The sequence below is a fragment of the Bacillus sp. FSL K6-1338 genome (genome assembly GCF_038006965.1).
Lineage (GTDB): Bacteria > Bacillota > Bacilli > Bacillales > Bacillaceae_G > Bacillus_A > Bacillus_A thuringiensis_S.
The window spans coordinates 4,221,541-4,336,883 of record NZ_JBBOWI010000001.1 but is presented as its reverse complement, the minus strand read 5'-3'; the positions used below and the strand labels follow the sequence as shown (position 1 = coordinate 4,336,883).

Sequence of the window (115,343 nt, the reverse complement as noted above, 5' to 3'; positions counted from 1 at the left end):
AGTTAAATCTAATTAAAAAATATGATCCGAAATATAATATTCAATTAAAAGATGATAAAACATATCCTTTTATTAAAATTACAGCGGAGAAACAACCGCGCTTACTCATTACTCGAAATGTAAAAAAGGATAAAGGAAAGTATTTTGGTCCTTATCCAAATGCACAATCTGCTCATGAAACGAAAAAACTGCTAGATCGTATGTATCCACTTCGGAAATGCACGAATATGCCAGATAAAGTTTGTTTGTATTATCATATGGATCAATGTCTAGCGCCTTGTGTGAAAGAAGTGACGGAAGAACAAAATAAAGAAATTGTAGATGAAATTATTAAGTTTTTAAATGGTGGGCATAAAGAAGTTCGTTCAGAATTAGAAATAAAAATGTATGAGGCCTCAGAGAAACTAGAGTTTGAACGTGCAAAAGAGTTGCGTGATCAAATTGCTCATATTGATGCGATTATGGAAAAACAAAAGATGATTATGAGTGACTTAGTGGATCGCGATGTGTTTGGATATGCAGTGGATAAAGGATGGATGTGTGTTCAAGTTTTCTTCGTTCGAAAAGGCAAGCTAATTGAACGTGATGTTTCTATGTTTCCGATTTACGATGAACCAGAAGAGGGCTTTTTAACGTTTATCGGCCAATTTTATGAAAACAGTAGTCATTTTAAACCGAAGGAAATTGTCGTTCCAGGAAGTATAGACTCGGAATTAGTAGAGCGCTTTTTAGAAGTGGAAGCGACACAGCCGAAACGTGGTAAGAAAAAAGACCTTGTAGAATTAGCAAATAAAAACGCAAAAATTGCTCTTGAAGAGAAGTTTTACTTAATCGAACGTGATGAAGAACGAACGATTAAAGCGGTAGATCATTTAGGGAAGCAGCTTGGAATTGAAACACCGTATCGTATTGAAGCGTTTGATAACTCAAATATTCAAGGAACAAATCCCGTTTCTGCAATGATTGCTTTTATCGATGGGAAACCAGCGAAGAAAGAATATAGGAAATATAAAATTAAAACGGTTCAAGGGCCAGATGATTATGAGTCTATGAGGGAAGTTGTGAGACGCCGTTATACAAGGGCGCTTAAAGAAAATTTACCTTTACCGGATTTGATTATTATTGATGGCGGAAAAGGCCACTTGGCGGCTGCAAGTGATATTTTAGAGAATGAGCTCGGATTATATATTCCGATGGCAGGTCTTGTAAAAGATGACAAACATAAAACCTCCCATTTAATTATTGGAGATCCCCCGGAACCTGTGGTGCTTGAGAGAAATAGCCAAGAATTTTATTTATTGCAGCGTATTCAAGACGAGGTGCATCGATTTGCGATTACATTCCATCGTCAATTACACGGGAAATCTGTCATTCAATCAGCATTGGATGACATTCCAGGAATCGGTGATAAACGGAAAAAGGTATTGTTAAAACATTTTGGTTCATTAAAGAAGATGAAAGAAGCTTCTGTAGCAGAATTTGTCGAAGCAGGTATGCCAAAAAATGTTGCAGAGACGATTTATACGTATTTAACAGATAAGAAGACGTTGTAGTTTACAATGTCTTCTATTTTTTGTTATAATTTCTGAAGATTTAAAATAAATTGACGTGAATGAAAATACAAAAAAGTCAACTAAACTGATATGTCTAGTTGACTGTAGGTAATGCTTACACTTCAATGAGATCTTTTATATCCCATTTCACAAGAAATGTAATAGAGTCAGAACGTTTTTTCTTTTCTTCATATGACTCTGCAACGACGTTCCGTTGCTTTTGAATTTGTTCAGCGATGAATCCAGCTTCTAGTTGATAAGAAGAATGCCTTTTTTGTTTTTGACGTTCTGCAATGAGTGTGCCTTTAAGTTGGAACTGCATTTCACGACGCTTATGTTCAATAATGCTTAAAGTGCCCCAGCCAGCCTTTTCAAAGAACTGAATGACTTCTTCAATTGTTTCTAGCGGATATTTTCTTGCAAGGTTTCTACCAGACCAGTATAAAATACCATCTAAATCGTTGCCGATTAAATCAGGTAGTAATTCTTCACGTAGCAATTCATAAGCGAAGGCGTTCAATGAAACATCTTCTAAAGATGTTATATCGATTGTATTTTTACTCACAATATTCCCCTCTTTCTATAGGGATTATTATATAACATTTTTCATTTATAAAAACAGATTTTTCTTTAGGGAAATCTCAATATCTGAGAAGAAAAAAAGAATTGGCAAATTATATGCAAATTATGTATACGTTTTCTTGACGCTTCGACAAAAATAGGGGTAAAATGAACTTGTTATCAAATTATGCTGAAATATTTCGAATAATTTTTTCAGTTTTTCTTATGCCAATAGTGAAAAAACATTATTGTTATAAATTAATCTGAAAACAGCAGTCAAACATTCAAGGGGGTAATGGGGACATGAAAGGCCGCGAGTATACGTTTCGTAAGTGGCACTCATTAATGGGGGTCATCCCGGTTGGTGTCTTTTTGACGCAACATCTAATTGTAAACAACTTTGCAACAAGAGGAGCAGAGGCTTTTAACAAAGCTGCAGGCTTTATGGAGCTCCTTCCATTCCGGTATGCGCTAGAAATTTTCATCATCTTTTTACCGATACTGTACCATGCTATATATGGCTTATATATTGCATTTACAGCTAAGAACAATGCGGTTTCTTACGGTTATTTCCGTAACTGGATGTTCGTCTTCCAAAGAATTTCAGGTATCGTTACGCTGATTTTCATTTCTTGGCACGTCTGGGAAACTCGTATTCAAGCAATGTTAGGTAAAGAGGTAAACTATGATATGATGGCAGATATTTTAAACAATCCAGCTATGTTTGCATTCTACTTAGTTGGTGTTGTTTCAACAATTTTCCACTTTGCAAATGGACTATGGACATTCTGCATCAGCTGGGGAATTACAGTATCTCCACGTTCACAAAGAATCTCTACTTATGTAACATTAGCTATTTTCTTAGGTCTATCTTATGTAGGTGTGAGTGCATTATTAGCGTTCATCGATCCACAGCTAGCAAATCAGTAAGGAGTGGGAGAGCATGAAAGGGAAACTTATAGTAGTCGGCGGTGGCTTGGCTGGCTTAATGGCAACGATTAAAGCGGCAGAAGCAGGAGTGAATGTTGAACTGTTTTCTTTAGTACCAGTAAAACGTTCACATTCTGTATGTGCTCAGGGCGGAATTAACGGTGCCGTAAATACGAAAGGTGAAGGGGATTCTCCATGGATCCACTTTGACGATACAATTTATGGTGGGGACTTCTTAGCGAACCAACCACCAGTTAAAGCAATGTGTGAAGCAGCACCTGGTATCATTCATTTAATGGACCGTATGGGTGTTATGTTCAACCGTACGGAAGAAGGACTTCTTGATTTCCGTCGATTTGGTGGAACACAACATCACCGTACAGCATTCGCTGGTGCAACAACTGGACAGCAATTACTTTACGCATTAGATGAGCAAGTACGTCGTCATGAAGTAGCAGGACTTGTAACGAAATATGAAGGTTGGGATTTCTTACGAGCTGTTGTTGATGATGAAGGTGTGTGCCGAGGAATCGTTGCACAAGACTTACAAACTATGGAGATTAAAAGTTTCGGAGCTGATGCCGTGATTATGGCAACAGGGGGCCCTGGTATCATTTTCGGAAAATCAACAAACTCCATTATTAATACAGGTACAGCAGCGTCTGCTGTATATCAGCAAGGCGCATATTATGCAAATGGTGAGTTCATTCAAATTCACCCAACGGCAATTCCAGGAGACGATAAATTACGTCTTATGAGTGAATCTGCACGTGGTGAAGGTGGACGTGTTTGGACATATAAAGATGGTAAGCCATGGTACTTCTTAGAAGAAAAATATCCGGCTTACGGAAACCTTGTACCTCGTGATATCGCAACGCGTGAAATCTTTGATGTTTGCGTAGAGCAAAAACTAGGTATTAACGGTGAAAACATGGTGTACTTAGATCTTTCTCATAAAGATCCGAAAGAACTAGATATTAAACTTGGTGGAATCATTGAAATCTATGAGAAATTTACAGGTGATGATCCTCGTAAACTACCAATGAAAATCTTCCCAGCTGTTCACTATTCAATGGGCGGACTATGGGTTGACTATAAGCAAATGACGAGTATTCCAGGTTTATTTGCAGCAGGTGAGTGTGATTATTCTATGCACGGTGGTAACCGCCTTGGTGCAAACTCACTATTATCAGCAATTTATGGTGGTATGGTAGCAGGACCAAACGCAATTGAATATATGAAAGGTCTTTCTAAATCATCAGATGCTGTTTCGTCTACTGTATATGAGCAAAATGAATTAATCGAAACAGAGAAATTTAACAATATTTTAACGATGGATGGTAATGAAAATGCATATGTTCTTCATAAAGAGCTTGGAGAATGGATGACAGATAACGTTACAGTAGTTCGTGAAAATAAAAAGTTATTAGAAACAGATGCGAAAATTGAAGAGTTAATGGCTCGTTACAAACGTATTAACATTAACGATACAGCGAGATGGAGTAACCAAGGTGCTTCATTTACACGTCAACTTGCAAATATGTTTGAGTTAGCACGTGTTATTACAATTGGCGCATATAACCGTAATGAGAGCCGCGGGGCGCATTACAAACCTGAATTCCCAAATCGTGATGATGCAAACTTCTTAAAAACTACGATGGCAAAATTTGAAGGAGAAGGAAATGCACCAGCATTCCATTACGAAGACGTTGATGTTTCATTAATTAAACCACGTAAACGTGATTATTCTTCAAAACATGATGTAGCTGCTAAGGGTGAAGAGAAGGGGGATAAACAACATGTCTGAGAAAACAATCCGCCTCATCATTACGAGACAAGATGGACCAGATGCACAAGCGTTTGACCAAGAGTTTGAAATTCCATATCGTCCGAATATGAATATTATTTCGGCGCTTATGGAAATTCGTCGTAATCCTGTTGATTCAAAAGGGAATCAAACAACTCCGATTGCATGGGATATGAACTGCTTAGAGGAAGTATGCGGAGCATGTTCAATGGTTATTAACGGAAAGCCACGTCAATCATGTACGGCTCTTATTGATCAATTAGAACAGCCAATTCGCTTAAAGCCGATGAAGACATTCCCAGTTGTACGTGATTTACAAGTTGACCGCAGTCGCATGTTTAATGCTCTAAAACGCGTTAAAGCTTGGATTCCAATTGATGGTACGTATGACCTAGGTCCAGGACCAAGAATGCCTGAGAAAAAGCGTCAATGGGCTTATGAGCTTTCAAAATGTATGACATGTGGTGTTTGCTTAGAATCATGTCCAAACGTAAACAGTAAGTCTGACTTTATTGGACCAGCGCCGTTATCACAAGCTCGCTTATTCAACTCACATCCAACGGGTGAAATGCATAAAGCAGATCGCTTACGTGCAATTATGGGAGATGGAGGACTAGCGAACTGTGGTAACTCTCAAAACTGTGTGCAATCATGTCCGAAGGGTATTCCTTTAACAACTTCAATTGCGGCATTAAACCGTGATACAACAATTCAATCGTTCAAAGATTTCTTTGGTAGCGATAATAACTATTAATAAATATTGCCTCTTCATCTTGAAGGGGCAATATTTATAACTGTATTTTTCAGTTTATTCTGTTTTTTTGAGAGGAAGAGGAGATAACGTTGAAGAGAATTTCTTATATTGAAGACTTCGAGAAATGGGAAAGTGGTTTTTTATTTTACAATCCTGTAAAGGTTCGTTTTGGTGAAGTAGATATGTTTGGACATGTAAATAATGTCGTTGCTTTTACTTATTTTGAAGAAGCTCGTATCGCGTTGTTTAAAGAACTTGGATTTATGCAAGAGTGGACACATACATCATCAGACACGATGATCGTTGTTGCGGATTTACAATGTAATTTTATTAAGCAAATATATTATGATGAACAGTTGAAGGTGTATGTAAAGGCAGGATCGGTTGGGAATTCTTCTTTGGATTTACATTATATGGTGAAGAATGCAGAAGGAGAGGTTTGTTTAGTAGGTCGTGGAATGATGGTTCAAGCGTCGAAAAAAACAGGAAGAGGCGAACCATGGCCTGAAGAATGGAAGAAGAAATTACTACAATGATAGAGTGAAAGAAAAATAAGAGAGCAATTTGCTCTCTTATTTTTTGTCTTCCATTGCTTCTTCTAATGTTAAGTGATGTTTATATAGGTATGTAGCGTATGGATTACCAACGTAGCGTAAGTGCCATGGTTCATATGCATATTCTGTTGTATCTGTTTTATCTTCTAAGTAACGAATGACAAAGCCGAATTTATGAGCGTGTTCCGCGACCCAGTTTCCTTCTGCTGTCTCTCCGAAGATAGGCTCTAATTGAAATTTAGCTGTTTTTGAACTAATATCCATTGCTAAACCCGTTTGGTGTTCACTTGTACCAGGAATTGCGCTTACTGAATTAGCTTCAGCTTTTCCTTGACGTCTAACGTATGTATCATGCAACGATTTTTGACGTTTGTATGAACGATAACCAGATACAGCTGTAAGATCAATCCCTTCTTTTTTTGCAGCTTTGAACATGTTTTCAAGTGCTTCTGCAGCATCTTTGCGTAGTAGCGTTTTTTCTTTATCTTTTGGACTAGTGAATGGTACGTTTGGTCTTGTTAAGTCTTCAGGAGTGTATCCATCTGGTAGTTTTCGATGTTTATTAATTAAGACAAGATTAGATTTTGGATTTGTTACAACTGAAAAGTCATTGTCTATTTTCTTTGCATTATGATCAGCTTTTGGAAAAGCAGGAATCTCTTCTTTTGGGTGGTTATTATGTTTTTGACTTTCGACAGCTTTCGCTTCATTATGTAGTGGTGATTTAGAACCAAAGTAAGCGAAAGATGTGATACCGATTACAATAGTAGTGGCAGAAATAATTATTATCTTTTTCATAATGCCTTGTAATCACAGTCCCTTCTTAATAAAATATGTATCTTTTTTTATTATAAGTCTAGTTTGTTGGAAAAGAAATATAAGAGTCATAACGTAATAGAAATGCAAAGAAAATGTCAGAAAATGTGTGAATTTGTAGTATTTTTTTATATAATTCATTTCTTATCTTTCATGAATTGCATTTTTTATGTAATATATATACATAAGAAGATGTAGCGATTATCGAGAATAAAGAACTTCTTGTATAGACTAGGAGTGAATGGGAATGGATTTTGCAACAATTATTGGACTTATTTTAGGATTTTTAGCAGTGGTAGTAGGGATGGTCGTCAAGGGCGCTGACGTAACAGCCTTATTAAATCCTGCCGCAGCATTAATTATTTTTATCGGTACATTTGCTGCAGTATGTATTGCATTTCCGATGAATCAACTAAAAAGGGTTCCAAAACTATTTAAAGTTCTTTTTGGTTCAAATAAAAAGGATTTAAGTTATGAACAGTTGCTAGAATTATTTGTTCATTGGACATCTGAAAGTAGAAAATACGGTATTTTGTCTTTAGAGCAACAATTAGACAAAATTCAAGATGAATTTCTTTTGCGCGGTATGAAATTTGTGATTGATGGCGTATCCGCAGAAGATTTAGAGCAAATTTTGGAATCTGAATTAGAAGCAATTGAAGAAAGACATGCAAAGGGAGCTGCTATTTTTTCACAAGCTGGTACGTATGCACCGACATTAGGAGTTTTAGGTGCTGTTATCGGTCTTGTAGCTGCGCTTGGTAACTTAACTGATATTGAAAAGTTAGGTCATGCTATTTCGGGTGCATTTATTGCAACGATTTTTGGTATTTTTTCAGGGTATGTATTATGGCATCCATTTGCAAATAAGTTAAAGCAAAAATCTTCAGCTGAAATTGAGAAAAAACGTTTAATCATTGATTGTTTATTAATGTTACAAGAAGGTACATATCCGTTTATTATGAAGAACCGCATTTTAGGTGCACTTTCTGCAACTGAGCGTAAAAAGCTAGAAAAAGGAGCAGAAAAAAATGCGGAGTAAGAAAAATAGAAGAGGCAAAAAGAAAAAACATGATGAGCATATCGATGAAACGTGGTTAATCCCATATTCTGATATGTTAACGTTGTTATTTGCATTGTTTATCGTTTTATTCGCAATGAGTAGTATAGATGCTGCGAAGTTTAAACAGATGGCAGTTGCTTTTCGAAGTGAATTAGCCGGGGGAACAGGTAACAAAGAATTTTTAAGTGATCAAAAGCCAAATGATGAAAAAGAATTATCGGCAAGTAGCCTTGAGGCAGAACAAGCAAAAAAACAAGAAGAAGCTAGAGCTAAAGAAAAAAAAGAGATGGATGAATTGAAAGCATTACAAAAAAAGATTGATCAATATATTAATGAAAAACAATTATCCTCTTCTTTTCAAACTAAATTAACTGAAAAGGGATTAATGGTGACAATATTAGAAAATATACTGTTTGATTCGGGGAAAGCAGATGTGAAATTAGAATCTTTAGGGATTGCAAAAGAAATGTCTAGCTTACTTGTTTCAGCGTCACCTCGTGAAATTACAGTATCCGGTCATACGGATAATGTCCCTATTGCCAATGCACAGTTTGCGTCGAATTGGGAATTAAGTACGCAGCGGGCAGTTAATTTTATGCAAGTATTACTGCAAAATAAAGAATTACAACCAGAAAAATTTAGTGCGATTGGTTACGGAGAATACCGTTCGATTGCTCCAAACGATACACAAGAAGGAAAGGCAAAGAATAGACGTGTGGAAGTATTTATCTTGCCTTTAACAGAGAAAGCAAAATAAAGAGGATGGCGAATGCCATCCTCTTTATTTTACTTCAAATGATTTTAAGTTGTCGCGACGGATTTTATCTTTTTCTGCATCTGATTTTTTGAAATCATAATCATATAAAGCGCCTTCCCAATCGCCATACATTGGATTCGGGAAAATAATGAATTTCTCACCAAATTGTACTTTTGAATCTTCTACTGTTTGGTTACGATCTTTTACAGATTTTCCATCAAAACCTGTGAAATCAGATAAGTTATCACCGAAGAATAAGACAATATCATGAGTTTGAGAAACGAGTTCACGGCGTTTTTCTTTTCCTTTTTCTTTCGGATCTTGTAGTAATATATGTTCTTTCGTTGCTTGAGGAGCACCTACACGCTCAAGATTTTTAATTGTTGCATCTAGTTGGTTCGTTTTACGATTTGAGATATAGTAAATATCTACACCTTTAGACTCTGTATATTTTAAGAAATCAATTGCGCCTGGAAGGGCTTCAGCCTCAGCTTTGTTAATCCAATCATCCCATTTGTAAGGATAACCTTTGCCTGTTTTTACGCTCATTGCTTGATGAGGACTGTTATCTAAAACAGTTTCGTCTAAATCAAGTACGATAGCAGGTTTTTTCTCTGTCCCTTTTGCAAGAACTGCATCAAGTTTTAATTGACCAATGTTGTACCCTTGGTAGTAAAGTGCTTTCGTTTCACCGGCTGTTTGATACCATAAATCAGCCATTAATTGTTGTTCTGTTAATTTTACTTTCTCTTCTTTCGCCACTGTTTTCTCTGGTGTTCCTGAACATGCTACAAGTGATGTAGATAGAACCGCTACAGATAATAAAGTGGTAATGCCCCTCTTCATCTTCATATGTATCCTCCTTGATGTTAGAAAATCATTTTATATTATATATTAAAATATAATATTTTTATATGAACATTTGCATATTGTCTTTTATATATATAGTAGTATGTCCTATATTAGAAAGATGAGCAAAATAATAACAGTTGTTTTGACAAGTTTAATTGTCGTAATGACAATTATAATTGACAAAGAGCGCTTTATTATTTACAATTTTAACTAAATAGAACAAATGATGGATTAATGACGGTGTTTACATATAAGAGGATGAAGTGTAGCGCTATATTTTGTCTTGAATAAACATAGTCTTTGAAAGAGAGTACGAATGATACTAAAGGGGAGGCTTTAAACTTTGAGTTTACAAATTCAAAACTTAACGAAACAATTTGGGGAATCAAAAGCTGTTAACGGTTTACAAATTTCGTTACCAAAAGGTGAAGTACTAGGGTTACTTGGACGAAATGGTGCAGGGAAAACAACAACAATCAAAATGCTTCTCGGATTATTAACGCCTAATGAAGGTTCGATTACGTGGGATGGAAAAGCATTTGGGAATAGTGGCGTAACAATTGGGTATTTACCAGAAGAAAGAGGTTTATATACAAAAAGTAGAGTAATAGACCAGCTGCGATATTTTGGTAGATTAGAAGGGATGTCGAAGAAAGAAGTAGATCACGCTATTGATCACTGGTTAGAGCGTTTAGCGATACCAGAATATAAATTTAAAACGGCTGGAGAGCTTTCAAAAGGGAATCAGCAAAAAATCCAATTAATTGCTGCTCTTCTTCATAATCCGGAACTTCTCATTTTAGATGAACCATTCAGTGGCCTTGATCCAGTTAATGCCGGGATGTTAGCTAGTATTATTGAAGAACAAGTACAGAGCGGAAAGACGATTATTTTATCAAGTCATCGTATGGAACAAGTAGAGGCTTTTTGCCAACATGTATGTATTTTGAAAAAAGGTGAAGCAGTCGTAAAAGGACAGCTAAGTGATATTAAGAAAGAATACGGTTTCCGTAATTTAACGATTGAAGATACAGTAGAGAATGAAAAGGGATTAGAAGCTATACATGTATCGTATGAAAAACAACAAGGCCTTCTTTATGTGAAAGTACAAGGCGATGCGGAAGCTCTCGAGATTTTGCAACAGTTGCAAGAGCAAGGTGTTAGCTTACGACAATTTAAAATGTTAGAGCCGACGTTAAACGAAATCTTTGTAGAGAGGGCGAAATAACGATGCGTAAATTTTCTCACGTATTTTCATTTTATTTTAGGGAAGCGTTTTTATCTAAAAAATCATTAATTACGAGTGCGATTTTATTTTTAGTTGTGTTTGGGATTTTTGCATTTAATCATTTTACTTCAGGCGATGATAAAAATAAGGATAAAGATAAAATTGCAGTTGTAGTAGAGAGTTCCACATATAAAGTACAAAAAGATGAGCTAAATAAGCTATTGCCATCAGCAAAAATAACACTGGGTTCAAAGGATGATTTTGATAAACTGCATAAGCAAGTAGAAGATGGCGATTTAGATGGTCTATTCCATGTGACGGAAAAGGGTGGGGCTCCATCGATTACATATATGTATAATGGATTTCCAAGCCAAGCAACTTCCGCAATTATGGCAGGATATTTAAAGCAACAATATACGATGGTGACGATTGCCAAAAATAATGTTTCACCAGAAATTGCACAGCAATTACAAACAGAAATTCAAGTAAAGCAAGAAGCGATAAAAGATCGTACATCTTCTTTCGGAATTGCCTATTTCTTTACATTTGCTTTATATATGTTTATTGTAGCGTTCGGAAATACAATCGCAATGAATATTGCATCTGAAAAGGCGTCACGTGTAATGGAAGTAATGCTTCCGAAAGTGAAGCCTCTTACAATGATGTATGCGAAAATTTTAGCGGTTGTTTCAACGGCGTTATTGCAACTTGTCATATTGGCGTGTGGTTATCTTATTCCATATTTGTTGGGTTGGGTTGATTTAGAAAGTGCCTCACTATTTGGTATTCCAATTGACTTTACGAAATTAGATGCAAAGGTTATCAGCATGTTTCTTGTTTATTTCATTACGGGATATTTACTATATGCGATGATGTATGCTGCTGCTGGAGCTGTCGTGTCTAAGACGGAGGATTTACAAGCTGTATCTTTCCCGGTAATGATTTTAATTATGGCTGCATTCTTCATTAGTATTAAATCATTAAGTGATCCGAATAGTACTATCGTTGTTGTAAGTTCTTACGTTCCATTTTTTACACCGATGGTTACCTTCTCACGTATTGTAGCTGGTGAAGCAGGTATGCTAGAAATTACGATAACATTAGCGGTCTTATTGGCGACAATTGCGGTATTAAATGCTGTTACAAGCCGCATTTACGTAAACGGCGTAATGAATTACTCAGATAAAGTTAAATTTAAAGATTTAGCGAAATTTATAAAGCGTCAATAATGAGAGAAAAGCATGATTTCCTATTGAAATCATGCTTTTTCTTTATGTATAAATTAAAAATAGTATATAATAATAAGAGTTGTCTTTTAATAGAATGAATAAAAAGGAGGGTGTGCAGATGGGGATTAGTAGTCGTTTTACAGTAGGTGTTCATATGCTGACATTACTTGCGATAGATCGAAACTCTCGCTGTACCTCTGAATGGATTGCCGGTAGTGTGAATACAAATCCAGTTGTGATTCGTCGCATTACAGGAATGTTGAAGAGAGCAGGACTTGTTGATGTACAAGCTGGTAAAGGTGGTACGACACTTGCTCGAGATTTAGAAGAAATTACATTACTTGATGTATATAAAGCAGTGGAAGTTGTAGAAGAAGGACAGCTATTTTCCTTCCATGAAAATCCCAACATTGAATGTCCAGTAGGAGCTAATATTCAATCAGTATTAGAAATTATTTTAATGCAAGCGCAAGAAGCGATGGAAAACGTACTTGCAAATGTAACGGTAGATCAATTAGTTACAAATTTAAAGTCTAAAATGAAAGAATAAAAAAGCGAGCTTCCTCATAATGAGGGCTCGCCTTTTTTTTATTCAGAAATATTGAAAATTCTATTTTTCAGTATTTAAAATGAATTTACCTACGATAGCTGCGAAGATACCACCAAGAATTGGTGCTACGATGAATACCCATAGTTGAGAAAGTGCTTCTCCACCAACAAATAAAGCTGGTGCGATACTACGAGCTGGGTTAACAGATGTTCCAGTTAACGGAATTCCTAATAAGTGAATTAAAACTAATGTGAAACCAATTACTAGTCCCGCTAAAGAAGAACTGCCTTTTTTACCTGTTACAGCGACGATAACTAAAATGAATACGAAAGTTAAAATGAACTCAACTAAAAATGCTCCAGATAAACCAAGAGTTCCGAAACCATTTTGTCCTAAATTATCTAAAGGTGTTTTAGCAGATTTTAAAATTGTTACTAACGTTGCAGTTCCTAATAAACCACCTAAAATTTGAGCTAATACATAATAACAAAGTTCCATAGCGTTCATTCGTTTGTTGATGAACATAGCTATTGATACTGCTGGGTTAATGTGACATCCAGAAATTGTTCCGATGCTATATGCCATAGCTACAATAGATAGACCGAAAGCCATAGCGATTCCTAATGTTCCAATTCCTTCAATTCCGCCGCCAGTGACAGCTACTCCAGTTCCGAATAATACAAGTACAAATGTACCAATAAATTCAGCGATTGCTTTTTTTAACATAATTTACCTCCTATTAATGCGCATGAAACGTATTATAACATAAGTTTTAGTATAAACAGCCAATGAAGTACTATTCTGATAAGGCGAAATAGGGGGACAATAAAAAAGGGTATGGTTCATCTCTATAGAACCATACCCTTTTTTTATGCTGATTTTTTCTGTTTAACGACTGGAACAGAACGGTTTAAAATACTATTTGCAACCATTCCTAACATAATAATAATCATTCCAATGAGGGAAAGTCCTCCAGGGAATGAACCATTTAAGAAAATGATTTCGCCAAGCACGGTAAATACCATCGTTCCAGCTTGTGTTGCTTCAACTGCCCCGAGTAAGGCGAGGTTATCTTTTGCTAAGTCAGTAGCAAAGAAAAATGTCATCGTTGCAATAACGCCGGAACATAATGCTAATAAAAGCCCTTGAAGCATTTGGCTGGATGTTGGAATGCCAGTAGTAGAAAATCCATATACACCAAGCAAAATTGTTATAGGAAGACTTCCAATAGCCATTCCTAATACACGTTGGAACGTATCAAGGCGTCCGTCAACAAGTTCCATCATTTTTCGGTTACCGAACGGATATAAGAAAGCGGCTAATACGACAGGTAAAAAACCTGAAATGAACTGAGTCATTGTAATATGGCCTGCTGCAGTTGCTTGCATACAAATTACACCAAGTAAAATAAATAATGCAACATATAAGCTACGAAGTGGAATTTTTCCACGTACAAGTTTCGTACCTGATTTTGTTTCTATTTTCACGAAAAATAGTGGTGATAGTAGTAAACCAGCTAAAATCGTAACTTGCCAAGTTCCAGCAACGAGCCAAGCTGGAGAAAAGACAGCTGCGAAACTTAATAAAGAATAAAAACCAATACCTGCAACGGAACCCCATCCGATCCATGCTAATGGATGTTTTTTTAATTCTTCCCATAATCCCCTAAAGTTTTTGCGAAATAAAACGATAAGGAATAAAATAGGAAGAGCAAATAAAAAACGGAAGGAAGCTGTCCAAGCCCAGCTCGTTCCAGATACATTCATTGCTCTATTAATAATAAAGGTTGCAGAAAAAAAGGCAGATGATAAAAGACCTAATAAAATTGCGCGCATAAAGTATAGCACTCCTTTCGAAAATAAATAATTATGTATAGTATGATATACTTTAATTAAATAAAAGTAAACTATTTTATACTTTAAGGTGGTTTTATATATGAAAGAAAATGAAGATATACAAACGAAAGAAGTCATTCAACAAGTTGGACAGTTATTGAGACAAATTCGAAATGAACAGAAATTAAGTTTAGAAGAATTAGCTCATAAAACAGGAGTAAGTAAATTAACATTAGGAAAAATTGAAAGAGGGGAAACAAATCCGACGCTAGCTGTCATTTGGAAAATAACGAAAGGGTTATCAATTCCTTTATCCAGATTGATGGTTGTTGGAGAACCTGTAGCTGTTGCGCGCTGTGGAGAAGGATTTGCAGTAGATGAAGGACAAGCGTGGCATTTAGAAACGATGTTCCGTTATACGAAAGAAACAGGGATGGAAATGCACCGTGCTTGTTTACGATCAAATAGTATATATGAACCAGAAGCTCATCATGAAGGTGCGATTGAGCTTGTAACGATAATGAAAGGGAAAGTGTCTATTCAAGTGGAGAATGATGTATACGAATTAAATGAGTTTGATTCCATCCAATTTGAAGCGAATAAGAAGCATGTTTATAAAAATGAAGAAGAAGAAGTGGCGGTATTACATTTAACGATGAAATATTCTTCATGAAAAAATCACCTATAGAATTCTATAGGTGATTTGCTCTTCTTAAGTATATGAAATGATACCATTAGTACGAACGTGGCATAAGTAATAAACAAATGAAATAAACTAAAAATCCTGTCCCAAAACATAAAACAGCAATAACCCAAATGATACGAATAAGAGTAGAGCTAATATCAAAATATTCTCCTAAACCACCACATATACCAAATAGCATTTTATCAGTTTCGGATTTACATAACTTTTTTGACATATTCCAATCAACTCCTTTTTATATCAAACTGCATACTTTTATTCTATATGGAAATTTATGAGAAGACTATGGGGTTGTATTACATTTTTTTTTGAGAGACGATCATATTAATTGTCTTAATTTTCAGTGGATATTAAACTTGTAGTTATGAGGTGATTTTTAATAAAGGGTGGGGAAATAGGGATGACAGTATATTGGTTGACTAATGTAATGCTTGAATCAAGGTATACATATGAAGAAGAGAGAATTTCGCGAACAGAAACAGAATTATGTAGTTTACTCATTGAAGATGGACGAATTAAAAAAATTATAGAAGGGGTTGTTCAAGAAGATATAGTAATGCTTGATGCTAAGCACTTATTGATGTTGCCAGCTTTCGAAGAGATGCACATTCACATTGATAAAACATATTATAGTGGCCCCTGGAAAGCTTGTAAGCCAGCAGAAAGTATTTTTACACGTTTTAATGAAGAAGAAAAAATTTTACTAAAGCAATTAGCAACTGCTCAAGATAGAGCGGAAAATATGCTAGAGTTACTACTGCGAAATGGTGTAACGAATATTAGAACGCATTGTAATGTTGATCCGATTATTGGACTTGGTAATTTGGAGGCGACGTTAGCGGCATTAGAAACATATAAAAATCGAGTGTCTAGTAGAATTGTTGCGTTTCCGCAACATGGATTATTGCGCAGTAATTCTGTGCAACTCGTGAAAGATGCGATGCGTATGGGTGCTCATCTAGTCGGAGGAGTAGATCCAGCTACAGTGGATAATGATATTGAAAAATCATTACATACAATTATGGATATCGCAGTAGAATTTAATGCGGATGTTGATATTCATTTACACGATGAGAATAATCTTGGAACGTTTACGATGAAGAGATTGGCAAGTTTAACAGAAGAAGCAGGGTGGCGAGGGCGTGTAACAATTAGTCATGCACTTGGACTTGGTGGTGTTACTGATAAAGAGGCTGAAGAAGTGGCAGAAAGACTCGCAGCTGTAAATATTGATATTACTTCAACAGTACCAATTGGTAAACAAGTAATTCCAATTCCGTTATTAGATAAAAAAGGTGTTAAAGTTTCATTAGGAAATGATAGCATTACAGATCATTGGTCACCGTTTGGAACAGGTGATATGCTTCAAAAGGCAAATCGATTAGCAGAGCGTTTTGGATGGAGTGACGAAAGGTCTTTAGGAAAAGCAATTCGCTTTATTACGGGAGGAAAAGAAACGTTAAATAATGAAGGGAAGCGGGTATGGCCGAATGTAGGGGATGAAGCGAGCTTTGTTTTGACAAATGCGACATGCACTGCTGAAGCGGTAGCACGCCAAACAGAAAAAAGTTTAGTTGTGTATAAAGGAAATATTGTTGTTGGAAGCTTAAATGAGCTGGAATTAAATAATCTTGTGTAGAAGAATCGTTTAAATACCTTGGGGAGGGTTCTAATTGTGAATATAGAACTCTTCTTTTTTATTCTTACAATATATTTTTTATAGGAAAGCTAGAAGGGATGGACATTTTGGACAATCAACATAACCAAAATCATATTATGGGAACTTTGCAATGGTTTATATTTCTATTAGCAAATTCAATCGCACTACCAATTGTCGTTGGTGGATTATTTCATCTTACGACGGAAGAAATATTTTATTTAATGCAGCGTACGTTTTTTGTAGTTGGTATATCTTCTTTCTTACAAGGATGGATTGGGCATAGACTTCCAATTGCGGATGGACCAGCTGGATCTTGGGTTGGTGTATTTACAGTACTTGCTTATGCAACTGCCGGACAAGATCAATTGCATAGTACACTGCAAATTTTAGAGTTAGGAATGATAATCTCCGGTGTTATTTTAATAGGATTAGGAGTAACTGGTTTTATAGGACGTATTTTATTTTTATTTACGCCAGTTGTGACAGGGACGTTTTTACTTTTATTATGTTTACAATTAAGTGGTGTATTTTTAAAAGGAATGCTAGGAATTACAGCTACTATTTCTCAAATCGATGGATTTACAGCGATAATTGCGTTTAGTATATTTTTGTTCGTTATTATACTGTCTAATTTTGGAAGAGGTTTTATCAAAAGTTATGCAGTTTTAATAGGATTAATTAGCGGGTGGATTATTTTTCTCATTGCAGGAAAAGTGACGGTTCCATCTCAAGTAACTCATTTTGTACAACTTCCACAAATGTTTGCTTGGGGACTTCCAAAATGGAATACTGGTATGGCAGTATCCAGTTTCGTTATGGTATGTATTTTAGTTTCAAATACAGTGGCAGCTATTATAGCGATTAATCAAGCTACCATTCATAAAGCAACTATTGAACAAAAACAGTTGAAGGATGGTACGTGGGTTGGAGGGATTTCGCATATCATTTCCTCCGTATTTTCAACTGTAGGTATCGTTCCGTTACCAGCAACGGCAGGATTTATACGCTTAACAAAACAAAAATATATACGATCGTTCTTAATGGCATGTGCGTTACTAGTCGTAATGTCTCTTTTTCCAAGTATCATTCGTTACTTAGCATCTTTACCATCGGCTGTCGCATCGGCTGTTTTAATGGCTTCGTTCGTACAATTAATTGGAATTGGATTTAATAATATAAAACAAGTGCCGATGAGTGAAAGGAATGTAACGATTTTAGGAGTGGCAGTATTATTTGGAAGTGGCGTTATGTTTTTACCGTCTGGAGCACTCCAATCCTTGCCGTCTGTTATGCAATATATATTCGGTAATGGTTTATTTGTAGGTACGGTTGTAAGTATATTGCTAGAACAAATATGGCGCGTTGGAAAGTAAGTGGATAAAAAGAGTGTACGCAATGTATAAAAGTCTAAAATAACATGGGAAATAAAGCCCATTTTTATTCACCACCTGCACATTTCGTTCATACAATATCTTGACTAAATAAACACCCAACTTACACATACACAGCTCTGGCTTAAGCAAGGAGGGTTATACCAGTTGAAGGAAAAAGCGTATCAATCTAAACCTTTACTCACAAAGAGAGAAAGAGAAGTATTTGAATTACTGGTTCAAGATAAAACAACGAAGGAAATTGCAGGTGAACTTTTTATAAGTGAAAAGACAGTTCGTAACCACATCTCAAACGCAATGCAAAAGCTAGGGGTTAAAGGACGTTCACAAGCAGTTGTTGAGCTTCTTCGTATGGGAGAGCTCGAACTATAAGAAAGCAGCCGACTTTTATACAAAGAGTCGGCTATTTTTTTGTTTGCTTCACTTGCTATATGAATGATAAGAACACTCCATACATAAATAGGTAATAAGGAGGGGATAAGTTGAAAAGGATACTGTTAGTTTCAACAAGTGCTCATGATATGAATGGACACCCGACTGGTTTGTGGCTTGAAGAGCTCGCAGCTCCTTATCATTTATTTAAAAAGGCTAAGTTTGATGTTGATATTGTGTCAATAAAAGGCGGGAGAGTACCTATAGATAGAGTGTCTATTCCGAATGGTATACCTCGTGAATTCAAGCATGTAGCTTCTTTATTGCAAAATACGAGGCCGATTTCAAATGTTCATTTCTCGGATTATGATGCGGTTTTATTTGGTGGTGGCCACGGGGCGATTGTAGATTTTCCAGGTAATCCATATGTAGCAAATTTAATTGAGAATATGTATAACGATAACCGGATTGTAGCGGCTGTTTGTCACGGAGTAAGTTCCTTTGTCGGTGTGAAAAATAAGGATAGCTCGTTTTTTGTTGCCGGTAAGCGTATAACAGGTTATACAAACGATGAAGAAAAAGCTGTACATTTAGAAAAGCGCGTTCCGTTTTTGTTAGAAAGTAAGTTGAAAGAAGAAGGAGCTTTGTTTTATGTAGCTCCCAATTTTACGCCGCATGTGGTAGTAGATGGGCATTTAATTACAGGAAAAAATCCACAGTCTAGCGTGGAAATAGGTAAGGCTATAAAAAGGGCTGTAAATAAATTATAGAAAAAGTACCCGCTACTAACAAAGGTAGTGGGTATTTTTATCCCGCTATTTGCCGAGCAGCCCGTAAAAGCCCAATTGGTGAGGGTTGATTAAAGTTTCACTTTATCCTAAAATTCCCCCCTCAAAATTGGTTTGTAACCGTCCAGTTGGTGATAATGGATTATAGTTTTTTATGTATAGTATATGAAAATGTAATAAACTAAAAAGGCGTAATAAGTATAATAACTTCATTTATAATCATTCGTGAATTTGCTATACTATTTTGTATGGACAAAAGGGGAGGCTCTTTTAAATGAGAAAAGTCGCATGTGCAAATACTTATATTAATAAAATAAAGCCCGTTATTAGAAAGACGAGTTTTAGCCAATTGAAAATAGATGAAATTGCGAAATATATGGATATTAGTAAAGCTACTTTATATAAACGTTTTTCTTCGAAAGATGAAATTATTGAGGCGGTAGTAGAGGATTTCATGAATTATCTACTCGAAGGTGATGTGGATAATCAAGATGAAAGCATGTCTTTTGCAGAACGTTTCCAAAAGACGTTTATCCACTCTTTAAAATGTGTGACATATATTTCGGATGTTTTTTTGCAAGATTTGAAAGAAGCATATCCGCATTTGTCAGATCAATTAGTCGCTGCACAACAAAATCGTAATCATAATTTGCAAATGTTTTTTGAAGCGGGTATGGAACAAGGTTATTTTAATAAAATGAATGCACAATTATTTATGGTACAAGATGATGTGATGTTACGACGTATTATAGATCATTCTTTTTGTATTCAGTACGATATTACTTTAAAGAAAGCGATACTTGATTTTTATCAATTAAAGAAGTATCAACTTTTTAAACCAGAGTATATAGAAGCAATTGATGATTCTGAAATTGAAAAAGAAGTTATTGCTATTTTGCAAATGATTTCGTAAAAAAGCAGATCTCCCTTAATAGAGGGAGATCTGCTTTTTTTAGTACATATTATTTTTGCAACTGTTTTAATACTAATTCGGCTACTGGACCACCTGAAGCGGGGTTTTGACCAGTGATAACACGATTATCTTCTAGAGCAAAAGCTTCCCAAGGCTGTGCAGCTTTTTCGTAAAGTCCTCCATTTTTAATGAGTTCATCTTCTGTTAAAAATGGAACGAATTGATCTAATTCAGCTAATTTTTCTTCTTCATTTGAAAAGCCTGTTACCTTCTTACCGCTAATTAAACGATCCCCATTACTTAATGTAATATGAAATAAACCAGCAGCTCCATGACAAACGGAAGAAACAATACCGCCGTTTTCATAAATATTGCGGCTAATATTTTGAAGTTCTTTATTTTCTGGGAAGTCCCAAATAACCCCGTGACCACCTGCGTAATAAATAACAGCGTAGTCTTCTGGATTCACTTCACTTGGTTTCATTGTAGAACCGAGGCGATTCATAAACTCTTTCTTTTGGTACCATTCCCAATCGATGCTCTCCGCCATTGCTAAACTATGTGGATCAATTGGTGTATAACCGCCTTGTGGACTGACGTAATCAACTTCGTAACCCGCTTCTTCTACTTTTTTTACGAAATGTACAGCTTCACCGAGCCAAAGTCCGGTAGCCCTATTTAAATTTGGGTATTTTTCTACGCTTGTTAATACAACTAACATTTTTTTCTTCATCATAATCCTCCTATAATGTCTCTTCTATATAAAAGTTCTGTATTCGTTTCATTTTATTAAGTTAAAAAATGCAAATTTGAATAATCATGCCAGTCCTCCTTATATCAGCTTCGAAATTAGTGTATAATAACTTTTGAACAAAGTAAACTAAAAAGACTAAACTAGTTTACTTTGTATGTTTTTCGTTGACAAACTGTAATGCTGAAACTATGATAGTTCCATGAATATCGAACAATATACGTGTTTCGTTTCGAATTCAATTTATCGCACGATAAATTAGCACCATTTATACATTTAATGAAGTTGTTTAGTGGTGATACAACATTTAAATAACTTCATTTTTTTATCAATAGTTTGACAGTTTTAAAATTGTAATCAGGAGAGTGTTACACATGGGGAAAGATATAAGTAACCATTCGAAATGGTTTGTTTTTACATTATGTTTTATTGTTTTGTTAGGACCGATGAACGCTGTGTTATTTAATGTAGCGCTAGAGGATATTGCTAATGATTTATCAATTAGTCAATCGAAAGTAAGTTGGGTTGTAGTAGGGTATTCTTTAGTCGTCGGTATTGGTTCGATGATATATGGAAAACTGGCTGATCGTTACAGTGTAAAAAGGCTATTAATTATTTCTATTATCATATTTGTAGCTGGTTCTATTGTTGGGTTTGTGAATCAATCTTATGAGATTATCATTTTCGCAAGGCTAGTGCAGGCGAGCGGAGGAGCAGCGTTTATTGCGCTTAGTATGATTGCGGTGGCTAAATTAGTTGCTCCAGCTAAAAAACCGGGTGCGTTAGCAATGATTAGTTCTTCTATTGCATTAGCGGTTGGTATTGGACCTTTAGTTGGTGGGGCAATTACAAATACGTTAGGGTGGCCGTATTTATTTTTATTTATGGTTATTTCAATGGTTGGTATTTTCTTGCTCGTAAAATTTATGCCAGAAGAGGTGCAACATACCGATGAAGTGTTCCACTTTGATTTCATTGGAGCATTTTTATTATTTGTATTGATTACGACCGTTTTATTAGGAGTGAATATTAATAGTTGGCTTTTTGTGTTATCTGTTGCTTTCCTATTTTTATTCAAGGCTCATATGAAGAGAGCAGAGTCACCGTTTATTGATATTGAGTTGTTTACAAATAAACCATTACTGCGTTTAATAGCGGTCGGATTTATCATTAATGTGGCGTTATGTGCTAGTTTATTATTATTACCATTACTGTTAGGAAGAGGGCACGGGTTGTCTCCGTTCGTTATTGGAATTGTATTGTTTGTTGCATCTCTCTTTGGTATTGTATCTAGTTTTATTACCGGAAAGATTATTCCTGCGTTTGGGAATGTGAGGATGATGTATGTAGCGTCTGTAGTTATGATCATTGGCTTTTTAATTTTAGGGATTATTCCAGACGGGAACTTACTCTTTATTTTATTTGCGGTTATTTTAAAATTTATGAGTTATTCGGCAATTCAAGTATCATTAAACACATTTATTCCGAAAACATTAAATCCAGCTAAAGTTGGAGTCGGCCTTGGTTTATATAATTTAATTAACTTTTTCGGTATGGCATTCGGGCCAGCTGTAGCGAGCAAAATTATGGAATCTACAAATAGTTATCGATTGAATTTTATTTTGATCGTCATTTTAATTTCTGTTCATTTCGTCTTATTAATGGGAATGTCTTCTTTTCAAAAAAAGATGGAGCAATGAATATGCACTTTATATAGAAGAAACCGACTTTCTTATAGAAGGTCGGTTATTTTTCTATCTTGCAAATTATGAAAAAAAGGAGCAAAATAAAAAAGGTCCTAGTCTATACATGGGCAAATGAAAATTTTCATACAGAAGCATTTGAAGTGAGCGAACTTAAAGTGTGTAAAATATAATGATAAACATAAAAGATGATGAATGAGAAAACGGGTGATGAAGTTGAATAGAGCAATCGGTGTTATCGATTCAGGAGTTGGCGGTTTAACAGTAGCGAAGGAATTAATTCGTCAGTTGCCGAAAGAACGTATCATATATTTAGGAGATACAGCACGTTGTCCTTATGGTCCGCGTTCTCGAGAAGAAGTGCGTCAATTTACGTGGGAAATGACGGAGCATTTACTAGATTTAAATATCAAAATGTTAGTTATTGCGTGTAATACAGCAACTGCAGTTGTATTAGAAGAGATGCAAAAACAATTACCAATTCCAGTAGTAGGAGTTATTCACCCAGGATCACGTACAGCTTTAAAAGTGACAAACACGTATCATGTTGGGATTATTGGAACGATTGGAACCGTGAAAAGTGGTGCATACGAAGAGGCGTTAAAGTCTATTAATAACCGTGTTATGGTAGAAAGTTTAGCTTGTCCACCTTTCGTTGAACTTGTAGAGAGTGGGAATTTCGAAAGTGAAATGGCGTACGAAGTTGTAAGAGAAACGCTGCAACCACTGAAAAGTACCGATATTGATACTCTTATATTAGGGTGTACACATTATCCGATTTTAGGACCTGTTATTAAAAAAGTAATGGGAGATAAAGTACAACTAATTAGTTCTGGTGATGAAACAGCACGTGAAGTAAGTACAATCTTATATCATAGTAAAATGTTGAATGAAGGAGAAGAACAAAGCGATCATCTCTTCTTAACAACAGGAAAAATAGGCTTGTTTAAAGAAATTGCATCAAAATGGTTCGGTCAACCGATTGAAAATGTGAAGCATATTCATTTAGAAAAAGAATAATAGTAGAATTCATATAAGTAAGCTCCTGAGAAATCAGGAGTTTTTGTTTATCCCGCTATTTTCCGGGCAGTAAGACCCCCACCTCAAAATTCAGCGGAAGAAAAGAAGTTATGTGGGGGATGAACAAAACTCCCACTGATTAAAGTTTCACTATATAAGAGGCACAGCTTGTTCTAAAATGTGAAACGGCTCGTATACATAATAGTACAAACTTAGATTTTAGGGGGGAATGGCATGCCTAAATCCACTTTTAAATGGGTTGTTGGTGCTACTGTGAGCGCTGTTTTACTAACAGGGTGTGGCTTTATAAATCAGGAGAAAGCAACTGAACAAATTGATCCGCCAAAACAAGTTACGTATACAGAGGGTGGGAAGAAAGAAGTAGCTAAAAAAGATAAGCAAGGGCAAATGGTAAATAGAGAACTATACCTTGTTGATAAAAATGGTTATGTTGTACCACAAACATTAGCTATACCTACTCCGAAAGCAAATGAGACTGTGAAGCAAACGTTAGAATACCTTGTGAAAGATGGACCAGTAACGAATTTATTACCGAATGGGTTTCGTGCAGTCATTCCGGCGAATACAACGATGACCTTAGATTTGAAAAAGGACGGGACGGCAGTTATTGATTTCTCTAAAGAAATGAAAAACTATGCGAAAGAAGAAGAGCGGCAAATCGTTGAATCTATAGCGTGGACGTTGACGCAATTTACAGAGATAAAACAAGTGCAGTTCCAAATAAATGGTGAGAAATTGGCAAAGATGCCTGTTGGTGGTACACCGCTTGGTGAAGGAGTGAGCCGTGCAAATGGTATTAACTTCGATGATGAACAAGTAGCAGATGTAACAAATACAAAACCAGTCACACTGTATTTTATGGCGCAAAATAATAATAAACAGCAATATTACGTACCAGTAACGCGCCGCGTTGCTGAAGGAAAAGAAAATGATTATGCAGCAATTATAGATGAGCTTGTAAAAGGTCCGATTCATCAATCGCTCCTGAATGATTTTAATCCAGGCGTTAAGCTTATTACGAATCCGAAATTACAAGACGGAAATCTTACATTAAACTTTAATGAAAATATATTTGTAAACCCAGATAAAAATATGATTTCAAATTACGTATTGAAGTCGTTAGTTTTATCTTTAACAGAAAAGAAAGGTGTGAAAAATGTTTCTATTGAAGTGAATGGAAAAGCAAATCTTATAGATGAAAAGGGCGGAAAGTTAATAAAACCTGTAGATCGTCCAGAAAACGTGAATACAGGTAGTTTTTAATCTTGAATAATTTGATATACTTAAGTAAGAAAGGAGAATTGCTTTTTGGGTTCTCCTTCTTTTATTGTATACATATCATACATTTAAAATTGGCTATACTAACGAGTAGTAATTAAGAGGAGGTTATTTTTATGCGAGTAGATGGTAGAGAGAAAACAGAATTACGCCATATACATATTCATACGAATTATTTAAAACATCCAGAGGGATCTGTATTAATTGAAGTTGGGGATACAAAGGTGATTTGCTCAGCGACAATTGAAGAGCGTGTACCACCGTTTATGCGTGGAGAAGGAAAGGGCTGGGTAACAGCTGAATACGCGATGATTCCGCGTGCAACAGAACAACGTACAATTAGAGAGTCAAGCAAAGGGAAAGTAACAGGACGTACAATGGAAATTCAGCGTCTAATTGGACGAGCATTACGTGCGGTAGTTGATTTAGAAGCGCTTGGCGAGAGAACAGTTTGGATTGACTGTGATGTTATCCAAGCAGATGGTGGAACGAGAACAGCGTCTATTACAGGTGCATATGTAGCGATGGTACTAGCTTTTGAGAAGTTATTACAAGCAGAAAAAGTATCTAAAATTCCAGTAAAAGATTATTTAGCAGCAACGTCAGTAGGGATTGTTGAAGAGCAAGGTGTTGTTTTAGATTTAAACTATGCAGAAGATTCTAAAGCAGACGTTGATATGAACGTGATTATGACTGGAAAAGGCCAATTTGTTGAAGTGCAAGGAACTGGAGAAGAAGCGACGTTTAGTAGAGCGCAGTTAAATGAACTACTTGATGCTGCGGAAAAAGGCATTTTCCAACTGATTGATATGCAAAAAGAAGCTTTAGGCGACATCGTATCTCATATAGAGTAGAGGTGGAAAGTATGAAACAAGTTGTTGTAGCGACAAAAAATATGGGTAAAGTACGTGAGTTTGCTGAGTTATTTGAGCGATTTGATTTAGAAGTAAAATCATTACACGATTTTCCTCATATTGAAGAAGTTGAAGAAACAGGTGAAACATTTGAAGAAAATGCGATCTTAAAAGCGGATAGTTTGAGTAGACAGCTGAATTCGATCGTAATTGCGGATGATTCGGGTCTTATTGTAGATGCTTTAAACGGAAAACCAGGAGTGTATTCAGCGCGTTTTGCTGGTGAACCGAAAAATGATCAAGCAAATATCGATAAAGTGTTACAAGAATTAAATGGCATTGACTTTGAAAAGCGTAAAGCACGTTTCTATTGTGCATTAGCAGTTGCTTTCCCTGAAGGTGATAAAAAGCCTGTCATTGTAAATGGGACATGTGAAGGATTTATTTTAGAACAACGCCGCGGAGAAAATGGTTTTGGATACGATCCGATCTTTTATGTGGAAGAATACAAAAAAGCAATGGCGGAATTAAGTTCAGATGAGAAAAATGCTATTAGCCACCGTGGTCGTGCTCTTCGTAAGTTAGAAGAAAAAATCCCGGAATGGTTTTTAGGAGAATAAGGGAGAGAGTATGATGAAAGCTTTAATCGTAAGCGATAGTCATAGCTCTGTGAAGGAATTACAGCAGTTGAAAGAGAAATATGAAGGGAAAGTAGATATCATGATTCATTGCGGTGATTCAGAGCTAACGCCTGCTCATGAAGAAATGCAAGGTTTCCGTGTTGTAAAAGGAAACTGTGATTATGCTAACTTTCAAGATGAAATTGTAACTGATGTAAATGGAATTCGCTTCTTAGTTGTGCATGGACATCGCCATAATGTGAAAATGACATTACAAACGCTAGCGTACCATGCGGAAGAAGTAGGAGCGCAAGTTGCATGCTTCGGACATTCTCACGTATTAGGTGCGGAATTAATCGACGGCGTTTTATTTATTAATCCAGGCAGTATTTTATTACCACGTCAGCGTGTAGAAAAGACATTTGCTGTATTAGAAATGGATGAAAATCAAATGGAAGTTCGTTTTGAAACATTAGACGGACAACTAGTTGAACAAGCAGTTTTTAAAAGAGGATAATAAAATTTATCCTCTTTTAAAAAAGGTGTTGACTTTATGTATGGTTATACATATAATAAATATTGTCGATAGGGCAACGGCGCTAACGAAGAAAAGAAAATAACATATGCGGGTGTAGTTTAGTGGTAAAACAAGAGCCTTCCAAGCTCTGGTCGAGAGTTCGATTCTCTTCACCCGCTCCATGTCCCAGTAGCTCAGCCGGATAGAGCATACGCCTTCTAAGCGTACGGTCGGGAGTTCGAATCTCTCCTGGGACGCTAACAAAAACCTTGTTATCTTTTGATAACAAGGTTTTTGTTTGTCTAAAAATTGATGTTTGGGTTATAAGTGTAGTTCATTCTTAATATCTGCGACCTTTCCTTCGATATTAAGCAGTTGCATATGTACTTCTTTTTCTTAAATAAAAAGAGCGCCGTTTATCCCGCTATTTGCCGGGCAGTAAGACCCCCAACTCAAAATTCAGCGGAAGCAAAGAAGTTAGGTGGGGTCGGGCTGTCCGTAAAAGTCCGATTGGTGAGGGTTGATTAAAGTTACACTTTATGCGCCCTGTTCCTCATATTTAATTTAAAGAATCAATAGGCTTATGGTAGAACTCAAATCCATATCCAGATTCTCCTAATTGTTCACTTGCAATGTTATAAAAGTTTTTACCATTCTAGTGTGATTGAGTAGCCGTTATCGGAACTTATCCCTGATAGTGTGTTACAATTAATAGAAGCGGAAAACGAGAATCTCCAATTGACTGGACGTGTGATTAGTTGGACAGTTTAAGAAGGTTGTATAAAAAGGGAGATGGCGCAAAGATGGCGAGAACAAAAGAGAATGATTTAACGGAGAAATTGGCAGAAGGTCAACGGAAATATGGTGACGGCAACTTTACAGTACAGAACATCGGTGATGAAACTAATCCGAATTGGACTGTCGTAAAAAATGTGAGGAAGGGATCGGCAGGCATTCGCGAAGGAGAAGATATATTAAGACTGCGATCAAAATATATAAAATAGTATGGAATGGGCGGAGCGGGAGTTCGAATCTCTCCTGGGACGCTAAAAAAACCTTGTTATCTTTTGATAACAAGGTTTTTTGTTTTAAATTAGTTATTAATAAACTTCTCAAATACAAAACCATAATCTTTCACATTGTATTGTTTCTTCGTATCAACAAGCCAGTTAAAGGCAATCTCGTTCATCTCTTTAAATTGCTCTGCTAAGTTTACTTGTGCGTTTGAAATACGGCTGAAAGCATTAGATGCCATATCTAAACTTTTATGTGCATATTGTAATGTAATGTCGTTGTCGTATGAAATTTCTTCAATTTTAAGTAAAGCCTTATATAAATCTTTTAATTCTTCAATATGTTTTTTATGAACATCAATTGAGTAATGCTCATCTCCCATTTGAAACTTAATTTCTATATCTAAATCAATCGTTCCTGCAGTTTCAAGTGCTACGTTTTTAATTTGATATTTACTATAGCTATAGCGGCGCAGTGTGCGTTTTTTACTTGTTGCGCTTGTACCATCTAGGTGGAGTAATCCTTTGTTTGTGAAGCAATATTCATCTGATTTGGATTTAATTAGAAAATAAATTTTCTCTTCATCTTCGTGCATCACGTAATCATCAGCATCAACTTTATCGTAATCTTTCGGTGTAATGACAGAACCTACATCGCTTAACCCTAAAACATCAGCAGCTACTTTTTTGAACATATATAATCCCCCTTGTAAATTAAATTCTTAATTGTACAAAAATATATTAACATGATTTTCATTTTTTGTTTTCTTGTAATACGAAAATATCTGAAGGTAAGTTAAGAAAAGTAACGCATAATTATTTTGATCCTAAATTATTTAGTAAATCTATTAGTCTAAGAGTCGATTCGCCGAAAAGTAACCAAGAGAAAAAAGCTAATTTTGCAAGTGATTATAGAGAAATTTCGTGAAAGCACCTCAAGCGATATGAGGTGTTTTTCAATCCCTTTTTGAAATCTTACAATTCTGTAAGGTAACTGTAAGGTAGTTCGATGGTAAGAAATTGCTAATCTTTTATAATGAAGATAACAACGATAAAACGAGGAGGAAGAAATGATGAAAGGGTTAGTTGTAACGGGCTTAACGGTTGCTTTTGGATTTGTAGCGTATGAGAAATTAACGTATGTAGTCGATGTTGTGAAACATTTGATTGCTTAGAGAAAACAGCTATGAGAGGGAAAGGGAATGAGTGAATGAATGGAATGGTTATTTGGAATTATAGGTACTTGTAGTGTAGTGTTATTGTTCTTTGTCCCAAGTGGTATACTTAGTTCGACAACAAGTTTGTTCTTCTTAAGTTTGTTTGCTTGTACGATGCTTATTATTATGTTTTTAATGAAGCGAAGTAAACCAATCTTCTATTTTAGCATGATTGTTATGGCAATTATTGTTCTCCAAATTATTACCCTTGTAATATACCCCACAATTATAAAAGCTTTCCATTAATGATGAATCCTCTGCGCTTGTTGCTGGGGATTTTTATTTGTACAATTTTAATTTTTAGTAGAGATTTACTCGTATCGGAATATAAAAATTAAATATTTTTATATTTCAAACAAATGATTTAGGGATGTTGTGTTCTCATTACGCATTTGATATATTTACTTTGAGCATAATTAAAATCAAGAAAAAGAGGCGGACGTATGGATAAAAAAGAAAATACGGTCGTATTGTTTCCGCAACTATCAGAGCGCTATATTGATGAAGGTTTTTTAGCGCTGAAAGAGCGGAAATTCGAAGATGCATTGCGTTGCTTTGAAATATTACGTCAGTATAATGCGGAAACGGAACAAACGGAATTAGCTTCAGTTATTTGTTTACTCGAATTAAAACGTATGGAAGAAGCGAAAGATAAATGTGAACAGTTGCTTAAAACAGGAGTTGTCTTATTTGGTGATATTCTTGAAACGTACGTAACAATTTTAGTTCAAACAAATGATTATGAAGGTGTTATTGAAACTGTTGAAAAGGTTTTACAAACGAAAGATATAATGCCTGATCAAAAGGAAAAATTAGCGCAGCTTGCTTTATTTGCAGAAGGTATGCTAAATGAGGGAGACGCATCGCTAGTGGATTCAAACTTTGAATTGGATGAGTTTACTAATGAAATTTTTGGAGAAAACTTTGGACAGAAGCTAAGAGCGATTCAGCGACTTTCGTTAAAAGATTTAGATCTTGCATTACCTGTTTTAAAGAAATTTTTAATAGACGAAGAGCAGCACCCCTATTTGAAAACTTCTATTTTGTATAAAATGATAGAAAGTCAGGTAGAAGAAGAAATAGAGGTAGAAAAGTTTGGAAATACGATTAAGGTGATTCCAGCATTTACAGGTCATAATGAGGAGCAATCCAATAACATTATACATAAATTATCAAGCCGATTAGAGCAAAATTATCCCGATATATTTGAAGCGATGGTTACATATTGGAAAGAGTTGCAAATTAGCGTTTTCCCATTCGCTCTATTAATGGATAAAGAAGAGATTTGGTCAGCTGTTTTAGAGAGAATTGGAAGAAAGCGTTTCGGATTGGCTATTGATGAAGAAGAGCTTATGGCAGCATATAATATCGAATTGGAAGAGTTTCATATTGCCTATCAATGGTTATTACGTGTTGAAAGAGAAGGATATTTGCCCGTATAATTATGAAAAAGAATCGTTCAGTTCTTGAAACGAGCATATTCTATGTTATAATGTAAGGGTTGCAAAAGGCAGAAATCTGCCTGTTTGTAAGAGAAGAGAAGTGCAATTCTCTTACTTAATATGTTTCATATTATTCTCGAACAAAATATACCGTAGTTGTCTTCTGGGCAATTAGTAGATTGGAACATTATATCTGAAAGCTTTTGCTAGAGGGTTATTTGTGTATTTGTTATTTCAAAAAAGAGATAATGAAGATTTTAATCTATAGAGGTATGTGCATACATTATTATAGTTGGAGGGAAAGAATAAATGTCTACAAAATGGGAAAAATTAGAAGGTAACGTTGGCGTTTTAACAATCGAAGTTGATGCTAAAGAAGTAAACAACTCTATCGACGCTGCGTTCAAAAAAGTAGTAAAAACAATTAACGTACCAGGTTTCCGTAAAGGAAAAATGCCTCGTCCATTATTCGAACAACGCTTTGGTATTGAATCTTTATACCAAGATGCTTTAGATATCATTTTACCAAAAGCATACGGTGAAGCGATTGAAGAAGCTGGTATCTTCCCAGTTGATCATCCTGAAATCGACATCGAGAAGTTCGAAAAAAATGCTAACCTTATCTTCACTGCAAAAGTTACAGTGAAACCTGAAGTTAAATTAGGTGAGTACAAAGGTTTAGCAGTAGAAAAAGTTGAAACAACTGTAACTGACGAAGATGTAGAGAACGAATTAAAATCTTTACAAGAGCGTCAAGCTGAACTAGTTGTTAAAGAAGAAGGAACTGTTGAAAACGGTGATACAGCTGTAATCGACTTCGAAGGTTTCGTTGATGGCGAAGCATTTGAAGGCGGAAAAGGCGAAAACTACTCTCTAGCAATCGGTTCTGGTACATTCATCCCAGGTTTCGAAGAGCAAGTAATCGGTCTTAAATCTGGTGAGTCTAAAGACGTTGAAGTATCATTCCCAGAAGAGTACCATGCTGCTGAATTAGCTGGCAAACCAGCAACATTCAAAGTAACAATTCACGAAATCAAAACAAAAGAACTTCCTGAGTTAAACGACGAGTTCGCTAAAGAAGCAGACGAAGCGGTTGCAACTCTTGATGAATTAAAAGCAAAACTTCGCACAAACTTAGAAGAAGGCAAAAAGCACGAAGCTGAGCACAAAGTACGTGACGAAGTAGTAGAATTAGCTGCTGCTAACGCTGAAATCGAAATTCCAGAAGCTATGATCAACACTGAGTTAGATCGTATGGTTCGTGAATTCGAGCAACGTTTAAGCCAACAAGGTATGAACCTTGAGCTTTACTACCAATTCACAGGTACTGACGCTGACAAATTAAAAGAGCAAATGAAAGAAGATGCACAAAAACGTGTAAGAATCAATCTTGTTCTTGAAGCTATCATTGAAGCTGAAAACATCGAGGTTACTGAAGAAGAAGTAACTGCAGAAGTTGAAAAAATGGCTGAAATGTACGGTATGCCAGTAGACGCTATCAAGCAAGCTCTTGGAAGTGTAGACGCTTTAGCTGAAGATCTTAAAGTGCGTAAAGCTGTAGACTTCTTAGTAGAAAACGCTGCATAATAAAATAACAAGGCACGATTTTAATCGTGCCTTGTTTTATAAATATAGAAATATATTTATAAAACTTTTCGATGGAGAAGGAAATGTTCCTTTACAAGTCGAATATACATATTTCAAAAGTTTTAAAATTTTTTTATTTGTACATAACTAGTCATATTATTTGTATTTCTCGCCACGTAGTGACATAATATGTATTTACATACGATACATTTATCGTGTACATACGAAGGCAAGAGGTTAGCACTTTGTAAGGGGTGTGAAAATATGTTTAAATTTAATGATGAAAAAGGGCAATTAAAATGTTCTTTCTGTGGTAAAACACAAACGCAAGTTCGAAAGTTAGTGGCAGGTCCAGGTGTTTACATTTGTGACGAGTGTATCGAACTTTGTACTGAAATTGTACAAGAGGAGCTTGCGAAGGACGAAGAAGTAGAATTCAAAGATGTACCGAAACCGGTAGAAATTCGTGAAATCTTAGATGAGTATGTCATCGGGCAAGATAGCGCGAAAAAAGCACTAGCGGTAGCGGTATATAATCATTACAAACGCATTAATTCTAACAGCAAAATTGATGATGTAGAATTAGCGAAGAGTAATATCGCACTTATCGGGCCAACAGGTAGTGGTAAAACATTACTGGCACAAACGTTAGCGCGTATTTTAAATGTTCCATTTGCAATCGCGGACGCAACATCTTTAACAGAAGCTGGATATGTTGGGGAAGATGTAGAAAATATCTTACTAAAATTAATTCAAGCAGCTGATTATGATGTAGAGAAAGCGGAAAAAGGAATCATTTATATTGATGAGATTGATAAAGTGGCACGTAAGTCCGAAAATCCATCAATTACACGTGATGTATCTGGTGAAGGTGTGCAGCAGGCACTTCTGAAAATTTTAGAAGGTACTGTAGCAAGCGTTCCACCTCAAGGTGGTCGTAAGCATCCGCACCAAGAGTTCATTCAAATTGATACAACGAACATCTTATTCATTTGTGGTGGAGCGTTTGATGGCATTGAGCCGATTATTAAACGTCGCCTTGGTGAGAAAGTAATTGGATTTGGTTCTGAGAAGAAAAATGCTGATGTAAATGAGAAGCATGTTTTATCTCACGTATTACCAGAGGATCTTTTAAGATTTGGTTTAATTCCAGAGTTTATCGGTCGTCTTCCAGTTATTGCGAACCTAGAGCCACTTGATGAAGATGCTCTTGTTGATATTTTAACGAAACCGAAAAATGCACTTGTTAAGCAATTCCAAAAACTATTGGAGCTTGACGATGTTGAGTTAGAGTTTGAAGAAGGTGCACTAATCGAAATTGCGAAAAAAGCAATTGAACGTAAAACGGGTGCTCGTGGACTTCGTTCTATTATTGAAGGCTTAATGCTTGATGTAATGTTCGAACTTCCATCTCGTAAAGATATCGAGAAGTGTATTCTTACAAAAGAAACAGTAGCTGATAATGAACCGCCAAAATTGGTGTTACAAGACGGTACTGTACTTGATACAAAAACATCTGCATAATGCGAAAGGGAAACAGCAATTTTTATAATTGCTGTTTTTCTTTATGTTTAGCTACGTTCCTCCGCGGAAATACTAAGAGATAAAATATTGCGGGAGGAAATAAATAATGAGCTGGACAAATATATTTTTAGTTGTTCAACTTGTTTTTGGTGTAATTGTCGGATTATATTTCTGGCATTTACTTCGAAATCAACGAACACAAAAAGTTTCAATTGATCGAGAATCGAAAAAAGAATTAGAACAGCTTCGTAAAATGCGTGAGATTTCTTTAACAGAGCCGCTAGCAGAAAAGGTGCGTCCTACAACCTTTTTAGATATTGTAGGGCAAGAGGACGGGATTAAGTCGTTAAAAGCGGCTCTTTGTGGTCCGAATCCGCAACATGTAATCATATATGGCCCGCCAGGTGTTGGGAAAACAGCGGCAGCACGTCTTGTATTAGAAGAAGCGAAACGAAATCCTAAATCTCCATTTCGTACGAATGCAACATTTATTGAACTTGATGCGACGACAGCTCGGTTTGATGAACGTGGTATCGCAGACCCTTTAATTGGTTCGGTGCATGATCCGATTTATCAAGGTGCTGGGGCGATGGGACAAGCAGGTATTCCGCAACCGAAAAAAGGTGCTGTAACAGATGCGCATGGTGGTATTTTGTTTATTGATGAGATTGGCGAACTCCATCCGATTCAAATGAACAAAATGTTAAAGGTGTTAGAAGATCGAAAAGTATTTTTAGAAAGTGCGTACTATAGTGAAGAAAATACGATGATTCCAACATATATACATGATATTTTCCAAAAAGGCTTACCGGCAGATTTTCGCTTAGTTGGAGCAACGACACGTTCGCCAGAGGAAATTCCTCCTGCTATTCGGTCACGTTGCTTAGAAGTATTTTTCCGTGAATTAGATACGGAAGAAATTCAAAAAGTAGCGAAAAATGCCGCGGAAAAAGTAGAAATGCAAATAGGCGAAAATGGTATTGAAATGATTGGGATGTATGCAAGAAATGGACGAGAAGCGATTAATCTCGTGCAAATCTCTGCTGGTATGGCGATAAATGAAGAACGTTCTTTCATTAAAGATGAAGATATAGAGTGGGTTGTTCACTCAAGTCAGCTTACACCGAAATACGAAAAGCACATTTATCCGATTCCAAGGATTGGTCTTGTAAATGGTCTTGCTGTATACGGACCAAATACAGGTGCGTTATTAGAAATTGAAGTAACAGCAATTCCGGCGAAAGATAAAGGGTCGGTAAATGTTACCGGAATTGTAGAAGAAGAAAGTATTGGTAGTCAAACGAAATCGATTCGCCGTAAAAGTATGGCAAAAGGCTCTGTTGATAATGTATTAACAGTACTTCGTTCTTTAGATGTGTTGCCAGAAGGATACGATATACATATTAATTTTCCAGGTGGTATCCCAATTGATGGACCTTCTGCAGGAATCGCTATGGCAACAGGTGTATATTCTGCGGTGCATCGCACATATGTAAATAATGAAGTAGCGATGACAGGTGAAATAAGTATACACGGAGAAGTAAAGCCTATTGGTGGCGTGTACGCAAAAATAAAAGCTGCGAAAAAAGCGGGAGCTAAGAAAGTCATTATTCCTGCTGAAAATATGCAACCATTTTTGTATACTATAAAGGGAATCGAAATTATTCCTGTCCGTAAGTTAAAAGAAGTATTTGAGTTAACATTTATGCAAGAAAATGCGCATAGAGAGCTAGATGTACATACTAACGTAGACGAAACAGATGCACAATCTATGTAAAAATAAACAATAATAAAATTTGCCAGACTTCGTTTAAGTTTGTATGCTTAATCGGAGTCTTTTTTCTTTTCGTGAGGTAGAAAAATAAGCTATTTATAATTGCGAGGAATCTCAGCAATTGCATCTAGGTGTATTGTAATATAAAATAGTTGAACAGGAGTTTAATTTATTATGGAGGTGCTATGTCTAGTATGAATACGAACGAAAGAATCGTGCCCCTCCTACCATTAAGAGGCGTTCTCGTATATCCAACGATGGTTTTGCATCTTGATGTAGGACGTGATAAATCGATACAAGCACTAGAGCAGGCGGCAATGGATGAAAATATCATCTTTTTAGCAATGCAAAAAGAAATGAATATCGATGATCCGAAAGAAGATGACATATATAGTGTAGGTACAGTGGCGAAAGTCAAGCAAATGTTAAAATTGCCGAACGGTACGCTTCGTGTCCTTGTGGAAGGTTTACATAGAGCAGAAGTAATAGAGTTTATCGAAGAAGAAAATATAGTACAAGTGTCTATTAAAACGGTAACTGAAGAAGTAGAAGATGATTTAGAAGAGAAAGCTCTTATGCGTACGTTACTGGAGCATTTCGAACAATATATTAAAGTTTCGAAAAAAGTTTCAAATGAAACATTTGCAACGGTAGCTGATGTAGAGGAACCAGGGAGATTAGCTGATCTAATTGCTTCTCACTTGCCGATTAAAACGAAGCAGAAACAAGAGATTCTAGAGATTGTATCTGTAAAAGAACGATTACATACACTTATTTCAATTATTCAAGATGAACAAGAGTTACTTAGCCTAGAAAAGAAGATTGGACAAAAAGTGAAACGTTCAATGGAGCGCACGCAAAAAGAATATTTCTTACGTGAGCAAATGAAGGCGATTCAAACTGAACTTGGCGACAAAGAAGGTAAGGGCGGAGAAGTAGAAGAACTTCGTGAAAAAATTGAACAGTCAGGAATGCCTGAAGAAACAATGAAGGCTGCGCTGAAAGAATTAGATCGTTATGAAAAGTTACCAGCAAGTTCTGCGGAGAGTGGTGTTATTCGCAATTATATTGATTGGTTATTAGCGCTTCCGTGGACAGAGGCAACAGAAGATATAATTGATCTTGCTCATTCAGAAGAGATTTTAAATAACGATCATTACGGTCTTGAAAAAGTGAAAGAGCGTGTACTTGAATATTTAGCTGTACAGAAGTTAACGAATTCATTAAAAGGACCTATCCTTTGTTTAGTAGGCCCTCCTGGGGTCGGCAAAACTTCGTTAGCGCGTTCAATTGCAACATCATTGAATCGTAAATTTGTCCGTGCATCTCTTGGTGGTGTGCGTGATGAATCTGAAATTCGTGGTCACCGCCGTACATATGTTGGAGCAATGCCAGGACGCATTATTCAAGGTATGAAAAAGGCGAAAACAGTTAATCCAGTCTTCTTATTAGATGAGATTGATAAAATGTCTAACGATTTCCGTGGAGATCCATCAGCGGCATTACTTGAAGTATTAGATCCAGAACAAAACCATAACTTCAGTGATCATTACATTGAAGAACCATATGATCTATCGAAAGTTATGTTTGTAGCAACCGCTAATACACTTTCAAGTATTCCAGGTCCATTACTTGACCGTATGGAAATCATTTCGATTGCTGGCTATACAGAACTTGAAAAAGTACACATTGCTCGTGAGCATTTATTGCCGAAACAATTAAAAGAGCATGGCTTACGAAAAGGTAATTTACAAGTGCGTGATGAGGCGCTTCTTGAAATTATTCGTTATTATACACGTGAGGCTGGTGTTCGTACGCTAGAACGCCAAATTGCAAAAGTTTGCCGTAAAGTAGCGAAAATTATCGTTACAGCAGAACGTAAACGTATCGTTGTGACAGAGAAAAAGATTGTTGATTTACTTGGTAAACACATATTCCGTTATGGGCAAGCTGAAAAAACAGACCAAGTTGGTATGGCAACAGGTCTAGCTTACACAGCAGCAGGCGGCGATACACTTGCAATTGAAGTTTCTGTAGCGCCAGGAAAAGGGAAACTAATTTTAACGGGGAAACTTGGGGATGTTATGAAAGAATCAGCACAAGCTGCGTTTAGTTATATACGCTCTCGTGCAGAAGAGCTTCAGATTGACCCGAATTTCCATGAGAAAAATGATATTCATATTCATGTTCCAGAAGGAGCAGTTCCAAAAGATGGACCGTCAGCAGGTATTACGATGGCAACGGCACTTATTTCTGCACTAACAGGTATTCCTGTAAGTAAAGAAGTAGGTATGACAGGTGAAATTACACTTCGTGGTCGTGTATTACCAATTGGTGGCTTAAAAGAAAAAACATTAAGTGCTCACCGCGCAGGCTTAACAAAAATTATTTTGCCAGCAGAAAACGAGAAAGATTTAGATGATATTCCAGAGAGCGTAAAAGAAAACCTTACGTTTGTGCTTGCATCTCATTTAGATGAAGTATTGGAGCACGCATTAGTAGGAGTGAAACAATGAAAGTAACAAAAGCAGATATTGTAATTAGTGCTGTTAAACCAGAACAATATCCAGACAGTGATTTACCAGAAATTGCATTAGCAGGTCGTTCAAATGTCGGGAAGTCTTCCTTTATTAATAAAATTTTAAATCGTAAAAAGTTAGTGCGTATTTCTTCTAAACCAGGAAAAACGCAAACACTGAACTTTTTCTTAATCAATGAGATGATGCATTTTGTTGACGTTCCAGGTTATGGATATGCGAAAGTGTCTAAATCGGAGCGCGCGGCATGGGGGAAAATGATTGAAACGTACTTTACAACGCGTAAGCAATTAGACGCAGCTGTATTAGTAGTTGATTTACGTCACCAACCAACAAGTGATGACGTGATGATGTATGATTTCTTAAAGCATTATGAAATCCCAACAATTATTATTGCGACGAAAGCCGATAAAATCCCGAAAGGGAAATGGCAAAAGCATTTAAAAGTTGTAAAAGAAACGCTTGCTGTTGAAATTGGCGATGAAATCGTTCTATTCTCTTCTGAAACAGGACTTGGAAAAGAAGAAGCGTGGAAGGCAATTCATAAAATGACAAAAACAAAAAACGCGTGACGAATGTCGCGCGTTTTTTTCTTTATATAAGCTGTTAACGTACGTTTAATGTAACTTCAATATTACCTCGTGTTGCTTTAGAGTAAGGACATACACCGTGAGCCGCTTCTACAAGTTCTTTTGCTTCGCTATGTGAAACGCCAGCGACATGTACATCAAGCACGGCAGATAGGCCAAAACCACCATCTGTATCTTTTCCGATAGAAACGTGAGCGGTTACTTCTGTACTTTCTACTTTCATACGTTTTGTACGAATGACAAGTTGTAATGCACTATCAAAACAAGCTGCATAACCAGCTGCAAATAGTTGTTCTGGATTTGTTGCTTCTCCGCCTGCACCACCTAGTGCTTTCGGCATTTTTACATCAAGATTTAATATGCCATCATCTGAAACTACTTTCCCATTTCTTCCACCTGTTGCTGTTACTGAAGCAGTATATAATTTATCCATATTTATTCCCCTTTTCCATCATTAATTGTTTTCATTGTTTCAATTAGTTTATTTAGCTCAATTAATAAAGAGCGATATTCTTGCTCTGTAATTCCTAAATTTGTAGCCATCGTTGTCGGTAATGAACAAGCCTTTTCCTTTAAATCTTTGCCTTGTTCTGTTAATTCAATACAAACTTTTCGCTCGTCTTCTTTGGAACGAACACGTTTTACAAGTTTTAATGATTCCATTCGTTTTAACATAGGTGTTAACGTACCGGAATCTAAAAATAGACGTTCTCCAATTTCTTTTACTGTTAGTCCATCTTGCTCCCATAGTACGAGTAAAGTAATGTACTGGGGATACGTAATACCCATCTCTTCTAAATAAGGTCGATAAAAACGAGTAACCTCTCTAGAACAGGCATAAATAGAAAAACAAAGTTGGTTATCTAGATGCAAAGAGTCCTCTGTCATACATAACTCCCTTCTAATTAAGTTGTGCACAATTTAATTTTGTGAAATCAATATAACGAAAAAGAAATAAAATGTCAAATACATTGTATTGAGAAAGTGTTTGCTACATTTTGGAACAATCATACATATTTTCCTTCATGATGAAAGAAGATAGGAAAGATGATGTTATAATTTATATGGAATAGTTTCCATCACTTGATTATGAGGACTTTTTTTGGTAACGTACAAATAGAGTTATTAATTTATAATCATTATAAAGTAGAAGATTTTTTTATTAGTTTACTGAATCTCCTTTATTACATACGGAGAATAATTAAAAAATAATCGGTTGTTCACACGATTGTCAGATTCATAAGAGGAAAGTTGTATTATGATAGTAGATAAAGTGATAAAACGGGTGAAGGGGGACATGCTGCGTGCATATTCTTGTTGTTAGTGTAAATTATCGAACAGCCCCTGTAGAATTTCGTGAGAAACTCACATTTCAGGCAGCAGAGCTAGAGCGAGCGATGACTACATTACAAAATCAAAAGAGCGTGTTAGAGAATGTCATTGTATCAACTTGTAATCGCACTGAGATTTATGCTGTTGTCGATCAATTACACACGGGACGGTATTATATTAAGAAGTTTTTAGCTGATTGGTTTCAGCTTGAAATAGAAGAAGTCGCGCCATATTTAACTATTTTTGAACAAGATGGTGCAATAGATCATTTATTCCGCGTAACGTGCGGTTTAGATTCGATGGTAGTCGGAGAAACACAGATTTTAGGTCAAATAAAAGATAGCTTTTTAGAAGCGCAACAAGTTAAAGCAACAGGCACAATTTTTAATGAATTGTTTAAGCAAGTCATTACATTAGCAAAACGTGCCCACTCAGAAACAACAATCGGGGAAAGTGCAATGTCTGTTAGTTATGCTGCTGTTGAGCTTGGAAAGAAAATATTTGGCGAGTTAACAGATTGTCATGTGCTTATTCTTGGTGCTGGTAAAATGGGCGAACTTGCACTGCAAAACTTATATGGAAGTGGTGCTCGTAAAGTAACAGTTATGAATAGGACACTTTCGAAAGCAGAAGTAATGGCTGAGAAATATATGGGACATGCAAAATCGTTAAGCGAATTGCAATGTGCATTATTAGAAGCAGATATTTTAATTAGTTCAACTGGTGCATCTGAGTATGTCATTACGAAAGAGATGATGACAAAGGTGGAGAAAATGCGCTCTGGTCGCCCTTTATTTATGGTTGATATTGCAGTACCACGTGATATTGATCCAGCGATTGATGAGTTAGAAGGTTCTTTTTTATATGACATTGATGATCTGCAAGGAGTAGTGGAAGCAAATCGTGCTGAGCGTTTGAAAGAAGCGGAGAAAATTCAATTTATGATTGAAGAGGAAATTGTTCTATTTAAAACGTGGTTAAGTACACTTGGTGTTGTTCCATTAATATCAGCTCTTCGTGATAAGGCACTTGCAATCCAAAGTGAAACGATGGTAAGCCTAGAGCGAAAAATACCAAACCTTAGTGATCGTGAGAAAAAAGTCATTAGTAAGCATACGAAAAGTATTATTAATCAATTATTAAAAGACCCAATTTTAGTAGCGAAAGAAATAGCTGCTGAAGAGGGAGCGAGCGAAAAATTAGCGTTATTTGCGAAGATTTTCGATTTAGAAACGGAAGAAGTAGAGAGTCGTGCGGAAGAAGTAGAACATAAAAGAGTGTGGACACCATCCGTTCCATCTTTATAATTTGGAAGGATGATCGGATGAGTTTTTTTAATAACAGTATTATTTATCATATTGCAATTATTTTATATGCTTGTAGCATTAGTTTATATTTTATAGATTATTTCCAAAGTAACCGAAAGGCGAACCGATTTGCTTTTTGGTTACTTTCGATTGTATGGGTATTGCAGTCTATTTTTATGTTGCTTAGGGCGACAGATTCAGAAACGAACCCCATTTTAACTTTATTATCAGGGATTTATTTTTATGTTTGGTTATTGATTACGATGTCGTTAGTCATAAATCGATTTATGCGCGTTGACTTTTTAGTCTTCTTTACAAATGTTGTTGCATTTGGCGTAAGCGCTTTTTCTATTTTTACACCGCTCGGAAAGATGTCGCCAGTACTTGCAGAGCAATTAGTTTCAGAACTTGTATACGTGCATGTTGGAATGGCGATTATTTCTTATGCAACGTTTACGGTATCATTTATTTTTTCTATTATGTATTTACTGCAATATCGCCTATTAAAAAAGAAAAAGTGGAATGCGAGATTAAGAAGGTTAGGGAATTTACCGAAGCTTGAATCTACGTCTTACGGATTAAATTTATTTTCTGTTCCATTTTTCTTACTAGCAATTTTATTAGGATGTATATGGGGATATACAAAATTAGATAATTTTCATTGGTATGATACGAAAGTAATTGGTTCGTTTGTCGTTCTATTTGTATACTGTGCGGGCTTGTATTTAAGAGCGGCAGATGTATTGCAAGGGAAGAAAATTGTACTGTGGAATGTAGGGGCCTTTCTCGTAATGCTAGTTAACATTTTTTTATTAAGTAGTTTATCTAATTTCCACTTTTGGTATTTATAATGAGGAGAGAGAATTATGCGCAAAATTATTGTAGGGTCACGAAAGAGTAAGCTAGCATTAACACAAACAAACTGGTTTATTGATCAGTTAAAAGCACTTGGTTTACCATATGAATTTGAAGTGAAAGAAATTGTCACCAAAGGTGATGTGATTTTAGATGTTACTCTTTCAAAAGTAGGCGGAAAAGGTTTGTTCGTTAAAGAAATTGAGCATGCGTTACTTACGAAAGAAATCGATATGGCTGTACATAGTATGAAAGATATGCCAGCCGTACTTCCAGAAGGGTTAATGATTGGCTGTACACCAAAGCGTGTTGACCCTCGTGATGCTTTTATCTCAAAAAATGGAGCATCGTTTAAAGAGTTAGCGGAAGGTGCTATTTTAGGTACGAGTAGTTTAAGACGTAGTGCACAGCTACTCGCTGCGAGACCAGATTTACAAGTGAAGTGGATTCGCGGAAATATCGATACACGTTTACGTAAATTAAAAGAAGAGGATTACGATGCGATTATTTTAGCGACAGCTGGATTACAAAGAATGGGCTGGGATGATGAAGTTATTACAGAACATTTAGATGAAACGTTATGTGTACCTGCTGTAGGACAAGGTGCATTAGCGATTGAATGTCGTGAGGATGATAAGGATTTATTGCAGTTGTTAGCGCATATGAATGATGCGATAACAGAAAGAACAGTGGCAGCGGAGCGAGTATTTCTTCATAAACTTGAAGGTGGATGTCAAGTTCCAATCGCTGGATATGCAACCCTTAAAGAAAACGATACAATCGAATTAACAGCTCTTGTTGGCTCTATGGATGGCTCTGTTTTATTAAAAGAGACAGTAGTAGGTACTAATCCTGAGGAAGTAGGATTAGAAGCCGCGGGCCGTTTAATTAAACAAGGCGCCAAAGAACTCATTCTTGCTGCAAATAAGGAGCAACAATAAATATGAACGCTCTCGCTGGAAAAACGGTATTGATTACACGTGCCCAGCATCAAGCGAAACAAATGAGTGTAGCAGTGAAAGAAAAGAGCGGAATTCCATTGGAAATTCCGCTTTTGCATATGGAAGGTATGTCTCATAGGCAAATTCAACATATTGAAGGGCAGCTACATTCGTATGACTGGGTTATTTTTACGAGCAGAAATGGTGTAGCTTTTTTTCTAGATAGTTTGAACAAGAAACTACCGCTAACCATTAAAATTGCTGCGGTAGGTGTGAAAACAAAATTAGAGTTAGAAAAAAGGGGCTATCAAGTTCATTTTGTTCCAACTTCATTTGTTGCAGAAGCATTTGCAGAAGAGTTTCTAAAAGAATTAAGTGGAAACGAACGTATTTTATTTCCGAAAGGGAATATAGCAAGAGAGGTAATTCCGGTTGCACTTCGGGAAATTGGTGTTTCTCTAGATGAGCTAATCGTATACGGTACGAAAGTGAATATAGAAAAAAAGCAAGAGCTTATAGCGGCATTGAAGTTAGGGAAAGTAGACATTATTACATTTACGAGCCCTTCAACTGTTACTAGTTTTGTTCGTTTACTTGAGGGTGCAAACTGGAGAGAATGGACAAAAAAATGTACAATTGCTTGTATAGGACCTATTACGGAAAAAGAGGCAAGCCGTTATTTTCCGTCTGTTATTGTGCCGAAAGAGTACACTGTAGAAGCATTACTACAATGTGTTTGTGAATCTATAAAATGAAAGAATGGGGATAGAAATCTATGAACTCTTTACAATTTAATCGTCATCGTCGTTTAAGACAAAGCGGTAGTATGCGTGCACTTGTGCGTGAAACGTTTTTACATACGGAAGATTTTATTTACCCTATTTTTGTATTAGAAGGTGAAAATGTTCGTAATGAAGTTCCTTCTATGCCAGGCGTATATCAAATGTCTTTAGATTTATTGCAAGCTGAAATGCAAGAAGTTGTTGATTTAGGTATTCGTTCTGTTATTGTATTTGGTTTACCTGCTGAAAAAGATGAAGTTGGATCATCAGCATATTGTGATCATGGAATTGTACAACGTGCTATTCAACAAATTAAAGGCGATTTCCCTGAGCTAGTAGTAGTTGCAGATACATGTTTATGTCAATTTACAAGTCATGGTCATTGCGGTGTAATTGAAGATGGTATTATTTTAAATGACGAGTCTCTTGCAGTTCTTGCGAAAACAGCTGTAAGTCAAGCGAAGGCAGGAGCGGACATTATTGCGCCATCAAACATGATGGACGGCTTCGTAACAGCAATTCGCCATGCATTAGATGAAAATGGTTTTGGACACGTGCCAGTTATGTCGTACGCTGTGAAATATTCATCAGCGTTTTATGGGCCATTCCGTGATGCTGCGCACGGTGCGCCGCAATTTGGTGACCGTAAAACATATCAAATGGACCCAGCGAACCGTATGGAAGCATTCCGTGAAGCAGAATCAGATGTAATGGAAGGGGCTGATTTCTTAATTGTAAAGCCAGCTCTTTCTTACTTAGATATCATTCGTGATGTGAAAAATAACTTTAATTTACCAATCGTTGCTTACAACGTAAGTGGTGAATATTCAATGATTAAAGCGGCAGCGCAAAATGGTTGGATTAATGAAAAAGAAGTTGTGCTTGAAAAATTAATTAGCATGAAACGTGCAGGAGCAGACTTAATTATTACGTATCATGCGAAAGATGCAGCAAAATGGTTGCAAGAAGGAGGCGTTAAATAATGAAAAAGTTTGATAAGTCAATTGCAGCGTTTGAAGAGGCGCAAGATTTAATGCCTGGTGGCGTAAATAGCCCAGTTCGTGCCTTTAAGTCTGTTGGGATGAATCCGTTGTTTATGGAGCGTGGTAAAGGCTCTAAAGTATATGATATTGATGGAAATGAATACATCGACTACGTATTATCATGGGGGCCTTTAATTCATGGGCATGCAAATGATCGTGTTGTTGAAGCGTTAAAATCTGTTGCTGAAAGAGGTACAAGCTTCGGTGCACCGACAGAAATCGAAAATAAATTAGCGAAACTTGTTATTGAGCGTGTACCATCGATTGAAATTGTCCGCATGGTTAACTCTGGAACAGAAGCGACAATGAGTGCACTACGTTTAGCTCGTGGTTATACAGGCCGTAATAAAATCTTGAAATTCATCGGTTGTTACCACGGTCATGGTGATTCGTTATTAATTAAAGCTGGTTCTGGTGTGGCGACTCTAGGTTTACCAGATAGCCCTGGCGTACCAGAAGGTGTAGCGAAAAATACGATTACAGTAGCTTATAATGATTTAGAAAGTGTGAAATACGCTTTTGAACAATTCGGTGATGATATTGCTTGTGTAATTGTAGAACCAGTGGCAGGGAATATGGGTGTTGTTCCTCCGCAACCAGGATTTTTAGAGGGACTTCGTGAAGTAACAGAACAAAACGGTGCACTGCTTATTTTTGATGAAGTAATGACAGGATTCCGTGTTGCTTATAACTGTGGACAAGGTTACTACGGTGTAACACCTGATTTAACTTGTTTAGGTAAAGTAATCGGTGGTGGCTTACCAGTAGGAGCGTACGGTGGTAAAGCAGAAATTATGCGCCAAATTGCGCCAAGCGGACCGATTTATCAAGCTGGTACTTTATCAGGTAACCCACTTGCAATGGCAGCAGGTTATGAAACGTTAGTACAGTTAACGCCAGAATCGTATGTAGAATTTGAGCGTAAAGCTGAAATGTTAGAAGCTGGATTACGTAAAGCAGCTGAAAAACATGGCATTCCACATCATATTAATCGTGCAGGTTCTATGATTGGTATTTTCTTTACAGATGAGCCCGTTATTAATTACGATGCAGCAAAATCTTCAAACTTAGAGTTCTTTGCGGCTTACTATCGTGAAATGGTAGAACAAGGTGTATTCTTGCCACCATCTCAATTCGAAGGTTTATTCTTATCGACAGCACATAGTGACGCAGATATTGAGGCGACAATTGCAGCGGCTGAAATTGCAATGTCAAAATTAAAATAATGTATTAGAGAAAAATCGCTCTCCATAAGGGGAGCGATTTTTTTTATTCATAAAGTAAGCTTTCCCTACATAAATCTGTAATGACATATAGTTTGGGAGGGGGAAAAGAAGTGGCTGCAGATCATTCGTTACGATTTTCATTAAAAGAATCTGTTTGGTTCCAAAAGGGACAGGAAGTCGATGAACTTTTGTCAATTTCGTTAGATCCAGACGTTGAGATAGAAGAGCTTGATCATGAAGTAATCGTGAGAGGGCAATTAGATTTAACGGGAGAGTATGTTGCAAGGCAAGATGATTCGGCGTATTCACTAAGAGAACTATCGCCAGCAAAGTCAATTGATTATGTAGAAACAAGGGAAGATGGGGTTAATGAACTTGTTCATTCCTTTCCGCTTGAAATATCAATTCCGAGAAATCGCGTGAAAGTAATTGAAGAACTATATGTATCAATTGAGGAATTTGATTATGAATTAAAGGAAAATGGTTGCTTACAATTATTAGCGGATATATCTATTACTGGTTTATGTGATGAAGAGAGAAGCGAGGATGAAGAAGAAACGGTGTATGCTGATTTAGAAGAAGATTCAGCGCAAGAGGATGAGAATAGACCGGCGCCCCATGTAGAAGAACCAACATACAAGGAATCAGATGAGTGGGAAGATTACGCATTTGAACCGTTCCAATTAGAGGAAAGAAAAGAGCAGGAATTAGAAGAAGAGAAAATAGAAGAACATGAATTTGTGGAACGTGAAGAGGAGCAAGAAACAACGCCGCAATTTGAATTGTTCGGACGAAAAGATTTCAAGAAAGAAAAAGCGAAAAAGCAGGAAGAACAAGAAGAAGAGTACTCACAGCGAGATGAAAATGCGCTTTATTTAACAAAACTATTTACGAAAGAACCGGAAGAGGAATTTACAAAGTTAAGAATGTATTTCGTACAAGAAGGGGATACAATTGAATCTATTGCAGACCGTTATGAAACATCGGTACAAAATTTGTACCGTGTCAATCAAACAGAAGATATATTTTTAAATACGGGGCAAATTATTTATATTCCCGTTTCAAGAGTAAAGGCGAAATAAAGAAGTGAGTGTTTTCACTCACTTCTTTTCTTAGAAGTTATGTTTTGAATAGAAAGGGTTATTCGTATGGATATTGAATTGCGAAATCACTATGAACCTATCGTGAGGCAATATAGATTGGATACGCAGCATATGGAAGAGCACGGAAATGTAATGAAAATTTATACGAATCAAGGTCCATATGCACTTAAGAAAATAGAAGGCAGAAAGTTAGAGCGGAATAACTTTCTGCATCATATTCAATATTTGAAGGAGAAAGGTTTTTCAAATTATGTACCTATATACCATGCGACGGATGGAAATTATATTTTAAGTGACGGGACGTATAATTATTATTTAATGCCTTGGTTAGAACGTGCAGAAGGAAATGGTGAGGACAATGATCAATACCATAAAATGTTTCAGACACTCGGAACGTTGCATCAAAAAACTGTGAAGGAAGAAACGTATACGGAAGAAGATTTAGAAAAACATTATACAACTATATCCAATCGCTGGGAAAATGATGGTGAGATGTTAGAAGAGTTTCTCGTAGAATCTGAATCAAAATGGTATATGTCCCCGCTTGAATTGCAATATTGTACGTACTATCATCATGTAATGAGAGCGCGTGAATTTGCAACGAAGCAATTAAATGAGTGGAACGATGCGATGAAAGAAAAAGATAAAACGCGTATTACTTTTGTACATGGTAACGTGTCACTTAATCATTTTTTATTTGACTATGAGCGGAATGGCTATTTTATTAGTTTGGAAAAATCGAAGTTTGCAACGCCTGTGCAAGATATAGTAGGTTTTTATTCACGGTCTTTAAACACATATCCGATCGCAAGAAGTGATCGGTTTGAATGGTTTCAAATGTATCAAAAAAATTTTCCGTTTACGAAAGAAGAGCAACTTCTCATGTTTGCTTATATGACGTACCCATCACAATTTATTCGACAAATCGGTTCGTATAGAAAAAGAAAAGATAATCGCAACGAGGAAAATGAATTGCTGGAAGTAAAGAGTTTGCAACAATCGCATTGGCTCGTTAGCAATATAGAATATTTTCTATCACAATTACAAGCTGCCCAGCAAGGGAACGGGTAAAGTAAAACTTTAATCAGCGGGGCTCCCGCCTAACTTCTTTGCTTCAGCTGAATTTTGATGTAGGGATCTTACTGCCCGCAAATAGCGAGATAAAGAAGATAAGTAGAGAATGCTACTTATCTTTTTTGTGCGCCTGAAAATTCATAGACTTAAATTTATCTTGACGAATAAGGTTTCGTTTTTTACACTATTGTATATAATAATTAACAATCATATAAATGCCTTGAAGGGGAAGAGTATAACATGAAACGTCTTCAGAGAGGAGAATCATTAGCTGGGAGATTCTCTAGATAGTTATGTTAGAAGGTAGCCCTGGAGCATCTTTTCTGAACGGAATAGTTCTTATTAGGAAAAGACGGATTTGTCCGTTATCAAATTAAGAGTATAAGCAAATTATGAATTTGTTTGTAAATAAAGGTGGTACCGCGATGTCCCTCGTCCTTTTTGGATGAGGGACATTTTTTATTTTAAGGAGGGAAAATAATGTCAAACACGGAAAAGAATTTACCAACTAAATATGATCATATGTCCGTTGAAGAAGGCCTTTATCAATGGTGGCTTGAAGGCAAATATTTTGAAGCAACAGGAGACGAGAAGAAACAACCGTATACAATTGTAATTCCACCTCCGAACGTAACTGGTAAGTTACACTTAGGTCATGCTTGGGATACAACTCTTCAAGATATTTTAACTCGTACGAAGCGTATGCAAGGATACGATGTACTATGGCTTCCAGGAATGGACCATGCTGGTATCGCAACACAAGCGAAAGTAGAAGGAAAACTTCGTGAAGAAGGTATTTCACGTTACGATCTTGGCCGTGAAAAATTCCTTGAAAAAGCTTGGGAGTGGAAAGAAGAGTACGCTTCTCACATTCGTCAACAATGGGGGAAAGTTGGTTTAGGACTAGACTATTCTCGTGAACGCTTCACATTAGACAAAGGTTTATCAGATGCGGTTAATAAAGTATTCGTTCAATTATACGAAAAAGGCTTAATTTACCGTGGTGAATATATCATCAACTGGGATCCAGCAACACGCACAGCTCTTTCTGATATTGAAGTAATTCATAAAGAAGTTCAAGGTGCATTCTACCATATGAACTATCCGTTAACAGATGGTTCTGGCCACATTCGTCTTGCGACAACTCGTCCAGAAACGATGCTTGGTGATACAGCAGTAGCAGTTCATCCAGAAGACGATCGTTACAAACATTTAATCGGAAAAACAGTTACACTTCCAATTGTAGGCCGTGAGATTCCGATTATTGCTGATGAGTACGTAGAAAAAGACTTCGGAACAGGTGTTGTAAAAATTACACCAGCTCATGACCCGAATGATTTTGAAGTAGGTAACCGTCATGACTTACCACGCATCTTAGTAATGAATGAAGATGGATCGATGAACGAAAAAGCTGGTAAGTATAACGGTATGGATCGTTTCGAATGCCGTAAAGCATTAGTGAAAGACTTACAAGAGGCTGGCGTATTAGTAGAAATCGAGCCTCATATGCATTCAGTAGGTCATAGTGAGCGTAGCGGTGCAGTAGTTGAGCCTTACTTATCAACACAATGGTTCGTAAAAATGGCTCCACTTGCAGAAAAAGCAGTAGCACTTCAACAAAAAGAAGAAGAAAAAGTAACGTTCGTACCAGAGCGTTTTGAAAACACATACTTACGCTGGATGGAAAACATTCATGACTGGTGTATTTCTCGTCAATTATGGTGGGGACACCGTATTCCAGCTTGGTATCATAAAGAAACTGGTGAGGTATACGTAGGTACAGAAGCACCAGCAGATATTGAAAACTGGAATCAAGATAATGACGTACTGGATACATGGTTCAGTTCAGCGCTATGGCCGTTCTCAACACTTGGTTGGCCGGATGAAGATTCAGCAGACTTTAAGCGCTACTATTCAACAGATGCATTAGTAACTGGTTATGACATCATCTTCTTCTGGGTATCTCGTATGATTTTCCAAGGTTTAGAGTTTACAGGCGAGCGTCCATTTAAAGATGTATTAATTCACGGTTTAGTTCGTGATGAGCAAGGTCGTAAGATGAGTAAATCTCTTGGTAACGGTATTGACCCAATGGATGTTATCGAGAAGTACGGTGCAGATGCAATGCGCTATTTCTTATCAACAGGAAGTGCACCAGGTCAAGATTTACGCTTCAGCATGGAGAAAGTAGAATCTACTTGGAACTTCATTAATAAAATTTGGAATGCATCACGCTTCGTATTAATGAACATGGATGATATGAAGTATGAAGAAATCGATTTAACTGGTGAAAAATCAGTTGCAGATAAGTGGATCTTAACTCGCTTAAACGAAACAATCGAAAGTGTAACACGTAACATGGATAAATATGAGTTCGGTGAAGCTGGACGTTCATTATACAACTTCATTTGGGACGATTTCTGTGACTGGTACATTGAAATGGCGAAGCTTCCACTATACGGTGAAGATGAAGCAGCTAAGAAAACAACTCGTTCTATTTTAGCTTACGTATTAGACCAAACAATGCGTCTATTACATCCATTCATGCCATTCGTAACAGAAAAAATTTGGCAACATTTACCACATGAAGGCGAATCTATTACAGTAGCTGCGTGGCCAACAGTTCGCGAGGATTTACAAGATACGGAAGCTGCGGCAGAAATGCACCTTCTAGTTGATATCATTCGCTCTGTTCGTAACATCCGTGCAGAAGTAAATACGCCAATGAGCAAAAAAGTTCAAATGCAAATTAAAGCAAAAGATGAGGCTGTACTTGCTCAACTTACGAAAAACAGCTCTTACATTGAGCGTTTCTGTAATCCAAGCGAATTAACAATTCAAACGGATTTACAAGCGCCAGAAAAAGCAATGACTGCAATCGTATCAGGTGCAGAGTTATTCTTACCATTAGCTGATCTTATCAATCTTGATGAAGAGAGAGCTCGTCTTGAGAAAGAACTTGAGAAGTTCGATAAAGAAGTAGAACGTGTACAGAAGAAACTTTCTAACCAAGGTTTCGTAGCGAAAGCTCCTGCGGCAGTTATTGAAGGAGAGCGTGCGAAAGAGCAAGATTACCTAGAAAAACGCGAAGCAGTTCGTCAACGTCTAGTAGATCTTGAAAAGTAAAAATGTTTTTAGAGACTCACTATATTGGTGAGTCTCTTTTCTTTGCGTATAATAGAACTATGAAAGTTGTCTTTTGAAAGGGGAAAAGCATACGTGATACATACATACGAAGAAGCGATAGGGTGGATTCATAGCCGATTGAAATTTGGAATTAAGCCAGGATTAGAAAGAATGAGATGGATGCTAGAAGAACTCGGAAATCCAGAGCGTCATATAAAATGTGTTCATCTTGCTGGTACAAATGGAAAAGGTTCAACGTTAACATATATGCGCTACATGTTAGAAGGCGCGAAATATAAGGTAGGAACGTTCACCTCTCCTTATATCGAAACATTTAATGAACGCATTAGTGTGAATGGGACACCAATTGCAGATGAAGAGATTACTGAACTTGTAAAGATGGTAAAACAAGTCGTGGAAAAACTAGATGAGACGGATTTAGGGGAAGCGACGGAGTTTGAAATTATTACTGTTATGGCAATTTGTTATTTCGGTAAAGTCAATTTCTGTGATGTTGTTCTATTTGAAACAGGGCTTGGTGGACGTTTTGATTCTACTAATGTTATACACCCTGTTCTCACGATTATTACGAATATCGGTCACGATCATATGCATATTTTAGGGAATACACTAGGAGAAATTGCATATGAAAAGGCGGGGATTATTAAATCTGGTGTGCCGGTAATTACTGGTGTGCAGGACGAAGAAGCTTTGGAAGTCATTCAAAATGTTGCAAAGGAAAACCATGTAAACCTATACGAACTTGACAAGCATTTTACAGCGTTACATAAGCAGTCTAAAGAAGATGGGGAAGAGTTTGATTTTACTTGTCCTTTTGCCGCATTTGAAGATTTGCAAATCTCAATGAAAGGCATTCATCAAGTAGGAAATGCAGCGCTAGCACTTATGGCAGTCATGTATGTAAAAACATATCTATCATTTTTAATTGAGGAAGAGGAAATAAGAACGGGATTACGGGAAGCGTATTGGATTGGGCGCTTTGAAAAGCTGCAAAGTAACCCGGATATTATTATAGATGGTGCCCATAATCCAGAAGGTATTGAAAGCCTTGTGAAAACAGTAGAAGCGCATTACAAAGATAAAAATGTAATAGTTTTATTTACTGCCCTTGGTGATAAACAATTGCATAACATGGTAGGCCAATTAGAAACCATTGCAGATGAAATTATTTTTACAACATTCGCCTTTGATCGTGCTATCTCTGCTGATAAACTTGCATCATATTCACAAAAAGAATCAAAATTAGTTTTTGAAAATTGGAAAGAGGCAATTGATACAAAAGTTGAAATGATAGGAGAAAATGATGTTTTCATCATAACAGGTTCTCTTTATTTCATTTCTGAAGTTCGAAAATATATTCGCGAGAAAAACTAGATAGTCTTTGCTATCTAGTTTTTTGTTCTACAAATGAAGTCAAAAGCATACATATAAGATAAATATATAGGGTTATTTGGCGAATTTCTCTGACAAATATCTCGTTTTTTTGTGAAAGGAATATGATATGATGCGGACAACGATAAGAGGTGAGGTGTGAGTGTATGGACAAGCAATCACGAACGATCTCAGTGAAAGTGAATGGAACAGAAGCGAAGTATGAGGAAAAGAAGAAAGATGAATTTGAATGGATGGTAGTAGAAGGTGAACGACCGAGAAATGTTGTTCCGTTTCAAAAAGCGAAATCGATGTCTGTGGAAAAATACCGAAAGAAGTGGAGTAATACATTAATTGCAATCGTTGCAACCGCAATTATTATCGGTACGGCGTTTGGAATGGGGATGCTTCATTTACTCACCGGACAAGGAACGACAGGAGGAAGTGAAGTAACAGCTTCCAAGCCGACTGGGAATGGAGAATCAAAGGTGGGTGGAACGGCAGGACAAACATCAGAACCAAAAGAAGAAAAACAAAAAGCACAGGCAGGAGCGTCATTGGATCCGATGAAATTATTTTTTGTTCAAGGGGGGCTTTATTCTTCTGAAGAAAAGGGACGAGCAGCTCTTGAAGAATGGAAAGGCAATGGGGGCATTGGAGCTTTGAGACCGAGCGGGGATAAGTATGCAATAGTTGTTGGTATTGCTAGCGATGAACAGGCTATAAATCAATTAATGACTCAGTATAAAAATGATGGTGTCTCCGTTTTAAAAAAGAACTGGGATATAACAGATAAAGCGTTGCTGAAAGATGATAAAGAAGTAGGAACATTTTTAACAAAAGTGCAGCCATTATACACTCATTTAGCAAAATATGCTTCTAGTGTACAAGTTGGTGGAAAAAGCAGCGCAAAAGATATAGAAGCGATTGAAAAAGAATGGAAAGCGATTGAAAAAGAGGGGAAAAGTATGAAGCAAGAAGAAGCAAAGAAACTGTATATGTATACGTCGGTAGCTGTACAAACAGTAAAAGATGGGAAAATGGATAAGGAATCTTTGGTGAAATTAAATCAAGTTATTATTGATGGCCTACTTTCGTATGAAAAAATTGTTTCGTAGAAAGTGAAATGATAGGATAATAAAATGAGTAAGAAAGAAGTACATGTACTTCTTTCTTTTCTTTTGAATTTAGAGCAAAGTGCTTTCTCTATGACAGGAATATAATCGTATGCAATAAAGAATTGTTATTTTAGTTAGAGAAATTAATATTTCTTTCATTTGTGGACAAACTATTCCTTTGATACGATTGATATAAATTGTTCTGCTTCATGTGAGAAAGGAAGGAGAAAATATGAAAAAAATAATTTTAGCTTCAGGATCACCTCGGAGGAAGGAATTGCTTGAGTTAGCTAGCATACCATTTGAAATCGTTGTAAGTGAAGTAGAGGAAACAATTGGTGCATATTCATCGCCTTCTGATATTGTAATGTCGCTTGCCTTGCAAAAAGCATCAGCGGTGGCAGAAAATAATAGTGATCACATTGTGTTAGGTGCAGATACAATTGTTACATATGAGTCGCGTATTCTTGGTAAGCCTTCTAATGAGGATGAGGCGAAAGAGATGTTACAATTACTATCAGGGAAAACACATGAAGTGTATACAGGTGTTGCGATTATATCAAAAGAAAAAACGGTTACTTTTTATGAGCGTACAGAAGTTACGTTTTGGGAGCTAACAGAAGAGGAAATTGATACATACGTCACGTCGAAAGAACCTCTTGATAAAGCCGGTAGTTATGGGATTCAAGGTAAAGGATCTATTTTCGTTCAAAATATTCAAGGGGACTACTATAGTGTAGTTGGCTTACCAATTGCACGTCTCGTTAGGGAATTAAAACAATTTGATATTGATGTAACCCATGCGTAAAATTGCATGGGGTTTTCTTTGAGAGAACAAATAAAGGAGTGGAGAGATGAACGGTATTCGTGATGTTGTAAGAGAAGAACAGCCACGGGAGCGTTTATTGTTAGAAGGTGCCGGAAGTTTATCAAATCGAGAGCTTCTCGCAGTATTACTCAGAACAGGTTCTAAAGAAGAAACAGTGTTAAAGTTATCAGATAAAATTTTACACCAATTTGATGGCTTACGTATGTTGAAAGATGCAACATTAGAAGAGCTAATTAGTATACATGGTATTGGGATTTCAAAGGCATCGCAACTTATGGCAGCCTTTGAACTAGGCAGAAGAATGGTGCGTTTAGAATATCAAAATAGATATAGTATTCGAAGTCCAGAAGATTGTGCGAAATACATGATGGAAGAAATGCGTTTTTTACAACAAGAGCATTTTGTTTGTTTATATTTAAATACAAAAAATCAAGTTCTACATAGGCAAACGATTTTTATTGGAAGTTTAAACACGTCAATTGTACACCCCAGGGAAGTTTTTAAAGAAGCCTTCCGTCGTGCAGCAGCCTCTATTATATGTCTTCATAACCATCCCTCAGGAGATCCCACGCCGAGCCGTGAAGATATTGAAGTAACAAAACGTTTAGTAGAATGCGGCCAGATTATCGGAATTGAAGTGCTAGATCATATTATAATAGGTGACCATAAATTCGTGAGTTTAAAGGAAAAAGGTCATATTTAAGACTATGCTTTTTACTTATTTTGTTTTATAATGTGATTTATGAGTTTTTTGTAGAAATTTATCTACAAAAAGGATAAAGATATAAAAAACGTACTGTTTTTATAATATAAAGTAAGAAAAAATGAGTCCGTGAAAACAAGAAAGGAAGATAAATAATATGTTTGGATTTGGTGGATTTACTCGCGATCTTGGAATAGACTTAGGAACTGCGAACACGCTTGTATATGTAAAAGGAAAAGGTGTAGTTTTACGTGAACCTTCAGTAGTTGCGTTACAAACTGATACGAAACAAATCGTTGCTGTAGGTAGCGACGCAAAACAAATGATTGGTCGTACACCAGGGAACGTTGTGGCACTTCGCCCGATGAAAGACGGTGTAATTGCTGATTATGAAACAACTGCAACAATGATGAAATATTACATTCAACAAGCTCAAAAATCAAACGGTTTCTTCTCACGTAAGCCGTATGTAATGGTATGTGTACCATCTGGTATTACAGCTGTAGAAAGACGTGCAGTAATCGATGCGACTCGTCAAGCGGGTGCTCGTGATGCTTATCCTATCGAAGAGCCATTTGCAGCAGCAATTGGTGCAAACTTACCTGTTTGGGAACCAACTGGTAGTATGGTAGTTGATATCGGTGGTGGTACAACAGAAGTTGCAATTATTTCTTTAGGAGGTATTGTAACAAGTCAGTCAGTTCGTGTTGCTGGTGATGATATGGACGATTCAATCATTCAGTACATTAAGAAAAGCTATAACTTAATGATCGGTGAAAGAACAGCTGAAGCATTAAAATTAGAAATCGGTTCTGCAGGCGAGCCAGAAGGTATCGAGCCTATGGAAATTCGCGGTCGTGATTTAGTAAGTGGTTTACCAAAAACAGTACTAATTCAGCCAGAAGAAATTGCAGATGCATTAAAAGATACAGTAGATGCGATTGTAGAATCAGTTAAAAATACACTAGAAAAAACTCCACCTGAATTAGCAGCTGATATTATGGACCGCGGTATTGTATTAACAGGTGGCGGGGCATTACTACGTAATTTAGATAAAGTAATTAGTGAAGAAACAAAAATGCCAGTTCTTGTTGCAGAAGACCCATTAGATTGCGTAGCAATTGGAACAGGTAAAGCATTAGACAATATCGATCTTTTCAAAACTGCTGCTCGATAATATTGCAAAATAAAAATCAGTGAAATTAAGAGGGTGTGAACGTGCCACAGTTTTTCTTAAACAAAAGATTAATTGTTTTGTTAGTTAGTATTATTCTTCTCGTGGCATTGATTGGAATCTCATTGAAAGAACGGAACAGTTTAACATGGCCAGAGCAGTTTGTTAAAGACACTGTCGGTGTTGTAGAACGTGTATTCCAAAAGCCAGCGAAATACGTAGCTGGATTCTTCGAAAATGTAGAGGATGTAAAGCGCACGTATGAAGAGAATAAAGAATTAAAAGCAAAATTAGATAATTATGCAGGTCTATCAGGGAAAGTAAAACAATTAGAAGATGATAACAAGAAGTTACAAGAGTTAACTGGAAAAAAGGAGTTGCTGAGCGATTATACTGAGATTCCAGCTACTGTTGTTTCTCGTAGTTCAGATAAATGGTACGATTTAATTGGAATTGATAAAGGGGCACAGCAAGGAATTAAAAAAGATATGGCTGTTATGACTTCACAAGGTTTAGTTGGACGTGTGAAAAGTGTATCTCAGTTTACATCATCAGTAGAGTTATTAAGCTCTATGAGCCGAACAAATCGTGTATCTGCTATTGTACAAGGGCAAGAAAATATCTTTGGTTTAATTGAAGGTTACGACAAAGAAAAACACTTACTTCTTTTCACAAAGATTGGTTCTGATGCAAAAGTAGAAAAAGATCAAATGGTTGTAACATCTGGACTAGGTGATATTTTCCCGAAAGGTCTTGTAATTGGGAAAATCGTTGATGTACAACCAGATGCATACGGCTTAACAAAAACAGCTTATGTAAAACCTGCCGCTGATTTAAATGACGTAGAGCATATTATGGTTGCTAAACGTAAAAAGCCTTCAGCGCCATTAGAATAGGAGGGAGAGAAGAGATGATGAAGATTTTAAAAAGAGCAGCTCTTCCTCTTTTGCTCCTTTTTGTGTTTCTATTTGAAAATATGTTTGCTACCATTGTTCCAACAAATGTGTTTTGGAAAGAGAGTATAGCAGCACCGCATTTCTTTATAATCGTCTTATGTTTTATTACAGTGTATTATAGTCCGGTCCAAGGGATTTATTACGGACTATTATTTGGTTTCTTATTTGATACCGTATACACAGAACTTGTCGGTATATATATTTTTGCTTATCCGATTTTAGCTTATTTAGTTTATAGTGTGATGAAAGTACTGCAATTGAATTTATTTATTGTTGTTTCCATCATATTAGCTAGCGTTGTAGCACTAGAGTATTATGTGTATGGATTTTTAACTTTGTTGGGACGTACTCATATGCCAGCGTATGTCTTTTTCACAGATCGTCTCCTTGCTACTTTATTGTTAAATGCTATTTTCTTGTTGATAGTTTGTTTCCCACTGAGACGATATATATTGCGTCTTTCAAAAGCGATGGAAGAAAAAGAAAAAAGGATTTTCTAATTTTATGTCGAATTGAATCGGTGGGGTGAACTTTAGTGGAAGAAAAAAAGCAACAAAATGTAACGATAAAAGGGACAAAAGATGGGATAACGCTTCATTTAGATGATTGTTGTTCATTCTCTGAATTGTTGATAGAATTAGACGAAAAACTTTCTACACATTACTACGATGGTGATGGACGCTCTTTAATTGAAGTGCATGTGAAAGTAGGAAATCGTTATTTAACAGAAGTCCAACAAGAAGAGATTCGTACGTTAATTCGTAATAAAAAGAATCTTGTTGTGGATTCAATTAAAAGTGATGTTATCACTAAAGCAGAAGCAATAGCTTGGAAAGAAGAAACAGAAATTGTCCCTATTTCCAAAATTGTTCGCTCTGGACAAGTTTTACATGTAAAAGGAAATTTGTTGTTAATTGGAGATGTTAATCCAGGCGGAACGGTTATCGCTGGGGGGAATATTTTTGTTGTAGGATCATTAAGAGGAATTGCACATGCTGGGTATTATGGGGATTCGGATGCTGTAATCGCTGCATCTGTTATGAACCCGATGCAACTTCGAATTAGTGATGTGGCAATGCGGGCTCCGGAAGAGAAAGAAGACGGAGCGGAGGCGGCAGAATGTGCGTATATTAATGAGAACAATCACATTGTTGTCGATCGCCTGCAACTTCTCACTCATCTTAGACCTAATTTAACAAAGTTAGAAAGGGGAATTGTATAGCTGTGGGAGAGGCAATAGTAATTACATCTGGAAAAGGCGGAGTAGGTAAAACTACAACGTCTGCGAACATTGGTACGGCCCTAGCGTTATCTGGAAAGAAAGTGTGCTTAATTGACACAGATATCGGTCTTCGAAATTTAGACGTAGTAATGGGGCTGGAAAATCGTATTGTATTTGATCTTGTTGATGTCGTTGAAGGGCGTTGCCGTTTACCTCAGGCTCTTATTAAAGATAAACGTTTTGATGATCTTTATTTATTACCTGCAGCACAAACGAGTGATAAATCAGCGGTAACACCTGAACAAATGGATGAATTAATACAAGTATTACGTCAAGATTATGATTACATATTAATTGATTGTCCTGCGGGGATTGAGCAGGGATTTAAAAATGCGGTAGCTGGTGCGGATAAAGCAATCGTTGTTACGACGCCAGAAGTATCCTCAATGCGGGATGCGGATCGTATTATTGGGCTTTTAGAAAAAGAGGATATTGAACCACCAAAACTTGTTATTAACCGTGTACGTAGTCATATGCTTCATGAACAGGATATGTTAGATGTTGATGAAATTGTACGTACATTGTCAATCGAGCTTCTTGGTGTTGTCGAAGATGACGATGAAGTTATTCGAGCTACAAATACAGGTGAACCTGTGGCGTTGCAACCAAGCGGAAAAGCAGCGTTGGCTTATCGTAATATCGCAAGACGCTTGTTGGGTGAGAATGTACCATTACAAGCATTTGAACAAGAAAAGGTATCGGTATTTGCAAAGGTAAAAAACTTCTTTGGAATCCGTTAAAAGCACTTCGCACATATGCGAAGTGCTTTCTTTTTTCTTCACACGAATATCTTTCTTTCTTAGCTCATACACATGTACAAACTGTATACAACTGTTTCTATTGAAATTAGCTTACGGAAAGAAAGGAGACAGTATGAAGAATAGACGCGTAGAAGAAATTAAAAAGCGGATTGCGAAAAGGAAGGCCGAGCAAGAAAGGATGGAGGAAGAGCAGTATTTTACCGGAGGGAATTTTGGTAGCGAAACAGTATTTATTGAAGAAGGAGAAAAGGAAATTCACCCTTTATTTCGAAAGGAAGTCTTTTTCTTCAAAGTTTTATTATCAGCAATATTAGTTCTTTCGGTTGCTATTTTATATAAGAATGCCCCGTCTTCGTTCGATGGTGCTAAAGCTGTTACAGAAAAAGTGATGAAAGAGGAATTTCAGTTTGCTACTGTAGCGAAATGGTATGAAAAGCAATTTGGAAAACCGCTTGTATTTTATTCACCGAATGAGAAAAAAGAAGGAAGTATTCAGCAAAAAAATTATGCAATTCCTGCTTCTGGAAAAGTAATGCAAGGGTTTCAAAAAAATGGCCAAGGTGTATTTGTCCAAACAGCTACAAATGCAACAGTTGAGTCAGTGAATGAAGGATTAGTTGTTTTTGCGGGTAAGAAAGAGGAACTTGGAAATACAGTTCAAATTCAACATGCAGATGGTACGGAGTCATGGTATGCAAATTTAAACGATATGTCAGTGAAATTATATGATTACGTTTCAAAGAAACAAAAAATTGGAACGGTGAGTAATGATACAAATGATAAAAATGGAAAGTTTTATTTCGCGATAAAAAAGAATGAAAAATTTATTGATCCGATCCAGGTGATATCATTTGATTAAATATAGGGACGTCTTAACGAAAATTTCCGTGCATCCATTATTTTGGGTTATCATTGTCATTGGTATTTTTACTGCACGTTTTAAAGAATTAATACTGTTATTTTGTATTGTTCTTATTCATGAACTTGGGCATGCTCTTGCAGCAGCGCACTATAATTGGCGTATAAAAAAAATTCAGCTTTTGCCGTTTGGTGGCGTGGCTGAGCTTGAGGAACATGGTAATAAGTCGTTGAAAGAGGAACTTGTTGTCGTAATTGCAGGACCGATTCAACATGTTTGGATGATGCTAGTAGGTTATATATTATTTGAAGCCGGTTGGCTGAACGCGGATTTATATTATTTCTTTATGTGGAATAATATAATTATTTTAGCGTTTAATTTACTCCCTATTTGGCCGTTAGATGGCGGGAAAGTATTGTTTAATATACTATCATATCGTTTTCCTTATTTACAAGCACATGGAAAGATGATGAAATTGTCATGTGTTTTTTTTGGTGTAATATTAGGATGGCAGTTACTCTGGAATAGCAATAATATTATGATGTGGGTACTACTCATGTTTTTGGCAGTGTCGTTATATCAAGAGTGGAAACAAAGACGGTATGCCTTTATGCGTTTTTTATTAGAACGTTATTATGGGAACAAAAGAGGAATTGAAAAGATTGCACCTATTGAAGTGCAATCAGAAGATCATTTATATAAGATATTCACAAAATTTCGTAGAGGATATAAGCACTCTATTATCGTCCATGGAAAATATAAAGAACATTACACATTAGATGAAAATGAACTGCTCTATGCATATTTTACTGAAAAACGAACAACTTCATCAGTTGAAGAATTAATCGGTTAGTGTTGACGATAGCACTAACCTTTTATTATTGTAAAAGCAAAGAAGATTATAAAGTGAGGAAATAATTTTGAAAACGTTATATGTGAATTACGCTGGATCGGAAAAGCGCGTTGCAATTGAAGAGAAGAAAAAAATTGTTGAGTTTTTATGGAAACGTAATGAAGAGCAAGAGATTGTTGGGCATATTTATGCCGGACGTATCGTAAGAACAATCGCTGGAATGAACGCAGCATTTGTAAACATCGGTTTAGAAAAACATGCGTATCTTTCATACGATGATGTACCATCTTGTTATCGTATACATGAAGGGCAAGCGATTCTCGTACAAGTTGTAAAAGAGGCAATTGATACGAAAGGGCCTAAATTGACAGCGAATATAGAATTTACCGGGAAATATGTCGTTTATATGCCGTTTGATGAGATGCGCGCTGTTTCTCGGAAAATAAAAAATAATAAAAAAAGACAACAGTTACTCCAAATTGAGGTAGAAGGAACAGGGGGTTACATTTTCCGCTCTGCTTCTGAAAAAGGAGCGATTGAAGAAATACAAGCTGAAATGCAAATGTTACAGCAGTTATATGAAGAGCTAAAAAGAAAAGAGGGCCAAGGAAAGGCGCCGTTATTACTTCATCGACCGGCCACCTTTTTAGATCGTGTATTCCAAGAGAATCCGATTGAAACAATTGAAAAAGTAGTTGTAGATACAAGAAGTATAGTAAAAGAATTAGAGGGAAAGATTGGAAAAGAAAAAGTATCTTTTTATAATGAAAAATCTTCAATGTTTAACCATTTTGGAATAGAGCGTGAAATCGAGAAAGCACTTCAAAAAATTGTATGGCTCCCGAATGGTGCTTATTTAATTGTGGAACAAATGGAGACGATGACTGTAATTGATGTGAATACGGGCAAGTTTACTGGAAAACAGAATTTACAAGATACAGTCCTTCGTACAAATGAAGTGGCAGCTGAAGAGATTGCACGTCAATTAAGACTGCGTGATATCGGTGGTATGATATTAATTGATTTTATTAATATGAAAAGAAGAGAAGATAAAGAAATGGTAAGAGAATGTCTCATGGCTGCTATGCAAAATGATCGCACATATACAAGAGTGCTTGGGTTTACAGAGTTAGGGATTTTAGAGATGACACGTAAACGTAAGAAACATTCTTTACGCGACGTATTACTAGAAGAATGTGTACCGTGCAAAGCGACGGGGTATATGATGTCATATGAGACAATTGCGTATGAGTTAGAGAGAGAGCTAATTACATATGGCAATATAGAGGATGAGGCAGTATTAATCGCTGCATCTAAAGACTTGCAAAAACAATTTTTGCAAAAAGAATTACAAAAAAATATTCCATTTGAAATTTATTTCAAAGATGATATGATCGAAAAGTATGCAATTGTCCGTTTTGGAAGTAAAACAGAAATTGTAGAGCGGAAAAAATAGTTAGCAGAACATTTATTGACAACCGTCTATGATTCATGATAACATCTTTATGTTATAGTTTATAGCACCTAAACGGCTATATGCTACAACCGCACAAGACAGGTTCCCTAAAGGCATATATGTCTACCTCGTTTTTGGCGAGTCTTAGTAATTAAGAGGAGGTGCAAGTATGTACGCAATTATCGAAACAGGTGGAAAACAAATTAAAGTTGAAGCTGGTCAAGCAATCTACATTGAAAAATTAGATGTTGAAGCTGGTGAAACTGTTACTTTTGACAAAGTTCTTTTCGTTGGTGGCGAAAACGTTAAAGTTGGTAGCCCAGTTGTAGAAGGTGCAACAGTTACTGCGAAAGTTGAAAAACAAGGTCGCGCTAAGAAAATTATCGTTTTCAAATACAAAGCGAAAAAGAACAATCGTAAGAAACAAGGTCATCGTCAACCTTACACTAAGCTAGTTGTTGAAGCTATCAACGCTTAATCCAGGTTAACATGATTAAAATTACGATAAGTCGCACGAAATTAGGAAGTATCCAATCATTTAAAATGACTGGACATGCCGATTATGCGCCACATGGACAAGACCTTGTCTGTGCTGGAACTACAGCGGTTGTGTTTGGTTCTATAAATGCAGTGGAAGAACTTTGTAATGTGCAGGCAACTATTGAACTCGGAAGTGATGGCGGATTCTTAACGTATGAATTGCCTAATGATTTAGACGTTCATACAGTAGAAAAAGCACAGATACTTTTGGAAGGATTGGTTGTTTCGCTTAAGACGATCGAACTTGATTACGGAAAGTATATCCGTTTAATAGAAAAAGTGCAGGAGGTGTAACGTATGTTAAGATTAGATCTTCAGTTTTTCGCATCTAAGAAAGGTGTAGGTAGTACAAAGAACGGTCGTGACTCTCAGTCAAAACGTCTTGGTGCTAAACGCGCAGATGGTCAAACGGTTTCAGGTGGTTCAATTCTTTACCGTCAACGCGGTACAAAAATTTATCCAGGTGTTAACGTTGGTCGTGGTGGCGATGACACTTTATACGCGAAAGTTGACGGCGTAGTACGCTTTGAGCGTCTTGGCCGTGACCGCAAACAAGTGAGCGTATATCCTGTTGCTCAAGAAGCATAAGAACTCACGGAAAACTCTAACCTGAGTGCAGGTTAGAGTTTTTCTATATTAAGGGGTATCTAAATGAATGAAAAATGGACAATTATAGATGCATTGCGCCATTCAAGACATGATTGGCTCAATCGTATGCAGATGGTGAAAGGAAACCTTTCCCTTGGAAAAGTGGAAGAAATTCATAGTCTCATCGATCGTTTTGTCCAAGAAGCGAGACAAGAATCCAATCTGATGGGGCTATCAATGCCTTTATTTTCAGAGTGGATTTTAACATATAATTGGAAACAGCAGCCGTGCTTATTGGAGTACGAAGTATTAGGGAAATTACATAACTTATCTCACTTAGATGAGACTGTATGTACATGGACGAATCAATTTTTCTCGATGCTTCAGCATAGTTTAGACGTATATGTTGAAAATTATGTTTGTATCACAATTGAATGTGACGCGGATAATGCTCGTTTCTTTTTTGATTTTCGTGGTAAGCTAACGAGTGTAGAAGAACTACAGAATTGGCTTGCGACCCAAAACAATAAATGGTATTCCATTTCTTATACAGTGCGAGACGAAGAAGTCTCAGTTATATTACAACCAATTGAAAAAGTGTGGTGAAATAATGTTTGTAGATCAGGTCAAGATATATGTAAAAGGCGGCGACGGTGGTAACGGTATGGTTGCGTATCGTCGTGAGAAGTATGTTCCTAAAGGTGGCCCAGCAGGTGGCGACGGCGGTAAAGGTGCAGATGTTGTTTTCGTAGTTGAGGAAGGCTTACGTACATTAATGGACTTCCGCTACCAACGTCATTTCAAAGCTGATCGCGGTCAGCACGGAATGAGTAAAGGTCAGCACGGACGTAAATCTGAAGATTTAATCGTAAAGGTTCCACCAGGAACAATAGTAAAAGATGAAAAAACTGGTCAAATTCTTGCCGATTTAGTAACGCATGAACAAACTGCTGTAATCGCAAGAGGTGGCCGTGGTGGCCGTGGTAACTCACGTTTCGCAACAGCTACGAACCCAGCACCAGAAATCGCTGAAAACGGAGAACCAGGTCAAGAACGTGATGTCATTCTAGAACTTAAAGTACTAGCAGATGTTGGACTTGTTGGATTCCCAAGTGTAGGTAAATCTACATTATTATCTGTTGTATCATCAGCACGTCCGAAAATTGCAGAGTATCACTTTACAACAATCGTTCCGAATCTTGGTGTTGTTGAAACTGGTGATAACCGCAGCTTCGTGATGGCTGACCTTCCTGGACTAATTGAAGGCGCACATGCTGGCGTTGGACTTGGACACCAATTCTTACGTCATATCGAGCGTACACGTGTAATTGTACATGTTATTGATATGTCTGGTTTAGAAGGCCGTGAGCCATATGAAGATTATGTTACAATTAATAATGAATTAAAAGAATACAATATGCGTTTAACAGAGCGTCCGCAAGTTGTTGTAGCAAACAAAATGGATATGCCAGATGCAGAAGAGAACTTACAAGCATTTAAAGAGAAAGTGGGAGACGAAGTAAAAATCTTCCCAATTTCAGCTGTAACGAAACAAGGTGTTCGTGATTTACTATTTGAAGTAGCGAACTTATTAGAAACAACACCAGAATTCCCAATGTACGATGTTGTCGAAGAGTCTGAAGCAAGTGTAATGTATAAATTTGATGCTGAAAGTCTTAAATTTGAAATTACACGTGAAAGTGACGGCACATTTGTTATTTCTGGTTACGATATCGAGAAGACATTCAAAATGACAGACTTCTCACGTGATGAATCTATACGTCGTTTCGCTCGCCAAATGCGCGGAATGGGTATTGATGAAGCGCTTCGTGCACGTGGTGCAAAAGACGGAGATATTGTAAAAATTCTTGAATATGAATTTGAATTTATCGATTAAGACTGCCGAAATATGGCAGTCTTTTTTTTATCCCACTATTTGCCCGTAGAACCTCCACTGATTAAAGTATCACTTTATATTGCAATAGTTAGATTATTATAGGGAAAAATCCCCACTAATTAAATTTTCAATTTATAATGGAAAAAGGAGTAAATGTAGAAGAATTCTTTTATGGGGAGAAAAAGAACATGTATAAAATATTAATTGTAGAAGATGATGAGAAAATTGCGGGAATATTAGAGGAGCATTTAGAAAGGTATGGCTATCAATCATTTAGAGCAAGTGATTTACGTCATATAAAAGATGAGTTTGTAAAAATAAATCCTCATCTTGTGTTACTTGATATTAACTTACCGTACTTTGACGGTTTTTATTGGTGTCGTCAAATTCGTACTGTATCGAATGCGCCGATTATTTTTGTTTCTGCAAGAACAGGGGAAATGGATCAAGTGATGGCGATTGAAAATGGCGGCGATGATTATATTACGAAGCCATTCCATTTAGATATCGTAATGGCAAAGGTGAAGAGTGCGCTTCGCCGTGGCTATGGAGAGTATGCCTCTGCTGCTGAGAGTGATTGTTTAGGTGTAAATGGACTGTTGTTATTCCCGTCCCAGCATATCGTTGAGTGGCAGGGACAACAAACTGAACTGACAAAAAATGAGTTTTACTTATTAGAGTGTTTAATGAAACAGGTGAATCAATATGTAACGCGTGAAGAACTGTTAGAAGCTCTATGGGATGAAGTAGCATTTGTGGATGATAATACATTAACCGTAAATGTAAAACGTGTAAGGAAGAAACTAGAAGAGCTAGGCATTAAAAATGCAATTGTAACGAAACGTGGATATGGTTATGCGCTTCTTACGGAGTGGGGCGAAGGGCATGAAGGTTAAAAATTACCTCGTGGATCGCTTTCCTTTAATTCTTTCTTATATTGTTAGCCTTTGTTTATTTGGGCTCGTTTTGCAGTTGCAAAGTCTTTTAGAAAAGAAATCCATTGATTGGAGTACGTGGTTATATGGACTTTTATTAGGAACAGTTGTGTTTACTGTATACCTCATTTACGATTATCGAAAACGGAGTGTGTTTTTAAAGAGGATCGAAAAGTACGTTACTGGCGGAAATACATTACATGACTCTTTACTTATTGATGAATCTTATACATCAGAGCAAGAAATGGTCGTTGAATCTTTTACGTTATTAAGACAGCAATATATGAATGAAATTCATAAACAGCATGCGAAAGAGCAACAGCAAATGATATTTATGAACCAATGGATTCACCAAATGAAAACACCAGTATCTGTTATTGAATTATTGTTGCAGAAGTTTGGCAAAGAGCATCGTGAGGCAAGAGTAACAGTTGAAAGTATCCGTGAAGAAAATAACCGTATACTAAATGGGTTAGATTTAGCGTTACATATGGCAAGACTAGAGCAGTTTGCGAAAGATTATAAGGTAGAAGTAGTAAATGTTATAGATATCGTGCGAGGTATTATTAATGAAAACCGAAAATCCTTCATTCAATCGTCTGTATTCCCGAAAGTGATGTTTGAAGAAGATACTTGTATGGTTGCATCTGATAGAAAATGGCTGAGCATTGCTATAGGTCAAATTGTTGTAAACGCAATCAAGTATACCAAAATTTCAGCGGTAGAGAAAAAAGAAATTCAATTTCAAATTGAAGAGAAAAATCAAAAGGTGTTATTACATATTAAGGACAATGGAATTGGTATTCCAGAGCAAGACGTAAAGCGCATATTTGACCCATTCTTTACGGGAATAAATGGACGTAAAACGAGAGAAGCGACTGGGATGGGCTTATATATTACGAAGGAAATTTGCGATAATTTACATCATGGAATGTATGTTCAATCGGCTGAAGGAGAAGGGACAACATTCACGTTCCAATTTGCAAAAGATGAAGAATATCATACATTGATGAGAAAAATGACAAAACTGTAAGATAACAAAACGTTTTGTAAGGGAAATCACTCGTTTCTTTTTCTTATTTTTCTTATAGTAAATGTAAGAAGAAAACACATAGGGGGATTAGAAATGAGTGTTCTTGAAGTAAAAGGATTAACGAAGGTGTACCAATCAAAAGGTTCAGTAGCGACGACTGCTTTAAACGATATAAATTTTAAAATAGAAGAAGGCGAATTTGTAGGGATTATGGGTCCTTCGGGAAGCGGGAAAACAACGCTTTTAAATTTATTGGCGACAATTGATAAGCAAACTTCAGGTCATGTGCTTGTAAATGGGGAAGAAATTAATCAAATGCGTGCTGCAAAATTAGCGGAGTTTCGCCGTACACATTTAGGGTTCATCTTCCAAGATTTTAACTTACTTGATACGTTATCTATTAAAGAAAACATTATTTTACCACTTGTAATGGCGAAGAAATCTGTAAATGAAATCGATGCGAAAGTACTGGAAATTGCGAAGTTTTTAAACATCGAAGAAATTTTAAATAAAAAAGTATACGAAGTATCAGGCGGACAACAGCAACGTGCAGCAGCTGCGAGAGCGATTATTCATGAGCCTACGTTAATTTTAGCAGATGAGCCGACTGGAAACTTAGATTCGAAGTCAGCAAAATCATTAATGAGCGCGTTGCAAGACTTACATGAACAAAAGAAAGTGACAATTGCAATGGTAACGCATGATCCAGTAGCAGCGAGTTATTGCGAACGTATTCTATTCATTCGCGACGGAGAAATTTTCTCAGAAATACATAAAGGAAGAACGAAACAAGCCTTTTTCCAAGAAATTCTGGACGTACTTGCGATGCTAGGAGGAGAATATCATGAACTTTCGCCAGCTCGCGCTTAATAACGTAAAAGGGAATTGGCGTAACTATAAAGCGTTTCTTATAAGTAGTTGTTTATCGATTGTCGTATTTTTCATGTATGCTTCTTTTATTTATCATCCAGATGTCGTAAGCGGTAATATTAGTATGAGAAAGATGATTACAAAAGGATTAGAATCGATGAATTATATTGTGGTCATCTTCTCGGCACTCTTTATTTTATATGCAAATTCAACGTTTTTACGAGCAAGAAAAAAAGAGTTTGGTCTACTAACATTAATAGGCGGAACGAAATCGCAGCTCGGCCGAATGATTATATTAGAACAACTGATGTTAGGTGGTATTGCAATTGTAGTTGGTATTGGGGTTGGAATGCTTTGTTCAAAATTATTTTTCCAAGCGTTAAGCGTATTATTGAAAATAGATAAGACACTTCCACTCGTTTGGAATAGTAAAGCAGTTCTTATTACAGCTGGTGTATACTTTATTCTATTTTTAATCCTATCATTATTTAGTGTTTGGACAGTAGGACGCTTGCAAATTATTGATTTATTAAGAGAAGCAAGAAAGCAAAAAGTAGAGCCGTTTGCATTTACATGGTTAAGTGTAGTTGGTATAGGATGTATTATTGCTGCATATGTACTTAGCTTCCAAGTAACGTTTCTGAATTTCATCATCCTCTTTTTACCGGTGGTAGGACTGACAATTGGCGGAACGTATTTACTATTTACACAAGGTAGTACAGTTGTATTAAAAGCATTACAAAAAAGAAAGCAATCTTTCTATACGTATCCAAATATGTTTGTTCTTAGCAACCTTATTTATAAAATGAAAGATAATGCTCGTTTTCTATTTGTAATTTCTATTATTACGGCGATTGTATCCTCGGCAGTTGGCACGCTTTACGTATATTTTGAAAATTTGAGTGCGAAAACGGTAGAACTTACACCACATGCTATCTCATATGAGGAAAAGGGGTTAAATACATATAGCCTTATTAATGAAGAAAAGGTACAGGAGCTTGTGAAGAGACACGGGTTTGAAGATGCGCGAAAAGTAACATACATAAAACTACCAGCAACACAGAAAATAACGTTGTTTAATAGTGAACATGAAGTACCGATGACGATTATTTCAGAAAAAGAATATAATGCGGAAGTGCGTAAACAAAAGAGAGAGCAACCTTCAGAAATTCATAATGCAATGGGTAGTGCAACGATGGTTATGGTTGATATGTCAAATGAACTGATGAAGATAGATCGTACGAAACCGTATGAATTTACAATTAACGGACAAAAGCAGTCTGTTCAATTAAATGCCCCAACGCAGTATTCTGTTTTTAATGATAGTGAATATCTCGTTGTAAATGATCAAGATTTTGAGAAATATGCAAAACTCGTACCAGATGAAGAAAAGAGGAAATATTACGGTTATTATATTGAGGATTGGAAAAGTACAGAAGATCTTGTATTAGATTTGAAAAATGAAATTGCACCAGAAAAGCAAGGAGAATTGAGAAATTCAGTGTTTGCGTATAAGGATATAAGAGAAGGTGGAGCAATTACAATGTTCATCGGTTTCTTCGTAGCAGTACTGTTCTTCTTCTTCGCTTGTAGTATGACATACTTTAAATGGTTTAACGATAAAGAACAAGATCGTATTCAATTTAAATCGTTAAAGAGAATCGGTATGACAGATAAAGAAATTCGCAAAATTGCGATTCGACAAATGGGAGTTATCTTCTTTATCCCAATTTTAATCGGTTCCATTCATAGTGGAGTTGCTCTTCATACGTTAGGGAAAATGCTTTATATTGATTTGTGGAAATCAGGTGCGCTTGTAATTGGAGCATACATTTTAGCTTCTGCCATTTACTTTATGATCGCGCAAAGAGGATATTTAAAACACGTAAAAAGCTAGGGGAATCTCTAGCTTTTTGCCTATGTAGTAAGTTACAGGAGGACGATAGATGAACATTCGGCAACTAGCGCTGCAAAATATAAAAGGAAATTGGCGTAATTATAAAGTGTTTTTCTTAAGTAGTTGTTTTGCAATATTTGCTTCTTACGCATATATGTCTGTCATTGTGCATCCATATATGCAAGAGACGATGTGGTATCAAAACGTACGCTGGGGACTTATCATATGTAATGTTATAATCATTTCTTTTTTCGTCATATTTATTTTGTACTCTACTTCTATTTTCATAGAAGCACGTAAGAAAGAATTAGGGTTATATATGTTAATGGGAGCAACGAAGTCTAACGTAATAGGAGTGATTATGACCGAGCAAATTTTAATTGGGGTCTTCGCGAATATTTTCGGTATTGGGCTTGGTATGATATTTTTAAAACTCTTTTTTATGGTATTTAGTATGTTACTGGGGCTTCCGAAAGAACTGCCTGTCATATTTGACGTAAGGGCGATTGGTGTAACATTTATTACATATATAGTCGTTTTTATTCTATTATCTTTTATAAGTGCTTTACGTATATGGAATATAAAAATCATTCGGTTATTGAAAGAATTTCGAACAGATAAAAAAGAGAAGAAAACATCAAAGTGGCTCTGTTTATTCGGTTTTGCTTGTTTAGTGGGCGGGTATGCGTTGGCGCTACAAGTGACGATGGCTACGATAGCGATATACTTTTTCCCTGTGTCTATACTTGTCTTTTTTGGAACGTACTTTTCTTACGCGCATGGTGCTACCCAAGTGTTAGAAATGATAAAGCGAAATAAAAAGATTATGTATACATATCCGTATTTATTTATAGTGAATCAATTGTCACATCGAATGAAGGAAAATGGTCGCTTTTTCTTTCTGATGTCTATGGCAACGACGTTTGTAGTTACAGCAACAGGTACGGTGTTCTTATATTTTTCTAGCATGCAAGATATGTGGCGAACTGGAGGGATACACTCGTTTTCGTACATAGAAAAAGGTATTTCTACTCATGAAGTCTTTGAAGAAGGTGCGGTTGAAAAATTACTGCATCAATATGAGTATGATGATTTTCAATATATGAGTTTTATTGGAGTGTATGCATCCTTTCAGTCTAATAAGGGAGAAACAACAATAGCACCGCTTATAAAAGAAAGTGAATATAACCAAGAAGCGAGGAAACAAAAACAGAAAACGTATCGTCCTAAAAAAGGTACAGTGACACTCGTTTATTATAATAAATACAATAATTCGAATGTATATAATCAAAAAGAGATTCAATTGCGAGTAATGAATCAACCATATCAATTCGTATTTAACGGTCAGAAAGAAGGTGTTCAATTTAACCATCATCCCTCGTACATTAATGGTCTGTTCTTCGTTATGAATGATGAAGATTTTGACAGTATAGCAAATCAGGTTCCTGATTCTGAAAAAATGATATATAGAGGCTACACATTACCAAATATCGAAAAGACGAAGAAATTAAATGAAGATTTACGGAAACATATGAAACAAGATAATAATGCATTTCGAAGCAATATGGAGTTATATGTAAATATGAAAGAAGGCGGCGATATTACTCTATTTGTAGGCTCATTTATTAGTATATTATTTTTTCTTACTTCATGTAGTATCGTGTATTTTAAATGGTTCCATAATATTGCATCGGACCGAAAGCAGTATGGTGCACTCTCTAAACTTGGAATGACGAAGGAAGAAGTATGGAAAATTTCTCGTTGGCAATTATGTATGCTATTTTTTGCGCCAATTATAGTAGGGAGTATGCATAGTGCAGTTGCGTTATATACGTTTCATAATACGCTTTTTATGGATGGATCATTAAGAAAAGTAGGTTTGTTCATTCTGTTTTATATCGCAGCATGTATCATTTATTTCTTCTTCGCTCAAAGAGAATATAAGAAACATTTAGACTAGCGAAAGCTAGTCTTTTTTTAATATTCGAAATTTGCATAGAAGAATATAAAAAAGTATGGTATAACAGTAAGAAAACGAAAAAGAGGGGAAAAGACGATGATTCGAGTAGGATATTTAGGACCAGAAGCAACATTTACAAATATGGCGGTGAGTCGTTTTTTTCCGGAAGCAGAGCATGTACCGTATCGAACGATTCCAGATTGTATAGATGCAGCTGCAAATGAAAATGTAGACTTCGCAGTTGTACCGTTAGAAAATGCAATAGAAGGTTCAGTGAATATAACGGTTGATTACCTTGTACATGAGCAGCCGCTTTCCATTGTAGGAGAAATTACAGTACCAATTCAGCAGCATTTACTTGTACATCCGCAGTATGCAGAAGTGTGGGATGAAGTATATGCGGTGCATTCTCATCCGCATGCCATTGCACAGTGCCATAAATTTTTAAATGAAGAATTAAAAGGAGTAACTGTTCGAGATATGACATCCACAAGTGCCGCTGCGCAATATGTGAAAGAACATCCTGAAGAGAAAATTGCCGCTATTGCAAATGAAGCAGCTGCAGAAAAATATGGATTAACAATTGTGAGGCGTAGCATTCATACGCATAAAAATAATCACACACGTTTCCTAGTACTCCATAAGAAAAAGAAAGCAGTACTCCCGAATAACGGAGAGAACCGCGGAGAGAAAACGACGCTTATGATAACGTTACCTGCAGATTATGCAGGTGCCCTATATCAAGTGTTATCAGCTTTCGCATGGAGAAAATTAAACTTATCAAAAATCGAATCGCGTCCGATGAAAACAGGTCTTGGAAATTACTTTTTCTTAATCGATGTCGATAAAGCGTATGATGACGTATTATTGCCAGGCGTAACTATGGAACTTGAAGCACTCGGTTTTTCTGTTACTGTGCTGGGGAGTTATTCTTCTTATTGGTTGTAAAGGGAGCTGTTGTTAAACTTGTTTGAAATGAAAAGTTGTTTATCGGTTTGAGGCAGAGTAAGCTATCGATTCTATTGGAGTAAGTGATGTAATTAAGCTAGCAAAATAAAGAAGCCGTCCTAAAAGATATTTTAGGACGGCTTTCTGTTAGGAATAGGTCACTCTTTTGTCGTGTTTTTAGTACGCATCATTACAACTATTATAATAATAGGATTCATCATTGTTCGAATTACCGCAGCAAATACAATTCGTTTGTTGTATTAATAGATTAAGTGTAGATGGAGCTACAGTATCTGAGAAAGTAATACTCAAAACATCTTCTACTAAAAATGTTTTAATATCTCCTGGTGTTAAGGTAAATGTAAGTGGAGAGCGATGGTTTAATCTTGCAATTGTTAATCTAATCGTTGTTGCAAATGCAGGACTGAAACTAAATTTAATAAGTGTCTTATTATGATTTTTAGTGAAGTTTTCAAATACAGTTCGAGGAATTCCAGTTGTTATATCAAGATCTTGAGGGGTATCTTCCGTACCGAAAATAGTATAGTTCTGTATAAAACAGTTAGTTGAATCTGAATTTGAAGAATTACATGGATGATCATTTTTCTTATAATATTTTTTTCCATTTTTTAAGAAGTAATCTGCCATAACTAATCACTCCCTTCATATATAAGGGTTAAAGGTTGTCCATATATAATATGAAATATATTTTTATATGTTTGGACGTGAAGGAAGAGAAAATAAAAATACTCCCATTAGATAAACAGATTTTTATTTTTTATCTGTCTACCTAATGGGGAGCATATCAGAACTTAATACTGTTTTACCTGGTGGGATTCTTTATTTTAACTTCACAAGACGCTCTTCTAACTGACCACGCCAAATATCAGCTAGTTCTGGAACAGCAAGAATTTTTTCTATGCCATCTTTATCTTTTCTATTATGAAAATAGATTTCGTTAGAGAACAACACAGAAATATTGCTCGGTTGACGTTCTAGTAATGTAATTTTAGAATCTTTACGTACAGTACCTTCTTGAAGAACACGGCATAGGTAGCCAGTAAATCCAGTTGCTACAATGCGCGGCAAAATGCCAGGAATACCGAGGCGTTTTGAAATAGTGCTACAAGGTACTCTTGCTTGTGTCACTTGAATGATTGCTTCACCTAGTTGATATGTATCTCCGATGCAAACATCACGCTCTAACATATTTGTTACGGTAATGTTTTCGCCAAATGTGGAAGCTGGAAGCGTAGTTTGAAATTCCTCTTCCCATAGTGCGTAATGCTCGTGTGGGTATACACAAACAGCTCGATCAGGACCGCCATGATGTTTTAAATCTGCTACGTCATCGCCGAGGAATCCATCTTTTGAGAGGAAAGCTTCTTCTGTAAGTTCCTTACATATACCAGTAATCATTTCTTTATCTTCGCTATATTTCATTTGTTTCGGTTTGCCAATGCTAAAGTGAACGAGTTTAATTCCCATAAGTGATCTCCTTTACGATTGATTACAATATTATAGCATTAAAAAAGCACAGAGAATTATAAAAACTCTGTGCTTTACATTAATAAACGAGAAATCCTGCTTTATCCAGTGCCTTGCAAGCAGCATCTAACTTTTCTTTAGAATCGGCCTCAATTGTATGTAAGTGAATACCATCTGTTAGTTGCGAAAGGTAAGAAGCATTTGTGTTTTCTATTTTTTGTAAATATTGTTCTACATCAAAGCGATTACTTACCATAATAGATGCTGTTAAATCGCCGTATACAGGATGCTCAACTTTTACGTCTTTAATCGTAACACCGTGATCAACAAGCATTGTAAGTTCTTGACGTACTTCTGCTGGTTTGTGCTGGCATACGATTACGCGTTCAAAAGCTTGTTGTTTCTCTTGTGGCTTTAAATATAAATAGCCTTGAGCAGTCGCAATAATTGGTTCGTTTCGTGCTTTAAGTAAGGAAATATCTTGCACGATAACTTGCCTACTTACGTTTGTCTTCTTCGATAGTTCATTTCCAGATAACGGCTCATTTGCAGCGAGAAGCCACTGGAGGATAAGCTGTCGTCTTTCTTCACCTAAAATCTTTTTTTGTTCATTTTGTTTCATTATGATTTAACACCTCTATAAAATTGATTTCCAATTGTGTGTAGTGCATGAATAGTAGTATCAATTTGATCTTTCGTTGTTTGTTGTCCGAAAGAGAAGCGGACATATTGTTTGGCCTCTTCATACGTTTTTCCAATTGCAAGCATGGTTTTCGAAGGTTCTTGTTTACCGACTTGGCAAGCACTTCCGGTGGAAATGGCAATACCATGACGATTACATTCTAGCATAGTATATTGACCTTCTATTCCTTTTATTGTAACCCCAACAATATGTGGTAAACAAGAAGTAGAATGACCTTCTACTTCAATTTCTAGCGGAAGTGTTTGTATTTGCTCTAAAAAGTAGGATCGTAACTCTTTAAAACGTAAACTTTCTTCCCATTGAGTTTTTAATATATTTTCAGCAGCTGTTAAAAAAGATGCGATGCCGGGAACGTTAACTGTACCTGGGCGAAATCCTTTTTCGTGAGAAGTTCCTGGAAATACTTGTTCCCAGCGAGATTGCGGATTTATGTAGCAAGCGCCGACACCTTTTGGTCCGTATATTTTATGTGCTGAAACAGAAAGACTATCAATCCCCATCTCAAAAACATGGATAGGCAGTTTACCAAACGTTTGCACACAATCCGTATGAAATAAAACATTATATTTTTTCAAAATTGCCCCGATTTCTGTAATGTTTTGAACGGTTCCGATTTCAGAGTTTCCATGCTGTATACTTGCTAGCACAGTATCTTCTGTAATAGATGCCTCTAAATCTACTAAACAAATGAGTCCGCTTTTATCAACAGGAATTTCAGTGATCGTATAGCCTTTTGATTTTAGAGATTGAAAATAACTTCGAATGGATGCATGTTCCATAGGTGTCGTAATAATATGCTTCTTATTTCGGGCATTTAGAAGTGATTGGATTGCAAGATAGTTTGATTCTGAGCCACCGCTTGTGAAGAATACTCCTTGTTCTTTTCCACCAATCATTTCCGCGAATGTTTTTCGGCAAACTTGTAATAAAGAAGAAGCCGTTCCTCCAATGTCATGTAAACTTTGTTCATTTCCGAAGTATTGAGAAGCTGCTTTCATATATGTTTGTAACGCTTCCTCGCTCATAGGTGTAGTAGCTGCATAGTCAAGATATATCATCATGTAAGTTCCTCTCTCTAGTAAGAGTTACATTTCTTTTACTTTTTAAATGGTAGTGAAAATAAGAATTATAAAAAAACTCTTGTCATTATTTTAAAACTATGTAAATATAGGTGTCAAGACAGTTGAAAAGTGTAAAGTAGGAGGCAACAATTATGCCAAGTGCAGATGTCTTAATTATTGGAAGTGGCGTTGCGGCACTTCGTGTTGCAAAAGAGATTTGTCACGAAAAGAATGTGATTATTATCACAAAGGAGACGAAACGTAATAATAATACACATTTAGCTCAAGGTGGAATTGCCGCAGCGGTAGCTACATATGACAATCCTAATGATCATTTTGAAGATACGTTAGTAGCAGGGTGTCATTATAATAATGAAGAAGTGGTCCGTTATTTAGTCGAGGAAGGGCCGAAAGAAATTAATAACCTTATTGAAAGAGGAATGAAATTTGATGGAGATGAAACAGGTCCTCATCTTGGAAAAGAAGGAGCGCATCGAAAACGTCGTATTTTACATGCAGGTGGCGATGCAACAGGAAAGAATTTATTAGAGCATCTTATTCAAGAAGTAGCTCCATACGTTACGGTAGTGGAACAGGAAATGGTGCTCGATTTTATTATAGAAAAAGATAAATGTGTTGGGGCTTTAACTCGTAACAATAAAGGAGAACTGAAACGTTACAATGCAGATTATACGGTGTTAGCTTCAGGCGGTATTGGCGGTTTATACGCCTTTACTTCTAATGATGAGACAATTACAGGCGATGGACTTGCAATGGTGTACCGTGCAGGCGGAGAGCTTGTAGATTTAGAGTTTATACAATTTCATCCGACGATGTTATACGCGGGTGGGCGTTGTTCCGGCCTCGTGTCCGAAGCTGTTCGCGGAGAAGGAGCTGTTCTTATAAATGGAAAAGGGCAGCGTTTTATGATGGATATACATTCCGAACAGGATCTAGCGCCTCGTGATGTAGTCGCAAGGGCTATTCATGAACAGCTACTTGTGGGTGAAAAAGTGTACTTAAACATCGAAATGATTCAAAACTTTGAACAACGCTTTCCGACCGTGTCATCGATATGTAAAACAAATGGAGTCGATATAAATAAAAAACTTATTCCAGTCGTGCCCGGTACTCATTTTCACATGGGCGGCGTGAAAACGAACTGTGATGGAGAGACGTCTATTCCGAACCTATACGCAGTCGGTGAAGTAGCTTGTAATGGGGTTCATGGTGCAAATAGATTAGCGAGTAATTCATTATTAGAAGGTCTTGTGTTTGGAAAAAGAATCGGACGACACATTTTATCTAGAGAGACAAAAGAAAAGGTGAGCATGCTAGCCGAAAAGGAAGCGAAGTTTATCGTTCTGAATCATTTACCGACGAAAGAAGAAATACAAAAATGCATGATGAAATATGTTGGGATTGTGCGAACAGAGCAAAGTTTATCTTATGCGAAGAGATGGCTTAGTAAGTACGGTGTTCGAAATATGATATTACAACATGATGTTCTTACGAATGAAGAGATAACACTTATTAATATGTTAACGGTTTGTGAGCTTATAGTTGTGTCAGCTCTGCAAAGAGAAGAAAGTATTGGTGGGCATTACCGGAGTGATTATCCAGATAGAAATGTAGGAAAGAAAGAGATTGTTCGAGTAAAGAGAAAACTACAACTTGTGTGATGAGGGGAAGAGGGGCTTTATGAACACGATAAAAGTGAAAGAAGCATTAAATCGATTTTTTTTAGAAGATATAGGAGAAAGAGATGTAACATCTCAGCTTATTTTTCCAGATAACTTGCTTTCAAAAGGAACGTTTCTTTCGAAGGATACAGGGGTCTTTGCAGGACGTTTAGTAATTGAATCGGGATTTAAATTAATAGATGAGAGAATTGAAGTAGAGCTTCATAAAAAAGATGGGGATCTTGTAGAAAAAGGCGAAATCATTGCAACTGTGCAAGGTCCAATTGCATCGTTATTAACAGCAGAGCGCGTTATATTAAATGTTATCCAGCGTATGAGCGGAATAGCGACGATGACGCGTAAAGCGGTTCTTGCTTTAGATAGCAGCCATACACGTATTTGTGATACGCGAAAAACAATGCCGGGGCTACGTATGTTTGATAAGTATGCAGTCGTGTGCGGAGGAGGATTTAATCACCGTTTCGGTTTATATGATGGTGTCATGATCAAAGACAATCATATTGCCTTTGCGGGTTCTATTACGAAAGCTGTTACATCGCTGAAAGAAAAATTAGGACATATGGTGAAAGTAGAAGTGGAAACAGAAACGGAGGAGCAAGTGAGAGAGGCTGTAGCGGCTGGTGCGGATATTATTATGTTTGATAACCGTACGCCAGATGAGATTAGAGAGTTTTCAAAGATTGTACCAAGTGCCATCGTTACGGAAGCATCAGGAGGCATTACAATTGAAGATTTATCGAAATACGGAAAAACAGGGGTAGATTATATTTCACTTGGAGCGTTAACACATTCAGTGAAAGCACTTGATATTAGTTTCAATATTGAAGGATAAGGAAAGTGGCTTAGAGGGGGGAGAAAGGAATATGAGTATTTTAGAAAAAGTGCAACCAATTGAAACGATGTTACCGGAGCGTTATCACAAGATGTCAAAAGAAGATATGGAAAAGCGTGTTCATGAAATTAAAGAAAAAATGGGAAAAATGTTATTCATTCCAGGACATCATTACCAAAAAGATGAAGTGGTACAATTTTCAGATGCAGCAGGGGATTCACTTCAGCTTGCGCAAGTTGCAGCGAGCAATAAAGACGCAAAGTATATTGTGTTTTGCGGGGTGCACTTTATGGCGGAAACAGCAGATATGTTAACGACAGATGATCAAATCGTTATTTTGCCAGATATGCGTGCAGGATGTTCGATGGCAGATATGGCAGATATTGAACAAACAGAAAGAGCGTGGAAAGAGCTCACGAAATTATTTGGAGATACGATGATTCCGTTAACGTATGTGAACTCTACAGCTGCAATTAAAGCGTTTTGTGGTCGTAACGGAGGAGCAACAGTAACTTCTTCTAATGCAAAGCAAATGGTATCTTGGGCGTTTACTCAAAAAGAACGTCTCGTCTTTTTACCGGATCAACATTTAGGAAGAAATACAGCGTACGACTTAGGTATCCCGTTAGATAAAATGGCAGTATGGGATCCGCATACTGATTCTTTAGAGTACGATGGAGATATAGAAGAAATTCAAGTGATTTTATGGAAAGGTCATTGTTCAGTTCATCAAAACTTTACAGTGAAAAACATAGAGAATGTACGAAAAAATCATCCGGATATGAATATTATTGTACATCCAGAATGTTGCTATGAAGTTGTAGCTGCTTCAGATTATGCAGGGTCAACGAAATATATTATTGATATGATTGAATCAGCGCCATCTGGTAGCAAATGGGCGATTGGTACAGAAATGAATTTAGTGAATCGAATTATTCAGCAACATCCAGATAAAGAAATTGTTTCGCTTAATCCATTTATGTGTCCATGTTTAACGATGAACCGAATTGATCTGCCTCACTTATTATGGGCACTTGAAACGATAGAAAGAGGAGAAGAAATTAATGTTATTAGTGTAGATAAACAAGTAACGGCAGAAGCGGTTCTTGCATTAAATCGTATGTTAGAGCGTGTGTAAAGCAACGGTATTCCCGTTGCTTTTTTTCATGCACATAATCATAACGAGAACGAAATGGGCATACATTGTTGTGAAGAAATCATTGCGATTTTTTTATGCTTATTCCACTTCAAATGATATTGAAAATCGAAGAAGTGATGAAAGTGAAAAGAAGTTAACGTTATTTAGAAAGAGTTACTTCATGAGATTTGTTACTTATAGATAAGTTATACAGGAGGGGGAAAATTTGAAAATTCATATCGTGCAAAAAGGGGATACCCTTTGGAAAATTGCGAAAAAGTACGGAGTGGATTTTGATACGCTGAAACAAACAAATACACAACTTAGTAATCCTGATCTAATCATGCCAGGTATGAAAATTAAAGTGCCATCAAAGAGTGTTCATATGAAACAACAGGCTGGAGCAGGCTCAGCGCCTCCAAAGCAATACGTAAAAGAAGTGCAGCAAAAAGAATTTGCAGCAACACCAACTCCGCTTGGAATAGAAGATGAAGAAGAAGTTACGTATCAATCAGCACCAATTACACAGCAGCCAGCTATGCAACAAACACAAAAAGAAGTGCAAGTAAAACCGCAGAAGGAGATGCAAGTAAAGCCGCAAAAAGAAGTACAGGTGAAACCACAGAAGGAGATGCAGGTAAAGCCGCAAAAAGAGATGCAAAAAGAACAGCCAATTCAAAAAGAAAAACCAGTTGAAAAACCGTCTGTTATTCAAAAACCACCTGTGATAGAAAAACAAAAACCGGCGGAAAAAGAAAACACGAAGTTTTCGGTAAATGTATTACCGCAGCCGCCACAACCACCAATAAAACCCAAAAAAGAATATAAAATTTCAGATGTAATAAAAAAAGGAAGCGAGTTAATTGCTCCTCAAATTAGTAAAATGAAACCTAACAATATCATTTCTCCGCAAACGAAAAAAAACAATATAGTATCGCCGCAAGTGAAGAAAGAGAATGTAGGGAATATAATATCGCCGCAAGTGAAAAAAGAAAATGTAGGGAATATAATATCACCGCAAGTGAAGAAAGAAAATGTAGGGAATATAGTGTCACCGCAAGTGAAAAAAGAAAATGTAGGGAATATAGTGTCACCACAAGTGAAGAAAGAGAATGTAGGGAATATAATATCGCCGCAAGTGAAGAAAGAGAATGTAGGGAATATAGTGTCACCACAAGTGAAGAAAGAGAATGTAGGGAATATAATATCGCCGCAAGTGAAGAAAGAGAATGTAGGGAATATAGTGTCACCACAAGTGAAGAAAGAAAACGTAGGGAATATAGTATCACCAAATGTATCGAAAGAAAATGTAGTTATTCCACAAGTCATACCGCCAAATATTCAAATGCCAAATATAATGCCAATTATGGATAACAACCAACCACCGAATATGATGCCAATTATGGATAACAACCAACCACCGAATATGATGCCAATTATGGATAATAATCAAATGCCGAATATGATGCCAATTATGGATAATAATCAAATGCCAAATATAATGCCAATTATGGATAACAACCAACCACCAAATATGATGCCAATTATGGATAACAACCAACCACCGAATATGATGCCAATTATGGATAACAATCAAATGCCGAATATGATGCCAATTATGGATAATAATCAAATGCCGAATATAATGCCAATCATGGATAACAATCAAATGCCGAATATGATGCCAATTATGGATAATAATCAAATGTCGAATATGATGCCAATCATGGATAACAATCAAATGCCGAATATGATGCCAATCATGGATAACAATCAAATGCCGAATATGATGCCAATTATGGATAACAATCAACCACCGAATATGATGCCATATCAAATGCCGTATCAACAGCCTATGATGCCGCCGAATCCATATTATCAACAACCAAACCCATATCAAATGCCATATCAGCAAGGGGCGCCGTTTGGACCGCAATATACGTCTATGCCAAACACGAATATGATGCCAATGGATAATAATATGCCGCCGCTTGTGCAGGGTGAGGAAGATTGTGGATGCGGAGGAGAAAGTAGACTATATAGTCCACAACCAGGCGGTCCGCAATATGCGAATCCTTTATATTATCAACCAACTCAATCTGCATATGCACCACAGCCAGGAACGATGTATTATCAACCAGATCCACCAAATGTATTTGGAGAGCCCATTTCAGAAGAAGAGGACGAAGAAGAAGTTTAAAAAGGCGGGAGTATTTCCGCCTTTTTTGCATGCGTGTTAATTAAGGAAATGAAGGGTTTTTATGAAGTGCTAGAAAATTCCCAGTGAAATATTAACAGTGTAAAAACCCTCTCTGTTACTCATCATAAGAGGGAGCTTTTCAGAAGAGAAGCTCATTCTAACAGAGGGGGTTTTTGTATTGAATACGAAAGTAAAAGTGATTGCTGCTTCTTTGTTAGTTACCAGTGCATTAGCTGCATGTGGTACACCAAAAGATAACAATGCAATGGATGGACGTAACTACAATTACGAGCGTACATCTTATAATGATACACACCAGTATCGTGATAATGTAACGCGTAATGATCGCTATACAGATTATGTAACATATAGAAATGGTCGTAACGATACAGGATATAACAATTATTACCGAGATGTAAATTACAGCGGTCAAATTGCTAATCCACATCCAACACGTAATATTACAATGAACAATTCATACATTAACAATGATGGTAAAACAGCAGAAAAAATTACAAATCGTGTGAAACGTATGAATAACGTGGACCGTGTGTCTACAGTTGTATATGGAAACGATGTGGCGATTGCGGTAAAACCGCGTAATACAGTGACAAATGAAACGGCGATGGCGAACGAAATTCGTCAAGCTGTTGTAAATGAAGTTGGAAACAGAAATGTCTATGTTTCTGTAAGAAATGATATGTTTACTCGTGTCGATGCAATGAGCACACGCCTACGTAACGGTACAATTACAAACGATTTTAATCGTGATATAGGAAATATGTTCCGAGACATTCGTTACGGTTTAACTGGTACTATGCGATAGCAAAACAAAAGAGGAAGGGATAGCCCTTCCTCTTCATTCATCGTTGTCTTGTAAACGACGTTTTTTAATAAAATAACTAACGGAGTAAGAAACTAAAAAGCATATGAGGAAAACACTACCTGTTAGAATAGCTTCAAATAGAGGTCTTTCAGGACTGAAAATGAGATAAATAATAGTAATAATAATTCCAATAAGAAGAGAGCGTAAAACAAGCTTGTAATAAGGGGGTAATTTTATTTCCTTTTCGCCTTCTTCTACATCGATTGAAACACTTAACTGTAAATAAGCAAGTAAAATACTCGTAAGCATAAATAATAGCCATAATGGAGATTTCGTAATTTGATCAATTCCTTCAGTGGATCCGATATAGCCTAAAATCCCAACTACCCCAATGTATTGAAAAAGAAAGGCCATACGTATGTTTTTTAATGTTTGAAGAATGAGACGTTCATCCTTTATTTTTTCACAATATTCATCCCCTACTTATTATGATTTCGCTTTTATATCTATTGTAATATATATTACAATTATCAGTTTGTAATTTACATAAAATAATTTGGATGAAACAGGAAATAAGATATTTTTATAAACATGTTGCACTTATACTTTATTAATGTTATATTAACAAAGCGATGAGCTAATTTACGTAAGACGAGAGATATGCTTAAGTGCTAAACACGCGAATGTGGTCGCCTGGTCTCTCGCCGTAAACGCATCAAGACGCCTGCTTTGCAGGCGTCTTTCATTTTATATAAAAGTAAATGATACATGCAGATGAGGTAAATGCCTATCTGCATTTTTTATTTTTTCGAAAGAAATGTAATATGGATAAAACCCCCATTTCCGGAAAAACTACTAATGAAAGTTTGATTTTGCCTAGAAGAGGTGAACGGAAATGAAATGGATACTGATTGCGGTGCAAGCTTTCGTTATGATGTTTTGTTTCGTTTATGAAACGAATGTGAAGGCGGAAGGGCCAGTACCAGAAGTAACGAAAAAAGAACCCGAAGTTACAATTTTATTAGAGCGTATGTATGTTGATGGAGAAGTAAGTGAGGAAATACTTACAGAAAAAGTGGTGGATTTAGAAAAGTTTTTACAGCAGTATAAAGAATGGCAGCTCGTTGATCGTGATGATGTACAAATTGTATTGCAAAAGAAAGTTGATGATATTTCTCCGTTATTGAAAACGAGCGGTTATTTTGGCGTGTCAGAGGAAGGGATATTACAAATTTTCAAAGGTGTACCGAAAAGTGATAATGCGATTCACTCCTTCTTCCAAATTGATATGAAAAAGCTTGAGAGTTATGAGCGTGCGAAATTGAAGCGTGGTATTCGGATTAAATCAAAAGAAGGTTTTGTGAGAACGATTGAAAAAATGAAGCAATACGCAGTGCAAAATAAGAAAAAAAGCAGCTCATGGTGAGCTGCTTTTTCTTACTTATTCTTAGCTAAAATTTCTTTTGCGATTTCATCGATTAGCATATCTTTTCCGATTGGATTGAATGCTTTCGTATTGAAGATTTCGTTTGATACTTCATATACATGATTGTTTTTCACAGCTTTATTGTCTTTCCAAACGGCACTGTTTTTGTAGTCTTCGTAAACTTTATCAGCTTCGCCGCCAAAGTTTACAATAAACATTTGATCAGGTTGGAATGCAACAAGACCTTCTAGCGATACTTGCGCCATTGTTTGTTTTAAATCTGTACCTTTTGTTGCTGGAAGTTTTAAGTCATTAAAGATGATGTCACCGTATCCGAAGCTGCCGTATACGCGGAAGTTTTGTGGTGTAACTGCAACGAACATAAAGTTCTCATCTTTTGTTTTCTCTTTAATTTTTTTAGATAAAGAGTCTGCTTTCTTATCGTAGTCTGCAATCCATTTGTCTGCTTTCTTCTCTTCGCCAAATAGCTTACCTACTTCTTTAAATTTACCACGCCAGTCTTCTAAGTTTGTTTCTAGAACAACTGTAGGTGCAACCTTTTCTAGTTGATCATAAATTTTTAATTGACGGTTGTTTAAAATAATTAAGTCTGGTTTTAAAGCAGTAACAGCTTCTAAATCAACTTTAGGTGCCCAGTACCAACCTACTGCTTTTACTCCATCTAACTTATCTGTTAAGTGATTTTGGATTTTATCTTTATATGTATTTGCTGTACCAACAGGTTTGTGTCCAAGAAGTAATAGTTCTTCTGTTGATCCAGATAAGTCAACAATTCTCTTTGGATTTACTGGAATTGTTGCTTCACCTTTAGCATGTTTTACAACTTTTGTTTTCGGTTGTTCTTTTGCTTTCGATTCTTCTTTTTGAGAAGAGCAGCCAACGATAGAAAGAACAACAAGCATAATAGTAAATAAAATAAATAGCTTACGTTTCATCCTGATGTAACCCCTTTAATTAGTATTGATAATCATTATCGACCTCTGTATATTAAGGTGCTTTAACCTTTCTGTCAATGGAAAATAACAGAAGTTTCAAGTGGAGAACATTTGTTGGGGCAGTCTCGCTTTTCTATCATTAAATATGTTAAAATGGAATACATGATTTAAGAGGGAGAGATCGTATTTTGTTTGAATATGTTACAGGTTACGTGGAGTATGTAGGGCCGGAATATGTCGTAATTGATCATAATGGAATTGGTTATCAAATTTTCACACCGAATCCGTATGTATTTCAAAGAAGTAAGCAAGAAATCCGTGTCTATACATATCATTATGTGAGAGAAGATATTATGGCACTTTACGGGTTTAAAACACGTGAAGAGCGTTTATTATTTACAAAGTTGTTAGGCGTGTCTGGCATTGGGCCAAAAGGCGCTCTTGCAATTTTAGCTTCTGGTCAAACAGGACAGGTCGTTCAAGCGATTGAGCATGAAGATGAGAAGTTTTTAGTGAAATTCCCAGGCGTCGGAAAGAAAACAGCACGCCAAATGATTTTAGATTTAAAAGGAAAACTAGCAGATGTCGTACCAGATGCATTTGTTGATTTATTCTCAGACACAGAACGTTTTGATGAGAAGAAAGGTACATCAGCTGAGCTTGATGAGGCACTGGAAGCTCTGCGCGCACTTGGATACGCAGAACGCGAAGTTTCTCGCGTTGTACCAGAGTTATTAAAAGAATCATTAACGACGGATCAGTATATTAAAAAGGCACTTAGTCTTTTACTAAATGGTAAGAGGTGAGTATAATGGACGAACGTCTCCTTTCAGGGGAATCTGCATATGAAGATTCGGATTTAGAATATTCATTACGGCCACAGACGCTCCGTCAGTATATTGGCCAAGATAAAGCGAAACATAATTTAGAAGTATTTATTGAAGCGGCGAAAATGCGTGAAGAAACGTTAGATCATGTGCTTTTATATGGACCACCAGGTCTTGGTAAAACGACGCTTGCGAATATTATTGCTAATGAAATGGGCGTTAATGTTAGAACAACTTCAGGTCCGGCAATTGAAAGACCAGGAGATTTAGCTGCTGTATTAACAGCGCTTCAGCCAGGAGATGTATTATTTATTGATGAAATTCATCGTTTGCATAGATCAATTGAAGAAGTATTGTATCCTGCAATGGAAGACTTTTGCCTTGATATCGTAATTGGAAAAGGGCCTTCAGCACGTTCTGTACGCCTAGATTTACCGCCATTTACATTAGTTGGAGCAACGACACGCGCCGGAGCATTATCAGCGCCGCTTCGTGACCGATTCGGTGTACTTTCAAGGTTAGAGTATTACACAGTAGATCAGCTTTCTGCGATTGTTGAACGTACAGCAGAAGTATTCGAAGTTGAAATTGATTCGTTAGCTGCACTAGAAATTGCAAGGCGTGCTCGTGGTACACCTCGTATTGCAAATCGTCTTTTAAGACGTGTACGTGATTTCGCGCAAGTTCGTGGTAACGGAACGGTTACGATGGAAATTACACAAATGGCATTAGAGCTACTGCAAGTAGATAAATTAGGTTTAGATCATATTGATCATAAATTACTGCTTGGTATTATTGAGAAATTCCGTGGTGGTCCAGTTGGATTAGAAACGGTTTCAGCAACAATTGGAGAAGAATCTCATACGATTGAAGATGTGTATGAGCCGTATTTATTACAAATTGGCTTTTTACAAAGAACGCCAAGGGGCCGAATTGTAACGCCGCTTGCGTATGAACATTTCGGAATGGAGATACCAAAAGTATGACGGAGATGCCAAAGCTGCTTATTACAGCGGGGATCTTACTCATTGTTGTTGGATTAGCTTGGAAGTTCATTGGAAGGCTTCCAGGCGATATTTTTGTTAAAAAAGGAAACGTTACCTTTTATTTTCCTATCATTACATGTATTGTGTTAAGTATTGTATTATCTTTTATTATGTATATAATAAATCGATTCAAATAAGAAATAGGTGGATATAGCTATGGATATAAATCTGTTTGATTTTCATTTACCAGAAGAACTTATTGCACAAGTCCCGTTAGAAGATCGTGAAACATCAAGATTAATGGTGTTAGACCGTGAAACAGGTGATATTGAGCATAAACATTTTACGGACATTCTTTCCTACTTACATGAGGGGGATTGTTTAGTTTTAAATGAAACGAAAGTTATGCCTGCTCGTTTGCATGGTGTGAAAGAAGATACAGGCGCACACATTGAAGTACTTCTTTTAAAACAAGAAGAGGGCGATAAGTGGGAAACGCTTGTAAAGCCAGCGAAACGTGTAAAAGAAGGAACTGTTATCTCTTTTGGCGAAGGAAAATTAAAAGCAACTTGCACAGGAACTGCAGATCAAGGTGGACGTCAGCTTGAATTTTCATATGACGGCATCTTCTATGAAATTTTAGATGAACTTGGGGAAATGCCACTTCCTCCATATATTAAAGAGGCGCTAGAAGATCGCGATCGCTATCAAACAGTATATGCGAAAGAAGTTGGTTCAGCAGCAGCGCCGACTGCGGGACTTCACTTTACAGAAGAGTTACTTGAGAAGTTAAAGCAAAAAGGCGTTCAGTTAGCATTCATTACACTTCACGTAGGACTTGGAACATTTAGACCAGTTTCTGCAGATACGATTGAAGAACACCATATGCACGCAGAATATTACCATATGTCTGAAGAGACAGCGGCATTATTAAATCGTGTAAAAGAGAATGGTGGACGTATTATTACTGTAGGTACGACATCAACTCGTACGTTAGAAACAATTGCAACAGATCATAACGGTAAGCTTTGCGCCGCTTCTGGATGGACAGATATTTTCATGTATCCGGGATATGAATTTAAAGCAATTGATGGTTTAATTACAAACTTCCACTTGCCGAAATCAACATTAATCATGCTTGTAAGTGCATTTGCAAATAGAGATAATGTACTTCATGCTTACAATGAAGCAGTAAAAGAAAAATATCGTTTCTTTAGCTTCGGTGATGCAATGTTCGTTGCATCTCACGCTAAAATGAGAAACAAATAAAAGGAGTAAGTTATGACAGCAATTCGTTATGAATTTATTAAGACATGTAAACAAACGGGTGCCCGTTTAGGTCGTGTGCATACACCGCACGGTTCATTTGATACACCAACATTTATGCCAGTTGGTACACTTGCGACAGTTAAGACAATGTCACCAGAAGAATTAAAAGCAATGGATTCTGGCATTATTTTAAGTAATACGTATCATTTATGGCTACGTCCAGGTCATGAAATTATTCGTGAAGCAGGCGGCTTGCATAAATTTATGAACTGGGATCGTGCAATCTTAACAGACTCTGGTGGTTTCCAAGTATTCAGTTTAAGTGACTTCCGTCGTATTGAAGAGGAAGGCGTTCACTTCCGTAACCACTTAAATGGAGATAAATTATTCTTATCACCAGAAAAAGCGATGGAAATTCAAAATGCATTAGGTTCAGATATTATGATGGCATTTGATGAGTGTCCACCATTCCCAGCTACTTTTGAATATATGAAGAAGTCTGTAGAACGTACAAGCCGTTGGGCAGAACGTTGCTTAAAAGCGCATGAACGTCCACAAGATCAAGGTTTATTCGGTATTGTACAGGGCGGGGAGTACGAAGAGCTTCGTCGTCAAAGTGCAAAAGACCTTGTTTCAATGGACTTCCCTGGTTACGCTGTAGGTGGTTTATCTGTAGGTGAGCCGAAAGATATTATGAACCGTGTACTTGAGTTTACAACACCACTTCTTCCAGATAATAAGCCACGTTACTTAATGGGAGTAGGTTCTCCTGACTCATTAATCGATGGTGCAATTCGTGGTATTGATATGTTTGACTGCGTACTTCCAACTCGTATCGCTCGAAATGGTACATGTATGACAAGTGAAGGTCGTCTAGTTGTAAAAAATGCGAAATTTGCAAGAGACTTCGGTCCGCTTGATCCAAATTGTGATTGCTATACATGTAAAAATTACTCTCGTGCGTACATTCGTCACTTAATGAAATGTGATGAAACGTTCGGAATTCGTTTAACGTCTTATCACAACCTTCATTTTCTGTTAAACTTAATGGAGCAGGTGAGACAAGCTATTCGTGAAGACCGTCTTGGCGATTTCCGCGAAGAATTCTTTGAACAGTATGGCTTTAATAAACCGAATGCTAAAAACTTCTAATACATAATTTAAAAGGAGGAACAAAAGATGAATGCAGGTATGATGAATATCGTTATGATTGTTGCGATGTTTGCGATTTTCTATTTCTTATTAATTCGCCCGCAACAAAAGCGTCAAAAAGCAGTTGCTCAAATGCAAAACGAATTAGCAAAAGGTGATGCTATCATAACAATTGGTGGCTTACACGGTACAATCGAATCAGTAGATGACACGAAAATTGTTATTAAATCTGGTGGTTCACACTTAACTTTCGATCGCAATGCGATTCGTGAAGTTGTGAAAAACTAATGTGGAAGGCCCTGCATGAAATGTGCAGGGCCTTTTTTAGTTACTTTGCTTTGACATATTTACACCGAAAATACCACCGAGTGTACTCGCCCCCATTAATGCTAATTGATAAAGTAATTGTGAGTTCGATAAAGTTTGAGAAAAGCCTAAATAGTTAACTAGAAAAACGAGTATAGTGAACGTGAGACCTGTTGTGAGACCTACCAGCCACCCTTTCCCCTGTGCTTTGTTGCCAGCAATAAAACCAGACATAAGCATAGATAAAAGAGCGAGTATAAAAATAGTAACGGCTAATGTCCCTTCGTTTATATTCGTAAACTTTAATAAAAGAGCCATAATCATGCTAGTAAGAGATGCGAGAATTAATAGTGTAGTAATACCGAATCCGATTGCAGTGGATAATTTTTTCGTTCCATCCATTTATACATTCCCCCTTTTTAATACAAGCATATTTTCCTTTTGTCTAAGTTAGACTAGTTTCTTTTTTATAGGGGAGTCTATACGTAAAAAAGGAGATGTAGAAATGGAATGGATATCAATAATTGGACGGACAATGCTTTTGTATACCATCATCTTAATTATTTTTCGTCTTATGGGTAAACGTGAGATAGGAGAGCTAAGTGTATTAGATTTAGTCGTATTTATTATGCTTGGAGAAATGGCTGTAGTAGCAATTGAAAATACCGATAAATCACTTTGGCATCAATTAATTCCGATGACTTTTCTTATGTGCATCCAAATTATTTTGTCAGTCATTTCCCTAAAGTATCAACGCTTTCGGCATTTAATAGAAGGTGAGCCGGCTATTCTTGTAAACGCGGGGAAGATTGATGAAAAGAAGATGAGAAAGCAACGTTATAATATAGATGATTTAATGATGCAATTAAGGGAGCAAGGAGTTGGAGATATTCGGGATGTAGAATATGCTATTTTGGAACCGTCTGGGAAGTTATCTGTCTTTCAAAAACAAAAAAATAAACAGGATGTATTGCAGTTTACTCTTCCTCTTATTATTGATGGAGAAATTCAATCTAGTCATTTACAAATGATTGAACATACAGATGAATGGCTTATTGAGAAATTAAAAAACTTAGGTTATAACGATGTGACACAAATTTTATACTGTAGTTTTCAAAACGGAAAATTTTTTGTTGATGTAAAAGAAAATTAGAGATTTATTCTTTGAAAGAGTAAGAATGATTAGTTTAACTAATAATCAGTGGAGATTACCCCACTGATTAAAGTTTCAACTTATTTCAAAAATGAAAGTTTACGAATGATAGGGAGACGACTTAACTCTTCTTTTCGAATGAGTTTGAAGGTGAAGAGAAGTACGATATAAACAATTGTTGTTAAAGTGATTTCCCATAATGTTTGTATGCCGAGGGAATGAGAGAAAATAATATATTTATGAATATAAAAACCGAAGGCGCCTGCGATACCGATGGCAAGTCCGCCGAAAATATAGTCTTTTGCGTAAATGGTAAATGTAATCTTTTTTAAAACAGTAGCGTAGTGAAGAAATGTTACTGTTACAATATTTGCAGCGATAGCGAGAGCAACTCCCATCATTTGAAATTCTGGCCTTGAGGCTAGTACAAAAATAACAATTAATTTCACGGTGGCGCCAATAAATGTATTCATCATTGCAGCTCTTGCTAAGTTTAAAGCTTGCAAAACAGAGGTCAGTGGACTTTGGAAATAATGAAATAAAAAGCAAGGTGCAAGAAGTTGAATGAATGCTGTTGCGCTGTCTGATCCGTACATAAGAGTTAAAACAGGAGAAGCGAATACATATAATATAACGACAGACCATCCCCCGGTAATTAATGAAATTCGAAGTGCTTGTTGTAAGCGGTGCTCCACTAATTTATGTTGTCTTTTTGCCATCGCTTCACTAATAGAAGGGACGAGCGCTGTAGAAAGAGCGTATGTAATAAAGGCGGGTAGTGATAGGAGCGGGAATGCATAACCGTTTAACATGCCGTATTGCTGGGTTGCAACAGAAGCAGCGACACCAGCGATTGCTAAGCTTTGCATAACGACAATAGGTTCAAAAAAATATGAAACGGAGCCGATTAAACGACTTCCTGTAGTGGGAAGAGCTATATCCATAAGGGAATAAAATGTTCCTTTGCTCTCCTTTACAGTAGTGAAAAATCCAGAGCGTATTGATAAATGTTTTTCGCGCTGAAATAACGTGAGTAAAAATAATAAGGATGCAACTTCACCGAGAACAGCTGATAACATAGCACCGGCTGCAGCATATTCTACGCCGTAAGGTAAAAATAATTGAATGCATATAGCGATAATGGTAATGCGGACAACTTGTTCTAGAACTTGTGCATAAGCGCTAGGTTTCATATTTTGTTTCCCTTGAAAGTAACCGCGCAAAACAGAAGAAATGGCAATAACAGGAACGACGGGCAAAATGGCTATTAATGGATAGTACGTTCTTTCGTCGGTTAATAATGTTTTTGCTAAAATAGGTGTGAGGAACATAATTCCGATTGTTAATATGATACTAATAACGGATGTAACAGCTAGTGATACAGTTAATATTTTTTTAACTCTTTGTTTATCGTTCACAGCTTCCGCTTCTGCTACAAATTTTGCGATTGCGACAGGAAGACCGATTTGTGTTAATGTAATTGCTAAAATGAATGTAGGAACGGCCATCATATAAAGACCAACGCCTTCTTCACCTAAAATACGTGCCATTACTATACGATTGATGAAACCGAGTATTTTTGTAATAAATCCGGCTATCATTAAAATAAATGCGCCTTTTAAAAAGCTTTGTCTCGTCATGTTCTTCTCCTACCTTCTCAAAATCAATGGAATGATTTACAATAATTTATATGCACGTACGAGACAAGAATGACAAGCATTTAAGAGAGTGAACTATGATAGCGCTCTTGAAAGTAGTTATTGCTGTCCATTAGAGCGGGATTAAAGCGACTTTTTCGTGCTGAAATAAGAAGGAGATGTTATAGATGTTAGATAAAGAGGCTTTGGTAGAATCATACCGCGGACAGTTACAAGTCGTTTTAGAAAGTAAAGTAGAAGAGTTTCACATGTTCGGTTACGACCGAGTGACAGATGATGATATTTGGAAGTTTCTCAAAGTGAAAAAGTGGAAAAAGATAGACAGTGATGTTAGATTATATGAATTGGTAAATGATGTATTAAGAGTAAGTGCTAATGAGTATATGACATATTTAACTGTTGAAGCGTACCAAGCGCCACTTTGGTCATTTGATGAGTACGAAAATAAATAACCGACTGCAATTGGTTTGTTCTTCCTTTTGCAGTATAATGATATGTATTGATAAAGAGGAAATAATTATGTCTAAGATTATATATAAAGGAGGTAGTGAAGAGGAAAATAAACGATGAAAGTCTAGGTAGTGTAAAAGCTTACCTATACAGCTAGTGATGAACTAGCAAAAATTATAGAAAGGAAGTCTACTAACTAGGCGTATGCACACGTATAAAAGTGAATCGTAAGAGATTTATTTAAAGTGTTAGTAGCAGAAAGAGGGTACATATGGCAAAGCGTGGTACGAGAATTGCCGCCTTTTTCCTCATCGTCTTATTAATCGGTGGAGTAATTGGTGCGGCGGGAAAAGACATAGCAAAAGGAATTAGTCTAGGACTAGACCTTCGCGGTGGTTTTGAAATTCTGTATGAAGTAAAACCAGCCAAAAAAGGTGATAAAATCGATCGAGACGTACTTGTAAGTACAGTAGGTGCTCTTGAAAATCGTGTCAATGTTCTCGGTGTAAGTGAGCCGAACATTCAAATCGAAGGGCAAGATCGAATTCGTGTACAGCTTGCTGGTGTACAAGATCAGCAAAAAGCACGTGAAATGTTATCAACACAAGCGAAATTAACATTCCGTGATGTGGATGATAACCTTCTTATGGATGGAACGGATTTAAAAGGCGGCGGAGCGAAGCAAACATTTGATGAGCAAGGCCGTGCGAGCGTAGGTCTTACACTGAAAAGCGCTGAAAAATTCCGTGCAGTAACTGAAAAAATTTCTAAAATGCCACCACCAACGAATTTAATGGTAATTTGGCTGGACTTTGAAGAAGGAAAAGATTCGTATAAAGCAGAATCTGCAAAACCGAATCCGAAGTTCTTATCAGCGGCAACAGTAAGCCAAGTATTTAACCAAGCTGAAGTATCTATCGTAGGTGGAAACTTCACAGTTGAAAGTGCGAAACAACTTTCATCTTTATTAAATGCAGGTGCACTTCCTGTTGATTTAAAAGAAATGTATTCAACATCTGTTGGAGCGAAATTTGGTCAACAAGCGTTAGAGCAAACGATTTTCGCTAGTGCGATTGGTATCGCTCTTATTTTCTTATTTATGCTTGTATTCTACCGTTTACCAGGACTTGTAGCGGTTATTATGTTAGGTCTATACATTTTCGTTACATTACTTGTCTTTAACTGGATGCATGCAGTTCTTACGTTGCCAGGTATTGCGGCGTTAGTGCTCGGGGTAGGTATCGCAGTTGATGCGAATATTATTACGTACGAGAGATTGAAAGAAGAGCTGAAAATTGGTAAGTCCATGATGTCGGCATTTCGTGCTGGTAACCATCGTTCATTAGCAACAATTCTAGATGCAAACGTTACGACTCTTGCAGCAGCTGGTGTGTTATTCGTTTATGGTAATAGCTCTGTAAAAGGATTCGCAACAAGTTTAATCGTAAGTATTTTAGTTGGTTTTATTACGAACGTATTCGGTACTCGTTTCTTACTAGGTTTACTTGTAAAGAGCCGTTACTTTGATAAAAAACCAGGATATTTTGGTGTGAAACAAAAGGATATTATTCCATTAACAAAAGGTGTAGTACATCCGCCAACGAGATTTGATCGTATTAACTTTGTAAATATCGGTCATAAATTCCTTATCTTCTCGATTGTAGTTGTGATTGCGGGTGCAATTATCTTACCAATTTTCAAATTGAATCTTGGTATTGACTTTGCAAGTGGTACACGTATTGACTTGCAATCAAAACAAGCAGTTACTGTGGCTGATGTTCATAAAGATTTTAAAGAGTTGAACATTGATGTGAAGGAAGAAAATATTGTACCGACTGGGGATGACAATAAAGGTTTCGCAGTTCGTACATTAGGTGTTTTATCAAAAGATGAAATTGCGAAAACAAAAACATTCTTCCATGATAAATATGGTACGGATCCAAACATAAGTACAGTTTCACCGACAATCGGTAAAGAGATTGCACGAAATGCATTTATCGCTGTACTAATTGCTTCTGCAGTTATCATTTTATACGTAAGTATTCGATTCCGATTTACGTATGCGTTATCTGCAGTGCTTGCGTTACTACATGACGCATTCGTTATGGTTGTTATGTTTAGTATTTTCCAATTGGAGGTAGACTTAACGTTTATCGCTGCAGTACTAACAATCATCGGTTATTCTATTAATGACTCGATTGTTACATTTGATAGAAACCGTGAATTATACAAACAGAAAAAACGAGTTCGCGATATAAAAGACTTAGAAGAAATCGTAAATGCAAGTATTCGCCAAACGCTTGGTCGTTCGATTAACACAGTATTAACAGTGTTATTCCCAGTAATTGCACTGCTTATCTTCGGTAGTGAGTCATTACGTAACTTCTCGTTTGCGTTACTTGTTGGATTAATTGTAGGTACGTACTCTTCTGTTTTCGTTGCTTCTCAAATTTGGTTAATGCTTGAAAACCGTCGTTTGAAAAGAGGTAAAAACAAGAAGAAGGTTGAGAAAGTAGAATCTGAACCGCAAGTATAGAAAAGATGATGTCTCTTTATGAGGCATCTCTTTTTTCGTTTGTGGATACAATAAGATAGCAACTTTTTAACGGGAATAATATGGAAGAAAGTGGTGGTTTTATCGCTGTTTTTGTTAAAATAAAATGATAGGTTAAGAAAAGAAGGGATTTTAATTATGGAAAAAGATGAACGTTTTAAACAGGCCGAGTTTGGTGCTATTGTCGGGATCGTTGGTAATATTATATTAGCAATTGTAAAGGCGGTAATTGGTTATATTGGGAACAGTAAAGCACTGTTAGCAGATGCGGTGCATTCTGCATCAGATGTAATTGGTTCGCTAGCTGTACTTTTTGGATTGCGAGCGGCAAAGCAGCCACCTGATGAAGATCATCCGTATGGTCATGGTAAAGCGGAATCGATTTCAGCGATTATTGTTGCGGTATTATTATTTATTGTGGGACTCGAGATAGCGATTTCGTCTATAAAAGCTTTTTCGCAGGAACTAGAACCACCGAAAGGAATTACGATTTTTGCTGTTGTTCTTTCGATTATCGTGAAAGAAGGAATGTTCCAATATAAATTCCGATTAGGGAAGAGGGTAAATAGTGATGCAATTATTGCAAATGCATATGAGCACCGTTCGGATGTATTTTCTTCAATTGCAGCTTTAATCGGTATTTGTGCAGCTATAATCGGTGGTAAGCTTGGTGTAGACTGGCTTGTATACGCTGATCCGATTGCAGGATTAGCTGTTTCACTTCTTGTTGTAAAAATGGCATGGAGCATTGGAGCGGAAGCAATTCATGCAACACTTGACCATGTTCTTCATGAGGAGGATGTTATTCCGCTTAGAGAAGCAGTTCTTCAAGTAGATGGTGTGAAAAAAATTGGTTCTTTATATGCACGGGAGCATGGTCATTATGTTATTGTCGATATTAAAGTGTCTGTAGATCCACACATTACTGTAGAAGAAGGACACCGCATTGGAAAACATGTGAAAGAAATACTTATGAAACAAGAGAATGTACAAAATGTATTCGTACATATAAATCCGTATTCTCCAAATTAAACATCATTAACATTTTTGTATATAGATATTGCATCGTAGTTTGCATTATATTGTCACCCCTTAATCTGTCTTGTATAATAAACAGGTTAAGGGGTGATTTCGTGTTACAACCGAAGACGCGTTGGAAAGAAAAAGAATATAATGACGAGCGAGTGAGTGAATTAGCAAGTAAATTACAGTTATCGCCACTTGTCGTTTCATTATTCCTCGGTAGAGGGCTAGATACAGAAGATAAGATTTTAGATTTTTTAAATACAGAAAATCAAGAATTTCATGATCCATTTTTATTAGAAGGAATGGATAGAACGGTAGAACGTGTAAATAAGGCGATTCAAAATGGAGAGCAAATATTAATATTTGGTGATTACGATGCGGACGGAGTAAGTAGTACGACGGTTTTATATCTTGCTCTTCAAGAATTAGGTGCAGAAGTAGAATTTTACATTCCAAATCGTTTTACAGAAGGGTATGGACCGAACGAAGAAGCGTTTCGTTGGGCGCATAGCGCAGGGTTCTCACTGATTATTACTGTCGACACTGGCATCGCAGCAGTACATGAAGCGAATGTAGCAAAGGAGCTTGGAATAGATCTAATTATTACAGATCACCATGAGCCACCGCCAGAATTGCCAGAAGCACTTGCGATTATACATCCGAAATTAGATGGCGGTGTATATCCGTTTCACTATTTAGCTGGTGTAGGTGTTGCGTTTAAAGTTGCGCATGCACTATTAGGCCGTGTACCAGAACATTTATTAGAGATTGCAGTAATCGGTACAGTAGCCGATTTAGTATCACTTCATGGTGAAAATAGGTTGCTAGTGAAACGCGGTTTAAAACATATGCGTATGACGAAAAATATCGGACTAAAGGCGCTATTTAAAGTTGCTAACGTTTCGCAAAGTGAAATTACAGAAGAGAGTATTGGCTTCTCACTCGCACCGCGTATTAATGCGGTCGGACGTTTAGAAGATGCAGCGCCGGCTGTACACCTTTTATTATCAGATGATCCAGAGGAAGCGAAAGAGTTGGCCGAAGAAATTGATGAGCTGAACAAACTGCGAAAAGATATTGTAAAGCAAATTACAGAAGAGGCTATCGCTGAAGTTGAAAATAACTTCCCACCAGAAGAAAACAAAGTATTAGTACTTGCAAAAGAAGGCTGGAACCCAGGGGTAATTGGAATTGTTGCTTCTAAATTAGTTGAACGTTTTTATCGTCCGACGATTGTATTAAGCATTGATCCTATTAAAGAAACAGCAAAAGGCTCAGCGCGTAGTATTGCAGGATTTGATTTGTTTGCAAACTTATCAGATTGTAGAGAGTTATTGCCACACTTCGGAGGGCATCCGATGGCAGCGGGAATGACGCTACATATGAATGATGTAGATGAATTACGTCGCCGCTTAAATGAACAAGCAGATGCAATTTTAACAGAAGAAGATTTTATTCCAATTACAGCAGTTGATGTTTTTTGCAAAGTAGAGGATGTAACGCTAGCGGCAATTGAAGATATGCAAAAACTAGCACCGTTTGGTATTGGAAATCCGAAACCACGTATTGCAGTGAAAGATGCAGAGTTAGAAAGTATTCGCGCAATCGGATCAGATGGCTCTCATTTAAAAATGGCTCTTCGTGATGGACAAGCAACACTGGATACAATTGGATTCGGTTTCGGTGCATATGCGAAAGAAATCTCTCCAGTTGCAAAGGTATCTGTAATAGGGGAAGCATCCATCAATGAATGGAATAATTTTAAGAAGCCACAACTAATGGTACAAGATATTGCTGTAGAGGCGTGGCAATTATTTGATTGGCGTAGTATGCGTAATGCAGAAGCAAATTTAGCAGAACTTCCGAAAGAAAAAATAACAATGGTGTATTTTTCTGAAGAGGTATTGAATAAATTTTCTTTAGAGGACTATAAAGAAAAGCTTATGCATGCGTCAGAAGTAACGCATTTAGATGATCAATACATCGTGTTACTCGATTTGCCAAAAGGAACAGATGAATTACGTGAGTTATTTAAAGTAGGATTCCCAGCGCGAATTTATACGCTGTTTTATCAAGAGAATAACCATTTATTTAGTACAGTTCCTACGAGAGAACATTTTAAATGGTACTATTCTTTCTTAAACCAAAAAACACCATTTTCTTTAAGACAATATGGAGAACAACTATGTCGTCATAAAGGTTGGTCAAAAGATACAGTAAATTTCATGACACAGGTGTTTTTTGAGTTAGAATTTGTTACAATAAAAGATGGCGTCATTTTTATGGCAGACAAAAAACAAAAGCGTGATTTAATTGAATCGAACACATATCGTGAGAAAATGAACCACTTACAATTAGAAAAAGAATTGGTTTATAGCACATATCAGCAACTATATACATGGTTTGAAACGATTCGTAATCATAAAGAAGTAGAACAGTTAGGGTAAAGGATTTGTATTTACAAACCTTTTAGATCTGAGGAGGATTCAGAAATATGGATTTCAAGCAACATATCGCAATTGTACCGGATTATCCGAAAGAAGGTATTGTGTTCAAAGACATTACACCTTTAATGAATGACGGTAAAGCATACAAAGCAGCAACAGATGCAATCGTTGAGTACGCAAAAGAAAGAGATATCGATGTTGTAGTAGGACCAGAAGCTCGTGGTTTCATTATCGGTTGCCCAGTTTCTTATGCGTTAGAAGTAGGATTTGCACCAGTTCGTAAATTAGGGAAATTACCACGTGAAGTAATTACAGTTGACTACGGTAAAGAATATGGTAAAGATGTTTTAACAATCCATAAAGATGCAATTAAGCCAGGTCAACGCGTATTAATTACAGATGATCTATTAGCTACAGGTGGAACAATCGAAGCGACAATTAAGTTAGTTGAAGAGCTAGGCGGAGTTGTAGCAGGAATTGCATTCTTAGTAGAGCTTACTTACTTAGATGGTCGTAAAATGTTAGATGGTTACGATGTATTAGTATTAGAAAAATACTAATCACTATATAGGTAAAACTACGGTGATAAAAAGTACCCGTGAATCTCTTGGAGAGGAGCGGGTACTTTTGTATAATTGAACAAAAAATCATGGTGAAATGTCAGTAAAATCTTTTCCTTTTCACAATTCACAATCATTGGGTTATAATGATAGAATATAATTTATTCTATTAAATAAAGATAAAGTCAATTTTCAATAAAAGGTGATTCGATGGCAAATGAGCAGGTACTAACAGCTGAACAGGTACTCGAGAAAGCAAGTCAATATTTAGCGGATGAAGATATTGAGCTAGTGGCACGTGCCTATGAATATGCACGTGATGCGCATAGCGAACAATATAGAAAATCGGGTGAACCGTATATTATTCATCCGATTCAAGTTGCAGGTATTTTAGTTGATTTACACATGGATCCAGCTACGGTATCAGCAGGTTTCTTACATGATGTAGTGGAAGATACAGAGATTACGTTAGAAGATATTGAACGGGAATTTAACAAAGAAATTGCTATGCTTGTTGATGGTGTTACAAAGCTTGGGAAAATCAAATATAAATCTCACGAACAACAACAAGCAGAAAACCATCGCAAAATGTTTATTGCAATGGCTCAAGATATTAGAGTTATTTTAATTAAACTAGCTGATCGTCTTCATAACATGCGTACATTGAAACATTTGCCTCAAGAGAAGCAGCGTCGCATAGCGAATGAAACGTTAGAAATCTTTGCACCTTTAGCACATAGACTCGGAATTAGTACTATTAAATGGGAGCTAGAGGATACGTCACTTCGCTATTTAAATCCACAGCAATATTATCGTATTGTAAATTTAATGAAGCGTAAACGTGCAGAACGTGAAGAATATTTAGACGAAGTAATGACTGGTATTCGTGAGAAATTAAAAGAAGTTGCAATTCAACCTGAGATTTCTGGAAGACCGAAACATATTTACAGTATTTATCGTAAAATGGCACTGCAAAATAAGCAGTTCAATGAAATTTACGATTTATTAGCTGTACGTGTTGTTGTAAATAGTATTAAAGATTGTTATGCGGTGCTTGGAATTATTCATACGTGCTGGAAGCCGATGCCAGGTCGTTTTAAAGATTATATTGCAATGCCAAAAGCAAATCTATATCAATCTCTTCATACGACCGTAATTGGACCGAAAGGTGACCCACTTGAAGTGCAAATTCGTACGAAAGAAATGCACGAAATTGCAGAATTCGGGATCGCGGCACACTGGGCGTATAAAGAAGGAAAAACAGCAGAAACAACAGGTACACTAGAGAAGAAACTCACATGGTTCCGTCAAATATTAGAATGGCAAAATGAAGCTTCTAATGCAGAAGAATTTATGGAGTCATTAAAAATTGATTTATTCTCTGACATGGTATTCGTCTTTACACCGAAAGGCGATGTAATGGAATTACCACTTGGATCGGTTCCGATTGATTTCGCGTATCGTGTCCATTCGGAAATTGGGAATAAAACAATTGGTGCAAAAGTAAACGGTAAAATGGTGACGCTGGATTATAAATTAAAAACAGGCGACATCATTGAAATTTTAACGTCGAAACATTCCTATGGCCCAAGTCAAGATTGGGTAAAACTTGCTCAAACATCTCATGCAAAAAATAAAATTCGTCAATTCTTTAAGAAACAACGTAGAGACGAAAATATTGAAAAAGGCCGTGAACTTGTTGAAAAGGAAGTACGTGGTCTAGAGTATGAGATGAAAGAAGTATTAGCGTCTGATAACTTAAAACGCGTCGCTGAGAAATTTAACTTTGCAAATGAAGAAGATATGTTTGCAGCAGTTGGATATAGCGGAATTACAGCTTCGCAAATTGTTACGCGACTCACGGACAAGTTCCGCAAACAACGCGAAGAAGAAGAGATTGTTGAAGTTAAAGAAGTTCGTAAACCGATGAAAATTCGAAAATGGGATTCTGGTGTAAAGGTAAGCGGTGCTGATAATTTATTAATCCGTTTATCGAAATGCTGTAACCCAGTTCCGGGCGATGATATCGTTGGATATATTACAAAAGGCCGAGGTGTATCGATTCACCGCCGTGATTGTGTAAATGTTCATACAGAAGAAGCTGTAGAAAGATTATTAGAAGTAGAGTGGGAAGGTAGCCCTGAAAAAGAAATTGAGTATAACGTTGATATTGAAATTTCAGGTTACGATCGCCGTGGTTTATTAAATGAAGTACTGCAAGCTGTTACAGAGACGAAAACGTACATTTCAGCTGTTTCTGGTAGAAGTGACCGTAATAAGATGGCGACAATTAATATGTCAATCTCAATTCGTAACTTACAACATTTGAAAAAAGTAGTAGAACGCATTAAACGTGTTCCGGAAATTTATGCAGTACGACGCATGATGCATTAATAGGGAGTGTAGAAAGATGAGAGTTGTTTTACAACGATCAAAGAAAGCGTCTGTCACGGTAGACGGTGAGATCGTAGGACAAATTCCGTTCGGTTTAACATTACTAGTTGGCATTACGCACGAAGATACAGAAAAAGATGCAACTTACATTGCGGAAAAAATTTCAAACTTACGTATTTTTGAAGATGAGAGCGGAAAGATGAATCATTCTGTACTTGATGTAGAAGGACAAGTTCTATCTATTTCGCAATTCACATTATACGGAGATTGTCGCAAGGGGAGACGTCCAAACTTTATGGATGCTGCGAAACCTGACTATGCAGAGCGTTTATACGATTTCTTTAATGAAGAAGTTCGTAAACAAGGATTGCATGTAGAAACAGGGAAATTCGGAGCAATGATGGACGTTTCTTTAATCAATGATGGTCCGGTGACCTTAATTGTAGACAGTAAATAGTGTTGATAAAAAAGAGAGGGTTATATAATCCTCTCTTTTTTATACATTGTTGTATGTTTTGTTCATTTATCATACGATTAATTTGAAGGGGAATAAAAGGAAAAGAAGGTGTAGTATGCTTCAAGAATTTAATATAGCTTTACGTTTTATGCTAGAGTTATGTATTCTTGGGATTGTTGGATACTGGGGGTTTCGAGTAGGAACAACAACAGCTATAAAAATTACACTTGCTATTATTATTCCGATTGTTGTTGCTGCCATTTGGGGGTTATTTGGAGCTCCACATGCAGAATGGGAAGTAAAAGGTATATTACATGTATTATTAGAAATTATCGTATTTGGAGTAGGTGTTGCAGCATTATATCATTTGAAGCATCATATGCTAGCAAGTGGACTGGCTATTGTTATTGTTATAAATCGAATACTAATGTTTATTTGGAATCAATAGCAGTTTCGGTTATGTATAACTCTCTCATCAATATGGAACAATAAAAAGTAAAACATCCATATTGAATGTGAGGGATATACGTATGCGCATGAATGAAAAAGGGCATTCTGTTACAAATGGTGCAAATCAACTATTTAACGTGAATTTTCATGATTTTATTTCAAAAGAGCAAAACAATACTTCAATGGAGCTTGCTTCCGAGTTTGGGATTTCTCTTCAAGATGTAAAGCGTCTAAAGAAGCAGATTGAACGTTCTTAGAGCACTTGACAATCCTACTTAACAAACGTATAGTAATTTTATATTTACATATGAATATAACCGTTGATAGAGAAGAGTAAATGAGACACACATGGAAAGAGAAGGAATGTCTTAGGCTGAAAACATTTCTGCATGATGACTGATTGAATGACACTCTAGAGGTTTCAACTTGAACGGCATATATGCTTAGTAGGGATGAACGCATATTTAAGCGTTATTAAAAAAGTGGAAGCATACGTGCTTCAATTAGGGTGGCACCACGGGTATAATACTCTCGTCCCTACTGTTTAAACAGTAGAGGCGGGAGTTTTTTTATTTTTATTAAGATTAAAACAATTTGAGGAGGAACTGAATATGTCTATTCAAATCCCACGCGGAACGCAAGATATTCTTCCAGGCACTGTTGAGTTATGGCAGTATATCGAAGGGCAAGCACGCGAAATTTGCCGTCGTTACAATTATAAAGAAATTCGTACACCAATTTTTGAGCACACGGAGCTATTTTTACGTGGTGTTGGTGATACGACAGATATCGTACAAAAAGAAATGTACTCATTCCAAGATCGTGGAGAGCGCAGCTTAACATTACGTCCAGAAGGTACTGCACCTGTTGTACGTTCTTACGTTGAAAATAAAATGTTTGGTGATGCAACACAACCAACGAAATTATACTATATCGGTCAAATGTTCCGTTATGAAAGACCACAAGCAGGTCGCTATCGTCAATTCGTACAATTCGGTATCGAAGCAATCGGCAGTAATGATCCTGCAATTGATGCAGAAGTAATTGCACTTGCTGTTGAATTTTACCGCGGCATGGGCTTAAAAAATATTAAAGTTGTATTAAACAGTTTAGGTGATGCAGCGAGCCGTCAAGCACACCGTGATGCATTAATCGCACACTTTGAGCCACGTATCGGCGAATTCTGCTCTGACTGTCAATCTCGCTTAGAAAAGAACCCACTTCGAATTTTAGACTGTAAGAAAGACCGTAACCATGAATTAATGGGAACAGCACCATCTATTACAGAATACTTAAACGAAGATTCAGCAGTATACTACGACAAAGTTCAAGAACTATTAACGATGATGGATGTTCCATTTGAAAAAGATCCGAACTTAGTACGTGGTTTAGACTACTATCAACACACTGTTTTTGAAATTATGAGTGAGGCAGAAGGTTTCGGTGCGATCACTACATTAAGCGGTGGTGGCCGTTATAACGGACTTGTACAAGAAATCGGTGGACCAGAAATGCCAGGTATCGGTTTTGCAATGAGTATTGAACGTTTAATTATGGCGCTAAAAGCTGAAAATATTGAATTACCACTTGAACATAGCATTGATTGTTACGTTGTAGCGCTCGGTGAAAAAGCGAAAGACCATGCTGCAAAAGTTGCGTTCAATCTTCGTAAAGCTGGATTGTCAGTTGAAAAAGATTATTTAGATCGCAAAATGAAAGCACAATTTAAATCAGCAGATCGTCTAAAGGCGAAATTTGTAGCTGTATTAGGAGAAGATGAGCTGGATAAAGGTATCATTAACTTAAAAGATATGGCAACAGGTGAACAAGAAGAAGTAGCGTTAGATGTATTTGCTTCATACGTAGCAGAGAAATTAATATAGGGGGAACTTACAGTGGCTGAAAGAACACATGCATGTGGAAAAGTAACAGTAGAAGCTGTTGGACAAACAGTTCAATTAAAAGGTTGGGTACAAAAACGCCGTGACTTAGGTGGATTAATCTTTATCGATTTACGTGACCGCACAGGTATCGTACAAGTTGTATTTAACCCAGAAACATCAAAAGAAGCGTTAGAAGTAGCAGAAACAATTCGTAGTGAATACGTATTACACGTAGAAGGTACAGTTGTTGAACGTGGTGAAGGCGCAATTAATGACAATATGGCAACTGGTCGTATTGAAGTACAAGCAACAAAAGTAAATGTACTAAATGCAGCGAAAACAACGCCAATTATCATTGCTGATGATACAGATGCATCAGAAGATGTGCGTTTAAAATATCGTTATTTAGACTTACGTCGTCCTGTAATGTTCAACACATTCAAAATGCGTCACGACGTAACAAAAACAATTCGTAATTTCTTAGATACAGAAGAGTTTTTAGAAGTCGAAACACCAATTTTAACGAAAAGCACGCCAGAAGGAGCTCGTGACTATTTAGTACCAAGTCGTGTACATGATGGTGAATTCTATGCATTACCACAGTCACCACAGTTATTTAAACAGCTTCTTATGGTCGGCGGATTTGAGCGTTACTATCAAGTAGCACGTTGTTTCCGTGACGAAGATTTACGTGCGGATCGTCAACCAGAATTCACGCAAATCGATATCGAAGCTTCATTCTTAACACAAGATGAAATTTTAGATATGATGGAGCGTATGATGACGAAAGTTATGAAGGATGCAAAAGGTGTAGAAGTTAGTGCACCATTCCCTCGTATGAAATATGCTGATGCAATGGCTCGCTACGGTTCTGATAAGCCAGATACACGCTTTGAAATGGAACTAACAGACTTATCTGAGTTTGCAGCAGGTTGTGGATTTAAAGTGTTTACAAGTGCTGTAGAAAGCGGCGGACAAGTAAAAGCAATTAATGCAAAAGGTGCTGCAAGTAAATACTCTCGTAAAGACATCGATGCATTAACTGAATTTGTGAAAGTATACGGTGCAAAAGGTCTAGCTTGGCTTAAAGTTGAAGAAGACGGCCTAAAAGGACCGATTGCGAAATTCTTCGGTGAAGAAGATGCAAACGTGTTAATGACTACATTAGAAGCTACTGCTGGCGACTTATTACTATTTGTAGCAGATAAGAAGAGCGTTGTTGCAGATAGCTTAGGCGCACTTCGTTTACGTCTAGGTAAAGAGCTTGAGTTAATTGACGAAAGTAAATTTAACTTCCTATGGGTAACTGATTGGCCACTTCTTGAGTACGATGAAGATGCAGATCGTTACTTCGCAGCTCACCACCCATTCACAATGCCATTCCGTGAAGATGTTGAGCTACTAGAAACAGCACCAGAAAAAGCACGTGCACAAGCATATGACCTTGTATTAAACGGTTATGAGCTTGGTGGCGGATCACTTCGTATTTACGAGCGTGACGTACAAGAAAAAATGTTCAAAGCACTTGGATTCTCACAAGAAGAAGCGCAAGAGCAATTCGGATTCTTATTAGAAGCATTCGAATACGGTACACCACCACACGGCGGAATCGCATTAGGTTTAGACCGTCTTGTTATGTTACTTGCAGGCCGTACGAACCTTCGTGATACAATTGCATTCCCGAAAACAGCAAGCGCAAGCTGCTTATTAACAGAAGCTCCAAGCCCAGTTGCAGAAGCACAGCTTGAAGAATTGAACTTAAAATTAAGCTTGAAAGAAGAGAAGTAAGAATAGGGTCTAGATGGTTATACTATAACCGTCTAGACTTTTTTTGAGAGGAAGTTTAAAAAAGTCCGGTTCAGATGGAGGTCGCATCTCGTCGTTGCTTATGCTAGTCCGGTGCTCGAGTAGTTAAAGCTACACTGCGCTCCTCCTGGCATAAGCGCCTCGAGCTGCTCGTCCCTCTGAATCCTCCTTTTTAAACATGTATTGAAAGGGAAGTTTAAAAAGTCCGGTGTACACTATGTTTTCATTTTCGAAATATGTATTTTTAGGAATTCTATAACTTTTTCTATACAAATAGTCGGAAAAACGCTAGAATACATGGTAGACCATTTTTGTAATAGGAGTGTAGAGCTGAATGTTACATCAATTTTCACGTAATGAATTAGCCTTCGGTAAAGAAGGACTTGAAATATTAAAAAATAGTACAGTCGGTATTTTAGGAATTGGTGGCGTAGGGTCATTTTCGGCAGAAGCGTTAGCACGTTCTGGCGTAGGACGTCTCGTATTAGTTGATAAAGACGTTGTAGATATTACAAACGTAAACCGTCAAATTCATGCTTTAGTATCTACTGTAGGACGTTCAAAAGTAGAATTAATGAAAGAGCGTATTGCAGACATTAATCCGGAATGTGAAGTAATTGGACTAGAAATGTTTTATACAGATGAAACATATGAAGAGTTCTTTAAACACGGTTTAGATTTCGTAGTGGATGCATCTGATACAATTACGTTCAAAATCCATTTAATTAAACAATGTTTACGTCGTAAAATTAAAATTATCTCATGTATGGGTGCAGCAAATAAAATGGACCCAACTCGTTTCCGTATTGCGGATATCTCTAAAACACATACAGATCCAATTGCGAAAGTAATTCGTACGAAGCTTCGTAAAGAGGGTATTAAAAAAGGTGTAAAAGTTGTCTTCTCTGACGAGAATCCAATCGTAATTCGTGAAGAAGTACGTAAAGAGATCGTACCAGACGAAAATGCAAAAATTCGTAAAGCGAAATTACCACCTTCATCAAATGCATTCGTACCATCTGTGGCAGGCTTAATTATGGCAAGTCACGTTGTACGTGAACGTATTAAAAACGTAGAAGTGAAACGTGTGGGGCAAGAATAAAGTGAAAGCATATATCCATTTTGGATATATGCTTTTTTATATGTATTAAAGAAATAAAAATATTTGCATTACTACTAGTTCAAATGTGAGCAAGGCTAGTAAGTAATGATTATATTTACCCAATCTATTTTGGGCGTTTCTTTGTATGACAGGGAGGAATGTTATTGTCAATCTTTGTCGTTAAATCGATATCCTTTGTCGAATCGTTGATATATTGCAAGTTGTGATAGATATATTTGAAAAATCGTTGATATATTGCAAGTTACGATAGATATATTTGAAAAATCGTTGATATAATTTCAATTGCCGATATATATGGTTCACCGAAAACAAACAAGGATGTCACTTTTTTAACTAAGTGACATCCTTGTTTTTAATTCTCTGCAGAATAAATAATATCTAAATTCCCGTTTTGATCGGTTTTGAAAATCGGGGCAATTTGATCTTCTTGCTCTTCGACTGAAACAAGTTTTCGAGCACGATCCATAATTCTAACAAGCATCGCGTAATCTTCTTCGATTGCTTGTTGTTTTTTTGTGAGTACCGCTAATTTTGCTTCAAGTTCATTATTCGTTTTTTGTAGGGAAGTGAGCTGATTTTGTAATACATCATTTTCAGTTTGCAACTTTGCGATTGAAGGGTTATTATGTTCCATGTTTTGCAAAAATGAGATGACATTTTGCATTGTAAGTTCCTGTTTACTTGGCGTAATATCTTCTGAAAACTCAGCATCGATTACGAGTTGTTTCGTTTTCGTGAACTGATCTTTTTCTATTTTAGCTTCAGAACGTTTTAATTCTTTACGTTGTTTTTTTGCAATCTGCACTGCATCTTCGTAATTCGCTCGTACTTCAGCATTCCATCTAAAGCCACAAGCTGCTGAAGTGCGGTTCAACGCATCGCCGACTTCATCAAATGCTTTTATTTGTGTACTTCCGCTGCGAATATGTCGTAAAACAGTTTCTGCTAAAAGGAGATCATCTTCTTTTGTCCATGCATCTTGACGTGTTTTCATAAGCGAAGCCTCCATAATGGTGACGTTTTCGTTTATGTTACCCTTTATTTTTCGTTTTATTCGAAGTTTGTAATCTTTCATAAACAGTAGAAAGTGCTTGCTCAAATTTTCCTGTCGTTTTCGGTTTATAATATTGCTTGTTTTTTATTTTATGAGGTAAGTATTGTTGCCTTACCCAGCCGTTTGGATGGTCGTGTGGATATAAATATCCAATGCCTCTTCCAAGTGATTCTGCGCCTTTGTAATGACTATCTTTTAAATGGCTTGGAATATCACCTGTTTGATCGTTACGTAAATCATGTAGTGCAGCATCCAGTGCTTTATAAGCTGAATTTGATTTTGGTGATAAGCATAGCTCGATAACGGCATTTGCAAGTGGGATGCGTGCTTCTGGGAATCCGACTCGTTCAGCTGATTCAATTGCAGCTAGTGTACGCGGTCCAGCTTGTGGGCTAGCAAGTCCAATATCTTCATAAGCCATAATAAGAAGGCGTCTGCCAATACTTTGTAAATCACCTGCTTCAATAAGGCGTGCTAAATAATGGAGCGCTGCATTTACATCACTTCCGCGCACTGATTTTTGAAATGCTGATAATACGTCATAATGAGCATCGCCGCCTTTGTCGTGAACGAAGCTCTTCTTTTGTAAGCATTCTTCTGCAATCTCGAGTGTGATTTCAGCCGCTTGATCGTCTGTAGTAAAGCTGGATAATACAGCAAGCTCAAGTGCGTTATAAGCGGAACGCATATCACCACCAGAGGCGTTTGTAAAGTGATGTAGTGCTTCATCTGTTATCGTTAAAGCATATTCTCCAAGGCCTTTTTCTTTATCTTCTAAAGCTCTTTTTAACCCAATTAAAATATCATCTTCTGTTAGTGCGTGTAATTCGAAAATTTGACATCTGCTTCGAATAGCGGAGTTTATTGCATGGAATGGATTACTTGTCGTTGCACCAATTAAAGTAAGAAGTCCGCTTTCTAAATGAGGTAATAGAAAGTCTTGCTTTGCTTTATCTAGACGGTGAACTTCATCTAAAATTAAAACGAGGTGTCGATGCATCTTCGCTTCTTGTACGACAACTTCCATATCTTTTTTATTGTGAGTAACAGCGTTTAATAGACGAAACGGGGTACCGGTACTTCCTGCAATTGCACTGGCAATGGATGTTTTTCCTGTACCTGGAGGACCGTATAAAATCATAGATTGAAAATGATTTGCTTGGACCATTCGCCATAAAATCTTTCCTTCACCAACTAAATGCTGTTGCCCAATAATTTCTTGAATATTTGTAGGGCGCATTCGATGTGCGAGTGGTTGTTTCATTTAGACCGTCTCCCTTAACATATAATCTCGTTCTATCGTATCATTTTTTTCTACGGAATTTGAAATAGTATGCTGTTTTATGGGAAAAATGAAGATGAATATTTTCATTTTTCTTTCAATTGTAATAATTCCCGAGTTTTTCAATGTGATTTTATGTTATCATTTTGATACACAAGTTGAAATTTCTTATAATACTATATTATGCTATAATTTCATAGGATTTTAAATTGTGTTCTTTTTATAAATAAGATATAACCAATAGAAGTGAAAATTTGAAAAGAGGTGCAAAATAGATGAAGATTTCAACAAAGGGCCGCTATGGCTTAACAATTATGATCGATCTTGCAAAAAAGTTTGGTGAAGGTCCGATTTCATTAAAATCAATTGCGCAGGCGCATGACTTATCGGAGCATTACTTAGAGCAATTAATTTCACCACTTCGTAACGCTCGTCTAGTGAAGAGTACGCGAGGTGCATATGGCGGATATGTATTATCTGATCAACCAGCTAACATTACAGCTGGGGATGTGATCCGTGTATTAGAGGGACCGATTAGTGTTGTAGAAATGATAGAAGAAGAAGAGCCAGCACAGCGCCAGTTATGGATGCGTGTTCGTGATGCGGTGCAAGAAGTGTTAGATAGTACAACGTTAGAAGATTTAGTACGTTATGAGGAAGAAAATCACGGAGGCTATATGTTTTACATTTAATTCCTTGTGAAACGATTTGGAAAGAAGGAGATTTAATGGAACGCATTTACTTAGATCATGCTGCGACATCTCCGACTCACCCAGAAGTGGTCGGAAAGATGATTCCATATATGACAGAAATATTCGGGAACCCGTCTAGTATTCACTTTTATGGACGTCAAACTCGTCACACAGTAGATGAGGCGAGACGAGTGTGTGCACGCAGTATTCATGCGAATCCGAATGAAATTATATTTACGAGCGGTGGTACAGAAGCTGATAATTTAGCGCTTATAGGTGTAGCACGTGCGAACCGTCATAAAGGTAATCACATTATAACGACGCAAATTGAACATCATGCGATTTTGCATACGTGCGAATTGTTAGAGCGTGAAGGGTTTGAAGTGACATATTTACCTGTCGATGAAACAGGGCGCATTCAAGTTTCTGACATACAAAAGGCATTAACCGAAGAGACGATTCTTGTATCTGTTATGTTTGGGAATAATGAAGTAGGGACAATGCAACCAATTGTAGAAATAGGAAAGCTACTAAAGGAGCATCAAGCTTATTTCCATACAGATGCGGTACAAGCTTATGGTTTGGTAGAAATTGATGTGAAAGAGTTTGGTATTGATTTATTATCCATTTCAGCCCATAAAATTAACGGACCAAAAGGTGTAGGGTTCTTATACGCTGGTGCAAATGTGAAATTTGAGCCGTTATTAATAGGCGGAGAGCAAGAAAGAAAACGCCGTGCTGGTACGGAAAATGTGCCTAGTATTGCTGGGCTTCAGCATGCAATTCTTATTGCTGAAAAAACTCGTGAGCAAAAAAATGCCCAATATGAAGAGTTTAAAGATATAATGGTATCTGTCTTCAAAAATGAAGGCATTACTTTCGAGGTAAACGGAAACTTAGAACATCGCTTACCGCATGTGCTTAATGTAAGTTTTACAGGAATGAACATTGAACCGTTTCTTGTGAACTTAGACCTAGCTGGCATTGCAGTATCAAGTGGTTCTGCTTGTACAGCTGGTTCGATTGATCCATCACATGTATTAGTAGCGATGTTTGGAAAAGACTCCGATCAAATACGTTCATCCGTACGCTTTAGTTTTGGGCTTGGAAATACGAAAGAGCAAATTGAAAAAGCGGCGTACGAAACAGTGAAAATCGTGAAGCGATTAACACAAAATTAGCATGGGAGGTGACATGATGAACAAACTACCTCACGAAACACGCGTTGTCATCGGAATGTCCGGTGGCGTCGATTCATCTGTAGCAGCACTTTTATTAAAAGAGCAAGGTTATGATGTAATCGGAATTTTTATGAAAAACTGGGATGATACAGATGAGAATGGTGTCTGCACAGCAACTGAAGATTACAATGATGTAATTGAAGTGTGTAACCAAATCGGTATTCCGTATTATGCAGTAAACTTTGAAAAACAATACTGGGATAAAGTATTTACGTACTTCTTAGATGAGTACCGAGCTGGTCGTACACCAAATCCAGATGTAATGTGTAATAAAGAAATTAAATTTAAAGCATTTTTAGAGCATGCAATTGCGCTTGGTGCTGATTATGTAGCAACAGGCCATTATGCACGCGTTGCTTATATGGACGGCGAATATAAAATGCTTCGCGGCGTTGATGACAATAAAGATCAAACATACTTCTTAAATCAATTAAGCCAAGAGCAATTATCAAAAACAATGTTCCCGTTAGGTGAATTAAAGAAACCGCAAATTCGTGAAATGGCGAAAGAAGCTGGCTTAGCGACAGCGGCGAAAAAAGATAGTACAGGTATTTGCTTCATTGGTGAGCGTAACTTTAAAGATTTCTTAAGTAACTACTTACCAGCGCAACCAGGTGTAATGCAAACATTATCTGGTGAAGTGAAAGGAAAGCATGACGGTTTAATGTACTATACAATTGGACAACGTCATGGACTTGGAATTGGTGGTAACGGTGATCCGTGGTTTGCTGTTGGGAAAAACTTGAAAGAAAACATTTTATATGTTGATCAAGGATTCCATAACGAACTTCTATATGGTGATGAAGTTATTGCTACGAATGTAGGATGGGTAAGTAACAAAGTAAAAGAAACAGAATTTAAGTGCACGGCGAAATTCCGTTATCGTCAAGAAGACAATAAAGTAACGGTTCAAATCGTTGATGAAAATACAGTTCGTATTCTTTGTGATGAGCCAATTCGTGCAATTACACCAGGACAAGCAGTTGTGTTCTATGATGGAGATGAGTGCTTAGGCGGTGCTACAATTGATGAAGTATACCGTAGTGGTAAGAAATTGGATTATTTAGGATAAATGAGAAGCCTCTGCCGATTAGCGGTTAGAGGTTTCTTTTACATAAAGCGAATTTTCGTTCGCTTGGAAAATACATTCTTTGTTATAATTTGTTGTAGAGGTGAAGGACATGTCAAACAAACTTGAAACAGGTATTCAATATATGCAAGAAGGAAATTGGGAAGAAGCAGCTAAAAATTTTACAGAAGCAATCGAAGAAAATCCAAAAGATGCGCTTGGATACATTAATTTTGCAAATTTATTAGACGTATTAGGTGATAGCGAACGAGCGATTTTATTTTATAAACGTGCACTAGAGTTAGATGATAAATCTGCAGCTGCCTATTATGGTTTAGGAAATGTATATTATGGCCAAGAGCAATTTACTGAGGCGAAAGCTGTATTTGAACAAGCAATGCAAGCTGGATTACAATCAGCTGATGTAACATTTATGTTAGGTATCACACATGTACAGCTTGGAAATGATCGTCTTGCACTACCATTCTTACAAAGAGCAACAGAATTAGATGAAAACGATGTGGAAGCTGTATTCCAGTGCGGACTTTGCTTCGCTCGACTAGAACACATTCAAGAGGCGAAACCTTATTTTGAAAAGGTATTAGAAATGGATGAAGAGCATGCAGATGCGTATTACAATTTAGGTGTTGCGTACGTATTTGAGGAAAATAATGAGAAGGCTCTCGCTTTATTTAAGAAAGCAACTGAAATTCAGCCAGATCACTTTTTAGCGGGTAATGGCGTTCGTTTATTAGAGCAAGAAGCTGAATAAGATAAAAATATAGTTTAATGGGTAGTTATCCCTCATCTAAAGAGGTGGGGGATGTACTGCTCATTAAAGTGAAAATATCGGAAAGGAGAGGAAAGATGGGAAATCAACATGCAATGGATTTGTTTGAGGAAGAGAAAAAGTTTATAAAAGCGCAAGTTCTTCATACCATTTTCCACAACGAAGAAAACCTCTATTCCGTTGTCAGTATGAAAGTCATTGAAACGAATGAAACATATGACGAAAAGAAAGTAATGATAAACGGTCATTTTCCCCGCATGCATGAAGATGAAGTGTTTACATTGACAGGTCACTTTAAGGACCATCCAAAGTATGGAAAACAATATATGGTTGAAACATTTAAAAAAGAATTGCCGCAAACAAAAGCAGGTATGGTGCAATATTTAGCGAGTGATTTATTTAAAGGGATAGGAAAGCGTACAGCGGAAAAAATTGTGGATCATCTCGGGGAACATGCTATTTCTAAAATTATGGATGACCCTGAGGCGTTAAATGGTGTTGTTAACAAACAAAAGGCTCAGAAAATATATGAGACAATTGTTGAACATCAAGGATTAGAGAAAGTAATGAGCTTTTTAAATGGCTACGGTTTTGGAACGAAACTTTCTATTAAGATTTACCAGCAATATAAAGAGATGACATTAGAAGTGATTCGTAATAATCCGTATCAACTTATTGAAGAAGTGGACGGGATTGGTTTTGGACGAGCGGATGATATAGGGCGTGCGTTAGGAATATCGGGTAATCACGACGACCGTGTACGAGCGGGATGTTTTT

Annotated in this window: 112 protein-coding genes, 2 tRNA genes, 1 pseudogene and 3 other annotated features (2 of these 118 only partly in view); of the genes and pseudogenes, 95 read left to right on the top strand and 20 right to left on the bottom strand. The window is 36.7% G+C overall.

Features of this window, described 5'->3' with window-relative positions:
• Positions 1-1,553: the 3' portion of an excinuclease ABC subunit C gene (gene uvrC / locus NZ044_RS22215; RefSeq protein ID WP_000544290.1), read on the top strand. Its footprint begins 232 nt before the window's first position; 1,553 of the gene's 1,785 nt are visible here — the last part of the coding sequence; the start codon falls outside the window, past its left edge; its stop codon occupies positions 1,551-1,553.
• Positions 1,554-1,668: 115 nt separating this feature from the next.
• Here uvrC and NZ044_RS22210 read toward each other — a convergent pair whose 3' ends face one another.
• Positions 1,669-2,118, bottom strand: coding sequence for a YslB family protein (locus NZ044_RS22210; protein WP_000042214.1), 450 nt, complete (start codon positions 2,116-2,118; stop codon positions 1,669-1,671).
• A 299-nt stretch (positions 2,119-2,417) separates the two neighbouring features.
• Here NZ044_RS22210 and sdhC point away from each other — a divergent pair, with 299 nt between their 5' ends.
• From sdhC to NZ044_RS22190, 4 genes are all read left to right on the top strand, one after another.
• Positions 2,418-3,044, top strand: coding sequence for a succinate dehydrogenase cytochrome B558 (gene sdhC, locus NZ044_RS22205; RefSeq protein WP_000678354.1), 627 nt, complete (start codon positions 2,418-2,420; stop codon positions 3,042-3,044).
• Positions 3,045-3,057: 13 nt separating this feature from the next.
• Positions 3,058-4,851, top strand: a complete 1,794-nt coding sequence (gene sdhA, locus NZ044_RS22200) for a succinate dehydrogenase flavoprotein subunit (protein ID WP_000676742.1) — start codon at positions 3,058-3,060, stop codon at positions 4,849-4,851.
• Positions 4,844-5,605: a succinate dehydrogenase iron-sulfur subunit gene (gene sdhB / locus NZ044_RS22195; protein WP_001291827.1), complete on the top strand. Its 762-nt coding sequence runs from the start codon at positions 4,844-4,846 to the stop codon at positions 5,603-5,605. Before sdhA ends, sdhB begins: the two co-directional genes overlap by 8 nt.
• An 89-nt stretch (positions 5,606-5,694) precedes the next feature.
• Complete coding sequence (locus NZ044_RS22190) at positions 5,695-6,141, top strand: acyl-CoA thioesterase (protein WP_000822726.1); 447 nt, start codon at positions 5,695-5,697, stop codon at positions 6,139-6,141.
• A gap of 36 nt (positions 6,142-6,177) precedes the next feature.
• Here the strand turns inward: NZ044_RS22190 and NZ044_RS22185 are convergent, their stop codons facing one another.
• Positions 6,178-6,957 (bottom strand): M15 family metallopeptidase, encoded by a 780-nt coding sequence (locus tag NZ044_RS22185; RefSeq protein ID WP_000720194.1) that lies wholly within the window; start codon positions 6,955-6,957, stop codon positions 6,178-6,180.
• Positions 6,958-7,222: 265 nt separating this feature from the next.
• Between NZ044_RS22185 and motA the strand changes: the two genes are divergently transcribed.
• Both motA and motB read left to right on the top strand, forming a co-directional pair.
• Positions 7,223-8,017 (top strand): flagellar motor stator protein MotA, encoded by a 795-nt coding sequence (gene motA / locus NZ044_RS22180; protein ID WP_000344851.1) that lies wholly within the window; start codon positions 7,223-7,225, stop codon positions 8,015-8,017.
• Positions 8,007-8,795, top strand: a complete 789-nt coding sequence (motB, locus tag NZ044_RS22175) for a flagellar motor protein MotB (RefSeq protein ID WP_001256733.1) — start codon at positions 8,007-8,009, stop codon at positions 8,793-8,795. Before motA ends, motB begins: the two co-directional genes overlap by 11 nt.
• A gap of 24 nt (positions 8,796-8,819) precedes the next feature.
• Here motB and NZ044_RS22170 read toward each other — a convergent pair whose 3' ends face one another.
• On the bottom strand, positions 8,820-9,647 hold the full coding sequence (locus NZ044_RS22170) for a 5'-nucleotidase, lipoprotein e(P4) family (RefSeq protein WP_000782773.1): 828 nt from the start codon (positions 9,645-9,647) through the stop codon (positions 8,820-8,822).
• A gap of 343 nt (positions 9,648-9,990) precedes the next feature.
• Here NZ044_RS22170 and NZ044_RS22165 point away from each other — a divergent pair, with 343 nt between their 5' ends.
• The 3 genes from NZ044_RS22165 to NZ044_RS22155 all read left to right on the top strand — a co-directional run bounded on the left by NZ044_RS22165 (position 9,991) and on the right by NZ044_RS22155 (position 12,654).
• A complete protein-coding gene (locus tag NZ044_RS22165; protein ID WP_000058118.1) occupies positions 9,991-10,875 on the top strand; it encodes an ABC transporter ATP-binding protein in 885 nt (294 codons plus the stop codon).
• Positions 10,876-10,877: 2 nt separating this feature from the next.
• Positions 10,878-12,104: an ABC transporter permease gene (locus NZ044_RS22160; RefSeq protein WP_001224985.1), complete on the top strand. Its 1,227-nt coding sequence runs from the start codon at positions 10,878-10,880 to the stop codon at positions 12,102-12,104.
• Positions 12,105-12,222: 118 nt separating this feature from the next.
• On the top strand, positions 12,223-12,654 hold the full coding sequence (locus tag NZ044_RS22155) for an Rrf2 family transcriptional regulator (RefSeq protein WP_000512998.1): 432 nt from the start codon (positions 12,223-12,225) through the stop codon (positions 12,652-12,654).
• A gap of 60 nt (positions 12,655-12,714) precedes the next feature.
• Here NZ044_RS22155 and NZ044_RS22150 read toward each other — a convergent pair whose 3' ends face one another.
• Entirely contained in the window at positions 12,715-13,380 is a 666-nt protein-coding gene (locus NZ044_RS22150; protein WP_000913211.1) for an aquaporin, read from the bottom strand.
• A gap of 143 nt (positions 13,381-13,523) precedes the next feature.
• Positions 13,524-14,489 carry a DMT family transporter gene (locus NZ044_RS22145; RefSeq protein ID WP_098506715.1) on the bottom strand — a complete coding sequence of 322 codons (966 nt, stop codon included), beginning with the start codon at positions 14,487-14,489 and terminating at the stop codon, positions 13,524-13,526.
• Between the two features lie 100 nt (positions 14,490-14,589).
• On the opposite strand from NZ044_RS22145, the gene NZ044_RS22140 reads away from it, so the two are divergent.
• Positions 14,590-15,162, top strand: coding sequence for a helix-turn-helix domain-containing protein (locus NZ044_RS22140; protein ID WP_000661914.1), 573 nt, complete (start codon positions 14,590-14,592; stop codon positions 15,160-15,162).
• A gap of 61 nt (positions 15,163-15,223) precedes the next feature.
• On the opposite strand, the gene NZ044_RS22135 is transcribed toward NZ044_RS22140, so the two are convergent.
• Positions 15,224-15,409, bottom strand: a complete 186-nt coding sequence (locus NZ044_RS22135) for a PspC domain-containing protein (RefSeq protein ID WP_000038411.1) — start codon at positions 15,407-15,409, stop codon at positions 15,224-15,226.
• A gap of 183 nt (positions 15,410-15,592) precedes the next feature.
• On the opposite strand from NZ044_RS22135, the gene NZ044_RS22130 reads away from it, so the two are divergent.
• The 5 genes from NZ044_RS22130 (at position 15,593) to NZ044_RS22110 (ending at position 20,316) form a co-directional block, all read left to right on the top strand.
• Positions 15,593-16,831: an amidohydrolase family protein gene (locus NZ044_RS22130; RefSeq protein WP_118961686.1), complete on the top strand. Its 1,239-nt coding sequence runs from the start codon at positions 15,593-15,595 to the stop codon at positions 16,829-16,831.
• Positions 16,832-16,929: 98 nt separating this feature from the next.
• Entirely contained in the window at positions 16,930-18,225 is a 1,296-nt protein-coding gene (locus NZ044_RS22125; protein WP_086397222.1) for a purine/pyrimidine permease, read from the top strand.
• Positions 18,226-18,390: 165 nt separating this feature from the next.
• A complete protein-coding gene (gene gerE / locus NZ044_RS22120; RefSeq protein ID WP_000659484.1) occupies positions 18,391-18,615 on the top strand; it encodes a spore germination transcription factor GerE in 225 nt (74 codons plus the stop codon).
• A 149-nt stretch (positions 18,616-18,764) separates the two neighbouring features.
• Positions 18,765-19,385 carry a type 1 glutamine amidotransferase domain-containing protein gene (locus NZ044_RS22115; RefSeq protein ID WP_098506716.1) on the top strand — a complete coding sequence of 207 codons (621 nt, stop codon included), beginning with the start codon at positions 18,765-18,767 and terminating at the stop codon, positions 19,383-19,385.
• A 292-nt stretch (positions 19,386-19,677) separates the two neighbouring features.
• On the top strand, positions 19,678-20,316 hold the full coding sequence (locus tag NZ044_RS22110) for a TetR/AcrR family transcriptional regulator (protein ID WP_001233034.1): 639 nt from the start codon (positions 19,678-19,680) through the stop codon (positions 20,314-20,316).
• 49 nt (positions 20,317-20,365) lie between these two features.
• Here the strand turns inward: NZ044_RS22110 and NZ044_RS22105 are convergent, their stop codons facing one another.
• Positions 20,366-21,049, bottom strand: coding sequence for a type 1 glutamine amidotransferase domain-containing protein (locus NZ044_RS22105; protein ID WP_000728514.1), 684 nt, complete (start codon positions 21,047-21,049; stop codon positions 20,366-20,368).
• A 392-nt stretch (positions 21,050-21,441) separates the two neighbouring features.
• Between NZ044_RS22105 and NZ044_RS22100 the strand changes: the two genes are divergently transcribed.
• From NZ044_RS22100 to NZ044_RS22060, 9 genes are all read left to right on the top strand, one after another.
• Positions 21,442-22,767: an MFS transporter gene (locus NZ044_RS22100; RefSeq protein WP_098506713.1), complete on the top strand. Its 1,326-nt coding sequence runs from the start codon at positions 21,442-21,444 to the stop codon at positions 22,765-22,767.
• Between the two features lie 213 nt (positions 22,768-22,980).
• Positions 22,981-23,790, top strand: a complete 810-nt coding sequence (racE, locus tag NZ044_RS22095) for a glutamate racemase (protein ID WP_000774005.1) — start codon at positions 22,981-22,983, stop codon at positions 23,788-23,790.
• Between the two features lie 234 nt (positions 23,791-24,024).
• A complete protein-coding gene (gene gerM, locus NZ044_RS22090) occupies positions 24,025-25,074 on the top strand; it encodes a spore germination protein GerM (protein ID WP_001126747.1) in 1,050 nt (349 codons plus the stop codon).
• A gap of 131 nt (positions 25,075-25,205) precedes the next feature.
• Positions 25,206-25,943 carry a ribonuclease PH gene (rph, locus tag NZ044_RS22085; protein ID WP_001261763.1) on the top strand — a complete coding sequence of 246 codons (738 nt, stop codon included), beginning with the start codon at positions 25,206-25,208 and terminating at the stop codon, positions 25,941-25,943.
• 11 nt (positions 25,944-25,954) lie between these two features.
• Positions 25,955-26,563, top strand: coding sequence for an XTP/dITP diphosphatase (locus NZ044_RS22080; protein WP_000815946.1), 609 nt, complete (start codon positions 25,955-25,957; stop codon positions 26,561-26,563).
• A 13-nt stretch (positions 26,564-26,576) separates the two neighbouring features.
• Positions 26,577-27,080, top strand: a complete 504-nt coding sequence (locus NZ044_RS22075) for a metallophosphoesterase (RefSeq protein ID WP_000645510.1) — start codon at positions 26,577-26,579, stop codon at positions 27,078-27,080.
• Between the two features lie 108 nt (positions 27,081-27,188).
• Positions 27,189-27,262, top strand: a tRNA-Gly gene (locus NZ044_RS22070).
• 1 nt (position 27,263) lies between these two features.
• Positions 27,264-27,337 (top strand) — tRNA-Arg (locus NZ044_RS22065).
• 546 nt (positions 27,338-27,883) lie between these two features.
• Positions 27,884-28,084, top strand: coding sequence for a hypothetical protein (locus tag NZ044_RS22060; protein WP_000124591.1), 201 nt, complete (start codon positions 27,884-27,886; stop codon positions 28,082-28,084).
• A gap of 89 nt (positions 28,085-28,173) precedes the next feature.
• Here NZ044_RS22060 and NZ044_RS22055 read toward each other — a convergent pair whose 3' ends face one another.
• Positions 28,174-28,788: a PH domain-containing protein gene (locus NZ044_RS22055; protein ID WP_000475202.1), complete on the bottom strand. Its 615-nt coding sequence runs from the start codon at positions 28,786-28,788 to the stop codon at positions 28,174-28,176.
• A 519-nt stretch (positions 28,789-29,307) separates the two neighbouring features.
• Here NZ044_RS22055 and NZ044_RS22050 point away from each other — a divergent pair.
• The 7 genes from NZ044_RS22050 (at position 29,308) to ysxC (ending at position 38,746) form a co-directional block, all read left to right on the top strand.
• Positions 29,308-29,556 (top strand): hypothetical protein, encoded by a 249-nt coding sequence (locus NZ044_RS22050; protein WP_001983650.1) that lies wholly within the window; start codon positions 29,308-29,310, stop codon positions 29,554-29,556.
• Between the two features lie 197 nt (positions 29,557-29,753).
• Positions 29,754-30,752 (top strand): hypothetical protein, encoded by a 999-nt coding sequence (locus tag NZ044_RS22045; RefSeq protein ID WP_000358275.1) that lies wholly within the window; start codon positions 29,754-29,756, stop codon positions 30,750-30,752.
• Positions 30,753-31,061: 309 nt separating this feature from the next.
• Entirely contained in the window at positions 31,062-32,339 is a 1,278-nt protein-coding gene (gene tig / locus NZ044_RS22040; RefSeq protein ID WP_000105215.1) for a trigger factor, read from the top strand.
• 264 nt (positions 32,340-32,603) lie between these two features.
• Positions 32,604-33,863 (top strand): ATP-dependent protease ATP-binding subunit ClpX, encoded by a 1,260-nt coding sequence (clpX, locus tag NZ044_RS22035; RefSeq protein WP_000472289.1) that lies wholly within the window; start codon positions 32,604-32,606, stop codon positions 33,861-33,863.
• A gap of 106 nt (positions 33,864-33,969) precedes the next feature.
• Positions 33,970-35,640, top strand: coding sequence for an ATP-dependent protease LonB (gene lonB / locus NZ044_RS22030; protein WP_000119171.1), 1,671 nt, complete (start codon positions 33,970-33,972; stop codon positions 35,638-35,640).
• 182 nt (positions 35,641-35,822) lie between these two features.
• A complete protein-coding gene (lon, locus tag NZ044_RS22025; protein ID WP_000097281.1) occupies positions 35,823-38,153 on the top strand; it encodes an endopeptidase La in 2,331 nt (776 codons plus the stop codon).
• Entirely contained in the window at positions 38,150-38,746 is a 597-nt protein-coding gene (ysxC, locus tag NZ044_RS22020) for a ribosome biogenesis GTP-binding protein YsxC (protein WP_000869118.1), read from the top strand. The genes lon and ysxC overlap by 4 nt, the downstream gene beginning before the upstream one ends.
• Positions 38,747-38,780: 34 nt before the next feature.
• On the opposite strand, the gene NZ044_RS22015 is transcribed toward ysxC, so the two are convergent.
• Positions 38,781-39,197: an organic hydroperoxide resistance protein gene (locus NZ044_RS22015; RefSeq protein ID WP_000359773.1), complete on the bottom strand. Its 417-nt coding sequence runs from the start codon at positions 39,195-39,197 to the stop codon at positions 38,781-38,783.
• Positions 39,198-39,199: 2 nt separating this feature from the next.
• Entirely contained in the window at positions 39,200-39,652 is a 453-nt protein-coding gene (locus NZ044_RS22010; protein ID WP_000133913.1) for a MarR family winged helix-turn-helix transcriptional regulator, read from the bottom strand.
• A 416-nt stretch (positions 39,653-40,068) separates the two neighbouring features.
• On the opposite strand from NZ044_RS22010, the gene hemA reads away from it, so the two are divergent.
• The 32 genes from hemA to pheA all read left to right on the top strand — a co-directional run bounded on the left by hemA (position 40,069) and on the right by pheA (position 73,604).
• The gene (gene hemA / locus NZ044_RS22005) at positions 40,069-41,403 is read left to right on the top strand and encodes a glutamyl-tRNA reductase (protein ID WP_000547868.1); all 1,335 of its coding nucleotides are present in this window, start codon (positions 40,069-40,071) and stop codon (positions 41,401-41,403) included.
• A 17-nt stretch (positions 41,404-41,420) separates the two neighbouring features.
• Positions 41,421-42,254 (top strand): cytochrome c biogenesis protein, encoded by an 834-nt coding sequence (locus NZ044_RS22000; protein WP_118961687.1) that lies wholly within the window; start codon positions 41,421-41,423, stop codon positions 42,252-42,254.
• A gap of 15 nt (positions 42,255-42,269) precedes the next feature.
• On the top strand, positions 42,270-43,199 hold the full coding sequence (gene hemC, locus NZ044_RS21995) for a hydroxymethylbilane synthase (protein WP_001226403.1): 930 nt from the start codon (positions 42,270-42,272) through the stop codon (positions 43,197-43,199).
• Positions 43,200-43,201: 2 nt separating this feature from the next.
• Positions 43,202-43,954, top strand: coding sequence for a uroporphyrinogen-III synthase (gene hemD, locus NZ044_RS21990; protein ID WP_000992324.1), 753 nt, complete (start codon positions 43,202-43,204; stop codon positions 43,952-43,954).
• Between the two features lie 20 nt (positions 43,955-43,974).
• Positions 43,975-44,964, top strand: a complete 990-nt coding sequence (hemB, locus tag NZ044_RS21985) for a porphobilinogen synthase (protein ID WP_001087080.1) — start codon at positions 43,975-43,977, stop codon at positions 44,962-44,964.
• Positions 44,964-46,250: a glutamate-1-semialdehyde 2,1-aminomutase gene (hemL, locus tag NZ044_RS21980; protein ID WP_000712938.1), complete on the top strand. Its 1,287-nt coding sequence runs from the start codon at positions 44,964-44,966 to the stop codon at positions 46,248-46,250. Before hemB ends, hemL begins: the two co-directional genes overlap by 1 nt.
• 110 nt (positions 46,251-46,360) lie before the next feature.
• Positions 46,361-47,332 carry a stage VI sporulation protein D gene (spoVID, locus tag NZ044_RS21975; RefSeq protein WP_000718528.1) on the top strand — a complete coding sequence of 324 codons (972 nt, stop codon included), beginning with the start codon at positions 46,361-46,363 and terminating at the stop codon, positions 47,330-47,332.
• A gap of 66 nt (positions 47,333-47,398) precedes the next feature.
• Positions 47,399-48,424, top strand: coding sequence for a spore coat protein YsxE (ysxE, locus tag NZ044_RS21970; protein WP_000350652.1), 1,026 nt, complete (start codon positions 47,399-47,401; stop codon positions 48,422-48,424).
• A gap of 214 nt (positions 48,425-48,638) precedes the next feature.
• Positions 48,639-48,870: a binding site (T-box leader), on the top strand.
• 37 nt (positions 48,871-48,907) lie between these two features.
• On the top strand, positions 48,908-51,553 hold the full coding sequence (locus NZ044_RS21965) for a valine--tRNA ligase (protein WP_000072243.1): 2,646 nt from the start codon (positions 48,908-48,910) through the stop codon (positions 51,551-51,553).
• A gap of 93 nt (positions 51,554-51,646) precedes the next feature.
• Complete coding sequence (locus NZ044_RS21960; RefSeq protein ID WP_098506712.1) at positions 51,647-52,948, top strand: bifunctional folylpolyglutamate synthase/dihydrofolate synthase; 1,302 nt, start codon at positions 51,647-51,649, stop codon at positions 52,946-52,948.
• Positions 52,949-53,112: 164 nt separating this feature from the next.
• Positions 53,113-54,063 carry a hypothetical protein gene (locus tag NZ044_RS21955; RefSeq protein WP_000360993.1) on the top strand — a complete coding sequence of 317 codons (951 nt, stop codon included), beginning with the start codon at positions 53,113-53,115 and terminating at the stop codon, positions 54,061-54,063.
• A gap of 232 nt (positions 54,064-54,295) precedes the next feature.
• Positions 54,296-54,871 carry a Maf family protein gene (locus NZ044_RS21950; RefSeq protein WP_000720491.1) on the top strand — a complete coding sequence of 192 codons (576 nt, stop codon included), beginning with the start codon at positions 54,296-54,298 and terminating at the stop codon, positions 54,869-54,871.
• Positions 54,872-54,917: 46 nt separating this feature from the next.
• On the top strand, positions 54,918-55,595 hold the full coding sequence (gene radC / locus NZ044_RS21945; RefSeq protein WP_001013396.1) for a RadC family protein: 678 nt from the start codon (positions 54,918-54,920) through the stop codon (positions 55,593-55,595).
• 157 nt (positions 55,596-55,752) lie between these two features.
• Positions 55,753-56,772 carry a cell shape-determining protein MreB gene (gene mreB, locus NZ044_RS21940; RefSeq protein WP_000466736.1) on the top strand — a complete coding sequence of 340 codons (1,020 nt, stop codon included), beginning with the start codon at positions 55,753-55,755 and terminating at the stop codon, positions 56,770-56,772.
• A gap of 41 nt (positions 56,773-56,813) precedes the next feature.
• On the top strand, positions 56,814-57,665 hold the full coding sequence (gene mreC / locus NZ044_RS21935; protein WP_001135484.1) for a rod shape-determining protein MreC: 852 nt from the start codon (positions 56,814-56,816) through the stop codon (positions 57,663-57,665).
• Positions 57,666-57,679: 14 nt separating this feature from the next.
• Positions 57,680-58,225 (top strand): rod shape-determining protein MreD, encoded by a 546-nt coding sequence (mreD, locus tag NZ044_RS21930; RefSeq protein ID WP_000975762.1) that lies wholly within the window; start codon positions 57,680-57,682, stop codon positions 58,223-58,225.
• A 35-nt stretch (positions 58,226-58,260) separates the two neighbouring features.
• Positions 58,261-58,947: a septum site-determining protein MinC gene (minC, locus tag NZ044_RS21925; RefSeq protein ID WP_000391514.1), complete on the top strand. Its 687-nt coding sequence runs from the start codon at positions 58,261-58,263 to the stop codon at positions 58,945-58,947.
• A gap of 2 nt (positions 58,948-58,949) precedes the next feature.
• The gene (minD, locus tag NZ044_RS21920) at positions 58,950-59,747 is read left to right on the top strand and encodes a septum site-determining protein MinD (protein ID WP_000503309.1); all 798 of its coding nucleotides are present in this window, start codon (positions 58,950-58,952) and stop codon (positions 59,745-59,747) included.
• A gap of 133 nt (positions 59,748-59,880) precedes the next feature.
• Complete coding sequence (spoIVFA, locus tag NZ044_RS21915) at positions 59,881-60,627, top strand: stage IV sporulation protein SpoIVFA (protein WP_000797477.1); 747 nt, start codon at positions 59,881-59,883, stop codon at positions 60,625-60,627.
• Positions 60,620-61,480, top strand: a complete 861-nt coding sequence (locus NZ044_RS21910; RefSeq protein ID WP_000599047.1) for a M50 family metallopeptidase — start codon at positions 60,620-60,622, stop codon at positions 61,478-61,480. The genes spoIVFA and NZ044_RS21910 overlap by 8 nt, the downstream gene beginning before the upstream one ends.
• Positions 61,481-61,547: 67 nt before the next feature.
• Positions 61,548-62,936 carry an Rne/Rng family ribonuclease gene (locus NZ044_RS21905; RefSeq protein ID WP_098506711.1) on the top strand — a complete coding sequence of 463 codons (1,389 nt, stop codon included), beginning with the start codon at positions 61,548-61,550 and terminating at the stop codon, positions 62,934-62,936.
• Positions 62,937-63,013: 77 nt separating this feature from the next.
• Positions 63,014-63,091 (top strand) — a sequence feature (ribosomal protein L21 leader region).
• A gap of 14 nt (positions 63,092-63,105) precedes the next feature.
• Positions 63,106-63,414: a 50S ribosomal protein L21 gene (rplU, locus tag NZ044_RS21900; protein WP_000270907.1), complete on the top strand. Its 309-nt coding sequence runs from the start codon at positions 63,106-63,108 to the stop codon at positions 63,412-63,414.
• Positions 63,415-63,425: 11 nt separating this feature from the next.
• Positions 63,426-63,770 carry a ribosomal-processing cysteine protease Prp gene (locus NZ044_RS21895; RefSeq protein WP_002082112.1) on the top strand — a complete coding sequence of 115 codons (345 nt, stop codon included), beginning with the start codon at positions 63,426-63,428 and terminating at the stop codon, positions 63,768-63,770.
• 3 nt (positions 63,771-63,773) lie between these two features.
• Positions 63,774-64,064 carry a 50S ribosomal protein L27 gene (rpmA, locus tag NZ044_RS21890; protein ID WP_000944957.1) on the top strand — a complete coding sequence of 97 codons (291 nt, stop codon included), beginning with the start codon at positions 63,774-63,776 and terminating at the stop codon, positions 64,062-64,064.
• A 63-nt stretch (positions 64,065-64,127) separates the two neighbouring features.
• On the top strand, positions 64,128-64,670 hold the full coding sequence (locus NZ044_RS21885; protein WP_001003585.1) for a sporulation initiation phosphotransferase B: 543 nt from the start codon (positions 64,128-64,130) through the stop codon (positions 64,668-64,670).
• A gap of 4 nt (positions 64,671-64,674) precedes the next feature.
• Complete coding sequence (gene obgE / locus NZ044_RS21880; protein ID WP_000497121.1) at positions 64,675-65,961, top strand: GTPase ObgE; 1,287 nt, start codon at positions 64,675-64,677, stop codon at positions 65,959-65,961.
• Between the two features lie 188 nt (positions 65,962-66,149).
• The gene (locus tag NZ044_RS21875; protein ID WP_002082113.1) at positions 66,150-66,857 is read left to right on the top strand and encodes a response regulator transcription factor; all 708 of its coding nucleotides are present in this window, start codon (positions 66,150-66,152) and stop codon (positions 66,855-66,857) included.
• Positions 66,847-67,929, top strand: coding sequence for a HAMP domain-containing histidine kinase (locus NZ044_RS21870; RefSeq protein ID WP_000865417.1), 1,083 nt, complete (start codon positions 66,847-66,849; stop codon positions 67,927-67,929). The genes NZ044_RS21875 and NZ044_RS21870 overlap by 11 nt, the downstream gene beginning before the upstream one ends.
• Positions 67,930-68,022: 93 nt before the next feature.
• Positions 68,023-68,799: an ABC transporter ATP-binding protein gene (locus NZ044_RS21865; RefSeq protein WP_000114530.1), complete on the top strand. Its 777-nt coding sequence runs from the start codon at positions 68,023-68,025 to the stop codon at positions 68,797-68,799.
• The gene (locus tag NZ044_RS21860; protein ID WP_001011408.1) at positions 68,774-70,696 is read left to right on the top strand and encodes an ABC transporter permease; all 1,923 of its coding nucleotides are present in this window, start codon (positions 68,774-68,776) and stop codon (positions 70,694-70,696) included. The genes NZ044_RS21865 and NZ044_RS21860 overlap by 26 nt, the downstream gene beginning before the upstream one ends.
• 49 nt (positions 70,697-70,745) lie before the next feature.
• Positions 70,746-72,656, top strand: coding sequence for an ABC transporter permease (locus NZ044_RS21855; protein ID WP_340949989.1), 1,911 nt, complete (start codon positions 70,746-70,748; stop codon positions 72,654-72,656).
• Positions 72,657-72,752: 96 nt separating this feature from the next.
• Complete coding sequence (gene pheA / locus NZ044_RS21850) at positions 72,753-73,604, top strand: prephenate dehydratase (protein ID WP_000621701.1); 852 nt, start codon at positions 72,753-72,755, stop codon at positions 73,602-73,604.
• Positions 73,605-73,781: 177 nt separating this feature from the next.
• Here pheA and NZ044_RS21845 read toward each other — a convergent pair whose 3' ends face one another.
• The 4 genes from NZ044_RS21845 to NZ044_RS21830 form a co-directional block, all read right to left on the bottom strand.
• On the bottom strand, positions 73,782-74,252 hold the full coding sequence (locus NZ044_RS21845; RefSeq protein WP_000796366.1) for a hypothetical protein: 471 nt from the start codon (positions 74,250-74,252) through the stop codon (positions 73,782-73,784).
• Positions 74,253-74,444: 192 nt separating this feature from the next.
• Positions 74,445-75,092: an MOSC domain-containing protein gene (locus NZ044_RS21840; protein ID WP_000511662.1), complete on the bottom strand. Its 648-nt coding sequence runs from the start codon at positions 75,090-75,092 to the stop codon at positions 74,445-74,447.
• 79 nt (positions 75,093-75,171) lie between these two features.
• Complete coding sequence (locus tag NZ044_RS21835) at positions 75,172-75,714, bottom strand: transcription repressor NadR (protein WP_000812273.1); 543 nt, start codon at positions 75,712-75,714, stop codon at positions 75,172-75,174.
• A complete protein-coding gene (locus NZ044_RS21830) occupies positions 75,714-76,856 on the bottom strand; it encodes an IscS subfamily cysteine desulfurase (protein ID WP_000973781.1) in 1,143 nt (380 codons plus the stop codon). The genes NZ044_RS21835 and NZ044_RS21830 overlap by 1 nt, the downstream gene beginning before the upstream one ends.
• A 152-nt stretch (positions 76,857-77,008) precedes the next feature.
• Between NZ044_RS21830 and nadB the strand changes: the two genes are divergently transcribed.
• The 6 genes and pseudogenes from nadB to NZ044_RS21800 all read left to right on the top strand — a co-directional run bounded on the left by nadB (position 77,009) and on the right by NZ044_RS21800 (position 83,555).
• On the top strand, positions 77,009-78,538 hold the full coding sequence (gene nadB / locus NZ044_RS21825) for an L-aspartate oxidase (RefSeq protein ID WP_001138543.1): 1,530 nt from the start codon (positions 77,009-77,011) through the stop codon (positions 78,536-78,538).
• 19 nt (positions 78,539-78,557) lie between these two features.
• Positions 78,558-79,391, top strand: coding sequence for a carboxylating nicotinate-nucleotide diphosphorylase (gene nadC, locus NZ044_RS21820; RefSeq protein ID WP_001092241.1), 834 nt, complete (start codon positions 78,558-78,560; stop codon positions 79,389-79,391).
• A 31-nt stretch (positions 79,392-79,422) separates the two neighbouring features.
• Complete coding sequence (nadA, locus tag NZ044_RS21815) at positions 79,423-80,529, top strand: quinolinate synthase NadA (RefSeq protein ID WP_000025283.1); 1,107 nt, start codon at positions 79,423-79,425, stop codon at positions 80,527-80,529.
• 28 nt (positions 80,530-80,557) lie between these two features.
• A complete protein-coding gene (locus NZ044_RS21810) occupies positions 80,558-80,734 on the top strand; it encodes a hypothetical protein (RefSeq protein ID WP_153578016.1) in 177 nt (58 codons plus the stop codon).
• A gap of 21 nt (positions 80,735-80,755) precedes the next feature.
• Positions 80,756-80,912 (top strand): annotated as a pseudogene (gene safA / locus NZ044_RS30880) (SafA/ExsA family spore coat assembly protein); the annotation flags it as partial.
• Positions 80,913-82,907: 1,995 nt separating this feature from the next.
• Positions 82,908-83,555: a YhcN/YlaJ family sporulation lipoprotein gene (locus NZ044_RS21800; RefSeq protein WP_098505648.1), complete on the top strand. Its 648-nt coding sequence runs from the start codon at positions 82,908-82,910 to the stop codon at positions 83,553-83,555.
• A 33-nt stretch (positions 83,556-83,588) separates the two neighbouring features.
• On the opposite strand, the gene NZ044_RS21795 is transcribed toward NZ044_RS21800, so the two are convergent.
• Complete coding sequence (locus NZ044_RS21795) at positions 83,589-83,969, bottom strand: hypothetical protein (RefSeq protein ID WP_000874883.1); 381 nt, start codon at positions 83,967-83,969, stop codon at positions 83,589-83,591.
• Between the two features lie 481 nt (positions 83,970-84,450).
• Between NZ044_RS21795 and NZ044_RS21790 the strand changes: the two genes are divergently transcribed.
• On the top strand, positions 84,451-84,981 hold the full coding sequence (locus NZ044_RS21790) for a BofC C-terminal domain-containing protein (protein WP_000871202.1): 531 nt from the start codon (positions 84,451-84,453) through the stop codon (positions 84,979-84,981).
• An 11-nt stretch (positions 84,982-84,992) separates the two neighbouring features.
• Here NZ044_RS21790 and NZ044_RS21785 read toward each other — a convergent pair whose 3' ends face one another.
• Positions 84,993-85,937 carry an iron-hydroxamate ABC transporter substrate-binding protein gene (locus NZ044_RS21785; RefSeq protein WP_000823610.1) on the bottom strand — a complete coding sequence of 315 codons (945 nt, stop codon included), beginning with the start codon at positions 85,935-85,937 and terminating at the stop codon, positions 84,993-84,995.
• A 188-nt stretch (positions 85,938-86,125) separates the two neighbouring features.
• Between NZ044_RS21785 and ruvA the strand changes: the two genes are divergently transcribed.
• The 6 genes from ruvA to yajC are packed head-to-tail and all read left to right on the top strand — an operon-like array spanning position 86,126 to position 90,459.
• On the top strand, positions 86,126-86,743 hold the full coding sequence (gene ruvA, locus NZ044_RS21780) for a Holliday junction DNA helicase RuvA (protein WP_000464512.1): 618 nt from the start codon (positions 86,126-86,128) through the stop codon (positions 86,741-86,743).
• Between the two features lie 5 nt (positions 86,744-86,748).
• Positions 86,749-87,750, top strand: coding sequence for a Holliday junction branch migration DNA helicase RuvB (ruvB, locus tag NZ044_RS21775; RefSeq protein WP_000344464.1), 1,002 nt, complete (start codon positions 86,749-86,751; stop codon positions 87,748-87,750).
• Positions 87,747-87,947, top strand: coding sequence for a DUF2905 domain-containing protein (locus NZ044_RS21770; RefSeq protein WP_000138162.1), 201 nt, complete (start codon positions 87,747-87,749; stop codon positions 87,945-87,947). The genes ruvB and NZ044_RS21770 overlap by 4 nt, the downstream gene beginning before the upstream one ends.
• Positions 87,948-87,966: 19 nt before the next feature.
• Positions 87,967-89,019 carry a tRNA preQ1(34) S-adenosylmethionine ribosyltransferase-isomerase QueA gene (gene queA, locus NZ044_RS21765; RefSeq protein WP_340949987.1) on the top strand — a complete coding sequence of 351 codons (1,053 nt, stop codon included), beginning with the start codon at positions 87,967-87,969 and terminating at the stop codon, positions 89,017-89,019.
• A gap of 12 nt (positions 89,020-89,031) precedes the next feature.
• A complete protein-coding gene (tgt, locus tag NZ044_RS21760) occupies positions 89,032-90,171 on the top strand; it encodes a tRNA guanosine(34) transglycosylase Tgt (protein WP_000125365.1) in 1,140 nt (379 codons plus the stop codon).
• 27 nt (positions 90,172-90,198) lie between these two features.
• The gene (gene yajC / locus NZ044_RS21755) at positions 90,199-90,459 is read left to right on the top strand and encodes a preprotein translocase subunit YajC (RefSeq protein WP_000991113.1); all 261 of its coding nucleotides are present in this window, start codon (positions 90,199-90,201) and stop codon (positions 90,457-90,459) included.
• 36 nt (positions 90,460-90,495) lie between these two features.
• On the opposite strand, the gene NZ044_RS21750 is transcribed toward yajC, so the two are convergent.
• Positions 90,496-90,879: a TIGR04086 family membrane protein gene (locus NZ044_RS21750; RefSeq protein ID WP_000349145.1), complete on the bottom strand. Its 384-nt coding sequence runs from the start codon at positions 90,877-90,879 to the stop codon at positions 90,496-90,498.
• Between the two features lie 103 nt (positions 90,880-90,982).
• Between NZ044_RS21750 and NZ044_RS21745 the strand changes: the two genes are divergently transcribed.
• Positions 90,983-91,630 carry a DUF421 domain-containing protein gene (locus NZ044_RS21745; RefSeq protein ID WP_000454822.1) on the top strand — a complete coding sequence of 216 codons (648 nt, stop codon included), beginning with the start codon at positions 90,983-90,985 and terminating at the stop codon, positions 91,628-91,630.
• An 80-nt stretch (positions 91,631-91,710) separates the two neighbouring features.
• On the opposite strand, the gene spoVB is transcribed toward NZ044_RS21745, so the two are convergent.
• Positions 91,711-93,270, bottom strand: a complete 1,560-nt coding sequence (gene spoVB / locus NZ044_RS21740) for a stage V sporulation protein B (protein WP_000198293.1) — start codon at positions 93,268-93,270, stop codon at positions 91,711-91,713.
• A 185-nt stretch (positions 93,271-93,455) separates the two neighbouring features.
• Between spoVB and NZ044_RS21735 the strand changes: the two genes are divergently transcribed.
• The 12 genes from NZ044_RS21735 to NZ044_RS21680 all read left to right on the top strand — a co-directional run bounded on the left by NZ044_RS21735 (position 93,456) and on the right by NZ044_RS21680 (position 108,417).
• Entirely contained in the window at positions 93,456-93,740 is a 285-nt protein-coding gene (locus tag NZ044_RS21735; RefSeq protein WP_000884549.1) for a post-transcriptional regulator, read from the top strand.
• 269 nt (positions 93,741-94,009) lie between these two features.
• On the top strand, positions 94,010-96,274 hold the full coding sequence (gene secDF / locus NZ044_RS21730; protein ID WP_001119056.1) for a protein translocase subunit SecDF: 2,265 nt from the start codon (positions 94,010-94,012) through the stop codon (positions 96,272-96,274).
• Between the two features lie 156 nt (positions 96,275-96,430).
• The gene (locus NZ044_RS21725; protein WP_118961585.1) at positions 96,431-97,324 is read left to right on the top strand and encodes a cation diffusion facilitator family transporter; all 894 of its coding nucleotides are present in this window, start codon (positions 96,431-96,433) and stop codon (positions 97,322-97,324) included.
• A gap of 101 nt (positions 97,325-97,425) precedes the next feature.
• Positions 97,426-99,765, top strand: coding sequence for a single-stranded-DNA-specific exonuclease RecJ (gene recJ, locus NZ044_RS21720; protein WP_000941227.1), 2,340 nt, complete (start codon positions 97,426-97,428; stop codon positions 99,763-99,765).
• A gap of 47 nt (positions 99,766-99,812) precedes the next feature.
• Positions 99,813-100,325, top strand: coding sequence for an adenine phosphoribosyltransferase (locus NZ044_RS21715; RefSeq protein WP_000346215.1), 513 nt, complete (start codon positions 99,813-99,815; stop codon positions 100,323-100,325).
• Positions 100,326-100,535: 210 nt separating this feature from the next.
• Positions 100,536-102,719, top strand: a complete 2,184-nt coding sequence (gene relA / locus NZ044_RS21710) for a GTP diphosphokinase (protein WP_098505651.1) — start codon at positions 100,536-100,538, stop codon at positions 102,717-102,719.
• Between the two features lie 16 nt (positions 102,720-102,735).
• Positions 102,736-103,176, top strand: coding sequence for a D-tyrosyl-tRNA(Tyr) deacylase (locus NZ044_RS21705; RefSeq protein ID WP_098505652.1), 441 nt, complete (start codon positions 102,736-102,738; stop codon positions 103,174-103,176).
• 115 nt (positions 103,177-103,291) lie between these two features.
• The gene (locus tag NZ044_RS21700) at positions 103,292-103,624 is read left to right on the top strand and encodes a YrdB family protein (protein WP_000938750.1); all 333 of its coding nucleotides are present in this window, start codon (positions 103,292-103,294) and stop codon (positions 103,622-103,624) included.
• A gap of 82 nt (positions 103,625-103,706) precedes the next feature.
• Positions 103,707-103,883, top strand: a complete 177-nt coding sequence (locus tag NZ044_RS21695) for a hypothetical protein (RefSeq protein ID WP_001242605.1) — start codon at positions 103,707-103,709, stop codon at positions 103,881-103,883.
• 54 nt (positions 103,884-103,937) lie between these two features.
• Positions 103,938-104,168 (top strand) — a binding site (T-box leader).
• 69 nt (positions 104,169-104,237) lie between these two features.
• Complete coding sequence (hisS, locus tag NZ044_RS21690) at positions 104,238-105,509, top strand: histidine--tRNA ligase (RefSeq protein ID WP_000027086.1); 1,272 nt, start codon at positions 104,238-104,240, stop codon at positions 105,507-105,509.
• A gap of 12 nt (positions 105,510-105,521) precedes the next feature.
• Positions 105,522-107,297: an aspartate--tRNA ligase gene (aspS, locus tag NZ044_RS21685; RefSeq protein WP_000840901.1), complete on the top strand. Its 1,776-nt coding sequence runs from the start codon at positions 105,522-105,524 to the stop codon at positions 107,295-107,297.
• A gap of 352 nt (positions 107,298-107,649) precedes the next feature.
• On the top strand, positions 107,650-108,417 hold the full coding sequence (locus tag NZ044_RS21680; RefSeq protein ID WP_000903182.1) for a tRNA threonylcarbamoyladenosine dehydratase: 768 nt from the start codon (positions 107,650-107,652) through the stop codon (positions 108,415-108,417).
• A 373-nt stretch (positions 108,418-108,790) separates the two neighbouring features.
• On the opposite strand, the gene NZ044_RS21675 is transcribed toward NZ044_RS21680, so the two are convergent.
• Entirely contained in the window at positions 108,791-109,432 is a 642-nt protein-coding gene (locus NZ044_RS21675; RefSeq protein WP_000857697.1) for an RsfA family transcriptional regulator, read from the bottom strand.
• A gap of 37 nt (positions 109,433-109,469) precedes the next feature.
• Positions 109,470-110,756, bottom strand: coding sequence for a replication-associated recombination protein A (locus tag NZ044_RS21670; RefSeq protein ID WP_340949984.1), 1,287 nt, complete (start codon positions 110,754-110,756; stop codon positions 109,470-109,472).
• 293 nt (positions 110,757-111,049) lie between these two features.
• On the opposite strand from NZ044_RS21670, the gene cymR reads away from it, so the two are divergent.
• From cymR to recD2, 5 genes are all read left to right on the top strand, one after another.
• Entirely contained in the window at positions 111,050-111,466 is a 417-nt protein-coding gene (cymR, locus tag NZ044_RS21665; RefSeq protein WP_000704116.1) for a cysteine metabolism transcriptional regulator CymR, read from the top strand.
• Between the two features lie 35 nt (positions 111,467-111,501).
• Positions 111,502-112,647, top strand: a complete 1,146-nt coding sequence (locus tag NZ044_RS21660; RefSeq protein ID WP_098505654.1) for a cysteine desulfurase family protein — start codon at positions 111,502-111,504, stop codon at positions 112,645-112,647.
• A gap of 16 nt (positions 112,648-112,663) precedes the next feature.
• Positions 112,664-113,779, top strand: coding sequence for a tRNA 2-thiouridine(34) synthase MnmA (mnmA, locus tag NZ044_RS21655; protein WP_001038011.1), 1,116 nt, complete (start codon positions 112,664-112,666; stop codon positions 113,777-113,779).
• Positions 113,780-113,888: 109 nt separating this feature from the next.
• Positions 113,889-114,548 (top strand): tetratricopeptide repeat protein, encoded by a 660-nt coding sequence (locus NZ044_RS21650; protein ID WP_000066406.1) that lies wholly within the window; start codon positions 113,889-113,891, stop codon positions 114,546-114,548.
• A 95-nt stretch (positions 114,549-114,643) separates the two neighbouring features.
• A protein-coding gene (gene recD2, locus NZ044_RS21645; protein ID WP_340949983.1) for an SF1B family DNA helicase RecD2 crosses the window boundary here: on the top strand, positions 114,644-115,343 show its 5' portion. The gene runs 1,637 nt beyond the window's last position; the window shows 700 of its 2,337 coding nt (coding positions 1-700); it begins with the start codon at positions 114,644-114,646; its stop codon lies off the right edge, out of view.

Bases quoted from the DNA above. Each gene is read 5' to 3' on its own strand.
- hemD (WP_000992324.1), top strand. From the start codon at position 43,202: ATGAACGCTCTCGCTGGAAAAACGGTATTGATTACACGTGCCCAGCAT.
- ysxC (WP_000869118.1), top strand. From the start codon at position 38,150: ATGAAAGTAACAAAAGCAGATATTGTAATTAGTGCTGTTAAACCAGAA.
- lon (WP_000097281.1), top strand. From the start codon at position 35,823: ATGTCTAGTATGAATACGAACGAAAGAATCGTGCCCCTCCTACCATTA.
- NZ044_RS21865 (WP_000114530.1), top strand. From the start codon at position 68,023: ATGAGTGTTCTTGAAGTAAAAGGATTAACGAAGGTGTACCAATCAAAA.
- NZ044_RS21885 (WP_001003585.1), top strand. From the start codon at position 64,128: ATGAATGAAAAATGGACAATTATAGATGCATTGCGCCATTCAAGACAT.
- NZ044_RS21855 (WP_340949989.1), top strand. From the start codon at position 70,746: ATGAACATTCGGCAACTAGCGCTGCAAAATATAAAAGGAAATTGGCGT.
- radC (WP_001013396.1), top strand. From the start codon at position 54,918: ATGAACGGTATTCGTGATGTTGTAAGAGAAGAACAGCCACGGGAGCGT.
- rph (WP_001261763.1), top strand. From the start codon at position 25,206: ATGCGAGTAGATGGTAGAGAGAAAACAGAATTACGCCATATACATATT.
- nadC (WP_001092241.1), top strand. From the start codon at position 78,558: ATGAACACGATAAAAGTGAAAGAAGCATTAAATCGATTTTTTTTAGAA.
- gerM (WP_001126747.1), top strand. From the start codon at position 24,025: ATGCCTAAATCCACTTTTAAATGGGTTGTTGGTGCTACTGTGAGCGCT.
- NZ044_RS21705 (WP_098505652.1), top strand. From the start codon at position 102,736: ATGAGAGTTGTTTTACAACGATCAAAGAAAGCGTCTGTCACGGTAGAC.
- yajC (WP_000991113.1), top strand. From the start codon at position 90,199: ATGAATGCAGGTATGATGAATATCGTTATGATTGTTGCGATGTTTGCG.
- tig (WP_000105215.1), top strand. From the start codon at position 31,062: ATGTCTACAAAATGGGAAAAATTAGAAGGTAACGTTGGCGTTTTAACA.
- NZ044_RS21745 (WP_000454822.1), top strand. From the start codon at position 90,983: ATGGAATGGATATCAATAATTGGACGGACAATGCTTTTGTATACCATC.
- NZ044_RS22150 (WP_000913211.1), bottom strand. From the start codon at position 13,380: ATGTTAAAAAAAGCAATCGCTGAATTTATTGGTACATTTGTACTTGTA.
- NZ044_RS21670 (WP_340949984.1), bottom strand. From the start codon at position 110,756: ATGAAACAACCACTCGCACATCGAATGCGCCCTACAAATATTCAAGAA.
- NZ044_RS22055 (WP_000475202.1), bottom strand. From the start codon at position 28,788: ATGTTCAAAAAAGTAGCTGCTGATGTTTTAGGGTTAAGCGATGTAGGT.
- racE (WP_000774005.1), top strand. From the start codon at position 22,981: ATGAAGTTGAATAGAGCAATCGGTGTTATCGATTCAGGAGTTGGCGGT.
- ruvB (WP_000344464.1), top strand. From the start codon at position 86,749: ATGGACGAACGTCTCCTTTCAGGGGAATCTGCATATGAAGATTCGGAT.
- spoVB (WP_000198293.1), bottom strand. From the start codon at position 93,270: ATGACGAGACAAAGCTTTTTAAAAGGCGCATTTATTTTAATGATAGCC.
- cymR (WP_000704116.1), top strand. From the start codon at position 111,050: ATGAAGATTTCAACAAAGGGCCGCTATGGCTTAACAATTATGATCGAT.
- NZ044_RS21660 (WP_098505654.1), top strand. From the start codon at position 111,502: ATGGAACGCATTTACTTAGATCATGCTGCGACATCTCCGACTCACCCA.
- motB (WP_001256733.1), top strand. From the start codon at position 8,007: ATGCGGAGTAAGAAAAATAGAAGAGGCAAAAAGAAAAAACATGATGAG.
- NZ044_RS21675 (WP_000857697.1), bottom strand. From the start codon at position 109,432: ATGAAAACACGTCAAGATGCATGGACAAAAGAAGATGATCTCCTTTTA.
- NZ044_RS21845 (WP_000796366.1), bottom strand. From the start codon at position 74,252: ATGGCAGATTACTTCTTAAAAAATGGAAAAAAATATTATAAGAAAAAT.
- NZ044_RS22115 (WP_098506716.1), top strand. From the start codon at position 18,765: ATGAATGGACACCCGACTGGTTTGTGGCTTGAAGAGCTCGCAGCTCCT.
- NZ044_RS22185 (WP_000720194.1), bottom strand. From the start codon at position 6,957: ATGAAAAAGATAATAATTATTTCTGCCACTACTATTGTAATCGGTATC.
- NZ044_RS21725 (WP_118961585.1), top strand. From the start codon at position 96,431: ATGGAAAAAGATGAACGTTTTAAACAGGCCGAGTTTGGTGCTATTGTC.
- sdhB (WP_001291827.1), top strand. From the start codon at position 4,844: ATGTCTGAGAAAACAATCCGCCTCATCATTACGAGACAAGATGGACCA.
- NZ044_RS21770 (WP_000138162.1), top strand. From the start codon at position 87,747: ATGACGGAGATGCCAAAGCTGCTTATTACAGCGGGGATCTTACTCATT.
- clpX (WP_000472289.1), top strand. From the start codon at position 32,604: ATGTTTAAATTTAATGATGAAAAAGGGCAATTAAAATGTTCTTTCTGT.
- tgt (WP_000125365.1), top strand. From the start codon at position 89,032: ATGACAGCAATTCGTTATGAATTTATTAAGACATGTAAACAAACGGGT.
- NZ044_RS22110 (WP_001233034.1), top strand. From the start codon at position 19,678: ATGAGAAAAGTCGCATGTGCAAATACTTATATTAATAAAATAAAGCCC.
- relA (WP_098505651.1), top strand. From the start codon at position 100,536: ATGGCAAATGAGCAGGTACTAACAGCTGAACAGGTACTCGAGAAAGCA.
- motA (WP_000344851.1), top strand. From the start codon at position 7,223: ATGGATTTTGCAACAATTATTGGACTTATTTTAGGATTTTTAGCAGTG.
- hemC (WP_001226403.1), top strand. From the start codon at position 42,270: ATGCGCAAAATTATTGTAGGGTCACGAAAGAGTAAGCTAGCATTAACA.
- lonB (WP_000119171.1), top strand. From the start codon at position 33,970: ATGAGCTGGACAAATATATTTTTAGTTGTTCAACTTGTTTTTGGTGTA.
- NZ044_RS21830 (WP_000973781.1), bottom strand. From the start codon at position 76,856: ATGATGATATATCTTGACTATGCAGCTACTACACCTATGAGCGAGGAA.
- NZ044_RS21795 (WP_000874883.1), bottom strand. From the start codon at position 83,969: ATGGCCTTTCTTTTTCAATACATTGGGGTAGTTGGGATTTTAGGCTAT.
- NZ044_RS22045 (WP_000358275.1), top strand. From the start codon at position 29,754: ATGGATAAAAAAGAAAATACGGTCGTATTGTTTCCGCAACTATCAGAG.
- NZ044_RS21950 (WP_000720491.1), top strand. From the start codon at position 54,296: ATGAAAAAAATAATTTTAGCTTCAGGATCACCTCGGAGGAAGGAATTG.
- NZ044_RS22000 (WP_118961687.1), top strand. From the start codon at position 41,421: ATGAGTTTTTTTAATAACAGTATTATTTATCATATTGCAATTATTTTA.
- sdhC (WP_000678354.1), top strand. From the start codon at position 2,418: ATGAAAGGCCGCGAGTATACGTTTCGTAAGTGGCACTCATTAATGGGG.
- NZ044_RS21785 (WP_000823610.1), bottom strand. From the start codon at position 85,937: ATGAAACGTAAGCTATTTATTTTATTTACTATTATGCTTGTTGTTCTT.
- NZ044_RS22015 (WP_000359773.1), bottom strand. From the start codon at position 39,197: ATGGATAAATTATATACTGCTTCAGTAACAGCAACAGGTGGAAGAAAT.
- NZ044_RS22010 (WP_000133913.1), bottom strand. From the start codon at position 39,652: ATGACAGAGGACTCTTTGCATCTAGATAACCAACTTTGTTTTTCTATT.
- NZ044_RS21790 (WP_000871202.1), top strand. From the start codon at position 84,451: ATGAAATGGATACTGATTGCGGTGCAAGCTTTCGTTATGATGTTTTGT.
- queA (WP_340949987.1), top strand. From the start codon at position 87,967: ATGGATATAAATCTGTTTGATTTTCATTTACCAGAAGAACTTATTGCA.
- NZ044_RS21895 (WP_002082112.1), top strand. From the start codon at position 63,426: ATGATTAAAATTACGATAAGTCGCACGAAATTAGGAAGTATCCAATCA.
- NZ044_RS22050 (WP_001983650.1), top strand. From the start codon at position 29,308: ATGGAATGGTTATTTGGAATTATAGGTACTTGTAGTGTAGTGTTATTG.
- NZ044_RS21735 (WP_000884549.1), top strand. From the start codon at position 93,456: ATGTTAGATAAAGAGGCTTTGGTAGAATCATACCGCGGACAGTTACAA.
- NZ044_RS22105 (WP_000728514.1), bottom strand. From the start codon at position 21,049: ATGAAGAAAAAAATGTTAGTTGTATTAACAAGCGTAGAAAAATACCCA.
- NZ044_RS21955 (WP_000360993.1), top strand. From the start codon at position 53,113: ATGGACAAGCAATCACGAACGATCTCAGTGAAAGTGAATGGAACAGAA.
- NZ044_RS22080 (WP_000815946.1), top strand. From the start codon at position 25,955: ATGAAACAAGTTGTTGTAGCGACAAAAAATATGGGTAAAGTACGTGAG.
- NZ044_RS21875 (WP_002082113.1), top strand. From the start codon at position 66,150: ATGTATAAAATATTAATTGTAGAAGATGATGAGAAAATTGCGGGAATA.
- hemB (WP_001087080.1), top strand. From the start codon at position 43,975: ATGAACTCTTTACAATTTAATCGTCATCGTCGTTTAAGACAAAGCGGT.
- obgE (WP_000497121.1), top strand. From the start codon at position 64,675: ATGTTTGTAGATCAGGTCAAGATATATGTAAAAGGCGGCGACGGTGGT.
- NZ044_RS21700 (WP_000938750.1), top strand. From the start codon at position 103,292: ATGCTTCAAGAATTTAATATAGCTTTACGTTTTATGCTAGAGTTATGT.
- NZ044_RS22060 (WP_000124591.1), top strand. From the start codon at position 27,884: ATGGCGAGAACAAAAGAGAATGATTTAACGGAGAAATTGGCAGAAGGT.
- NZ044_RS21750 (WP_000349145.1), bottom strand. From the start codon at position 90,879: ATGGATGGAACGAAAAAATTATCCACTGCAATCGGATTCGGTATTACT.
- spoIVFA (WP_000797477.1), top strand. From the start codon at position 59,881: ATGAAGAATAGACGCGTAGAAGAAATTAAAAAGCGGATTGCGAAAAGG.
- NZ044_RS21840 (WP_000511662.1), bottom strand. From the start codon at position 75,092: ATGGGAATTAAACTCGTTCACTTTAGCATTGGCAAACCGAAACAAATG.
- ysxE (WP_000350652.1), top strand. From the start codon at position 47,399: ATGGATATTGAATTGCGAAATCACTATGAACCTATCGTGAGGCAATAT.
- mreB (WP_000466736.1), top strand. From the start codon at position 55,753: ATGTTTGGATTTGGTGGATTTACTCGCGATCTTGGAATAGACTTAGGA.
- NZ044_RS22075 (WP_000645510.1), top strand. From the start codon at position 26,577: ATGAAAGCTTTAATCGTAAGCGATAGTCATAGCTCTGTGAAGGAATTA.
- NZ044_RS22170 (WP_000782773.1), bottom strand. From the start codon at position 9,647: ATGAAGATGAAGAGGGGCATTACCACTTTATTATCTGTAGCGGTTCTA.
- NZ044_RS21860 (WP_001011408.1), top strand. From the start codon at position 68,774: ATGAACTTTCGCCAGCTCGCGCTTAATAACGTAAAAGGGAATTGGCGT.
- secDF (WP_001119056.1), top strand. From the start codon at position 94,010: ATGGCAAAGCGTGGTACGAGAATTGCCGCCTTTTTCCTCATCGTCTTA.
- hemL (WP_000712938.1), top strand. From the start codon at position 44,964: ATGAAAAAGTTTGATAAGTCAATTGCAGCGTTTGAAGAGGCGCAAGAT.
- NZ044_RS21870 (WP_000865417.1), top strand. From the start codon at position 66,847: ATGAAGGTTAAAAATTACCTCGTGGATCGCTTTCCTTTAATTCTTTCT.
- NZ044_RS22125 (WP_086397222.1), top strand. From the start codon at position 16,930: ATGGACATTTTGGACAATCAACATAACCAAAATCATATTATGGGAACT.
- pheA (WP_000621701.1), top strand. From the start codon at position 72,753: ATGATTCGAGTAGGATATTTAGGACCAGAAGCAACATTTACAAATATG.
- NZ044_RS21810 (WP_153578016.1), top strand. From the start codon at position 80,558: ATGCACATAATCATAACGAGAACGAAATGGGCATACATTGTTGTGAAG.
- NZ044_RS22135 (WP_000038411.1), bottom strand. From the start codon at position 15,409: ATGTCAAAAAAGTTATGTAAATCCGAAACTGATAAAATGCTATTTGGT.
- NZ044_RS21715 (WP_000346215.1), top strand. From the start codon at position 99,813: ATGGATTTCAAGCAACATATCGCAATTGTACCGGATTATCCGAAAGAA.
- NZ044_RS22100 (WP_098506713.1), top strand. From the start codon at position 21,442: ATGGGGAAAGATATAAGTAACCATTCGAAATGGTTTGTTTTTACATTA.
- NZ044_RS21650 (WP_000066406.1), top strand. From the start codon at position 113,889: ATGTCAAACAAACTTGAAACAGGTATTCAATATATGCAAGAAGGAAAT.
- nadB (WP_001138543.1), top strand. From the start codon at position 77,009: ATGCCAAGTGCAGATGTCTTAATTATTGGAAGTGGCGTTGCGGCACTT.
- rpmA (WP_000944957.1), top strand. From the start codon at position 63,774: ATGTTAAGATTAGATCTTCAGTTTTTCGCATCTAAGAAAGGTGTAGGT.
- NZ044_RS22140 (WP_000661914.1), top strand. From the start codon at position 14,590: ATGAAAGAAAATGAAGATATACAAACGAAAGAAGTCATTCAACAAGTT.
- hisS (WP_000027086.1), top strand. From the start codon at position 104,238: ATGTCTATTCAAATCCCACGCGGAACGCAAGATATTCTTCCAGGCACT.
- NZ044_RS21835 (WP_000812273.1), bottom strand. From the start codon at position 75,714: ATGAAACAAAATGAACAAAAAAAGATTTTAGGTGAAGAAAGACGACAG.
- nadA (WP_000025283.1), top strand. From the start codon at position 79,423: ATGAGTATTTTAGAAAAAGTGCAACCAATTGAAACGATGTTACCGGAG.
- sdhA (WP_000676742.1), top strand. From the start codon at position 3,058: ATGAAAGGGAAACTTATAGTAGTCGGCGGTGGCTTGGCTGGCTTAATG.
- NZ044_RS22155 (WP_000512998.1), top strand. From the start codon at position 12,223: ATGGGGATTAGTAGTCGTTTTACAGTAGGTGTTCATATGCTGACATTA.
- NZ044_RS22160 (WP_001224985.1), top strand. From the start codon at position 10,878: ATGCGTAAATTTTCTCACGTATTTTCATTTTATTTTAGGGAAGCGTTT.
- NZ044_RS22145 (WP_098506715.1), bottom strand. From the start codon at position 14,489: ATGCGCGCAATTTTATTAGGTCTTTTATCATCTGCCTTTTTTTCTGCA.
- NZ044_RS21965 (WP_000072243.1), top strand. From the start codon at position 48,908: ATGTCAAACACGGAAAAGAATTTACCAACTAAATATGATCATATGTCC.
- rplU (WP_000270907.1), top strand. From the start codon at position 63,106: ATGTACGCAATTATCGAAACAGGTGGAAAACAAATTAAAGTTGAAGCT.
- NZ044_RS22130 (WP_118961686.1), top strand. From the start codon at position 15,593: ATGACAGTATATTGGTTGACTAATGTAATGCTTGAATCAAGGTATACA.
- mnmA (WP_001038011.1), top strand. From the start codon at position 112,664: ATGAACAAACTACCTCACGAAACACGCGTTGTCATCGGAATGTCCGGT.
- NZ044_RS21695 (WP_001242605.1), top strand. From the start codon at position 103,707: ATGCGCATGAATGAAAAAGGGCATTCTGTTACAAATGGTGCAAATCAA.
- mreD (WP_000975762.1), top strand. From the start codon at position 57,680: ATGATGAAGATTTTAAAAAGAGCAGCTCTTCCTCTTTTGCTCCTTTTT.
- NZ044_RS21680 (WP_000903182.1), top strand. From the start codon at position 107,650: ATGTTACATCAATTTTCACGTAATGAATTAGCCTTCGGTAAAGAAGGA.